The organism is Bradyrhizobium sp. WSM1253, assembly GCF_000244935.1.
Classification (GTDB): domain Bacteria; phylum Pseudomonadota; class Alphaproteobacteria; order Rhizobiales; family Xanthobacteraceae; genus Bradyrhizobium; species Bradyrhizobium canariense.
Genome location: NZ_JH600073.1, coordinates 946,369 through 1,058,043, shown reverse-complemented (window position 1 = coordinate 1,058,043; position 111,675 = coordinate 946,369). Strand labels below are relative to the sequence as shown.

Annotated in this window: 104 protein-coding genes, 1 tRNA gene and 1 pseudogene (2 of these 106 cut by a window edge); 75 read left to right on the top strand and 31 right to left on the bottom strand. The window is 63.6% G+C overall.

Annotated elements, in window-relative coordinates:
• A protein-coding gene (locus BRA1253DRAFT_RS06990) for a substrate-binding domain-containing protein (RefSeq protein ID WP_007592538.1) crosses the window boundary here: on the bottom strand, positions 1-736 show its 5' portion. Its footprint begins 347 nt before the window's first position; only the first 736 of its 1,083 coding nucleotides appear in the window; the start codon lies at positions 734-736; its stop codon lies off the left edge, out of view.
• 113 nt (positions 737-849) lie between these two features.
• Between BRA1253DRAFT_RS06990 and BRA1253DRAFT_RS06985 the strand changes: the two genes are divergently transcribed.
• Both BRA1253DRAFT_RS06985 and BRA1253DRAFT_RS06980 read left to right on the top strand, forming a co-directional pair.
• Entirely contained in the window at positions 850-2,334 is a 1,485-nt protein-coding gene (locus tag BRA1253DRAFT_RS06985; protein ID WP_007592537.1) for an aldehyde dehydrogenase family protein, read from the top strand.
• A 188-nt stretch (positions 2,335-2,522) separates the two neighbouring features.
• On the top strand, positions 2,523-2,786 hold the full coding sequence (locus BRA1253DRAFT_RS06980; RefSeq protein WP_007592535.1) for a hypothetical protein: 264 nt from the start codon (positions 2,523-2,525) through the stop codon (positions 2,784-2,786).
• A gap of 130 nt (positions 2,787-2,916) precedes the next feature.
• Here the strand turns inward: BRA1253DRAFT_RS06980 and BRA1253DRAFT_RS06975 are convergent, their stop codons facing one another.
• Complete coding sequence (locus BRA1253DRAFT_RS06975; protein WP_007592533.1) at positions 2,917-4,725, bottom strand: adenylate/guanylate cyclase domain-containing protein; 1,809 nt, start codon at positions 4,723-4,725, stop codon at positions 2,917-2,919.
• Positions 4,726-4,861: 136 nt separating this feature from the next.
• Positions 4,862-5,758, bottom strand: a complete 897-nt coding sequence (locus BRA1253DRAFT_RS06970; protein WP_007592532.1) for an alpha/beta fold hydrolase — start codon at positions 5,756-5,758, stop codon at positions 4,862-4,864.
• Positions 5,759-5,939: 181 nt separating this feature from the next.
• Between BRA1253DRAFT_RS06970 and BRA1253DRAFT_RS06965 the strand changes: the two genes are divergently transcribed.
• The 3 genes from BRA1253DRAFT_RS06965 (at position 5,940) to BRA1253DRAFT_RS06955 (ending at position 9,542) form a co-directional block, all read left to right on the top strand.
• Entirely contained in the window at positions 5,940-7,328 is a 1,389-nt protein-coding gene (locus BRA1253DRAFT_RS06965; RefSeq protein ID WP_007592529.1) for a class II 3-deoxy-7-phosphoheptulonate synthase, read from the top strand.
• 4 nt (positions 7,329-7,332) lie between these two features.
• The gene (locus BRA1253DRAFT_RS06960) at positions 7,333-7,686 is read left to right on the top strand and encodes a diacylglycerol kinase (protein WP_007592527.1); all 354 of its coding nucleotides are present in this window, start codon (positions 7,333-7,335) and stop codon (positions 7,684-7,686) included.
• 98 nt (positions 7,687-7,784) lie between these two features.
• Positions 7,785-9,542: an NAD+ synthase gene (locus tag BRA1253DRAFT_RS06955; protein WP_007592525.1), complete on the top strand. Its 1,758-nt coding sequence runs from the start codon at positions 7,785-7,787 to the stop codon at positions 9,540-9,542.
• A gap of 166 nt (positions 9,543-9,708) precedes the next feature.
• Here the strand turns inward: BRA1253DRAFT_RS06955 and BRA1253DRAFT_RS06950 are convergent, their stop codons facing one another.
• Positions 9,709-10,896: a DUF2865 domain-containing protein gene (locus BRA1253DRAFT_RS06950; protein ID WP_035992901.1), complete on the bottom strand. Its 1,188-nt coding sequence runs from the start codon at positions 10,894-10,896 to the stop codon at positions 9,709-9,711.
• 130 nt (positions 10,897-11,026) lie between these two features.
• Positions 11,027-11,332, bottom strand: coding sequence for a hypothetical protein (locus tag BRA1253DRAFT_RS06945; protein ID WP_007592521.1), 306 nt, complete (start codon positions 11,330-11,332; stop codon positions 11,027-11,029).
• A 293-nt stretch (positions 11,333-11,625) separates the two neighbouring features.
• Here BRA1253DRAFT_RS06945 and cysS point away from each other — a divergent pair, with 293 nt between their 5' ends.
• The 4 genes from cysS (at position 11,626) to BRA1253DRAFT_RS06925 (ending at position 15,749) form a co-directional block, all read left to right on the top strand.
• Positions 11,626-13,008 carry a cysteine--tRNA ligase gene (gene cysS, locus BRA1253DRAFT_RS06940; RefSeq protein ID WP_007592519.1) on the top strand — a complete coding sequence of 461 codons (1,383 nt, stop codon included), beginning with the start codon at positions 11,626-11,628 and terminating at the stop codon, positions 13,006-13,008.
• A 115-nt stretch (positions 13,009-13,123) separates the two neighbouring features.
• The gene (locus BRA1253DRAFT_RS06935) at positions 13,124-13,633 is read left to right on the top strand and encodes a GNAT family N-acetyltransferase (protein WP_007592515.1); all 510 of its coding nucleotides are present in this window, start codon (positions 13,124-13,126) and stop codon (positions 13,631-13,633) included.
• A complete protein-coding gene (cimA, locus tag BRA1253DRAFT_RS06930; RefSeq protein ID WP_007592513.1) occupies positions 13,630-15,228 on the top strand; it encodes a citramalate synthase in 1,599 nt (532 codons plus the stop codon). Before BRA1253DRAFT_RS06935 ends, cimA begins: the two co-directional genes overlap by 4 nt.
• A 146-nt stretch (positions 15,229-15,374) precedes the next feature.
• Positions 15,375-15,749 carry a VOC family protein gene (locus BRA1253DRAFT_RS06925; protein ID WP_007592511.1) on the top strand — a complete coding sequence of 125 codons (375 nt, stop codon included), beginning with the start codon at positions 15,375-15,377 and terminating at the stop codon, positions 15,747-15,749.
• Here BRA1253DRAFT_RS06925 and BRA1253DRAFT_RS06920 read toward each other — a convergent pair.
• Positions 15,746-16,351 carry a TIGR00730 family Rossman fold protein gene (locus BRA1253DRAFT_RS06920; RefSeq protein ID WP_007592508.1) on the bottom strand — a complete coding sequence of 202 codons (606 nt, stop codon included), beginning with the start codon at positions 16,349-16,351 and terminating at the stop codon, positions 15,746-15,748. The two genes, BRA1253DRAFT_RS06925 and BRA1253DRAFT_RS06920, sit on opposite strands and share 4 nt — an antisense overlap.
• A 203-nt stretch (positions 16,352-16,554) precedes the next feature.
• Between BRA1253DRAFT_RS06920 and BRA1253DRAFT_RS06915 the strand changes: the two genes are divergently transcribed.
• The 13 genes from BRA1253DRAFT_RS06915 (at position 16,555) to BRA1253DRAFT_RS06855 (ending at position 34,028) form a co-directional block, all read left to right on the top strand.
• Positions 16,555-18,510 carry an ABC transporter ATP-binding protein/permease gene (locus BRA1253DRAFT_RS06915; RefSeq protein WP_007592506.1) on the top strand — a complete coding sequence of 652 codons (1,956 nt, stop codon included), beginning with the start codon at positions 16,555-16,557 and terminating at the stop codon, positions 18,508-18,510.
• Positions 18,511-18,587: 77 nt separating this feature from the next.
• On the top strand, positions 18,588-19,292 hold the full coding sequence (locus BRA1253DRAFT_RS06910) for a phosphatidylserine decarboxylase (protein WP_256375820.1): 705 nt from the start codon (positions 18,588-18,590) through the stop codon (positions 19,290-19,292).
• 86 nt (positions 19,293-19,378) lie between these two features.
• Complete coding sequence (locus BRA1253DRAFT_RS06905; protein WP_007592503.1) at positions 19,379-20,260, top strand: phosphatidylcholine/phosphatidylserine synthase; 882 nt, start codon at positions 19,379-19,381, stop codon at positions 20,258-20,260.
• Between the two features lie 131 nt (positions 20,261-20,391).
• Positions 20,392-21,111 (top strand): RraA family protein, encoded by a 720-nt coding sequence (locus tag BRA1253DRAFT_RS06900; protein WP_007592501.1) that lies wholly within the window; start codon positions 20,392-20,394, stop codon positions 21,109-21,111.
• Between the two features lie 355 nt (positions 21,112-21,466).
• A complete protein-coding gene (locus BRA1253DRAFT_RS06895) occupies positions 21,467-22,240 on the top strand; it encodes a motility protein A (RefSeq protein WP_007592499.1) in 774 nt (257 codons plus the stop codon).
• A gap of 23 nt (positions 22,241-22,263) precedes the next feature.
• Entirely contained in the window at positions 22,264-23,094 is an 831-nt protein-coding gene (locus tag BRA1253DRAFT_RS06890) for a flagellar motor protein MotB (protein WP_007592497.1), read from the top strand.
• Between the two features lie 273 nt (positions 23,095-23,367).
• Entirely contained in the window at positions 23,368-25,266 is a 1,899-nt protein-coding gene (locus BRA1253DRAFT_RS06885; RefSeq protein WP_007592495.1) for a potassium transporter Kup, read from the top strand.
• Between the two features lie 141 nt (positions 25,267-25,407).
• On the top strand, positions 25,408-27,336 hold the full coding sequence (locus BRA1253DRAFT_RS06880) for a potassium transporter Kup (RefSeq protein WP_007592493.1): 1,929 nt from the start codon (positions 25,408-25,410) through the stop codon (positions 27,334-27,336).
• Positions 27,337-27,507: 171 nt separating this feature from the next.
• Entirely contained in the window at positions 27,508-27,834 is a 327-nt protein-coding gene (locus BRA1253DRAFT_RS06875) for a rhodanese-like domain-containing protein (RefSeq protein ID WP_007592491.1), read from the top strand.
• A gap of 8 nt (positions 27,835-27,842) precedes the next feature.
• Positions 27,843-29,021 carry an aminotransferase gene (locus BRA1253DRAFT_RS06870; protein WP_007592485.1) on the top strand — a complete coding sequence of 393 codons (1,179 nt, stop codon included), beginning with the start codon at positions 27,843-27,845 and terminating at the stop codon, positions 29,019-29,021.
• 5 nt (positions 29,022-29,026) lie between these two features.
• Positions 29,027-30,133 (top strand): polyamine ABC transporter substrate-binding protein, encoded by a 1,107-nt coding sequence (locus BRA1253DRAFT_RS06865; protein WP_007592484.1) that lies wholly within the window; start codon positions 29,027-29,029, stop codon positions 30,131-30,133.
• A 761-nt stretch (positions 30,134-30,894) separates the two neighbouring features.
• Positions 30,895-31,815 (top strand): hypothetical protein, encoded by a 921-nt coding sequence (locus BRA1253DRAFT_RS06860; protein ID WP_157158550.1) that lies wholly within the window; start codon positions 30,895-30,897, stop codon positions 31,813-31,815.
• A gap of 80 nt (positions 31,816-31,895) precedes the next feature.
• Complete coding sequence (locus BRA1253DRAFT_RS06855; RefSeq protein ID WP_007592482.1) at positions 31,896-34,028, top strand: DNA/RNA non-specific endonuclease; 2,133 nt, start codon at positions 31,896-31,898, stop codon at positions 34,026-34,028.
• 241 nt (positions 34,029-34,269) lie between these two features.
• Here BRA1253DRAFT_RS06855 and BRA1253DRAFT_RS06850 read toward each other — a convergent pair whose 3' ends face one another.
• The 6 genes from BRA1253DRAFT_RS06850 to BRA1253DRAFT_RS06825 all read right to left on the bottom strand — a co-directional run bounded on the left by BRA1253DRAFT_RS06850 (position 34,270) and on the right by BRA1253DRAFT_RS06825 (position 39,147).
• Complete coding sequence (locus BRA1253DRAFT_RS06850; protein ID WP_007592481.1) at positions 34,270-35,202, bottom strand: lipid A biosynthesis lauroyl acyltransferase; 933 nt, start codon at positions 35,200-35,202, stop codon at positions 34,270-34,272.
• Between the two features lie 8 nt (positions 35,203-35,210).
• The gene (locus tag BRA1253DRAFT_RS06845; protein ID WP_007592479.1) at positions 35,211-36,488 is read right to left on the bottom strand and encodes a beta-ketoacyl-ACP synthase; all 1,278 of its coding nucleotides are present in this window, start codon (positions 36,486-36,488) and stop codon (positions 35,211-35,213) included.
• Positions 36,489-36,587: 99 nt separating this feature from the next.
• Complete coding sequence (locus BRA1253DRAFT_RS06840) at positions 36,588-37,793, bottom strand: beta-ketoacyl-ACP synthase (protein WP_007592478.1); 1,206 nt, start codon at positions 37,791-37,793, stop codon at positions 36,588-36,590.
• Positions 37,790-38,260 carry a 3-hydroxyacyl-ACP dehydratase FabZ family protein gene (locus tag BRA1253DRAFT_RS06835; protein WP_007592477.1) on the bottom strand — a complete coding sequence of 157 codons (471 nt, stop codon included), beginning with the start codon at positions 38,258-38,260 and terminating at the stop codon, positions 37,790-37,792. The genes BRA1253DRAFT_RS06840 and BRA1253DRAFT_RS06835 overlap by 4 nt, the downstream gene beginning before the upstream one ends.
• Positions 38,261-38,270: 10 nt before the next feature.
• Entirely contained in the window at positions 38,271-38,558 is a 288-nt protein-coding gene (locus tag BRA1253DRAFT_RS06830; protein WP_007592476.1) for an acyl carrier protein, read from the bottom strand.
• Positions 38,559-38,805: 247 nt separating this feature from the next.
• A complete protein-coding gene (locus BRA1253DRAFT_RS06825) occupies positions 38,806-39,147 on the bottom strand; it encodes a hypothetical protein (RefSeq protein WP_007592473.1) in 342 nt (113 codons plus the stop codon).
• 269 nt (positions 39,148-39,416) lie between these two features.
• Here BRA1253DRAFT_RS06825 and BRA1253DRAFT_RS06820 point away from each other — a divergent pair, with 269 nt between their 5' ends.
• Together BRA1253DRAFT_RS06820 and BRA1253DRAFT_RS44335 are read left to right on the top strand one after the other, a co-directional pair.
• Positions 39,417-40,040: a ParB-like protein gene (locus BRA1253DRAFT_RS06820; protein ID WP_007592469.1), complete on the top strand. Its 624-nt coding sequence runs from the start codon at positions 39,417-39,419 to the stop codon at positions 40,038-40,040.
• A 150-nt stretch (positions 40,041-40,190) separates the two neighbouring features.
• Positions 40,191-40,334, top strand: a complete 144-nt coding sequence (locus tag BRA1253DRAFT_RS44335; protein WP_007592467.1) for a hypothetical protein — start codon at positions 40,191-40,193, stop codon at positions 40,332-40,334.
• Positions 40,335-40,351: 17 nt separating this feature from the next.
• On the opposite strand, the gene BRA1253DRAFT_RS06815 is transcribed toward BRA1253DRAFT_RS44335, so the two are convergent.
• The 3 genes from BRA1253DRAFT_RS06815 to BRA1253DRAFT_RS06805 all read right to left on the bottom strand — a co-directional run bounded on the left by BRA1253DRAFT_RS06815 (position 40,352) and on the right by BRA1253DRAFT_RS06805 (position 43,915).
• A complete protein-coding gene (locus tag BRA1253DRAFT_RS06815; protein WP_035992893.1) occupies positions 40,352-41,293 on the bottom strand; it encodes a hypothetical protein in 942 nt (313 codons plus the stop codon).
• Positions 41,294-41,493: 200 nt separating this feature from the next.
• Positions 41,494-42,072, bottom strand: a complete 579-nt coding sequence (locus tag BRA1253DRAFT_RS06810) for a peroxidase-related enzyme (RefSeq protein ID WP_007592464.1) — start codon at positions 42,070-42,072, stop codon at positions 41,494-41,496.
• A gap of 103 nt (positions 42,073-42,175) precedes the next feature.
• Positions 42,176-43,915 carry an ATP-binding protein gene (locus tag BRA1253DRAFT_RS06805; protein WP_007592463.1) on the bottom strand — a complete coding sequence of 580 codons (1,740 nt, stop codon included), beginning with the start codon at positions 43,913-43,915 and terminating at the stop codon, positions 42,176-42,178.
• A gap of 438 nt (positions 43,916-44,353) precedes the next feature.
• Here BRA1253DRAFT_RS06805 and BRA1253DRAFT_RS06800 point away from each other — a divergent pair, with 438 nt between their 5' ends.
• Positions 44,354-45,322 (top strand): catechol 2,3-dioxygenase, encoded by a 969-nt coding sequence (locus BRA1253DRAFT_RS06800; RefSeq protein ID WP_007592461.1) that lies wholly within the window; start codon positions 44,354-44,356, stop codon positions 45,320-45,322.
• Here BRA1253DRAFT_RS06800 and BRA1253DRAFT_RS06795 read toward each other — a convergent pair.
• Both BRA1253DRAFT_RS06795 and BRA1253DRAFT_RS06790 read right to left on the bottom strand, forming a co-directional pair.
• On the bottom strand, positions 45,319-48,849 hold the full coding sequence (locus tag BRA1253DRAFT_RS06795; protein ID WP_007592459.1) for a molybdopterin cofactor-binding domain-containing protein: 3,531 nt from the start codon (positions 48,847-48,849) through the stop codon (positions 45,319-45,321). The two genes, BRA1253DRAFT_RS06800 and BRA1253DRAFT_RS06795, sit on opposite strands and share 4 nt — an antisense overlap.
• Positions 48,849-49,331: a (2Fe-2S)-binding protein gene (locus tag BRA1253DRAFT_RS06790; protein ID WP_007592457.1), complete on the bottom strand. Its 483-nt coding sequence runs from the start codon at positions 49,329-49,331 to the stop codon at positions 48,849-48,851. The genes BRA1253DRAFT_RS06795 and BRA1253DRAFT_RS06790 overlap by 1 nt, the downstream gene beginning before the upstream one ends.
• A gap of 281 nt (positions 49,332-49,612) precedes the next feature.
• On the opposite strand from BRA1253DRAFT_RS06790, the gene BRA1253DRAFT_RS06785 reads away from it, so the two are divergent.
• From BRA1253DRAFT_RS06785 to BRA1253DRAFT_RS06745, 9 genes are all read left to right on the top strand, one after another.
• Positions 49,613-51,070 (top strand): hypothetical protein, encoded by a 1,458-nt coding sequence (locus BRA1253DRAFT_RS06785; RefSeq protein WP_035992890.1) that lies wholly within the window; start codon positions 49,613-49,615, stop codon positions 51,068-51,070.
• Entirely contained in the window at positions 51,067-51,966 is a 900-nt protein-coding gene (locus BRA1253DRAFT_RS06780) for a UPF0280 family protein (RefSeq protein ID WP_007592454.1), read from the top strand. Before BRA1253DRAFT_RS06785 ends, BRA1253DRAFT_RS06780 begins: the two co-directional genes overlap by 4 nt.
• Before the next feature lie 27 nt (positions 51,967-51,993).
• Positions 51,994-52,578, top strand: a complete 585-nt coding sequence (locus BRA1253DRAFT_RS06775) for an amino acid synthesis family protein (protein ID WP_007592453.1) — start codon at positions 51,994-51,996, stop codon at positions 52,576-52,578.
• Between the two features lie 25 nt (positions 52,579-52,603).
• On the top strand, positions 52,604-53,806 hold the full coding sequence (locus tag BRA1253DRAFT_RS06770) for an ABC transporter substrate-binding protein (RefSeq protein WP_007592452.1): 1,203 nt from the start codon (positions 52,604-52,606) through the stop codon (positions 53,804-53,806).
• Between the two features lie 157 nt (positions 53,807-53,963).
• Positions 53,964-55,853 (top strand): ABC transporter permease, encoded by a 1,890-nt coding sequence (locus BRA1253DRAFT_RS06765; RefSeq protein WP_007592450.1) that lies wholly within the window; start codon positions 53,964-53,966, stop codon positions 55,851-55,853.
• Positions 55,850-56,641, top strand: coding sequence for an ABC transporter ATP-binding protein (locus BRA1253DRAFT_RS06760; protein WP_007592447.1), 792 nt, complete (start codon positions 55,850-55,852; stop codon positions 56,639-56,641). Before BRA1253DRAFT_RS06765 ends, BRA1253DRAFT_RS06760 begins: the two co-directional genes overlap by 4 nt.
• The gene (locus BRA1253DRAFT_RS06755) at positions 56,638-57,342 is read left to right on the top strand and encodes an ABC transporter ATP-binding protein (protein ID WP_007592446.1); all 705 of its coding nucleotides are present in this window, start codon (positions 56,638-56,640) and stop codon (positions 57,340-57,342) included. The genes BRA1253DRAFT_RS06760 and BRA1253DRAFT_RS06755 overlap by 4 nt, the downstream gene beginning before the upstream one ends.
• Before the next feature lie 14 nt (positions 57,343-57,356).
• Positions 57,357-57,812 (top strand): MarR family winged helix-turn-helix transcriptional regulator, encoded by a 456-nt coding sequence (locus tag BRA1253DRAFT_RS06750; protein WP_007592445.1) that lies wholly within the window; start codon positions 57,357-57,359, stop codon positions 57,810-57,812.
• A gap of 43 nt (positions 57,813-57,855) precedes the next feature.
• Positions 57,856-58,245: a hypothetical protein gene (locus tag BRA1253DRAFT_RS06745; protein ID WP_007592444.1), complete on the top strand. Its 390-nt coding sequence runs from the start codon at positions 57,856-57,858 to the stop codon at positions 58,243-58,245.
• A 57-nt stretch (positions 58,246-58,302) separates the two neighbouring features.
• On the opposite strand, the gene BRA1253DRAFT_RS06740 is transcribed toward BRA1253DRAFT_RS06745, so the two are convergent.
• Positions 58,303-59,499: an amidohydrolase family protein gene (locus BRA1253DRAFT_RS06740; RefSeq protein ID WP_007592442.1), complete on the bottom strand. Its 1,197-nt coding sequence runs from the start codon at positions 59,497-59,499 to the stop codon at positions 58,303-58,305.
• Positions 59,500-59,655: 156 nt separating this feature from the next.
• Between BRA1253DRAFT_RS06740 and BRA1253DRAFT_RS06735 the strand changes: the two genes are divergently transcribed.
• The 8 genes from BRA1253DRAFT_RS06735 (at position 59,656) to BRA1253DRAFT_RS06700 (ending at position 63,559) form a co-directional block, all read left to right on the top strand.
• Positions 59,656-60,429: a ferredoxin--NADP reductase gene (locus BRA1253DRAFT_RS06735; protein WP_007592440.1), complete on the top strand. Its 774-nt coding sequence runs from the start codon at positions 59,656-59,658 to the stop codon at positions 60,427-60,429.
• Between the two features lie 106 nt (positions 60,430-60,535).
• A complete protein-coding gene (locus BRA1253DRAFT_RS06730) occupies positions 60,536-60,862 on the top strand; it encodes a hypothetical protein (RefSeq protein WP_007592438.1) in 327 nt (108 codons plus the stop codon).
• A gap of 107 nt (positions 60,863-60,969) precedes the next feature.
• The gene (locus BRA1253DRAFT_RS06725) at positions 60,970-62,241 is read left to right on the top strand and encodes a cytochrome P450 (protein ID WP_007592436.1); all 1,272 of its coding nucleotides are present in this window, start codon (positions 60,970-60,972) and stop codon (positions 62,239-62,241) included.
• A gap of 138 nt (positions 62,242-62,379) precedes the next feature.
• Positions 62,380-62,562 carry a hypothetical protein gene (locus BRA1253DRAFT_RS06720; protein WP_007592434.1) on the top strand — a complete coding sequence of 61 codons (183 nt, stop codon included), beginning with the start codon at positions 62,380-62,382 and terminating at the stop codon, positions 62,560-62,562.
• Positions 62,563-62,571: 9 nt separating this feature from the next.
• Positions 62,572-62,772: a hypothetical protein gene (locus BRA1253DRAFT_RS06715; protein WP_007592432.1), complete on the top strand. Its 201-nt coding sequence runs from the start codon at positions 62,572-62,574 to the stop codon at positions 62,770-62,772.
• A gap of 3 nt (positions 62,773-62,775) precedes the next feature.
• Positions 62,776-63,003, top strand: coding sequence for a hypothetical protein (locus tag BRA1253DRAFT_RS06710; protein ID WP_035992886.1), 228 nt, complete (start codon positions 62,776-62,778; stop codon positions 63,001-63,003).
• A gap of 15 nt (positions 63,004-63,018) precedes the next feature.
• A complete protein-coding gene (locus tag BRA1253DRAFT_RS06705) occupies positions 63,019-63,282 on the top strand; it encodes a hypothetical protein (RefSeq protein ID WP_035992883.1) in 264 nt (87 codons plus the stop codon).
• 34 nt (positions 63,283-63,316) lie between these two features.
• Positions 63,317-63,559 carry a hypothetical protein gene (locus BRA1253DRAFT_RS06700; protein WP_007592431.1) on the top strand — a complete coding sequence of 81 codons (243 nt, stop codon included), beginning with the start codon at positions 63,317-63,319 and terminating at the stop codon, positions 63,557-63,559.
• A 38-nt stretch (positions 63,560-63,597) separates the two neighbouring features.
• On the opposite strand, the gene BRA1253DRAFT_RS06695 is transcribed toward BRA1253DRAFT_RS06700, so the two are convergent.
• Complete coding sequence (locus BRA1253DRAFT_RS06695) at positions 63,598-64,848, bottom strand: DUF763 domain-containing protein (RefSeq protein WP_007592429.1); 1,251 nt, start codon at positions 64,846-64,848, stop codon at positions 63,598-63,600.
• Positions 64,849-64,975: 127 nt separating this feature from the next.
• On the opposite strand from BRA1253DRAFT_RS06695, the gene BRA1253DRAFT_RS06690 reads away from it, so the two are divergent.
• The gene (locus tag BRA1253DRAFT_RS06690) at positions 64,976-66,124 is read left to right on the top strand and encodes a mechanosensitive ion channel family protein (RefSeq protein ID WP_007592428.1); all 1,149 of its coding nucleotides are present in this window, start codon (positions 64,976-64,978) and stop codon (positions 66,122-66,124) included.
• A gap of 86 nt (positions 66,125-66,210) precedes the next feature.
• Here the strand turns inward: BRA1253DRAFT_RS06690 and BRA1253DRAFT_RS06685 are convergent, their stop codons facing one another.
• The gene (locus BRA1253DRAFT_RS06685; protein WP_007592427.1) at positions 66,211-67,191 is read right to left on the bottom strand and encodes a tripartite tricarboxylate transporter substrate binding protein; all 981 of its coding nucleotides are present in this window, start codon (positions 67,189-67,191) and stop codon (positions 66,211-66,213) included.
• A gap of 116 nt (positions 67,192-67,307) precedes the next feature.
• Here BRA1253DRAFT_RS06685 and BRA1253DRAFT_RS06680 point away from each other — a divergent pair, with 116 nt between their 5' ends.
• The 7 genes from BRA1253DRAFT_RS06680 (at position 67,308) to BRA1253DRAFT_RS06650 (ending at position 73,539) form a co-directional block, all read left to right on the top strand.
• On the top strand, positions 67,308-68,018 hold the full coding sequence (locus tag BRA1253DRAFT_RS06680; RefSeq protein WP_007592425.1) for a TetR/AcrR family transcriptional regulator: 711 nt from the start codon (positions 67,308-67,310) through the stop codon (positions 68,016-68,018).
• A gap of 29 nt (positions 68,019-68,047) precedes the next feature.
• Positions 68,048-68,932, top strand: coding sequence for an amidohydrolase (locus BRA1253DRAFT_RS06675; protein ID WP_007592423.1), 885 nt, complete (start codon positions 68,048-68,050; stop codon positions 68,930-68,932).
• Entirely contained in the window at positions 68,929-70,230 is a 1,302-nt protein-coding gene (gene dctA, locus BRA1253DRAFT_RS06670) for a C4-dicarboxylate transporter DctA (protein WP_007592421.1), read from the top strand. Before BRA1253DRAFT_RS06675 ends, dctA begins: the two co-directional genes overlap by 4 nt.
• A 39-nt stretch (positions 70,231-70,269) precedes the next feature.
• Positions 70,270-70,983, top strand: coding sequence for a PIG-L deacetylase family protein (locus tag BRA1253DRAFT_RS06665; RefSeq protein ID WP_007592419.1), 714 nt, complete (start codon positions 70,270-70,272; stop codon positions 70,981-70,983).
• Positions 70,980-71,663 (top strand): 4-carboxy-4-hydroxy-2-oxoadipate aldolase/oxaloacetate decarboxylase, encoded by a 684-nt coding sequence (locus BRA1253DRAFT_RS06660; protein ID WP_007592418.1) that lies wholly within the window; start codon positions 70,980-70,982, stop codon positions 71,661-71,663. Before BRA1253DRAFT_RS06665 ends, BRA1253DRAFT_RS06660 begins: the two co-directional genes overlap by 4 nt.
• Before the next feature lie 83 nt (positions 71,664-71,746).
• Positions 71,747-72,616, top strand: coding sequence for a hypothetical protein (locus BRA1253DRAFT_RS06655; protein ID WP_007592417.1), 870 nt, complete (start codon positions 71,747-71,749; stop codon positions 72,614-72,616).
• Entirely contained in the window at positions 72,616-73,539 is a 924-nt protein-coding gene (locus tag BRA1253DRAFT_RS06650) for an NAD(P)-dependent oxidoreductase (RefSeq protein ID WP_007592414.1), read from the top strand. Before BRA1253DRAFT_RS06655 ends, BRA1253DRAFT_RS06650 begins: the two co-directional genes overlap by 1 nt.
• Before the next feature lie 12 nt (positions 73,540-73,551).
• Here BRA1253DRAFT_RS06650 and BRA1253DRAFT_RS06645 read toward each other — a convergent pair whose 3' ends face one another.
• Both BRA1253DRAFT_RS06645 and BRA1253DRAFT_RS06640 read right to left on the bottom strand, forming a co-directional pair.
• Positions 73,552-73,863, bottom strand: coding sequence for a hypothetical protein (locus BRA1253DRAFT_RS06645; RefSeq protein ID WP_007592412.1), 312 nt, complete (start codon positions 73,861-73,863; stop codon positions 73,552-73,554).
• Positions 73,864-74,076: 213 nt separating this feature from the next.
• On the bottom strand, positions 74,077-75,318 hold the full coding sequence (locus BRA1253DRAFT_RS06640; protein ID WP_007592410.1) for an amidohydrolase family protein: 1,242 nt from the start codon (positions 75,316-75,318) through the stop codon (positions 74,077-74,079).
• A 142-nt stretch (positions 75,319-75,460) separates the two neighbouring features.
• Between BRA1253DRAFT_RS06640 and BRA1253DRAFT_RS06635 the strand changes: the two genes are divergently transcribed.
• Positions 75,461-75,880 carry a nuclear transport factor 2 family protein gene (locus tag BRA1253DRAFT_RS06635; protein ID WP_007592408.1) on the top strand — a complete coding sequence of 140 codons (420 nt, stop codon included), beginning with the start codon at positions 75,461-75,463 and terminating at the stop codon, positions 75,878-75,880.
• Between the two features lie 178 nt (positions 75,881-76,058).
• Positions 76,059-76,967: an amino acid ABC transporter substrate-binding protein gene (locus BRA1253DRAFT_RS06630; RefSeq protein WP_007592406.1), complete on the top strand. Its 909-nt coding sequence runs from the start codon at positions 76,059-76,061 to the stop codon at positions 76,965-76,967.
• A 211-nt stretch (positions 76,968-77,178) separates the two neighbouring features.
• Here BRA1253DRAFT_RS06630 and BRA1253DRAFT_RS06625 read toward each other — a convergent pair.
• Positions 77,179-78,391, bottom strand: a pseudogene (locus BRA1253DRAFT_RS06625) (acyl-CoA dehydrogenase family protein).
• A gap of 43 nt (positions 78,392-78,434) precedes the next feature.
• A complete protein-coding gene (locus BRA1253DRAFT_RS06620) occupies positions 78,435-80,060 on the bottom strand; it encodes a long-chain fatty acid--CoA ligase (protein WP_007592405.1) in 1,626 nt (541 codons plus the stop codon).
• A 177-nt stretch (positions 80,061-80,237) separates the two neighbouring features.
• Between BRA1253DRAFT_RS06620 and BRA1253DRAFT_RS06615 the strand changes: the two genes are divergently transcribed.
• The 14 genes from BRA1253DRAFT_RS06615 to BRA1253DRAFT_RS06555 all read left to right on the top strand — a co-directional run bounded on the left by BRA1253DRAFT_RS06615 (position 80,238) and on the right by BRA1253DRAFT_RS06555 (position 92,149).
• Positions 80,238-82,091, top strand: coding sequence for an NAD(P)/FAD-dependent oxidoreductase (locus tag BRA1253DRAFT_RS06615; RefSeq protein ID WP_007592403.1), 1,854 nt, complete (start codon positions 80,238-80,240; stop codon positions 82,089-82,091).
• A 39-nt stretch (positions 82,092-82,130) separates the two neighbouring features.
• Positions 82,131-82,949, top strand: coding sequence for a lytic transglycosylase domain-containing protein (locus tag BRA1253DRAFT_RS06610; RefSeq protein WP_007592401.1), 819 nt, complete (start codon positions 82,131-82,133; stop codon positions 82,947-82,949).
• A gap of 196 nt (positions 82,950-83,145) precedes the next feature.
• Positions 83,146-83,367, top strand: a complete 222-nt coding sequence (locus BRA1253DRAFT_RS06605) for a hypothetical protein (RefSeq protein WP_007592399.1) — start codon at positions 83,146-83,148, stop codon at positions 83,365-83,367.
• Between the two features lie 12 nt (positions 83,368-83,379).
• Positions 83,380-83,802, top strand: coding sequence for a hypothetical protein (locus tag BRA1253DRAFT_RS06600; protein WP_007592397.1), 423 nt, complete (start codon positions 83,380-83,382; stop codon positions 83,800-83,802).
• Positions 83,803-84,183: 381 nt separating this feature from the next.
• The gene (locus tag BRA1253DRAFT_RS06595) at positions 84,184-84,630 is read left to right on the top strand and encodes a MaoC family dehydratase (protein WP_007592393.1); all 447 of its coding nucleotides are present in this window, start codon (positions 84,184-84,186) and stop codon (positions 84,628-84,630) included.
• 93 nt (positions 84,631-84,723) lie between these two features.
• Positions 84,724-85,236, top strand: a complete 513-nt coding sequence (locus BRA1253DRAFT_RS06590; RefSeq protein WP_007592391.1) for a hypothetical protein — start codon at positions 84,724-84,726, stop codon at positions 85,234-85,236.
• Positions 85,237-85,556: 320 nt separating this feature from the next.
• Complete coding sequence (locus BRA1253DRAFT_RS06585) at positions 85,557-86,714, top strand: PAS and helix-turn-helix domain-containing protein (protein ID WP_007592388.1); 1,158 nt, start codon at positions 85,557-85,559, stop codon at positions 86,712-86,714.
• A gap of 231 nt (positions 86,715-86,945) precedes the next feature.
• Positions 86,946-87,917 (top strand): AraC family transcriptional regulator, encoded by a 972-nt coding sequence (locus tag BRA1253DRAFT_RS06580; RefSeq protein ID WP_007592387.1) that lies wholly within the window; start codon positions 86,946-86,948, stop codon positions 87,915-87,917.
• 82 nt (positions 87,918-87,999) lie between these two features.
• Entirely contained in the window at positions 88,000-88,248 is a 249-nt protein-coding gene (locus BRA1253DRAFT_RS06575; RefSeq protein ID WP_007592384.1) for a hypothetical protein, read from the top strand.
• Positions 88,249-88,399: 151 nt separating this feature from the next.
• A complete protein-coding gene (locus BRA1253DRAFT_RS06570) occupies positions 88,400-89,518 on the top strand; it encodes a helix-turn-helix transcriptional regulator (protein WP_007592382.1) in 1,119 nt (372 codons plus the stop codon).
• A 112-nt stretch (positions 89,519-89,630) separates the two neighbouring features.
• Positions 89,631-90,749 carry a helix-turn-helix transcriptional regulator gene (locus BRA1253DRAFT_RS06565; RefSeq protein WP_007592380.1) on the top strand — a complete coding sequence of 373 codons (1,119 nt, stop codon included), beginning with the start codon at positions 89,631-89,633 and terminating at the stop codon, positions 90,747-90,749.
• A 230-nt stretch (positions 90,750-90,979) separates the two neighbouring features.
• Complete coding sequence (locus BRA1253DRAFT_RS41155; protein WP_007592378.1) at positions 90,980-91,237, top strand: hypothetical protein; 258 nt, start codon at positions 90,980-90,982, stop codon at positions 91,235-91,237.
• Positions 91,230-91,406 (top strand): hypothetical protein, encoded by a 177-nt coding sequence (locus tag BRA1253DRAFT_RS06560; RefSeq protein WP_245285863.1) that lies wholly within the window; start codon positions 91,230-91,232, stop codon positions 91,404-91,406. Before BRA1253DRAFT_RS41155 ends, BRA1253DRAFT_RS06560 begins: the two co-directional genes overlap by 8 nt.
• 14 nt (positions 91,407-91,420) lie before the next feature.
• Positions 91,421-92,149 carry a sulfite exporter TauE/SafE family protein gene (locus BRA1253DRAFT_RS06555; protein WP_007592375.1) on the top strand — a complete coding sequence of 243 codons (729 nt, stop codon included), beginning with the start codon at positions 91,421-91,423 and terminating at the stop codon, positions 92,147-92,149.
• Here BRA1253DRAFT_RS06555 and BRA1253DRAFT_RS06550 read toward each other — a convergent pair.
• Together BRA1253DRAFT_RS06550 and BRA1253DRAFT_RS06545 are read right to left on the bottom strand one after the other, a co-directional pair.
• Complete coding sequence (locus BRA1253DRAFT_RS06550; protein ID WP_007592372.1) at positions 92,146-95,334, bottom strand: efflux RND transporter permease subunit; 3,189 nt, start codon at positions 95,332-95,334, stop codon at positions 92,146-92,148. The genes BRA1253DRAFT_RS06555 and BRA1253DRAFT_RS06550 overlap by 4 nt on opposite strands.
• Before the next feature lie 151 nt (positions 95,335-95,485).
• Positions 95,486-96,727: an efflux RND transporter periplasmic adaptor subunit gene (locus tag BRA1253DRAFT_RS06545; RefSeq protein ID WP_007592370.1), complete on the bottom strand. Its 1,242-nt coding sequence runs from the start codon at positions 96,725-96,727 to the stop codon at positions 95,486-95,488.
• A 200-nt stretch (positions 96,728-96,927) separates the two neighbouring features.
• Here BRA1253DRAFT_RS06545 and BRA1253DRAFT_RS06540 point away from each other — a divergent pair, with 200 nt between their 5' ends.
• Complete coding sequence (locus BRA1253DRAFT_RS06540; RefSeq protein WP_007592368.1) at positions 96,928-97,533, top strand: TetR/AcrR family transcriptional regulator; 606 nt, start codon at positions 96,928-96,930, stop codon at positions 97,531-97,533.
• A gap of 21 nt (positions 97,534-97,554) precedes the next feature.
• On the opposite strand, the gene BRA1253DRAFT_RS06535 is transcribed toward BRA1253DRAFT_RS06540, so the two are convergent.
• Positions 97,555-99,045 (bottom strand): amidase, encoded by a 1,491-nt coding sequence (locus BRA1253DRAFT_RS06535; RefSeq protein WP_007592367.1) that lies wholly within the window; start codon positions 99,043-99,045, stop codon positions 97,555-97,557.
• A gap of 253 nt (positions 99,046-99,298) precedes the next feature.
• Between BRA1253DRAFT_RS06535 and rnz the strand changes: the two genes are divergently transcribed.
• Positions 99,299-100,201 carry a ribonuclease Z gene (rnz, locus tag BRA1253DRAFT_RS06530; protein WP_007592364.1) on the top strand — a complete coding sequence of 301 codons (903 nt, stop codon included), beginning with the start codon at positions 99,299-99,301 and terminating at the stop codon, positions 100,199-100,201.
• A 58-nt stretch (positions 100,202-100,259) separates the two neighbouring features.
• On the opposite strand, the gene BRA1253DRAFT_RS06525 is transcribed toward rnz, so the two are convergent.
• Positions 100,260-100,333, bottom strand: a tRNA-Gln gene (locus BRA1253DRAFT_RS06525).
• A 299-nt stretch (positions 100,334-100,632) separates the two neighbouring features.
• Here BRA1253DRAFT_RS06525 and BRA1253DRAFT_RS06520 point away from each other — a divergent pair.
• Positions 100,633-100,995: a DUF1428 domain-containing protein gene (locus tag BRA1253DRAFT_RS06520; protein WP_007592362.1), complete on the top strand. Its 363-nt coding sequence runs from the start codon at positions 100,633-100,635 to the stop codon at positions 100,993-100,995.
• A 315-nt stretch (positions 100,996-101,310) separates the two neighbouring features.
• On the opposite strand, the gene BRA1253DRAFT_RS06515 is transcribed toward BRA1253DRAFT_RS06520, so the two are convergent.
• The 3 genes from BRA1253DRAFT_RS06515 to BRA1253DRAFT_RS06505 form a co-directional block, all read right to left on the bottom strand.
• Positions 101,311-101,883 carry an invasion associated locus B family protein gene (locus tag BRA1253DRAFT_RS06515; RefSeq protein ID WP_035992875.1) on the bottom strand — a complete coding sequence of 191 codons (573 nt, stop codon included), beginning with the start codon at positions 101,881-101,883 and terminating at the stop codon, positions 101,311-101,313.
• A 66-nt stretch (positions 101,884-101,949) separates the two neighbouring features.
• Entirely contained in the window at positions 101,950-105,096 is a 3,147-nt protein-coding gene (locus BRA1253DRAFT_RS06510; protein ID WP_007592357.1) for a multidrug efflux RND transporter permease subunit, read from the bottom strand.
• Positions 105,093-106,265 carry an efflux RND transporter periplasmic adaptor subunit gene (locus BRA1253DRAFT_RS06505; protein WP_007592356.1) on the bottom strand — a complete coding sequence of 391 codons (1,173 nt, stop codon included), beginning with the start codon at positions 106,263-106,265 and terminating at the stop codon, positions 105,093-105,095. Before BRA1253DRAFT_RS06505 ends, BRA1253DRAFT_RS06510 begins: the two co-directional genes overlap by 4 nt.
• 364 nt (positions 106,266-106,629) lie before the next feature.
• Here BRA1253DRAFT_RS06505 and BRA1253DRAFT_RS06500 point away from each other — a divergent pair, with 364 nt between their 5' ends.
• The 6 genes from BRA1253DRAFT_RS06500 to BRA1253DRAFT_RS06475 form a co-directional block, all read left to right on the top strand.
• Positions 106,630-106,869: a hypothetical protein gene (locus BRA1253DRAFT_RS06500; RefSeq protein ID WP_007592354.1), complete on the top strand. Its 240-nt coding sequence runs from the start codon at positions 106,630-106,632 to the stop codon at positions 106,867-106,869.
• Between the two features lie 227 nt (positions 106,870-107,096).
• Complete coding sequence (locus BRA1253DRAFT_RS06495) at positions 107,097-109,493, top strand: TonB-dependent siderophore receptor (RefSeq protein ID WP_035992874.1); 2,397 nt, start codon at positions 107,097-107,099, stop codon at positions 109,491-109,493.
• A gap of 2 nt (positions 109,494-109,495) precedes the next feature.
• Positions 109,496-110,185 (top strand): Fe2+-dependent dioxygenase, encoded by a 690-nt coding sequence (locus BRA1253DRAFT_RS06490; RefSeq protein WP_007592351.1) that lies wholly within the window; start codon positions 109,496-109,498, stop codon positions 110,183-110,185.
• On the top strand, positions 110,182-111,102 hold the full coding sequence (exbB, locus tag BRA1253DRAFT_RS06485) for a tonB-system energizer ExbB (RefSeq protein ID WP_007592349.1): 921 nt from the start codon (positions 110,182-110,184) through the stop codon (positions 111,100-111,102). The genes BRA1253DRAFT_RS06490 and exbB overlap by 4 nt, the downstream gene beginning before the upstream one ends.
• 3 nt (positions 111,103-111,105) lie before the next feature.
• Positions 111,106-111,561 (top strand): TonB system transport protein ExbD, encoded by a 456-nt coding sequence (exbD, locus tag BRA1253DRAFT_RS06480; protein ID WP_007592347.1) that lies wholly within the window; start codon positions 111,106-111,108, stop codon positions 111,559-111,561.
• Between the two features lie 9 nt (positions 111,562-111,570).
• A protein-coding gene (locus BRA1253DRAFT_RS06475; RefSeq protein ID WP_007592345.1) for an energy transducer TonB crosses the window boundary here: on the top strand, positions 111,571-111,675 show its beginning. 711 nt of this gene lie beyond the right edge of the window; 105 of the gene's 816 nt are visible here — the first part of the coding sequence; the start codon lies at positions 111,571-111,573; the stop codon falls past the right edge of the window.

The following is a 111,675-nucleotide window of genomic DNA, read 5'->3' as shown; positions in this document are numbered from 1 at the left end:
GCAGTTGGTCGAACAGGAGCCGCGTGCCGGAATCGTGGTCGCGATTGACGAAGCGGACTTTTGGTCCGGTGAGATCGTCGAGCGAAGCGATGCGCAGCGGATTGCCGCGCGCGACCATCAATCCCATTTCGCGTGTGACGAAGCTGACGATGCGATCCTCGCGTGGATCGAGCCATTCGCGCGCAGCCTTGATGCCCTGGGCGCGCAGCGCGCCGTGCGGCAGATGCAGGCCCGAGAGATCGCAGGCGCCCTGCGCCAGCGAGACCAGCGAATGCTGGTTGCTGACATAGCGCAGATCGACGCCGATGCCCGGCTCGCGGTCGAGGAATTCGCGCAGTTTTGCCACCGCAAAGCCGTGGCTGGCATGCACGCGGATCACCGACGGGCGCTGCTCGAGGAACGGCTTGATCTCGCTCGCCAATTCCTGCGCGAGGTTTTCAAGCTGAGGTCCGAGCCGGGCCTGCATGCGCTCGCCCGCCCACACCAGCCGCTCGCCGAACGGTGTGAGCTTTGAGCCCTTGCCGCGCTGGGTCTCGACCAGCGGCGTGCCGAAGAACTCCGACCATTGCTCGATCAGATTCCAGACATGGCGATAGGAGAGGTGGGCGTCCTTGGCCGCGCTGGTGATCTTCCCGGTCCTCCGGATTTCGTTGAGGACGCCGAGCATGATGATGGCTGTGCGCGGATTGCCCTCGCGGCGAAACCGCCATACGGCCTCGATCTCGATCTGAAGCATTGGTCCTCTTTATGAACTGGACTTCATATCAGGAGCGTCCATTTGCAAACCATATCATATTTACTCCGCTCTACAGACATCTAGTCTGGCATACCAGAACTGGAGGAAATATGATGTCTGTTGCATATGACTTTGCACATTCGCCGGCCACCGAGTTCATGTCCCGCCCACAGCATCTGCTGATCGACGGCCGCCGCGTCCCCGCAAGCTCCGGTCGCACCTTCAAGTCGCTCAATCCGGCCACCGGGCAGGTCATCGCCGTCGTCGCCGAAGGCAACGAGGCCGATGTCGAGCATGCGGTCGCCGCCGCGCGCCGGGCTTTCGAAGGCTCCTGGCGCACGATGCGGGCGTCCGAACGCGGCCAGATACTGCTGCGCTGGGCTGACCTGCTCAAGGCCCACGCCGAGGAGATCATCGAACTCGAATCGATCGACGCCGGCAAGCCGATCTCCGCGACATCGCGGCAGGATTTTCCGGCCGCCGTCGACACGCTGATCTACTACGCCGGTTGGGCCGACAAGATCAGCGGCGACGTCGTGCCCGTGCGCGATGATGCCCTGACCTACACCGTGCGCGAGCCGGTCGGCGTGGTCGCGGCGATCGTGCCCTGGAATTTCCCGCTGATGATCGGGATGTGGAAGCTTGCGCCGGCGCTGGCCTGCGGCTGCACCATCGTGATGAAGCCGGCCGAGCTGACCTCGTTGTCGGCGCTACGCATCGCCGAGCTCGCGCTTGAAGCCGGCCTGCCGGCGGGCGTCTTCAACGTCGTCACTGGCCCCGGCCGCGTCGTCGGCGACGCGCTGGTCAATCACCCCGACGTCGACAAGGTCACCTTCACCGGCTCTCCCGGTGTCGGGCGGGGAATCATGAAGGGCGCCGCAAGCAACTTCAAGCGCGTCTCGCTCGAGCTGGGCGGCAAGTCGGCCAACGTCATTTTCGACGATGCGGATCTCGAATCCGCATCGAAAGCTGCGGCTTCCGGCATCTTCTTCAATGCAGGCCAGGTCTGCTCGGCAGGCTCCCGCGTGCTGGTGCAGGAGAAGGCCCATGACGAGGTCGTCGAGCGACTGGCAGCGCGCGCAAAGTCGCTCAGGATCGGCGACCCGCTCGACCGCAAGACGACGCTCGGCCCCGTCATATCCGAGAAGCAGATGAAATCGGTCCTCGATTATGTTGATATCGGCCGGAATGAGGGCGCGACCCTCGTCACCGGTGGCGAGAAGGTAGGCGATCGCGGCTACTTCATCAGCCCCGCGGTGTTCGCGAATGTCGCGCATGAGATGCGGATCTCGCAGGAAGAGATCTTTGGCCCCGTCGTCAGCGTCATCAAGTTCAAGGACGAGGCCGACGCTTTGCGGATTGCCAACGGCACGGCTTACAGCCTCGCCGCCGGCGTCTGGAGCCGCGACATCGGCAAGCTGCAGCGCTTCGCCAAGCGGGCGCGCGCGGGCACGGTCTGGATGAACACCTATGGCTACACCGACGTGCGCCTGCCCTGGGGCGGCGAGCGCGACTCCGGCCTCGGCCGCGAGCACGGCACCGCCGCGCTCGACAATTTCACCGAGCCCAAGGCTGTCTGGATGAATCTGGCCGTTTGAAACCTCCCGAGCGGCCAAGCCTTGAGCCCGCCTGATCACCCGGTCCGGCGGGCTCTTTTTTCGAGATCGGTAAAATTGTCTGCATTCCGCTCAGCGGCGGCAAACCCTGCGGACAAGAACTATACGGCCATAAACCCCGGCTTTGGAACCGGCGTGCATCCTGCCTGCAACAGGGTGGGGCATCAGCAATGTCAGTTCTCAGGGAGGTCGTCGTCGCGGTCGCGGGAGTCTACGCACTTCTGTTCGCGTGCGACGCAATGTTCGGGATCGGCGAGGCGCGCTTCGACGATGCTTATTACAGCGCCAGCTTCTACGCGCCGCGGCCAAAGGAGTTTCGTTTCGCCGGCGATACGCCGCCGGCCGTCCGCGTCAGCGACGCCTTTGCGCAATTCGCGCCCGGCGAAGCCAAGCCGAACAAGCGCTATTCGTCGCTGACGACAATCATTCGCTAGGACGCATACTCGTCGTTCCGACTGCAACCGCGGCGGTTCGCGCCCAGGCCGGCGGCTTGCCGCTTGCGTCGGACCCCGCGCTACATCACCGACACGACGGGCCGTGAATGGAAATCGGTCAACTGCCTCTTCAATCCTCCCAACCGGCTTTACGAAGGCCGTCCAACATGAGGGCGTGATCTTCTGGCCGAAACCACGGTGGCCGTTGACGGACCTGAAACTCGAAGGATGCTGATGAAATTGCGATTGCTTTCTGCAGCGCATCGTCGGCTTCAGCGGTTCGACCGAGTTGGCCGAGAGCTGCGGCAAGCCAGCGGTAGGGGGAGGGAAAATCGGGAAATGTTCGGATCGCGCGCTCCGCCGCCTCGACTGTGGCCGTGTAGTCCCGGCAAAAATAGTGAGCCAACGCGACCTGGTTCAAGCGATTCACCAGCGATGGGTCACGAGGGTCCAGCCGAATGCACGTCTCGAGGGCGACGAGGCCCTCTTTGGGACAGCCAGAATACGCGAGAATGACGCCCAGCGCTCCGTGAGCCGGTGCGAGATTCGGGCAGAGTGCCAGCGCACGCTCGGCCTGCGCACGTGCTCCGCCGTGATCGCCCCGAGCGTTGAGCGCCAGCCCCAGGCGTGAGTGGGCGTCTGCGTTGCCGCGATCCAGAGCGACCGCGCGTCGCGCCAATTCTTCTTCTTCGACTTGTGTTCCTTTCGACCGACTGAGCACGGTGGAGAGCCCGATATATCCGGGCGCGAACATCGGATCGAGATCGATGGCCCGCTGAAAGAATTCTCCGGCAAGCGCATCATCCTCGGTACTCGCTTTGCCGAGATGCCACATTCCACGCTGGTAGGCGCCCCAGGCATCAAGACTTGCGGGTGGCTTGCGCATTGCCCGCTGTTGCTCGGCGCCGGCAATGACCGGCGCGATTGCGATCGTCGTGGACTGCGCGATGTCATCCTGTACGGAGAAGATGTCCGCTATATCGCGGTCGTAGCGTTCCGCCCAGACATGATTGCCTGTCTCTGCTTCGACAAGCTGCGCGGTGACTCGGACGCGGTTGCCGGATTTTCGCAGCCCGCCCTCAAGCACATAGCGAACGCCCAGTTCGCGGCCGACTTGTTTCACGTCTACCGCGCGTCCCTTGAAGGAAAACGACGAATTGCGGGCGATGACGAAGAGTGAAGAATATCGCGACAATGCCGTGATGACGTCCTCCGCGATTCCGTCGGCGAAGAACTCCTGGTCCAGATCGGGACTCATGTTCTGGAACGGCAGAACCGCGATGGATGGCTTGTCCGGGAGCGCCAGCGGTCGCGCAATTTCAGGCGCTTGTGCTGGCTTTGATGCTGCAGAGGAATTCGCATCGACAAGGAGGCGCCATGCATGCATCGGTTCGGCGATATTCTTGAGTGCTTGCAGGCCCATATCATCGTAGGCGACGTCTATCTTGCCCCGAATCTGCCGACGAGCATCGTCGGAGATACAGATGCCGCCGGGGTCGGCTATTCCTTCAAGGCGCGCGGCAATGTTGACGCCATCGCCGAAGATGTCGTTGTCATCGATGATGATATCGCCGATGTGGATGCCGATCCGGAAATCGATCCTCATTGCCGGGGAGACGTCGGCGTTCTGCGCCGCCATTCCGCGCTGGACTTCGACCGCACTGCGCGCGGCGTCGACCGCACTCGCAAACTCGACCAGCATGCCGTCGCCGGTGGTCTTGACGATGCGGCCGCGATGCGCAGCGATCGTGGGGTCGACAACGATCCTTCGAGCCGCCTTCAGCCGGGCCAGCGTGCCTTCCTCGTCGGCGCCCATGAGACGGCTGTAACCGGCGACATCGGCAGCCAATACCGCTACAAGTCGTCGTTCCACGCGCTCGCCGGTCAAAATTGCCTCTAACAAAATGGCCTCTAAAATAAGATATTTGGCCCTGCGCATCAAAGCACGCAGAGCTGCTTTCGGCTAGCACCGACGTTCGTCCGGGGTCACAAGACGGAATGCCGGATCATCGTGCTCAGGTCTGCTTCACTCAGGGAAGGAGCATGTGTCGGTCCACGCCTTTCATGCTGTATTCTCATTCCCCCTGGATCCATTCCGCGACGCCACGCCACAGCGTGTCGCGATGGTCGGGGCGGAAGAAGCCGAAATGGCCGATCGCCTTGGCGCCCACGTCGGACGGCTTCACGTTGACCACCTCCGGCTTGATCGCGGTGAATCCGCTCGCAAGCAACTCGACCGCGGGCTGCGTTGCCCAGGGATCGTCGGAGAAGCAGAGTGTGCGCAGCTCGCCCTTGAACTTGGCGAAATTCTCCAGCGCCGGCAGCTTTGAATCGAAGAGATAACGGGGGCTCGAAACCCACTCGGCCCATTGCAGGAAGACGCCCTTGGGTAAATCCTCACCGATGCCGGCCCAGCCCGGCGCGTAACCGAGCGCGTGGACGAGCGGCACACCGACAAGATTCATGAAAGCGAAGACGCGGTATTTTTCCGGCGATGTCATCAGCCGCCAGGTCGCCGCCTGCGAGGCCACGAACGCGGCGCGCGAGATGTCCGCGTTGTTGGCGATCAGCCCGAGCGCCTGGCCGCCAAAGGAGTGACCGACATAGGCTAAGGGCAGGGTGTTGTAGCGCTCCCGCATCCAGTGCACTGCGGCGGTGACGTCGAGCGCGGCCCAGTCCGACATCGAGGCCTTGAAGCCGACCAGCGATTTCGGCTGGTTGTAGCCGACCATCGCCGGCAGCCGGGAGTCGCCGATGCCGCGATAGTCGTAGGTCAGGACCGCGCAGCCGCGATGGGCGAGATAGGAGGCAAAGCCGCGATAGATTTTTCGCGGGACGGCAGTCGCCGAATTCACCAGCACGGCATGGCGTTTGGTGCCGCGCGGCAGAAATAGCGTGCCGGCCAGCGCATACCCGTCGGTCGCCGGGAAGCTGATCTCGTCGATGAAAACGTCGTCCAGTGCCACGCCCATGGGCAGAAGGTATCCTGCCGGTTTCCTCGCCGTTTCCCAGCAAATGCGAATTTGGCTTTCCCCGCAAGGCTTTGCAGTGCCAATTGGATTTACAACTGGCGGCCGGTGGCCAGCCTGTGTATAAGGCGACCCTCGCAACCCACAGATCAGGTTGTGCTTTTTGCTTCACGGAGAGATTGCGATGTCCGAGCGGTGGACGCCCGAATCCTGGCGCAGCAAGCCGGTGCTACAGGTGCCCGATTATCCCGACGCCAAGGCCCTGGCTGACGTCGAGGCGCAGCTTGCGACCTTTCCGCCGCTGGTGTTCGCGGGCGAGGCGCGCAATCTGAAGAAGGCCTTAGCGCGGGTCGCGGCCGGTGAGGCCTTCCTGCTGCAGGGCGGCGACTGCGCCGAGAGCTTTGCCGAGCACGGTGCCAACAACATCCGCGACTTCTTTCGTGTGCTGCTCCAGATGGCGGTGGTGCTGACCTATGCCGGCGCCGTCCCGGTGGTGAAGGTCGGGCGCGTCGCCGGCCAGTTCGCAAAACCGCGCTCCTCGCCGATGGAGAAGATCGACGGTGTCGAGCTGCCGAGCTATCGCGGCGACATCGTCAACGACATCGCCTTCACCAAGCAAGCGCGCATCCCTGATCCGCAGCGCCAGCTGATGGCCTATCGCCAGTCGGCGGCGACGCTGAATTTGTTGCGCGCGTTCGCGACCGGCGGCTACGCCAATCTCGGCAGCGTGCATCAGTGGATGCTCGGCTTCCTCAAGGACTCGCCGCAGTCCCGCCGCTACAAGGAATTGGCCGACCGCATCTCCGATGCGCTCAACTTCATGCGCGCCTGCGGCCTCGATCTCGAGGCCCACCCCGAGCTGCGCGCCACCGATTTCTACACCAGCCACGAGGCCCTGCTGCTCGGCTACGAGCAGGCCATGACCCGCGTCGATTCCACTACCGGCGACTGGTACGCGACCTCGGGTCACATGATCTGGATCGGCGACCGCACCCGCCAACTCGACCACGGCCATATCGAATATTTCCGCGGCATCAAGAATCCGATCGGGCTCAAATGCGGCCCGTCGCTCAAGCCCGACGAACTGCTGAAGCTGATCGACGTGCTCAATCCCGACAACGAACCGGGCCGGCTGACCCTGATCGGCCGCTTCGGCTCCGACAAGATCGGCGAGCACCTGCCGAACATGATCCGCGCCGTGAAGCGCGAGGGCAAAGTGGTGGTGTGGTCGTGCGATCCCATGCACGGCAACACCATCACCTCGACGTCAGGTTACAAGACGCGGCCCTTCGACCGCATCCTGTCAGAGGTGAAGTCGTTCTTTGCGATCCACACCTCGGAAGGCACCCATGCCGGCGGCGTGCATCTGGAGATGACCGGCCAGGACGTCACCGAGTGCCTCGGCGGCGCCCGTGCGATCACCGACGAGGATCTCAACGACCGCTATCACACGGTCTGCGATCCCCGGCTCAATGCCGAGCAATCCATCGACATGGCTTTCCTGGTCGCAGAACTGCTCAAGCAGGAACGCGCCGGCAAGGTCAGGCCGATGCCGGTCGCAGCGGGGCTCTAAGACCTTGCTGCGGATCTGGAAGGCCACGATCAATTCCCGTAACGGTCTGGCCTTTGCGTTCCGCTCGGAGCAGGCGGTCCGCGAGGAAATCGTTGCGCTCCTCTTGTCGCTGCCGCTCGCGTGGTTGGTCGGCGCGACTGCGATGCGCGCGGTCGAGCTGATCTGCGCGGTCGCGTTCGTGCTGGTGGTCGAGCTGCTCAATACTGCGATCGAGAAGCTTGCCGACCGGCTGACCATGGATCACGACAAGCAGATCGGACGGGTCAAAGACATGGGTTCGGCCGCGGTCGGTCTTGCGCTCCTGATGGCCGGCGCATTCTGGATCATCGCCATCATCGAGCGATTGGGATTCCTCTAAAGCGCTAATCGCGCTTTAGGTTGTTGTTTTGAGCATGATCTTTTCGGAAAACCGCTTCACACTTTTCCGGATCATGCTCTGATCGGAGCGCGGTGGCCATGACCGAACGTCTCAATGCATTCGCGGTCACGCTCGCCCAGCTCAATCCCACAATGGGCCACATCGACGGCAATGCCGCGAAAGCGCGCGCGGCGCGCGTGCAGGCAGCCGCCGACGGCGCCGATCTCGTGCTGTTTCCGGAATTGTTCATCGCCGGTTACCCGCCGGAAGATCTGGTGCAGAAGCCTTCGTTTCAGGCCGCCTGCCGCGCTGCGATCGAAGCGCTGGCGCGCGAGACCGCCGATGGCGGGCCGGCGATGCTGATCGGCACGCCCTGGGTCGAGGAGGGCAGGCTTTACAATGCCTGTGCGCTGCTCGACGGCGGCCGTATCGCTGGCTTGCGCTTCAAATGCAATCTGCCGAACTACGGCGTGTTCGACGAGAAGCGGCTGTTTTCGCGCGGTCCCGCGGCCGGCCCCGTCACCGTGCGCGGCGTGCGCATCGGTGTGCCGATCTGCGAGGACATCTGGCTGGAGGAGTCCGAGAACTACGAGAACGTGGTCGAGACGCTGGCCGAGACCGGCGCGGAGATCATCCTTGTGCCGAACGGCTCGCCTTATGCCCGCGACAAGGCCGACGTGCGCTTGTCGGTCGCGGTCGCGCGCGTCACCGAGAGCGGTCTGCCGCTGGTCTATCTCAACCAGGTTTGCGGCCAGGACGAGCTGGTGTTCGACGGTGCTTCCTTCGCGCTCAACGGCGACCTTTCGCTCGCGGCGCAATTGCCGGCGTTCGCGGAGAGCATCACCACACTGCACTTCACGAGAAGCGGCGACGATTGGCGCTGCACCGGTCCGATCGCCGCGCAGCCCGAGGGCGACCACGCCGACTACGCGGCTTGCGTGCTGGGCTTACGCGACTACGTCGCCAAGAATGGCTTTCCCGGTGTGCTACTCGGCATTTCCGGCGGTATCGACTCTGCCCTCTGCGCGGCGATCGCGGTCGATGCACTCGGTGCCGATCAGGTGCACGGCGTGATGCTGCCTTATCGCTACACCGCGGCACACTCGATCGCGGACGCCGGCGAGCTCGCCGGCCATCTCGGCATCCGCTACGAGGTGCTGCCGATCGCGGAGGCGGTGACCGGGTTCGAGACCATCCTGTCCGGCGTCTTCAAGAATCTGCCGCCCGATGTTACCGAGGAAAATCTCCAGGCCCGGACCCGTGGCACGCTGCTGATGGCGATCTCCAACAAGACCGGCCTGATGGTGGTGACCACCGGCAACAAGTCGGAAATGTCGGTCGGCTACGCCACGCTGTATGGCGACATGAACGGCGGCTTCAATCCGATCAAGGACATCTACAAGACACAGGTGTTTCGGCTCGCAAGCTTGCGCAATTCGTGGAAGCCTGAGGGGGCGCTGGGGCCGGCCGGCGAGGTGATCCCGCCCGACATCATCACGCGTCCACCGACCGCGGAGCTGCGCGAGAACCAGACCGACCAGGATTCGTTGCCCGCTTACGACGTGCTCGATGCCATCCTGGAGCGTCTGATCGAGCGCGAAGAGCCGCTCGACACAATCATCGCCGCCGGCTTCGACCGCGAGACGGTCACCCGCATCGATCATCTCCTCAATGTCGCCGAATACAAGCGCCGCCAGGCCGCGCCCGGCGTCAAGGTGACGGCCAGGAATTTCGGCCGCGACCGCCGCTATCCCATCACCAACCGCTTTCGCGATAAAGGCGAGCAGCTCGCCGCCCCGGACGAGACGCTGGTGTCGCGTGGGAGCAAAGCCTCGATCGACGCGTTCGAGGGGTGAGGCTGGCCGAAGGTCGTGGGATGGACGGTGTCGTCACGTACGACGCTGTCATCATCCGCGAAGGCGGATGATCCAGTACGCCGCGGCGGACGTTGTCGAACCCAACTGCCGCCGCGGAGTACTGGATGCCCGCCTTCGCGGGCATGACAGTTGAATTTGTGGCCGCCTACTTCTGCTGTTGCGGCAGGAAGCTTGGCCCGACCGAACGGATCGGCTTGTTCTCGGACGAGGTCGTAGCGGTGCCGGTTTCCGCCGGCGGCGTTGCTGCCGGCGCGCCAGCCGTCGTCGTCGCCGGCGCTGCGCCCTTCTTGGCATTCGCGGGCGTGCCCTTGTTGAGCTGCCGCTGCTGCATCTTCTTGGCGCTCTCCTCGGTGACGATGATGTCACCCTGCTGCTCGGCCGACGCCTTGTCGTCGGCGGATTTGAGCGCGTCCGCCCAGGTCTGGCCCGCGGCCTTGCAGGAGCAGGACGGGTTGAACTCGCTGCGGAATTTGAACGCGGTCGGCAGCGCCGTGTAGGGCTGGCCGCTGGTGGAGACCGCGGAGTTCATATCCTCGCCGGGATTGCGATGGGTGTAGAGCACGGCTTCGGCGGCCGGGCACAGCGCCTTGCAGGTCTTCTCGTCGTCGGGGAAGCGCGCCGGCACGGTCGCAAACGAGACCGGGAAATACGCGCCGTCGCAGGTGCGCACGCACACGGTGCGATAGGTGCCTGATTGCGGGCCGAGATCGGACGGCGGCACACTTTGCGGATTGTTGGGGTTGTTGCCGCCGAACAGATTGCTCAGGAAGTTGCCGCCGCCTTGCGACTGCGCGGCGTTGGCATATTGCGGGCCGCAATTGTTCTGCGCCAGTGCTGCCAGCACCGAGCGGCGCTGGTTGTCGCGCTCGGGGCTGAAGCCGCCGGCGCCGCCGCGCAGGCGTTCGAGATTGCCGGTGATCTGGTCCAGATTGGCGCGCATCTGCTGGATCTGGGTGTTGACCGGACCGCATTGCGCGGACTGGCCGCTGAACAGCGAGAAGAAGCCGGAGGAATCGCAACCCATGCGCTTGGCCTGCATGGTGACGCGGTCGAGCTCGGCCTGCTGCTTGCTCTGCGATTCCTGATAGCGGCGGATCTGGTCTTCGCGCGCGGGATCACCGCCGTTGCCACGATCGAGACCGGCGAGCTGGCCTTCCAGGCGCGCGCACATCGGGTTGGGTCCGAGCCCGTTCTGGCCGGGCTGAGGCGGCGGTCCCGGCGGGCCGGCCTGTGCGGAGGCACCATTGGCGAGCACGACCGTGCTCAAGAGCACGGCGCAGGCAAGGATCGAGCGAGCACGGGAGAGAGACAAAAATTCAGGCATATCCGCCATTCTAGCGAGGTCACGGCCACGCGTGATGTGGGGGGCCGAAGCGCGCCCTCCCATAGCCGCTTCCTGCGGCATCGTCACGTCGTTTCAGAGGCCAGCGATTGGGCCTAAGGTACGCCAGTTCCGAGCGAATTCAGCGCTGGCAGGTGATTGCGACATATTCATCGCAATGGCCATGGGAGCAGTTTGCGCCGGATTTGGGGACAGAGCCGGTAATTTCGTCGGGATCGACCCGGCGATAGGCCGAAGCCTGGGCAAAATCGCGTGACTGGCAGTAGGTGCGGGCGACCTGCGCGCCGCATTTGTCGCTCTTGGCCAGGCACTGATCGACGCCGTAGCCATCCGCCTGGTTGGGGATGATGAAGACGCGGGTCTCGGCGAGAGCGCTGGAAACGACAAGGATGGAGGCGCAGGAAATGAGCGCGAGCAATGATCGCATGAAAACACCGGAGGGCAAAAAATAGGAACTGCCAGTTCCAGAATGGGCTCAAATGGTTAAGGATATGAACCATCTATGCGCGGCGGCTGCGCATTGCGGAGATAAAGCGGCATTTTCGCGGCTCTCTTGACGCGGGGCCGCCTCATAGCCCATATGTTCCGTCATGAACGGTCTCCTCGTCATTTGCGCCATTTGCCGCGAGATTACGAGCTAGCGATTCGCTGGCTGGAGCCGTCTTTTCTCAAAACCATTGAGAGCACTGGACGCCCGGCCAACAGCCGACGGGTATCCTTATGGAATTGCGCCTTTACGATACGCTGAGCCGGGAAAAGCGCACCTTCGTGCCGCTCGATGCCAAGGACGTCCGCATGTATGTCTGCGGACCGACCGTCTATGACTTCGCCCATATCGGCAACGCCCGGCCGGTGATCGTGTTCGACGTGCTGTTCCGGCTGCTGCGCCATCTCTACGGTGAGGCGCACGTCAAATATGTCCGCAACATCACCGACGTCGACGACAAGATCAACGACCGCGCGGCGCGGGATTTCCCCGGCCTGCCGCTGAACGCGGCGATCCGGAAAGTCACGGAGCAGACCGGCAAACAGTTTCACGCCGACGTCGACGCGCTCGGCGCGCTGCGGCCGAGCGTCGAGCCGCGCGCGACCGAGCATATCGGCGAGATGCGCGAGATCATCGAGCGGCTGGTTGCCGGCGGCTTTGCCTATGTTGCCGAGGATCACGTGCTGTTCTCGCCGCAGGCGATGAACGCGGTCGATTCCGGGCTGCCGCGCTATGGCGCGCTGTCCAACCGTTCGCTGGACGAGATGGTCGCCGGCGCCCGCGTCGATGTCGCGCCTTACAAGAAGGGCAACACCGACTTCGTGCTGTGGAAGCCGTCCAAGCCCGGCGAGCCGTCATGGCCATCACCGGCCGGCGTCGCCGCGCAGGGGCGGCCGGGCTGGCACGTCGAGTGCTCGGCCATGGCCTGGAAGCATCTCGGCGAGCACTTCGACATCCATGGCGGCGGCATCGATCTCGTGTTTCCGCATCACGAGAACGAGGTCGCGCAGACCTGCTGCGCCTTCCACCGCGAGCGCATGGCTAACTACTGGATGCACAACGGCTTCCTGCAGGTCGAGAGTGAGAAGATGTCGAAGTCGCTCGGCAACTTCGTCACGATTCACGAGCTGCTCGCGGAATGGCCGGGCGAAGTGCTGCGCCTGAATATGCTCAAGACGCATTACCGCTCGCCGATCGACTGGACGACGAAGTCGCTGGAGGAGAGCGCCAGGACGCTCGACGACTGGTATCGGGTTGCGGCTGACGTCGTACCCGGCAAGCCCGCCCCGTCGGTGATCGAGCCGCTGCTCGACGACCTCAACACGCCGCTGGCCATCGCGGCGCTGCATGGCCTGCGCGGCAGCGACGTTGGTGCCCTCGCGGGTTCGTTGCGGCTGCTCGGCTTTCTCTCCGAGAGCGCCGCACAGTGGGAAGGGCGCAAGCAGCAGGCGAGCGGCGTCGATGCCAAGGAAGTCGAGCGGCTGATCTCGGAGCGGACGGCGGCGCGTGCGCGCAAAGACTTTGCGGAATCCGATCGTATCCGCGATCTGCTTGCCGCGATGGGCGTTGCGATCAAGGACTCCAAGGAAGGCACGACGTGGGAGGTCGCACGATGAAGCGGCCCGACACGCCTTTTCCGCGGCACTGGTTCTATTACATCGCGCTGAAAATCCTGCTGCTCGGCGCCGCCGTGGCGCTGGCACTGAAACTCTATGGGATGTGGTAAAGACGATGGCACAAGCACTCCCAAAGCCCGGCTTGCGGCCCTTCCTGCCGGAGGACGTGCCGGTTCTCGCCGCGATCTTCACGGCCAGCATCGAAGAGCTGACCGGCGACGATTATAGCGAAGCGCAGCAGCAGGCCTGGATGGCGTCGGTGGAGGACGAAGAGTTCGGCAAGGGGCTCGCCTCCGACCTGACGCTGATCGCAACGCTGGAGGGATCACCGGTGGGCTTTGCGTCGCTGCGGGGCAAGGACCATATCCGCATGCTCTATGTGCATCCGGCCGTGGCCGGGCAGGGTCTGGCGACGATGCTCGTCGATGCGCTGGAAAAGCTTGCGGGCGGCCGCGGCGCCGACAAGCTGACGGTCGACGCCAGCGATAACGCGCAGGGCTTTTTCGCCAAGCGCGGCTATGTCGCCATGCAGCGCAACAGCATCACCGTCAACGACGAGTGGCTGGCCAACACCACTATGCAAAAGACGCTCGGCAGTGGCCCCGCGTCGGGAGCGCTGCAATGAGCAAGGAGCGTCTCTATCTGTTCGACACCACGCTGCGTGACGGTGCGCAGACCAATGGGGTCGATTTCACATTGACCGACAAGCAAATCATTGCCCAGATGCTCGATGAACTCGGCATCGACTATGTCGAGGGCGGCTATCCCGGCGCCAATCCGACCGACACCGAGTTCTTCGGCACCAAGCCGAAGTTTTCGCATGCGCGCTTCACTGCGTTCGGCATGACACGTCGGGCGGGGCGCTCGGTCTCCAACGATCCCGGTGTGGCCGGGCTGCTGGAAGCCAAAGCCGACGTGATCTGCTTCGTGGCGAAGTCGTCGGCCTATCAGGTGCGCGTTGCGCTGGAGACGACCAAGGAGGAGAACCTCGCGTCGATCCGCGACAGCGTTGCGGCGGCGAAGGCCGCCGGCCGCGAGGTGATGCTCGACTGCGAGCATTTCTTCGACGGTTACAAGGAGGATTCCGGTTTCGCGCTCGCCTGCGCGAAAGCTGCCTATGACGCCGGCGCGCGCTGGGTGGTGCTGTGCGACACCAACGGCGGCACCATGCCCAACGAGATCGAAGCGATCGTTGCCGAGGTGACGAAGCACATCCCCGGCGATCATCTCGGCATTCACGCCCATAACGACACCGAGCAGGCGGTGGCGAATTCGCTCGCCGCGGTGCGCGCCGGCGCGCGGCAGATCCAGGGCACGCTGAACGGCCTCGGCGAGCGCTGCGGCAACGCCAATCTCTGCTCGCTGATCCCCACCTTGAAGCTGAAGGCCGAGTTTGCCGACGCCTTCGAGATCGGCGTGACAGCGGAGAAGCTCGCGACCCTGGTCAAAGTGTCGCGCACGCTTGACGACATGCTCAACCGCGTGCCGAACCGGCATGCAGCCTATGTCGGCGAGAGCGCGTTCGTCACCAAGACCGGCATCCATGCCTCCGCCGTGCTGAAGGATCCGCAGACCTACGAACACGTCCTGCCGGAACTGGTCGGCAATCACCGCAAGGTGCTGGTGTCCGACCAGGCCGGACGCTCCAATGTCATCGCCGAGCTCGACCGCGCCGGCATCGCCTACGAGAAGAGCGATCCGAAACTGTCGCGGCTGGTCGAGGAGTTGAAGGAGCGGGAGGCGCAAGGCTACGCCTATGAATCCGCCAACGCCTCGTTCGAGCTGTTGGCGCGGCGCACGCTCGGCAAGGTGCCGCATTATTTCGAGGTCGAGCAGTTCGACGTCAATGTCGAGCAGCGTTACAATTCGCATGGCGAGCGCGTCACCGTGGCGCTGGCGGTGGTCAAGGTCAACGTCGCCGGCGAGCATCTGATCTCGGCGGCCGAAGGCAACGGTCCCGTCAACGCGCTCGACGTCGCGCTGCGCAAGGATCTCGGCAAGTACCAGAAATATATCGAAGGCCTGACGCTGATCGACTATCGCGTGCGTATCCTCAACGGCGGCACCGGCGCGGTCACGCGCGTCCTGATCGAGAGCGAGGACGAGAACGGCGACAGCTGGACCACGGTCGGCGTGTCCCCCAACATTATCGACGCCTCGTTCCAGGCGCTGATGGATTCGGTGATCTACAAGCTGGTGAAGTCGGGCGCGCCAGCGTAGGGGATAGTGTCCGTGAGCCATGGCGGCGCCACAAACGCCGTCATTGCGAGGAGCGAAGCGACGAAGCAATCCAGACTGCGTCCACCGCGCCAGTCTGGATTGCTTCGCTTCGCTCGCAATGACGAGGAGAGAGGGGAGCGCGACCCATGATTGATCACATCTCCGTCGGCGTCAGCGATCTCGAACGTTCGGCGACATTTTACGAAGCAACGCTCGGGGCCCTTGGGCTCACGCGCATCGTCACGCGGCCGCGGACGATCGGCTTTGGCAAGGCCTATCCCGAATTCTGGATCAATCTGCGCGAGGGCATGCCGCACGTGCCGCCGGAGAGCGGCGTGCATATCTGCCTGCGGGCCAAGACGACCGCCGAGGTCGATGCATTTCACGCCGCGGCGCTGTCCGCCGGCGTGTCCGACGGCTCGCCGGGTATCCGCCCGCACGATCGCGTGCGTTATTATGCAGCCTTCGTCCTCGACCCCGATGGTAACCGGATCGAGGCGGTGACGTTTCCTGCGGACTAGAGCTTGCGCGCCATTTCCGGGGCGATCTGCTTTTCCGCATCTTCGATCTGCGCTGCCGCCGATTTCAGCTTCGGCAAAATCTCTTCGATCCGATCGGCCTTGAGGATGTCGACCGAAAGCCCGGCGCGGATGAATTCCGTCTGGCGCATGTGCGACAGCAGCGAGAACAGCGGCTCCCAGAAATTATCGATGTTGGCCAGCAGCACCGGCTTGGCGTGACGTCCGAGCTGCTTCCAGGTCAATTGCTCGACCAGTTCCTCCAGCGTGCCGACGCCGCCCGGCAGCGCCACGAAGGCGTCGGAGCGTTCGAACATCAGCCGCTTGCGCTCGTGCATATCGGGGGTGACGATCATCTCCTGCACGCGCGTCAGCGCGTTTTCGCGCATCCGCAGGAAATCGGGGATGATGCCGGTGACAGTGCCGCCGTGATCGAGCACGGAGGTCGCGACCGAGCCCATCAGGCCGAGCGAGCCGCCGCCGTAGACGAGGCGGATGTTGTTCTCGGCGAGCGCCTTGCCGAACGCCTTGGCGCCTTCGGTGAAACGGGGATTGGTTCCTGGGCCGGAGCCGCAATAGACACAGACGGTTTTGATCGTGCTCATTGGTGCCATGATGCATTGCAGCGGAGAGGCGTCAAGCCCAATCGGTGATTCGGGACTTCCGGAAATCTACCGGTAAACGACGGCGAACAATCGAAGATTCGCCATCTGGCGGGGTGCATGGGCATCGGTAAGGCTCTATATGACAATCGAAAATCCTTAATAGCAACGCAGCCCGCATCCGACGGGCTTTTTCAGGCTTCTTGATGGACCAAGCTCAATTGCCCGCCGGCCCCAACGTTCCTGATCCCGCCGGGGGGCCGCTGGAGCGGGCCACGCTGATGGGCACGCTGGCGCATCTGTGGCCCTATATCTGGCCGGGCGACCGCTTCGACCTGAAGATGCGCGTGGTCTGGTCGATGGTGCTGCTGCTCGCCGCCAAGCTGATCACGCTGACGGTTCCTTTCAGCTTCAAATGGGCGACCGACGCGCTGACCGGCGCCAACACCGCGCCGGTTCAGGCCGACAATTGGCACCTCTGGGTGATCGCCTCGCCGCTGCTGCTGACCGCCAGCTATGGCGTGATGCGCATCGTGATGGCGGTGCTCACGCAATGGCGCGACGGCATTTTCGCGCGCGTCGCGATGCACGCGGTGCGCAAGCTCGCCACCATCACCTTCATCCACATGCACGAGCTGTCGCTGTGCTTCCATCTGGAGCGCAAGACCGGCGGCCTGACGCGCGTGCTCGAGCGCGGCCGCGAGGGCATCGAGGTCATCGTGCGCATGGTGATCCTGCAGTTGATCCCGACCATCGTCGAGGTCTCGCTGCTGATGGCCGTGCTGCTGTGGCAGTTCGATTGGCGCTACGTGCTCGCGACCCTCGTCACTGTCGCGGTCTACATGTACTACACCTACATCGCGACCGAGTGGCGGATCGGCATCCGCCGCAAGATGAACGATGCTGACACCGAGGCGAACACCAAGGCGATCGACTCGCTGCTCAACTACGAGACCGTCAAATATTTCAGCGCCGAGACCCGTGAGGCGCAGCGCTACGACCGATCGGTCGCGCGTTACGAGGAGTCGAGCGTCCAGGCTTACACTTCGCTTGCCGTGCTCAACACCGGACAAGCCGTGATCTTCACGCTGGGGCTGACCGCGACCATGCTGATGTGCGCGATCGGCGTGCGCAACGGCACCAACACGGTCGGCGATTTCGTGCTGGTCAACGCCATGATGATCCAGCTCTACCAGCCCTTGAATTTCATGGGCATGGTCTATCGCGAGATCAAGCAGGCGATCATCGACATCGAGAAGATGTTCAACGTGCTTGGACGCGAGGCCGAGATCAAGGACGCGCCGGGCGCGAAGCCGCTGGTGGTCTCCGCGGGCAATGTGCGTTTCGAGGACGTGCGCTTTGCCTATGAGCCGTCCCGTCCGATCCTCAAGGGCATCAGCTTCGAGGTGCCGGCCGGCAAGACGGTCGCGATCGTCGGCCCGTCAGGTGCGGGCAAGTCGACCATCTCGCGGCTTTTGTTTCGCCTCTATGACATTTCCGGCGGCAAGATCCTGATCGACGGCCAGGACATTCGCGAAGTCACGCAGGCGAGCTTGCGCGCGTCCATCGGCATGGTGCCGCAGGACACCGTGCTGTTCAACGACACCATCCGCTACAACATCCGCTACGGCCGTTGGGACGCCAGCGATGCCGAGGTCGAGCAGGCAGCGCAGCTGGCGCAGATCGATCATTTCATCCGCATGGCGCCGAAAGGCTACGAGACCCAGGTCGGCGAGCGCGGCCTGAAACTGTCAGGTGGTGAAAAACAACGGGTCGCGATCGCGCGCACCGTGTTGAAGGCGCCGCCGATCCTGGTGCTGGACGAGGCGACCTCCGCACTGGACACCCACACCGAGCACGAGATCCAGGGCGCACTCGAGCGCGTGGCCAAGAACCGCACCTCGCTGGTGATCGCCCATCGGCTCTCGACCATCGTCGGCGCCGACGAGATCATCGTGCTGGACCAGGGCCGCATCGCCGAGCGCGGCACCCACGCGAAACTGCTCGCGGAGGAGGGGCTTTACGCCAGCATGTGGAACAGGCAGCGCGAGGCCGAGGCGGCGCGCGAGAAACTGGCCAGGATGGCCGACCCTGACGAGGCGCCCAACCGGGAGCCACCGCCGGTCGCCGATGTCCTGACGACGCCTGCGGCGGCGGAGTGACCTTGTCTCCGGTCCCAACTCTGGCCTAAACAACACCACCGCGCGGGACGACCTGCGCCATCAACCCTGAGCGGCAGATAGCGATGTCCATTCTCGATTCGATCCAGCGTCAGATCCCGCCGATCCACAAGGAGGGTTATCCCTTCATCGGAGGCTTTGCGCTGGCAAGCCTCGTCCTGTTCTGGCTGTGGTCGCCGTTGGGGTGGATCGGCACTATCCTGACCGTGTGGTGCGCGCTGTTCTTCCGCGACCCCGTGCGTGTGACTCCTGTGCGCGAGGGGCTCGTGGTGTCGCCGGCCGACGGCCGCGTCTCCATGATCACCATGGCGCTGCCGCCGGCCGAGCTCGGGCTCGGCGACCGGCCACTGCCGCGCATCTCGGTGTTCATGAGCGTGTTCAACTGCCATGTGAACCGCAGCCCGATCACGGGCCGGGTGGACCGTATCGCCTACCGTCCCGGCCTGTTCATCAATGCCGAGCTGGACAAGGCGAGCGAGGACAATGAGCGCAACTCGCTGGCGATCACGACGCCGACGGCGCGGATCGGCGTGGTCCAGATCGCAGGGCTCGTCGCCAAGCGCATCGTCTGCTTCGTCAAAGAGGGGCAGGCAATCGGCGCCGGTGAGCGCTTCGGTCTGATCCGCTTCGGCTCGCGGCTCGACGTCTATCTGCCGCTGGGCACCAGGGCGCTGGTCTCGGAAGGCCAGACCGCGATCGCCGGCGAGACGATTCTGGCCGATCTCGCCGGAGACGACCCGAGCCGCGCCTACCGCTCCAATTAACCAATAAGTCGGCCCGAAGGGTCTTCCGCCGCAATGGCGGAGGGGAACGCGGCTTGCTATATCTCGCCCCAAGGTGAGGACGAGCCATGACGCCCTACGACTTCAAAGATCCTGATGTGCGCCGCCGGCGGTTCCGCCCGATCCCGGTGCGCATGCTGGTGCCCAACGTCATCACGCTGCTGGCGATCTGCGCCGGCCTGACCTCGATCCGGCTCTCGATCGAGGGGCGGATGTCGCTCGCGGTCTACGCCATCGTGTTCGCGGCGGCGCTCGACGGCATCGACGGCCGCATCGCGCGCATGATCAAGGGGCAGTCCAAGTTCGGCGCCGAGCTCGACAGCCTCGCCGACTTCGTCAATTTCGGCGTGGCGCCCGGCCTGATGCTGTATTTCTGGCAGCTGCACGAACTCGGCAATGCCGGCTGGATCGCCGCCATGGTGTTCGCGATCTCCGGTGGCCTCCGCCTGGCGCGCTTCAATGCCACCATGGACGATCCCAACAAGCCGGCCTTTGCCGCCAATTTCTTCACCGGCGTGCCGGCGCCGGCGGGCGCGATCACGGTGCTGCTGCCGATCTATGTCGCGTTCCTCGATCTCGGCCGGCTGCCTGCGGCGGTGACGGCTGCCTATACGCTGCTGATCGCCTTCCTGATGGTGTCGCGCCTGCCGGTGTTCTCCGGCAAGACCAAGCGCATGCGCGTGCCGCCCGAACTGGTGCTGCCTGCGTTCGTCGCGGTGATCGTCTTCATCGCGATCCTGATCGCCTATCCCTGGCACGTGTTGTCGATCGGCACCGTGCTGTATCTGCTCGCTTTGCCGCTCGGCTACAAATCCTATCGCGACCAGGCACGCGCGATGGAAGCCACGGCGCCGGCGGGAGGCGAGGTCTCGTCGCCGCCGTCGGCACCGACGCTGGCAAACCTGTCGGAGCCGCCGCGCGACGACGACCGGCCTGACCGGCTGCACTGAGCCACTTAAGCAGCAAGACTTGGATATCTGCCATGAGGTGCCCTGAGTTGGGTTGAGGCCCGATCTCGGCTATATCGCCTGGTGACGGCGGCACCGCGCCAACAGCGGCCGCCAATCTGGGAGAGAACGCCGTGACGAATATCGCGACCGGGCCGCTGCCCGCTTCCGTCCTCGAAGCGCTGGGCCGCTATGACACGCCGACGATCTGCAATGCCATGGAGATCGTGGCGCCCGAGCGCCGGCTGATCGGCTACACCACCAAGCCGCTGGTCTGCCCATTTCCCGATCTGCCGCCGATCGTCGGCTATGCCCGCACGGTCGCGATCCGCTCGGTGCTGAAAAACTCGCTACCGGCGGAAGAGCAGTCCAAGCGCCGCATCGACTATTACGAATATGTCGGTACCGGCCACGGTCCGCGCATCTCGGTGATCCAGGATATCGACGGTCCCGACGTCGGCTACGGCGCGTTCTGGGGCGAGGTGCAGAGCAACGTGCACAAGGCGCTCGGCTGCCTCGGCGTCATCACCGACGGTTCGATCCGCGACATCCCGCAATGGGCGCCGGGCTTCCAGGCACTGGCCGGCTCGATCGGCCCGTCGCATGCATGGGTGCATGCCGAGAGCTTTGGCGGCGAGGTGCGCGTTGCCGGCATGACCGTGAAGTCGGACGATCTGATCCACGCCGATCTGCACGGCGCCATCGTGATCCCGCACGACATCGCAGCAAAGTTGCCCGAGGCAGCCGAGCTCTGCGGCCGCCGCGAGACGCCGATCCTCGAGATCGCCCGCAGCCCCGACTTCTCGTTGGAGAAGTTGAAAGCTGCGCTGAAGCGTTCGGCGGAGATTCACTAACGGCGGGACCGGAACGATCTACGGTTGCGACGCCGCTCGCAGGCTGCCCTGTTCCGTCAGGAACAAGGCGGCCCGATCCGGCTCGCCGAGCATCGCGGCAGCGCAGCCGAGGACTTCGCGCGTCCCGCCTTGGGTGACGGTGCGGGGCCGCCGTATGGTTAGCAAAATGTTGAAATCCGTGTCGGCAGTCGGCAAAAGCCGGCGCCTTTCAGCACGCTGCGGCCGCCAGGCGCGCCGGCTCAACTTAACCTTTACGCGTCTTTAATCGCGGCTCACTAGGGTTTCCGATGCGGTTCGGGGTTGGGCCGCGCCATCGGCCAGGACGGCCGTTGTTGCGTTCGCGTTGGAGTCTCCCATGGACATCATGACGAGCATCGGGCTCGTGGCGGGCATTGTCGTCATCGCGACGATGATGCTGCTGGGCGGCGATCTCCACATGTTCATTTCCGAGCATGCGATGATCATCATCTTCGGCGGCTCGACGGCTGCGACCATGATCCGCTTTCCGCTCTCGACGCTGATCCACGGCCTGCCGCTCGGCGCCAAGTTTGCCTTCACGATGAGCCGTCTGTCAGCGCATGATCTGGTCGACGAACTCGCCCGCATCGCCGAGATCGCCCGCAAGCAGGGGCCGGTGGGTTTGGAAAAGGTCGAGACCGACGAGCCGTTCCTCGCCAAGGGCATCCGCTACGTCGCCGACGGCTACGACCTCGATTTCATTCGCGACAATCTCGAGCGCGACCGCGACAATTTCCTGATGCATCTGGACGAAGGCAGCAAGATCTACCGCGCCATCGGCGACTGCGCGCCTGCCTTCGGCATGGTCGGCACGCTGATCGGCATGGTGCAGATGTTCGCCAACATGACCGACCCGTCAAAGCTCGGCCCGTTCATGGCGACCGCGCTGCTCGCCACTCTCTACGGCGCGCTGGTCGCCAACCTATTCTGTATCCCGATCGCCGACAAGCTGCATGGCAAGCTCCTGGACGAAGAGACCAACCGCACGCTGATCATCGACGGCATCCTGATGATCCGCGACTCCAAGAGCCCGACGCTGGTCCGCGAAATGCTGCTGGCCTATCTGCCCGAGAAGCACCGCCACGCCGAAGGCGAGCCGGTGCCGGCCTGAGGCCGCGCGTCGGGATTTGAGACATGGCCAAGAAGAAGCGCGGCGATTCACACGGAGGCGGTCACGGCTGGTTCGTGACCTTCGCCGATCTGATGGGCCTGATGATGAGCTTCTTCGTGATGCTCGTCGCGTTCTCGACCCAGGATGCCAACAAGCTGAAGGTCGTCGCAGGCTCCATGCGCGACGCCTTCGGTGTCCAGACCGAAGCGCGCTATTCCGGCATCGTCGAGTCCGACGGGCTGCCGACCCGCCCTCGGCTGAAGAACGTCGATCACATTCAGCCCGAGGACTCCTCCAACACGCCGACGCCGGACCAGGAGGATCGTGACCGCACCTCGGGCGCGAAGATCAAGGTCGACCGGAATTTTGCACTGGCGGCGGCCTCGCTGCGCCAGGCGTTGCAGGACATGCCGGAACTGACCGAGATGTCCAAGCACATCATGTTCGAGGAGACCAAGCAGGGCCTCAACCTCGAGATCGTGGACCAGGACGGCCGCTCGATGTTCGCCGACGGCTCCAAGGTGCCCTATGACCGCACCCGTCGCCTGATCGAGAAGCTTGCTGTTCCGCTCAAGGCGACGCCGCTGCGCGTCTCCATCGCCGGCCATACCGCGGCTGGATTCGTGCCGACCCGCAGCGACTACGGCGCCTTCGACCTGTCGGCCGATCGCGCCAATGCCGTGCGTCAGATTCTCGAACGCGAGGGCTTGCCGGCCGCCCATGTCTTCGCCGTCGCCGGCAAGGCGGACACCCAGCCGCTGTTTCCGGACGATCCCTCGCTCGCGGCCAACCGGCGGGTGACCATCACCCTGATGCGCGAAGATCCGCCGCTGCCGCCGAATCTGAAGCCGTAGGGCGCATTCGAGCGAAGCGGGCCCTGTTTCGCGCGAAGAAAGCGCGACAAAACAAGGATGTAGAGCCAATTCCCGTTCAATCGGGAACGGGAAGGCTCTGGGCTCTTGCGCCACCATCTTACCTGAGGCATGTCGTCGCGTGGGCGACGACCGTTGCTGCGCCGTCACAGCATCCGTCCCGGCGCCTGCTATGGTGATGTGCTGATTGACAGGGGCGCCGGAACCGTCAAAAGGCGCCGGATCAATTCTCGGGCAGAAGCGTTCCAGTTTCATATGACGGCGAGCATCACATCGACCGAAGCTCCGGACGGGCCGGTCACCTCTGGTTTCTGGGGCCTGACGCTCGGGAGTATCGGCGTTGTCTTCGGCGACATCGGCACGTCGCCGCTCTATGCATTCCACGAGGCCGTCAGGGGTGCCGCCCATGGCCAGCCGGTCTCGCGGGTCATGGTGCTCGGCGTGCTCTCGCTGATCCTCTGGGCGCTGCTGATCGTCGTCACCGCCAAATACGTGCTGCTGCTGCTGCGCGCCGACAACAACGGGGAGGGCGGCACGCTTTCCCTCATGGCGCTCGGCCAGCGCGCGCTCGGGCGGCGGAGCTGGTTCCTGATGGCGCTCGGCGTGGTCGGCGCCTCCATGTTCATCGGCGATTCCATGATCACGCCGGCGATCTCGGTGTTGTCGGCGGTCGAGGGTCTGAAGCTCGCCACGCCCGCCTTCGAGCACTATGTGGTTCCCCTGACCGTCCTCATCCTGGCGCTGCTGTTCGCGGTCCAAAGCAAGGGGACGGCGCTGGTGGCCTCGGCCTTCGGGCCGGTGATGGTCGTCTGGTTCACCGTTCTTGCCGTGTTGGGCGTCGTTCACATCGCCGACGATCCGTCGGTGCTGGCAGCGATCAATCCCTATTACGCGCTGCAATTCCTGCTGTCGCACGGCACGATCGGCCTGGTGACATTGGGCGCGGTGTTCCTCGCGGTGACCGGCGGTGAGGCGCTCTACGCAGATCTGGGCCATTTCGGCCGCAAGCCGATCCAGTCAGCCTGGATGTTCTTCGTGCTGCCCTCGCTCCTGATCAACTATTTCGGGCAGGGCGCGCTGGTGCTGTCCGATCCCAGCGCGATCGAGCACTCTTTCTATCGCATGGTCCCCGAGCACTTCGTGCTGCCGCTGGTCGGGCTTGCGACCGCGGCGACGGTGATCGCGAGCCAAGCGGTGATCACAGGGGCCTATTCGCTGGTCTATCAGGCGGTGCAGCTCGGCCTCCTGCCGCGCTTCGAGGTGCGCTTCACCTCGGAAACCCACGCCGGCCAGATCTATCTGCCGCGTGTCAACCGGCTGCTCCTGATCGGTGTGATGCTGCTGGTGCTGTTGTTCCACACCCCCAGCAATCTGGCTTCGGCCTACGGTATTGCGGTCTCCACCACCATGGTTGCCGACGGCATCATGGGCTTCATCGTGATCTGGAAATTGTGGAACTGGCGCGCCGCGACGGCCGCAGCGGTGATCCTGCCCTTCGTCGTGGTCGACATAAGTTTCTTCAGCGCGAATCTTCTGAAGCTGCTTGAAGGCGCCTGGGTGCCGCTGCTGTTCGGCGCGATCATGGCCGGGACAATCTGGACCTGGCGGCGAGGGTCCGCGATCCTGATCCAGAAAACGCGCCGCATCGAGGTGCCGCTGGACGATTTGATCCGGAGCCTGGAGAAGCGGCCGCCGCACATCGTCAAGGGCACCGCGGTGTTCCTGACCAGCGATCCCTCCTTCGTGCCGACCGCGCTGTTGCACAATCTCAAGCACAACAAGGTGCTGCACGAGCATAACGTGGTCCTGACCATCGAGACCGCGCATACGCCGCGGGTCGATCTGTCGGAGCGTTTCCGGATGGAGAAGATCAGCGACAAGTTCTTCAAGGTCCGCCTGCGCTTCGGCTACATGGAGCAGCCGAACGTGCCCAAGGCGCTCGCGATCGCGCGCAAGCAGGGCTGGCAGTTCGACATCATGTCGACCTCGTTCTTCGTGTCGCGGCGCTCGCTGAAGGCGTCGGCGCAGTCCGGCATGCCGCTTTGGCAGGACCATTTGTTCATCGCGCTGAGCCGGTCCGCCAACGACGCCACCGACTATTTCCAGATTCCCACGGGCCGGGTGGTTGAAGTCGGAACCCAGGTCACCATCTAAGCGGCGATTGGCAGAGACATGTCAAATTGCATACCTAAGCCCCAAAATCGGCCTAGGCTATGCCGGTAGCGCAGGCCTATAAGCCCCGCGCTCCCCGCCGTTGTGCAGTGAAGCATTTTTTAGAGGCCATCAGGCTCTCCCATGACAAGTGATGTAGCGATTTCCGCCCCGGAAACGGCGGCGGCCAATGGGCATGGCGACGCCCACACCACCGCCGGTTTCGGTGCGCTGACACTCGGCAGCATCGGCGTCGTCTATGGCGATATCGGCACCAGCCCGCTCTACGCGTTCCGCGAGGCGGTGATGGCGGCGTCCGGCGCGGAGGGGGTGCCGACGCCGGCGGCCGTGCTCGGCGTGCTCTCCCTGATCCTGTGGGCGCTCATCATCGTGGTGACGCTCAAATACGTCGTGATCCTGCTCCGTGCCGACAACAACGGCGAGGGCGGCACGTTGGCGCTGATGGCGCTGGCCCAGCGCGCAGTCGGCACCCGCGGAACAACCATCGTCCTGCTCGGCATCATTTCCGGCGCCCTGTTCTATGGCGACGCCGTGATCACGCCGGCGCTCTCGGTGCTGTCGGCGATCGAAGGCATGAAGGACATCACCCTGCACTTCGAGCCCTACATCGTACCGCTGACCGTGATCATCCTGGTCGGTCTGTTTGCTGTGCAATCCCGCGGCACCGCTCGCGTCGCCGCCTTCTTCGGCCCCATCATGTGCGTCTGGTTCGCTGTGATCGCGATCGCGGCGATCCACCCGATCATCCAGCAGCCGCAGGTGCTGTTGGCGCTGAACCCGCTCTACGCGGTGTCGTTCATGCTCCACCACGGCATCATCGGATTCGTGACGCTGGGAGCGGTGTTCCTGGCAGTCACGGGCGCGGAGGCGCTCTATGCCGACCTCGGCCATTTCGGCAAGCGGCCGATCCAGACCGCCTGGCTGTTCATCGTGCTGCCGTCGCTGGCGCTGAACTATCTGGGGCAGGGTGCGCTCGTGCTCGGCGATCCCGGGGCGATCGTCAGCCCGTTCTTCCAGCTCTTTCCGCAAGGTTTTTTCCGCGGCTGCATGGTCGTGCTGGCGACCGCCGCAACTGTCATCGCGAGCCAGGCGGTCATCACCGGTGCCTATTCGCTGACGCGTCAGGCGATCCAGCTCGGTCTGTTGCCGCGCTTTGAAATTCGCCATACGTCTGAAGCCCATTCCGGCCAGATCTTCATCCCGCGCATCAACCAGCTCCTGCTGGTCGCGGTGGTCCTGCTGGTGCTCTTGTTCCGCTCCTCCAGCGCGCTGGCCTCGGCCTACGGCATCTCCGTCACCGGGACCATGGTGGTCACGGCGATGATGGGCTTCGTGGTGATCTGGAAGGTATGGCGGTGGTCGCCGTTCACGGCTGCCGCCCTGATCGCGCCGTTCCTGTTTCTCGACCTCACCTTCCTGGCCGCCAATCTGCTCAAGGTGTTCGAGGGCGGCTGGGTGCCGCTGGCGCTCGGCGCGCTCATGATCATCCTGATGTACACGTGGCGGCGCGGCAGCCGGCTGCTGTTCGAGAAGTCGCGCAAGCTCGAATTCCCGCTCGCCGACCTCGTGGCGATGCTGGAGAAGCGGCCGCCGCAGCGCGTGCCCGGCACCGCCGTGTTCCTGACCAGCGATCCCCTCAGCGCGCCCACGGCGCTGATGCATAGTCTGAAGCACTACAAGGTGCTGCACGAGAAGAACGTCATTCTCACCATCGAGACCGCGCAGACCCCGCGCATCGATCCGGCCGAGCGGGTGAAGCTGGAGCAGATCTCGCCGACCTTCTCCAAGGTGACGCTGAAGTTCGGCTTCATGGAATCGCCCAATGTGCCGAAGGCGCTGGCGATCGCCCGCAAGCTCGGCTGGCAGTTCGACATCATGTCGACCTCTTTCTTCCTGTCGCGGCGGGCGCTCAAGCCGGCCGCCCATTCCGGCATGCCGCGCTGGCAGGACCGGCTGTTCATCTCGCTCAGCCGTTCCGCCAACGACGCCACCGACTATTTCCAGATCCCCTCCGGCCGCGTTGTCGAGGTCGGCACCCAGGTCACCATCTGAAGCGACGATCTGATCCTCCATTTGAAGGTCGCACTTCAAGTCGCTGCGATTTAGCTTTAACTTGCGCAAGGCAGCTCAAGCCTTTGTAGCGCTTGATTTTCACCGGCCGAGAGGCGAGGTTGCCGGCCGCCGGGATCGCCCCGGCAGCGGCCCGCGACGTTGGAGGATGATGTGGCAAATCAAGTACAGGATCTGACCCCGGACGAGGTCTCCAAGGGTGTCGCGGAGGGCCGCTATCTCCTCGTCGACGTGCGCGAGCCGAACGAGGTCGAGGCCGAAGCCTATCCTTTCGGCGTGGTCGTGCCGCTCTCGACCTTCGATCCCAAGGCGATCCCCGATCCCGAGGGTAAGGAGGTCGTGTTCGCCTGCCGTTCGGGCAAGCGTTCGGTGACGGCCTCGCTGGCGGCGCAGGCGGCAGGGCTGCCGTACGACAAGCATCTGGCCGGCGGCATGCTCGGCTGGAAGGCGGCGGGTCTTCCCAGCAAGGTCGGCGGCTGACCCCGCCGATGTCCAAGAGCTCGTCCCTCAACAAGGTCTTCGCGGACCTTCCGGTCACCATCTTCGAGGCGATGTCGCAGGCCGCGCGCGACAACGCCGCGATCAATCTCGGCCAGGGCTTCCCTGATGATCCCGGCCCCGAGGACATCCGCCGCGCCGCGGCCGAGGCTTCGCTGAACGGCTACAACCAGTACCCGTCGATGATGGGCCTGCCGGAGCTGCGCCAGGCGATCGCGACCCATTACGGCCACTGGCACGGCCTCGAGCTCGATCCGATGAGCGAGGTGATGGTGACCTCCGGCGGCACCGAGGCCCTGACTTCGGCCATCCTCGCCGTCGTCCAGCCCGGTGACGAGGTGGTGTGCTTCCAGCCGGTGTACGATTCCTACCTGCCGATCATCCGCCAGGCCGGCGGCATTCCGCGCCTGGTCCGGCTCGAGCCGCCGCATTGGCGGCTGAATGAGGACATGCTGAAAAGCGTCTTCAATTCAAAGACCAAGGCGGTGCTCTTCAACAACCCCCTGAATCCGTCCGCAGTGGTGTTTCCGCGCGAGGACCTCGAACTGCTGGCGCGCTACTGCCAGGAGTTCGACGTCATCGCGATCTGCGACGAGGTCTGGGAGCACGTCACTTTCGACGAGCACAAGCACATCCCGCTGATCACCATCCCCGGCATGCGCGACCGCACCATCAAGGTCGGCTCTGCCGGCAAGATCTTCTCGCTGACGGGCTGGAAGATCGGCTTCGTCTGCGCCGCGCCGCCGCTGCTGCGCGTTGCCGCCAAGGTGCACCAGTTCCTGACCTTCACCACCGCGCCGAACCTCCAGGCCGCCGTCGCTTACGGGCTCGGCAAGCCGGACGAGTATTTCCTGTCGATGCGCAAGGACCTGGCGCGGAGCAGGGACCGCCTCGCCAAGGGACTGGAGAGCCTCGGCTTCCCGGTGCTGAAGTCGCAGGGCACCTACTTCCTCACCGTCGACCTGTCCCCGCTCGGGCTGAACGAGAGCGACACCGAGTTCTGCTGGCGGATCGTGAAGGACTACAAGGTCGCGGCAATTCCGGTGTCGGCCTTCTACGAGCAGGACCCTGTGACCTCGGTGGTGCGCTTCTGCTTTGCCAAGAAGGACGAGACGCTCGACACCGCGCTGGAGCGGCTGTCGGACGCGGTGCGCGGGCGCAAGAGGTAGGAGAGATGACGAACGTCAGCCGCTTTGGTTTTGGCCTCGCGATCGCCGCCGCGCTGACGTTGCTCTCCGCCCCCGCACGGGCCGAGGAGCGGGTCGTCAACTTCTACAATTGGTCGAACTACGTGGCGCCCGACATTCTCGAGGCCTTCACCAAGGAGACCGGCATCAAGGTGGTCTACGACACTTTTGATGCCAACGAGACCCTGGAGACGCGCCTGATGGCCGGCAAATCCGGCTATGACGTCGTGGTGCCCACCGCCTATTTCCTCCAGCGCCAGATCAAGGCCAACATCTTCCAGAAGCTCGACAAGTCGAAGCTGCCGAACTTGGCCAATGCCTGGCCGGTGGTGACCGAACGTCTCGCGATCTACGACCCCGGCAATGTCTACGCCGCCAATTACATGTGGGGCACGACGGGCATCGGCTACAACGTCGCAAAACTGAAGCAGATTCTCGGAGCGGATGCGAAGATCGACAGCTGGGACATCGTGTTCAAGCCGGAGAACCTCGCAAAATTCAAAGACTGCGGCGTCCACATGCTCGATTCCGCCGACGACATTTTTCCGGCGGCGCTGAGCTGGCTCGGGCTCGATCCGAACTCGACCAAGCAGGCCGACCTCGAGAAGGCCGCCGATGTCGTCGCCAAGGTGCGGCCCTCCGTGCGCAAATTCCACTCGTCCGAATATCTCAGCGCGCTCGCCACCGGCGAGATCTGCTTGGTGGTCGGCTGGTCCGGCGACATCATGCAGGCCCGCGCCCGCGCTGCCGAAGCCAAAAGCGGCATCGAGATCGGCTACGCCATCCCGAAGGAGGGCGCGCAGATGTTCTTCGACAATCTCGCAATCCCCGCGGACGCCAGGAACGTTAGGGAGGCCTACGAGCTGATCAACTATCTCTACCGTCCGGACGTGGCCGCCAAGAATACGGACTTCCTGTCCTACGCCAACGGCAACCTCGCCAGCCAGAAGCTGGTCGACCCGAAGATCCTGAACGACAGGAACATCTATCCGGACGAGGCGACGCTCGCAAAGCTGTTCGTGATCACGGCGCGTGATCCGGCGACCCAGCGGGTTATCAATCGGCTCTGGACCAGGGTGAAGACGGGAAGGTGAGACGCCGCGGTCGTGCTGGGATTAACCCGGCAAGTCATTTTCTGCAAAACAACCCCATCACAGTAGAATCGCGACTGGCGCGCCGCTGGCAGTGCCCAAGCCGTAGTGCGGCTTGGCTTAATCGACGCGCCGGCGCAATGACCCGAAGCAGCGCGCGTGCGGGCGCGAAATGAAGCGCGATGGAGGCCGAACGCGCGTGACGTCACAGGCTCCGCTCATTTGCCTCGTTGGCAAAACAGCGGCAAATTGCATCGTGGCCATCGGGCTTAGATAAGTGACGCGTTGGACGCGTAGCCGTCAGGTCGATCAATCGTTCGCAGCAACTTCTTGAATTCCTTGCCACTGGAACACAAGCACGGATCATAAACCTTCGTGTTCGCGGCAAGCTCGACCGCACTGCTGTCTCGGCGAAGCCCAGGGGTCATGCGCCGCTGTTTGCGCATACGCAAACCCCCGTCCAACGAAGGAGAAGTTTGTGCAAAGGAGCTTGCGTGCTCCGACGTCAATACCGAATTACCGTCTCATGGCCCCCACCGGCTCGTTGAAAAAGCTCAACCTAGGCTAGACGGCGCCTGGCCGAGGTGAAACAGTACGAGCTTTCAATCGTGGGATGAATTTAACGTCGGGAGTTTGGGGGCTGCTTTGTTTAAGTGTGCATTTGTGCTGTCATCCGTTTTCTTGTCCGTGTTGTGTGGGGCTTGTACCCGAGCCGAGCTCGTGAACAAGGCCGATGCTTACGACGCGGCCATCTGGGACTCCTGTTGAATGCCGTTCGTGCGAGCCAGCGCGCGCCTATGTCGTTCGTGGGGCTCGGCGATGTCTCCGCCAGTCCGGTGTTCTCAGGCAGCACCAACGGTACTTTCAATTTAAGCCCGAGTGCCCTCACAGGCTACTCTTTGAATCCTACCGTGTCCTATGGAGGAGGGTTCACGTCGTTCCAGATGAACAATCTGAACCATGTGCAGTTTGCGAGCACGATGCATCAGCCATTGAGCCGCAAGATCGTTGATTACTTCAATTCAGAGAAGTGGCCCGAAGAAGTCGTTCAGCGCATCCTTTTTCAGCGGGTTGAATTGACACCTGCAGAATATACCAAGGCTCGCAGCATGAAGGACCTCAAATGCCGCGAGTCCGATCCGCGCACCATGGAAATATGCCGTCAAATTGCGGAAGATGAATATCTACAGGACCATTCCGAATTCAATTGTCCGCCGCCCCGCCTCTCGAAGGGACGCTACGAATTTGTCAACTCGGCACGTGAATTCTGCTCGATGAACCAGTTTCAGATTTTGCTGAGAACATACCGACTGTTGGGTTATGAATTCAAATCCACCTACATGCGGTCGGCAGAAGGCATTCTATATTTCTTGGGCGAACTCATCGCTGCGCAGAACTACTCGGCACAAGGTTATGAGCCGAAGGTCCTTCTCGGAGGCCCGGACGGACACCATCATCTGGTGAACTTGTTTGTCGTCAGGCGCGGCAACCCCGGACCACCGGTCGCGGCCGTACAAGTCAATTTCAACGGTGAAGACTTTTTCATACCGCGACCGCAGCTCGGCGCTCTTGATGAAGACCGATCGCTTCAGGTGCTTGATCCCGCCGCGACGGCGATCGTCTTGGCCACCCTCAAGGAAGACTTGCCGAAATCGAGCAATATCAACTTGGTCTCGGCACGGTAATCCAGCGCGCACTACGGTTCATTCGCTCTGATTGTCGCATAAATGAAACTTGCGACATCTAACCTGTCTTCGGAGGCGACATGTCTGAAATCGATAGAGCCCGCGACCGCAGATTAGAAGTCGTGCGCACTGCCGCCAAACGCTGGCAAGCCCGCACACAGAGCCGAACGTCCGATGCCGCTACGATCGCGCGTTCGGGGCCGGGCACGGCGGACAGTCCGATGCGGCAGGCGAGGTTTGCCGTACGGCAAGACCTTCTGGCGCATGCCGCCAATCTCCGCGAACGAGGCCGACTTCCAATCTTCATCGAGCGAAAAATTGGTCCGACACTCGACTTGATTTCAATGGCACCGAGCGAGGCGGCCCGCAAGGTTGGGCGACCCGTCGCTCGCATCGTCAGCTCTGTCGATCCAAGGGTCCAACCGGAGGGGTTTGCGTCGGGGTTTCTGGTCTCGCCGAGGCTGCTTTTGACGAACTGTCACGTGTTTCCAGATGCAGCCTCGTCTCACGGTACTGGCGCCAATTTCTTGCACGAGTTCGACGAGCATGGTCTCAAGGTGGGTGTGACGTTTGCGATCGATGCCAGCAGCTTCTTTGTCTGTGACAATCATCTTGATTTTGCCTTGGTCGGGGTTAGCCCCATCGCGAATACGGGTGAGCCGATCGAGAGCCTCGGAGCAATCCCGCTCTCGGAGGCAACGTCCAAAGTCCTCAAGGGCTACCCCATTGAGGTGATCCAGTATCCTGACGGCGGTGGCAAGCAATATGCCATCATGAACAACCGGCTGCTCGACGTTCTCGATGAAGGCTTCCTACATTACGAGACCGATACTTTGGAGGGATCATCAGGATCGCCGGCCTTCAGTGAGGCGTGGGAACTGGTTGCCCTTCACCACGCCGGGATACCTGAAATGCGGGGCGATGACATCGTCGCAACCGATGGCTCCGTCTGGACCGAAGATATGGGTGAAGACAAGGTTCATTGGGTCGCCAACGAGGGTATCCGCATCAGCTCAATCGTCCAGGCGTTGGGCAAGGTCAAATTGACCAATGCCAAACAGGCGAAAATCCTAAGCGATCTGCTCGCGGGCACGACGGACCCCGCCGATGATGTCAGTCAAATGCTGAGGGGAGCCGCTCCTACCAGTCTCTTTGCGGCAAGCTCTGGCGGCTCGGAAAACAACCAATTACTAACCCAAAGAGTGGCATTTGAGGAGAGAAGCATGTCCGGTACAAACATGAATTTTAGTGGCCCTGTCACCATCCATGTTTATGCGGAGCAAACGGCTCCGCCACAGCCGGGTGCGGAGTCCGCTGTCGCCGCCCTCGAAAAGACGTTGCGGTTCGATCCGAACTATGAGGATCGCGAGGGTTATCAAGAAGCATTCTTGGGTACTGACGTGGTCGTACCCGTTCCAGGAATCGTGGCCGCGCGGTCTGGCGAGATGTACAAGGAAAATGGTGAAATCCTAATTCTCAAATATCACCACTATAGCCTTGCGATGAATAAAGCTCGTAGGCTCCAGATGTGGTCGGCCGCAAATGTGGACTACAATCCCGATCTTCGAAAACAAAATGGTCGGGCATTTTTCGGAACCGACCGCTGGGTCGCCGATCCGCGGATACCCAACAAATTCCAAATTGCCGATCCAGATTTCTATAAGCCTGCCGGGCAGATCGATCGTGGACATATCGTTCGCCGCGAGGATAGCGCCTGGGGCGAAACCGCAAAAGAACTCGAGTTCTCGAACTCGGACACCTTTCATTGGACGAATTGCACGCCACAGCACCAGGCTTTCAATCGTGAGTCCCCCGGGTCGGCGTACGGCGGCATCAAGGGCCTGTGGGGCGGCTTCGAGGCCTATATTCAAAAGAGCCTGCAGCACGATGATACGAGGGCTTGCATCATCGCTGGGCCGATCCTCGCCGCCGATGATCCAACGGCGGACTTCGGCTCAGGACCGATCGCTTACCCTGTTCTGTTCTGGAAGGTTGTGGCGGTGGCCGCCAAGGACGCTGGAAGCCGATCGCGGCTCTTAACCTACGGCTTCCTTCTTAGTCAGAAGAACGTGGTCGACGATTTCGGCATCGAGTTTGCCCCCGGTCAGTATGCTCGGTATCAGCGGCCACTTGCCGAAATTGCCGAGCTTGCAGGTGTCACTTTTGATGAAAGACTTCTGGCCGCCGATGCCAAGGCACAAGCCGGAGCCTGATTGTGACCGACTGCGCGGCTGCGGCCCGGCACGACCTGGCTCAACGTCTCGCCGCCGATGAAGAACGCGCAAGTCCGATCTGTATCGCAGCCTGGGATCGCGTCGTTCAGGCCGAAGTCGGCGCGGAACTGCCGGAGCGGTGAGTTCTCCGTCATCCGGGATGGTGCGTCAGCACCAGACCCGGAATCTCGCGATTCCGGGTTCGATGCTTTCGCATCGTCCCGGAAAGACGATCGAGCGCCTACCGCCACCTTCGGTGCAGCCACAGCCACTGCTCGGGATGCTCGCGCACCCAGCCTTCCACCACGCTCGTGATCGCCTGGGTCGTGCCCTGGATGTCGATCTTGCCGTCGGCGTCGCGCACCGGCTGGACCTCTTCGGTGATCTCGGCGGTGAAGCGGCCGCCGGGCAGGCGGATGACGCGGACGCCGTGGATCGGGCATTCGACCTGGCGCAACAGGCGCGCCAGCATTGGATTGGCGCGGGTCTTGCGGCCGAAGAAGGTGACCTCGACGCCGCCGGTCAGATATTGGTCGATCAGCATCGCGACGTGCTTGCCGTCTTTGAGCGCCTGCGCGAGCCGCAGCGGCGCGTCGCGCCCCGCGGGGATCAGTGTGCCCATGTTGACCTGGCGCATCTCCTGGATGATGCGGTCGGCGGAGGCGATGTTCGGGCGGCGGTAGAGGATCGCCGCATCGAGCCCGTGTGCGACGGCGGCGAGCGCCGGCAATTCCCAATTGGCCAGATGCGCGGCGAAGATCAGCGCCGGCTTGCCGTCGTCGCGGATGCGGTCGAACAGCTCGATGCTGCGGTCGGGCAGTTCGATCCGGCTGTTGTCGGGATGATCGCGGTCATAATCCCAGACGTGGTCCATGTGGGCGAATTCGGCGCCGACGCGGCCGAGATTGTCCCAGACGCCCATCAGGATGGATTCGATTTCCTCGGGCGACTTGTCCGGAAAGGCGGCGGTGAGATTGGCGCGGCCGATGCGGTGCTCGCGAAGGCGCGGCCCGATCAGCCTGGTGACGCGTGCGAAAAAGTCCGAGGTCTTGGCCGGATCGAAGTAACGCGTGGTGCGCAACATGCCGACGGTGGCAGCCCCGATCAGGCCTCCACCGATCGATTTGGCCGTCTGCCGCGCGCGCGCCTTCGTCCTCGCAGGAAGCAGCGCCATGCGTCCGGTCAGGCCGGTTCGCGGGTCAGGATCAGCGAGGCGTTCTGGCCGCCGAAGCCGAACGAGTTCGACATCACCGCGGTGACGCGGGCATCGCGTGCCTTATTGCCGACGACGTCGAACAGGATCGTGGGATCCGGATTGTCGTAGTTGATCGTCGGCGGGATGCGCTGATGCTCCAGCGTGAGCAGCGAGAAGATCGCCTCGACCGCGCCGGCGGCCGAGATGGTGTGGCCGACCATCGACTTGTTGGAGGTGACCGGAATCTTCGAGACGAGCTCGCCGAACACGGCCGATGTCGTATTGTACTCCATCTTGTCGTTCTCGGGCGTCGCGGTGCCGTGCGCGTTGATGTGGTCGATCTGGTCCGGCGTCATGCCGGCATCGGCCAGCGTCTTGTTCATGCAGCCGATGATCGGCTTGCCGTCGGGCGAGGAGCGGGTGCGATGGAAGGAATCGGTGAGCTCGCCGCAGCCGGCGATCACGCCGAGGATTTTTGCGCCGCGCGCGGTGGCGGCTTCATAGCTTTCGAGCACCAGCGCACCGGCGCCTTCGGCCATGACAAAACCGTCGCGGTTCTTGGAGAAGGGACGGGAGGCCGCCTGCGGCGGGTCGTTCTGGGTCGACAGCGCCGAGAGCAGCGAGAAGCGCACGAGCGCCTCCGGATTCACGGTGCCGTCGGTCGCCACGCACAGCGCGGCATCGGTTTCGCCGCGGCGGATCGCCTCGACGCCGAGTTGGATCGAGGTCGCGCCCGAAGCGCAGGCCGTCGACAACGAGATCGGCGAGCCCTTAGTGCCGAAGGTCTCGGCGAGGTAGGCCGCGACCGAACCGAACATGAAGCGGTGGTGATAGGCGCTGTACTTGCCGCCGCCGGAGATGCGCAGCAGATCGTCGTAGTTGAAGTCGAGCTTACCGACGGCGCGGCCGAGCTCGCGGCGCTGCGGCCATTCGACTTCGACAGGTGCGACCGCAAGGAAGAGAGGACCCGGGAAATCCGCCTTGGCGCCGATGCCGGCCTGGTCCAGCGCCTCCTGCGTCACCAGTTCGGCCATCCGCTCGGACAGGGCGGTGGAGGAGAACGGATCGACGCTGACGAAATCCACCGTGCCGGCCATCGTGGTTTTCAGGCCGTCGACCGGAAAGCGCGTGATGGTGCGGATGCCGGATTCGCCGGCGACGAGCTTCGCCCAATTGTCGGTCTTGCCGTTGCCGAGCGAGGTCATGATGCCCATGCCGGTGACGACGACGACGGGACGCCCGAGTTTGTCGCGTGGTGCAGTCATGTCGATCCCCGCTTGAGCTGGAGCAAGATCCGAAAAAGCGTGACGCGGTTTTTCGAGAAGATCATGCCCAAACAATAACCTGCCAAAGCGCAACGCGCTTTAGCTTACTGCCTCGACCAGCGCCATGCCTTCGCCGCGCCAGTGTCCGGCCCCCACCACCACAATCTGGGTGGGCGCTCCCTGCATTTCAATCTCGGTGCCCGTGGAATCGTTCGGCGGAAACAGGGCGCCGCGCGAGATCGACAGCGCGGCGAGCGCGATGCCGAGCGGGAATTGCGTCTCCATGGTGTGGCCGAACATCGTGCCGGTCGAGCGCACCGGGAACTCGGCGTGGCCCTTCAGGAAGCCGCGCTCTTCCGATGTCGCCGGCTCAGCGCCGGTCGCACCCGATATGATCGCGCCCTTGCCGTCGCGCTTCGGCAACTTTGCCCAAAGCTTCTCCAGCGTCGCGGCCATGTCGCCGGGGGTCTTGCGCCGGGCAAGGTCGGCAACGACGCTCGACAGCTTTGCGAATGGCTTTGCGCCGCGCGCTTCCGCATGCGCCTTCGACTCCAGCACCAGGAACGCGCCAGCGGAGCCGAGCGCGAAGCCGGCGTGATCCTTGCGCGCCCACACGGGGGCGAACTTGTCCTTCAGATTGAAGTCGCCGAATTCGTAGAGGACCATGAGGTCCTTGCGCTCGCCATTGTGCGAGCCGCCGATCAGCGCGATGTCGCTCTCGCCGGAGGCGATCCGCGACAATGCAATGCGGGCGGCATCGGCGCCGGCAACCTCTTCACCCATGAAGGTGCGTGAGGTGCCGCCAATGCCGTGCACGATGGCGATGTTGCCGGCGAGCAGGTTGGAGAGCTGGGCCAGGAAAAGCGTCGGCCGGAGATCGCTCATCAGCCGCTCGTTGAGGAAGCCGGGCGCGTTGGCGCCCTTGGCCTCGGCCGTAAGCACGCCGGTGTCGACGTTGAGATCGCGCTCGCCGCCGCCGGCGGCGACCACCATGTCGATCTTCGACAGAATGTCCTTGTTGCCCTTGATCCCGGCGGAGTCGAGCGCAAGCCCGGCCGCATAGGTGCCGATGCGCTGCCAGGCTTCCATCTGGCGCTGGTCGCCCTTCTTCGGAATCTGGCTGTCGAAGGTAACAGGCATCAGGGGGTGCACGATGTAGGGCGCAAAGCCCTTCTCGTCGACATTGATGCGCTTCTCCTGAAGCGCGGCCCAGTTGGCGTCCAGGCCCTCGCCGAGCGAGGTGGCGAGGCCAATGCCGGTGATCCAGACTTCCGTCTGGGCGGGCTTCGAAGCAGTCTCGGTCATGGCGATACGGCCTGTTGCGGAAAGCCGACGCGTTTGGCGACCGCGTCCATGTGGGCGCGCATATCCGCATGGGGGAAGGGAATCTGCGTGAAGGTCAGCGTCGAATTCGCGCGCAGCTTGCCGCCGACCTTGATCTTGGCTTCGGTCACGGCGTAGCCCGAGCCCTGATGGGTCAGGCTCGCCTCGATGCTCATGAGATCGCCGGGGAAGACCGAGCCGCGGACCTTGGCCTCCTTGACGGCAGCCAGGATCGGCATGCGCTCGAATTTGAGCACGCCAAGCTGAAGCCAGCCCGAGGCCTGCGCCATCGATTCGATCAGGAGCACGCCGGGCATCAGGGGATAGCCCGGGAAGTGCCCCTCGAAGATGGTGCTTTCCATCGGGACCTGAGCCTCGACGACAATCGTCTTCGCGTCGACGTTGAGGTCGACGACGCGATCTATCATGTGAAAGTATTCGAGTTGCATGACCGCGCGCTTAGGCGCTCGCGCCCTTGGCCGCAACCAGTTCGTCGATGCGGGCACACAGGTTTTTCAGCACGAAGTACTGCTCGGTGGTCGCTTTGCCGTCGTTGACCTCCTGGGTCCACTTTTCCAGCGGCAGCTTGATACCGAACTGCTTGTCGATCGCGAACGCGATGTCCAGGAAATCGAGGCTGTCGATGCCGAGGTCATCGATGGCATGGCTATCCGGCGTGATCGTGTCGCGCGGGATGTCGCAGGTTTCAGCGATGATCGTAGCGACCTGATCGAATGTGGAGGACATCACTAAGCCTTTGATATTTTGCAGATATTTGTCAGATTGTCCAGAGTGGAACGGTGGGTGGGCATCGCGCCCCGATGACGCCCTCAACCCCCCTCTGGCCGGGTCGAAAGCCCGTATATCGGAGCGCCGCCCTGAGTTCAATGGAGCCGGCGGGTGTGGGGACAGGGCAGGGATGCCCGGCTGAGCCGTTTCCGCCGAAGTACCGCCGGCGGGCCTCGCCAGACGTCTTGCTCGCCAGACGCCTTGCCTAGATGTGCGGCGTCGTGATCTTCACGCAGTCGCGGCGGCCCATCAGCACGCAATCCTGGGTCCGACGCAGGTCGGCGATGCTCACCGCGAGCCATATCCCGATCGCGGTCAGTGCGATGGTGAAGGCCAGCGCCGCGATGTTGGCGAGCATGCGATGGCGGAAATCGTCCGGTTCAGTGCGGGGCTGCTCGTAGCGCGACAGGTCGAGCGGCTCGGGCGCGACGCGCAATTGCTGCACGCTACCGTTGCCGCGGTAGCCCGTCGGGGAAGGCGAGGTGCGCGGCCTGAACTGGAGCACCCGGTGCTCGTCATCCGAGCTTATGGGCCGCTGGGTTGTCATGGTGCAGGGATCACTCCGAAGCAGCGATTTTTAGATAGCATACGTGGTGAACGCGTTGCAGAAAATCTTCTCAACGCGCACGTGCATTGCGCGTCCGCACTATCCTGCAGGGCTGCGAACGAAGGATCGTGGAACCGTGGTCGTTCCGGCATGCAGAGGGTGCGATGCAATAATCCCACCGAACCGAATGCATTTGCCGGCGCGATGCCCATGGCATAGTCCAGGGAACCTGACCACGCAGTTGCAACCATGTTAAAGGCCTTTCGACCATGACCAATACGCGCGAACCGAGAGTGCATCCGGTGTCGATCCTGTCGCTGCGGCCGACGCAGATGACGGTCGGAATGCGCGAGGTCAAGGAGAAGCGCAAGCGCTGGCGCGAGCACGACAAGAAGAAGCAGGCCGATCTGCTCGGCAAGCATATGATCCCCGTCGTGCACGGCCCCGACGAGCGCTATTACGTGATCGACCATCATCATCTCGGTCGCGCGCTGCACGACGAGGGCGTCAAGGAGGTGCTGGTCACCATCGTCGGCGACCTCAGGATGGTCGAGCGCGAAGCTTTCTGGGGCGTCATGGACAACAAGCGCTGGGTCTATCCCTACGACGCCAAGGGTGAACGGCGACCGTTCCGCGATTTGCCCAAATCCGTCGTCGATCTCAAGGATGATCCCTTCCGGAGCCTTGCCGGCGAGCTGCGCCGCATGGGCGGCTTCGCCAAGGACACCACGCCGTTCTCCGAATTCCTGTGGGCCGACTTTCTGCGGCGAAAGCTGTCGCGCAAGGCTGTGGATGCCAATTTCGACAAGGCACTTGAGAAGGCGATGTCCTCAGCCAAGAGCAAGGATGCGATCTATCTGCCCGGCTGGTGTGGGCCAGCGGAGGATGATTAGACGCAACGCTCGCAGCAGTACGGCATGCAGCTGCGCAAACCTGATCTGATCACAGCCTCTTGAGCGAAACCATCTTCCGTCCGCGCGAAGCCGTGCTGAAACAAAACCGTGCCATCTGTTGGGATTGTCGAGCTCTCATAGGAGGCCGAAATGCGCCGTCTGGTTTTCGCCGTTGCCCTGCTCGTGGTCGCTTCAGCCGGGATATCGGCATCGTTCGCGGCAGTTCACCATGCCAAGACATTGACGTTTTCAGAGCGCTTTGCCCCGGCGCTCGAGTTGATGGCGAACCGCTAGGACAGATTCACGCCGGTTCAACCAGCAGCGTCGCGATCGATTTTGCGCAGCCGCACAAAGGCGGCCCAGGCCCGCGGATAATCCTTGTCCGTGGGATCGATCGTAAGAAGCGCGCGGCATGCTTCCTTGATCTCCTCAGGCGAAGGACGCTTGGCCGGAACGCCGGATGATTTGGCGTCCTCCCATCGACCCTCGATATCTTTCGCGAAAGCCAGGGCCTCGGCGCTCGTCCGCTTCTGGGTCGATTTCGCCAGCGGATGGTCCGACGGGAAATTCGGCCATGCGTTCGGCGGCTGGTCGACACGCCACGTCAGTTCATCTGCTTGTCGTGCCTCCACGCCCGAACTCGAATGCTGGGCTGCTGGCGCCCATCCTGCCCCTGCTGAGCCTGCCGAACCCGATGAGCCGGCCGATCTCCGCGGGACCGCCGAACCTGGCGCGACCGCCGCTGTCTGTCCGGCCAGCTGGCCAAGCTGTTGTTCCATCGTTCCGCCGCTGGACTTGGGGATGATTTTTTCGACGGTCTTGATCATCGACAGCGCGCCGGGGGATATCAGCGTGTTCTGGTCGGCAATTTTGTCGTCGGCCGCGTCTGGGCAGGGCCTGTAAGCAGAGCGCTGCGACGTCATCCGGCCGTCGTCGTCGATACGGGCAAAATCGATCGCGACGGTGTAAACGAACGCGGCCTCGACATACTGCCTCTCCTTATCCATCGCCTTTACGGAGCCGCATACGTATCTTGCCTTGTCTGCATCGACCGTTCGCAGGCCGTTGAAGTGAGCTGAATTCGGCGCAATGAGGACGCGTAAGACGGCAGCCCGTGCCTTGCCATGCTCCGATTCGAACATGCTCCATATCTCGTTCGCGTTGATGATCTCCGGCTGATAGTTCCAGGCGTATCCGACCGCGAAGAATGCCGTGCCGATACAGGTCGCGACAACAAATGCCCGCACGTTCATGAGAAGCCCCCAACAGGCACGACTCATCCACGTCTCCGGTGACGGAAACTACGCAAGTTGTGCCAAAGCGTTTGTGCTAGTTGAGGGTGAGATTCTTAATAAAACGTATGCGATTGCGAAAACACAGAGTTCCCGTCAAACGGGAGCTCATCCACTGCGTTTGTCGGCGACCCGGTCCTTACCGCGTTCGCGGCAGTCGGTCATTTCTTCGGCAGCCGTCCCATCAGATAGAATTCGTCATTCGGCCGCATACCGGTGAAATTCGCCAGCCGGTTCGACAGTGCGAAGAAGGCTGAGATTGCGGCGATGTCCCAGATGTCGTCGTCGCTGAAGCCATGCGGCGCGAGCGCGGTGAAATCGTCCTCGGAAATCCGCTGCGCATCGGCCGAGACCTTCATCGCGAAGTCGAGCATCGCCTTTTGCCGCGGCGTGATGTCGGCCTTGCGGTAGTTCGTGGCGATCTGGTCCGCGATCAGCGGGTTCTTGGCGCGGATACGCAGGATCGCGCCATGCGCGATCACGCAATACTGGCACTGATTGGCCGCCGAGGTCGCGACCACGATCATCTCGCGTTCGGCTTTGGTAAGGCCGCCGTCCTTCTCCATCAGCGCGTCATGGTAGGCGAAGAAGGCGCGGAACTCGTCCGGGCGGTAGGCCAGCGTCAAGAACACGTTCGGCACGAAGCCGCTCTTCTCCTGCACGGCGAGGAGACGTGTGCGGATGTCGTCAGGGAGCGCATCGAGGGCGGGAGCGGGGAAGCGTTGCGCGGGCTTTGTCATGGGCATGGATTCCGGCTTGGGGCCGGCAACCATAGTCGATGCCGGTGCCATGCTCAACGTGACGCCGGGCTGGCAATGCCGGAGCTGGAAAACGAGTGTTGCTTTACCGCAGCGGCTTCTTCAGCAGCGAGAAGCGGTCCGGATCCAACCCCATCGACGGTTGCAGCATCGGGGCTTCGACGTTGGAGAGCGTCTTCGCGGGCGGCGCCGAGAACACCGGATCGTTCGGCACGTCGCGCTGCGAGGTGGCACCGCGCCAGCGCTCGAGCACGGCGCCGACGAAATGCATGTCGTGACCGGAGGTGACGGACGGCACGCTGCTGATGGTGGCTTCGCCGCGCGGCAATTGATGCGGCGGTACCTCCTTGAAGCGCAGCCGCGTCGGCAGTGCGACACCTTCGCCGAACGCCAGCACTTCGCGGGTACCGAGCGAGGGCACGAACGAAAGCAGGTTCGCGGCTGCATCCGACACCGCGGCGCGCAGCAGCGCCTGGTCGCGCTCGTTGGCAAGACGCATCGTGAACAGCGTGTTGCACTGGGAGATGATGGTGGCGTCGAGCTCGGCCGGACGCTGGGTGATGAGGCCGAGATAGACGCCGTATTTGCGGCCTTCCTTGGCGATGCGCGACACCGCCTTGCGGGTCGGCCCGAAGCCGACATTGCGATCGGCGGAGGCGTAGCGGTGAGCCTCTTCGCAGACGAACAGCATCGGCGAAACGCCGTCGCTCCACAGGCCGAAGTCAAAGGCCATGCGGCAGAGCACCGAGACGACGGAATCGATGACCTCGGCCGGGAAGCCGGCGAGCTGCATCACCGTCATCGGCTTGCCGTTGGCCGGCAGGCGGAACAGATGACTGATCACCTCGGCCATGGTGTCACCGCCGACATTGGCGTTGTCGAACATGAAGGCGTAGCGCGGGTCGTTGCGGACCGCCTCGATGCGGGAGATCAGCTTGTGATAGATGATGCGCGAGGAGCGGTTCTCGAGCTTGCCCATGCGCTCGTCGATCAGCGACATCAGATCGACCAGGCGATAGGGCACCGGCGTATCGACGGTGTAGCCGATCTGCTTGGGATCGATGCGCTTCAAGCCGATGCGGTCGGCGTTCTGGTATTGGGTGTAGACGCCCTTGGCGAGCGGAATGACTTCTGCGAGGACGTCGAGCTCTTCAGGCACGCCGGCGCGGCCGCCGAACAGCACGTCGACGATTTCCTCGAAATTGAACAGCCAGAACGGCAGTTTCAGATTGCGCGGGTTGAGCACCAGCGCGCGGTCGCCGAAGCAGCGGCCATATTCGTTGTGCACATCGAGCAGGAAGATGCGCAGGTTCGGGCGTGCCTTGAGGATCTCGTTGAGCAACAGCGACACGCCGGTCGATTTGCCGACACCGGTCGATCCCAGCACCGCAAAGTGCTTGGAGAGCATTTCCTCGATGTCGACATAGGCGACGACGGAGCTGTCCTGCTGGAGGAAGCCGACATTGATCTGGTCGGAACCGGTGGGCGCGTAGATCGTGCGCAGCTCCTGGCTCGTGATCAGATCGACCGAATCGCCGATGGTCGGATAGTTGGTGACGCCGCGCTGGAATTTGGCCTTGCCGGTCGCGTTGAGGATTTCGCCCAGCAGGTCGACCGAGGCGATGGCGATCAAATTGTCGTTGCTCGAGAGGTTCTCGCAGGACACCTCGGTGATCATGGCGACGATGACCGAGCTGGCGCAGCGGATGCTGACGAAGCGGCCGACAGTGGCCCGAACTTCCGAGACCGGCATCCGGCTTTCAGCCAGCAGCCCGACCCGGGCGAGCGACCCGCGAACTGAAATCACGCGTCCAAAGGATGTCACAATGAATGAACCTGGCAAGAGCAACGGGTTGCCCCGGACTATGCACGGCCGCCGCTGGACAAACGGTTAAACGGCAGGCGCCGGCGCTTCGTTAAATCCGCGACAATTCGGGTGCGAGGTTTGTTCCCAATACATACTTGCGGGCAGAAACGGCCGTAAAATGCTGCTTTTTTCCGGCCGGCGGGCCTGGGAGTGCTTAAGGAAGATTTTACCATTCAGGCAGTCGGTCCGCCGTTCGGGGGACGAGTTGTCATCCTGGATGGCCCGTCATTCGCTCGGGGGCGATGTTTGATTTGTTGACGGGACCTAATCATTTGTACATTAGTACAAATGAACCGGCGACCCCGGTGCCGCCCGCCGGCGCGTGAGCGGATTACAGCCGGCGCCAGATCGCGGGATCCGGTCCAGCGGATCGCAAGCCACGCCTCGGAGGACACCATGCAGCCCGAACCGATCCTCGATCTCGCTCATCTCGGCCACATGGAGCTGTTGACGCCGAAGCCGGACGAGAGCCTGAAATTCTTCGTCGACGTCATGGGCATGACCGTCAGCGGACAAAAGGGCGAGTCGGTCTATTTGCGCGGCTGGGACGATTACGAGCGCTATTCGCTCAAACTGACGGCGTCGAAGACGTCAGGCATGGAGCACATGGCGTTGCGTGCGCGCAGCCAGCAGGCGCTGGAGCGCCGCGTTGCGGCGCTGAAAGGGTCCGGCTTCGACATCGGCTGGATCGACGGCGATATGGGGCAGGGGCCGACCTTCCGCTGCCGCGATCCCGATGGACACATCGTCGAGCTCTATTACGAGACCGAATGGTATCAGGCGCCACCCGAGCTGAAGCCCGCACTGAAAAACCAGGCGCAGCGCTTTCCCGCGCGTGGCGTCAACGTCCGGCGCCTCGACCACCTCAATTGCCTCGCCGTGGACATCAAGGCGAACCGCGAGTTCTTCGAGAATTATCTCGGCTGTCGGCTCACCGAGCAGATCGTGCTCAACGACGGCCGCGAAGCGGCGATGTGGCTGACGATGTCGAACAAGAGCTACGATTTCGCCTATTCGCTCGACCATTCCGGCACGCCCGGCCGCTTCCACCACGTCACCTACGCGCTCGACAGCCGCGAGGAGATCTTGCGCGCCGCAGATATCTTCCTGGAGAACGGTATTCACATCGAGACCGGGCCGCATAAGCACGCGATACAGCAGACCTTCTTCCTCTATGTCTACGAGCCCGGCGGAAACCGCGTCGAAGTCGCCAATGCCGGCGCCCGTCTCATCCTCGCGCCCGACTGGAAGCCGATCGTGTGGACCGAGGAGGAGCGCAAGAAGGGACAGGCGTGGGGCCTGAAGACGATCGAGTCGTTCCATACTCACGGCACGCCGCCGGTGGACGTGAAGAAGCACGCTTAATGTGCTGAGGTCCGGAGGCGCGTGACTGTCTCGCGCACGCCGGTCCATGCTGGCCTGTCCGGTGCGAACTGCTTGCGCAGGAACGTGACGAGTTCCTCGACCTGTGCGTCGCTCATGCTGTTCTTGAATGCCGGCATGTAGCCGAGATCGCTCGACACCGGCTCGGCGATGCCGTGCAGGATGATTTGAACGAGATTGTCCGATGTCGCGCTGTGCAGATTGCTGTTGAGCGCGAGCGAGGGGCGGCTGCCGAACAGCGGCAGGCCGCCGACCTCGTGGCAGACGGCGCAGGCGCCCTGATAGAGTCGCGCGCCGGCTGAGGACGCCATCGTGACTTGCGTTGAAGCTTCGAGCTTTAGAGCAATCGCATCCTGGGCTTTGCCGTCGGTCGCGGCGTCACTGAACGAGTTGAGATAGACGGCCATGGCGCGGATGTCCTGGTCGGGCAGGGCCGCGAGATCCCTGACGATCGGCGCCATCGGTCCGGCGGCGACGCCATGATATCGCGAGTGGCCGGTGCGCAAATAGGCGAAGAGCTCGTCCTCGCTCCATGGGATCGGCGCATGCGAGAGCGAGGTCAGCGGCGGCGCCTCCCAGCCTTCGGCAAAGCCGCCGGCGAGATAAGCGCCACGCTGCTCGGCGCCGAGTGCGTTGCGCGGCGAATGGCAGCCGCTGCAATGGCCGAGGCCCTCGACGAGATAAGCGCCGCGATTCCAGACCTCGGATTTGGCGGGATCAGGCTTGAACTCCCGCGTCTGGTGGAACAGCGCATTCCAGCCCGCGAGCAGCGGGCGGAGATTGAACGGGAAGGCGAGCGTATTCGTAGGCTGCGTCGAGCGCACTGCTGGTTGCGCCATCAGATAGGCATAGAGCGCCTGCATGTCGGCATCGCCAGTCTTCGAAAAGTGCGTGTAGGGGAAGGCGGGATAGAGCTGCCGTCCGTCGCGATGCAGCCCGTCGCGCATCGCGCGCTCGAACGCGGGATAGGACCAGGCGCCGATTCCGGTCTCGATATCTGGCGTGATGTTGGTCGCGTAGATCGTGCCGAACGGCGTCCCCAGGGCGCGGCCACCGGCGTTGAGCGCACCGCCGATCATGGTGTGGCACTCCGCGCAATTGCCGAGTGCGGCCAGTTGTTGCCCGCGCGCGATCGTTGCGGCGGAATAGACGGATGCATCGGGTCGGGTGATCGGCGCGATGGCCCGGCCCGGCAAAAGAGCCGCACCGATGCCGATTGCCGCGGTGCAGACTGCCGCGATCGTCGCGAAGACGCCGGCGCGTTTCGCGAAGGGATTTTCCCAGATGCGGGATGGCTGTGGCGTAGCGGGAGCTGGCAGCGCCTGCGGCGTGGCCGGGGCGCCGCCGTGCAGCCCCTTGAGGATACGCTCAGGCGTGAACGGCGGCTCGCGAAATCGGACGCCGGTGGCATCGAAGATCGCGTTCGCAATCGCGGCCGCACTCGGGACCGAGGCGGATTCGCCGACGCCGAGCGGCGGTTGGTCCTGCCGCGGCAGCAACAACACGTCGATTTTGGGCACGTCAGGGAAGGGGATGATCGGATAGGCACCCCATTCACGCGCCGAGACTGCGCCGCGCTCGAACGAGACCTCCTCCATCAGCGCGCGGCTGGTGGACTGGATGACGTTGCCGTGGATCTGGTGGCGCACGCCGTCCGGGTTGATCATCAATCCGGAGTCCTGCCCGGCGACCACGCGCGTCACGCTGACGTCGCCGGTGGCCTTGTTCACGGCAACGTCGGTGACCCAGGCCGACCACGCCGCGCCGTAGCCGGGGAATTTGCTGTGGACGTAGAGCGCATAGGCAAAGCCGCGCCCATGCACGATCTCGCCGTCTTTCTCTTCGCGCACCGGCCGCGGCGTCCAGCCCGCCCGCTCGGCGACCGCATGGACGAGATCGACGGCGCGCTGGTCCTTCAGGTAACGCAGGCGATATTCGATCGGGTCGACGCCCGCCTCGGTTGCGGCCTCGTCGATATAGGATTCATGCGCAAAGGTGTTCGGCAGGGCCGAGACGCCGCGAAACCAGGACGCACGCACGATCGGCGCCATGTCGTGTGCGACGACGCGCATGTGGTCGTAATCGTAAGGCGGGATCGCGGTGCGGTCGCCCATCTGGAGGACGTCCGGCCTCGGCGATATCCGCCCCGTCAGCAACAGCGCCAACGTCGGGGCGGCATTCGACGGATAGCGCGTGGCGAGATCGTAGGCGGCGACGTCGCCCGCCGCGTCTAGGCCGCCATTGACGTCGATGAGCTGCGCGGCGCCTTTGGGCTCCCAGGCGTGCTCCTGTTCGCGCGTCAGCTGCACGCGCACGGGCCGGCCGACCGCGCGCGAAAGCAACAACGCGTCCGCGGTGACATCGTCGGCGCAGTTGCGGCCGTAGCAGCCGGCGGCCTCCAACCTGATGACCTCGATCTCGCTCTCGGGACGCTCGATCAGCAGCGACAGGTCTGCGCGCAGCACGTGCGGGTTCTGCGTGCCCGACCAGACACGGATGTTACCGTCCTGGAAGTCGGCGACCGCGCAAGACGGGCCGATCGAGGCATGCATCTGATATGGCCAGACGTAAGTGCGCTGCATCGGTTTGGCCGCACCGGCAATGGCAGCGTCGACGTCGCCCTTGTCGATCAGCGTCCGCGGCGTCGATGGATTGGCGCGCAGCGCGTTCTCGACGTCGGCGAGATCGGTCAGTTCAGGCGTCGGTCGCCAGCTCACCGCAAGCTGCTCCGCCGCGCGGATCGCGTTCTCCTCGCGCTCCGCGACGACGCCGACGAAATCGCCAATCCGTACGACGGCCATGATGCCGGGAATGTCGCGCACCGAGGATTCGTCGACCGAAATCAGGCTGGTGCCGACGAACGGGCCGGCGTCGACCCCGGCATAGGGCGGGCGCACCACGCGGCCGTGCAGCATGCCGGATACGCGGATGTCGTGCACGAAGGTCAGCTCGCCCGTGGCCTTGGCCGGGAGGTCGACACGGGGCATCGATTGGCCGACAATGGCGTAATCGCCCACCGGCTTGAGGGCGACGTCGTCGGCAAGCTCGAGACGAATGGTCTCTCCACCGATCAACTCGCCATAGCTGATGCTGCGATTGTCGTGCCCGCGCACGAGGCCGTCTTCGATCCTGAGATCGGCTGCCGGCAGCTCCAGGTGCTCGGCCGCACGTGCGATCAGGAAGTGTCGCGCCTGCGCGGCGGCTTTGCGCAGGGGAACGGCGGTAATCTGGATGGTCTCGCTCGCGATCGTCGCGCCCTGGTTCGGCACCGTTGCGGTGTCGCCGAGCACGACGACGACGCGGGCAAAGGACACATCCAACTCCTCGGCCACGATCTGGCCAAGCGCCGTGCGGATGCCGGTGCCGAGATCGACATGACCATTGTAGGCGCTGACCAAACCCTCCGCGGTAATGCGGACGAAGGTCTCGGAGGTGCACTCGTCCACCGTGCGGACGACGACGAGCGAGCCGGATTGCAGCTCAGCTCCGTTCGGATGCGGGGAGGCCATCAATCACCGGCCTCGGCGAGCTGGCCAGACGCACGCATCACGGCGCGAAGAATTTCGATATGCGTGCCGCAGCGACAGAGATTGTAGCGCAGCGCCGCCAGCGCCTCCTGCTCGGTGGGCCGCGGGTTGATCGCAAGCAGCGCCTTGGTGGTCATGATCATGCCATTGAGGCAATAGCCGCATTGCGCGGCCTGCTCGTCGATGAAGGCCTGCTGCACCACATCCGGGTTGTCGCGGATACCGAGCCCTTCGAGCGTCACGATGTCGCGGCCGGCGCAGCCACTGATCGGAATGACGCACGAGCGCGCCGCCGCGCCATCGATCAGGACAGTGCAGGTGCCGCATTCACCGAGGCCGCAACCGTATTTCGGACCGTTGAGCGCGAGATCGTTGCGCAGCACATAGAGCAGCGGCGTGTCTCGCGCCGCAGTGAGCTCGTGGATTCTGCCGTTCACGGTGAGGCGGATCGGTGTCTGCGTCATCCTCGTTCCCAAGTCGACTCGTTGAGCGCCGCGGCCAAAGCTTCGCGAATTCCAAGTCCGCTCAAAATCTACGTTGCGACGATACCGTTTGTACACAAACGTGCAAGCCGTGCATGCCGCAGTGCAGCGCGAATGCCTTCTTTGTGGACAGGGCGGGTAGGCAAATGAGGTTTTATGCGGCAGGCGTATGTTTTGCGCCGCACCGCCGCTTGACAGCCATCGGGAGGGCGCGCAACATCGTTCGTGTACAAATGATAACTGCACTGTCGGCTGGCTTTGACATGGTGACTGAACCTACGAGCGCCGCCATCGACAAGATCCGCTGCGATGCGTGTCCGGTGATGTGCTACATCAAGCCGGGCGCGGCGGGCGCCTGCGACCGCTATGCCAATCACGAAGGCAAGCTCGTCCGCGTCGATCCGCATGTGATCCTGGAGCGCACCGTGTCGCATGGCGGCAAGCTCGTTCCGTTCAGCCGCACCGAAGATTGGGACGGCAAGATCGTCCACGAGCCTTCCACCTTTGTAACGGCGATCGGCGCGGGGACGACCTATCCCGACTACAAGCCGGCGCCGTTCATCGTCTCGGCCGAGGTCGACGGCGTCGACATGGTGACTGTCGTCACCGAGGGCATCTTCTCCTATTGCGGCATCAAGGTGAAGATCGACACCGACCGCTATCTCGGGCCGGAGACCGCGACCGTCCGTGCACAAGGCGAGGCGGTCGGCCATGTCACCACCAGCGAATACGGTTCGCAGATGCTGTCGCTCGGCGGCGTGCATCATCTGACCGGCGGCTCCAAGAAGGAGGGCCGCGTCACCTGCGACACGCTGATGGATCTCGCAAATTGCAAGGCGGTCGAACTCACCATCGACGGTGGCGCGAGCGTGGTGGTGCAAGCCGGCCAGCCGCCGATCGTCAACGGCATGAAAGAAGAGCGCATGCGCGTCGGCTGCGGCTCGGCGACGATCGGCATGTTCGCCAAGCAATGGCACGGCAAGGTCGACGAGGTCGTCGTGGTCGACGACCATATCACCGGCGTGCTCTCGGAGCACCAGGCCGGCAAGCTGCTCGACATCGCCGATACCGGCATCAAGATGAAGGGGCGCCGCTCGACGCCCGGCCGCTATTTCCAGGTCGCCGATCCCGGCACGGGTTGGGGCGGCACCAATATCTCCGATCCGCTCGCAATCCTGGGACCGTTCGACGCGAAGGAGGCCAAGCCTGGCCTCACCATGCTGATGGTCTCCACGACGGGCGAGCATTCGTCCTATTACGTGCTCGACGAAGCCTTGAAGCCGGTCGAGACCGAAATGCCTGACGACCTCAAGTTCTCGGTCGAGCGCATTCAGGAGAATTGCGAGCCAGCGCTGTGTACGGTGCTGTTCATGGCCGGCGCCGGTGGTTCCTTGCGGGCGGGCGTGACCGACAATCCAGTGCGGCTGACGCGCTCGGTGAAGGACGCCCTGACGCGCGTCACCAGTGGCGGCGCGCCGGTCTATGTCTGGCCGGGCGGCGGCATCACCTACATGGTCGACGTGACGCAGATGCCGGCGGGGGCGTTTGGTTACGTGCCGACGCCGGCGCTGGTCGCGCCCATCGAATTCACGATGAAGCTGTCGGACTATGCGGCACTCGGCGGGCACATGGATTATGTGAAACCGCTCTCCGAAGTTCAGGGCGGCGAGGATGTCCGCCAATTGCCCTGGCAGAACCCGATTCCGGGGCCTCGGGCATGACAAGGCTCCCGCAAATCGCGTTGCTGTCTGATGGCCGGCGGCTGCATTTGCAGGATGGACCGATTGATTTGATCGTCGAGGCGAGGGGGGCTGCCGACGCAGTGCGCGCGGCCTATGAGGCTGCGGCCCGGCGCTTCACGGGTTTGCTCGACGAGCTCTGCGCGGAACTGCCAGAACTGCGGGCGGCAGCTGAGCCGGAGCGGACATTGCTGGTAGGCGTCGTGGCGCGCCGCATGCACGCCGCGGTGGCGCCCTATGCCGCTGATGACTTCATTACGCCGATGGCGGCGGTTGCCGGCGGCGTGGCGGAGGAGATTCTCGGCGCAATGCTGAACGCTGCGGCGCTCGATCGAGCCTATGTCAATAATGGCGGCGACATCGCCCTGCATCTCGGCGACGGCCAGCATTTTTCGGTCGGCCTGATGGACCGGCCCGATCGCGGCGGCGTGATGCGGACAATCAGGGTGGATGCCGATGATACCGTGCGGGGCATTGCGACCAGCGGAAGGCACGGCCGCAGCTTTTCGCTCGGGATTGCCGATGCGGTGACCGTGTTGGCCGGAACGGCCTCGCAAGCCGATGCCGCCGCGACGATCATTGCGAATGCCGTCGATCTGCCGGGGCATTCGGCGATCATCCGAAAGCCAGCGTGCGAGCTTCAGCCCGACAGCGATCTCGGCGCGCGGCTCGTGACCCGCAACGTTGGTGGATTGTCGCAGAACGAGATCGCCACCGCGCTCGAATCTGGCGCGGAATGTGCACGGCAATTATTCGATCGCGGATTGATCGAGGGTGCCGTGTTGCAGCTTTGTGGTGATATGCTTGTCATCGGGACCAAGGATATTGAACGGCAACGATCGCGCCCGCTTGTACAAGAGAACGCGGTTCATGCCTGAACAGGGAAGCGGCTCGAGGAAAAAATCATGAGCGCGATCATCCGCAAGATCGTCACCGTTGTCGAAGAGACGCAGATGGAGATGGGCCGCCAGGTCTCGCCGGCGACGCGGCGTGCGGCGGCAATCGCCGTGATCGAGAACCCGTTTGCCGGAAAATATGTCGAGGATCTCTCGCCGCTGATCGCGATCGGCGAGGAGCTCGGCGAGCTGCTGTCGAAGCGCGCGGTGGCGGCGCTTGGCATCGACGGGTCCAAGGCGCAGAGCTATGGCAAGGCCGCGGCCGTCGGCGAAAACGGCGAGCTGGAGCATGCAGCCGCCATCCTTCACCCGAAAATGGGTGCGCCGGTGCGCAAAGTGCTAGGCAAGGGCGCTGCGCTGATCCCGTCGTCGAAGAAGCGCAGTGGACCCGGCACGACGCTGGACATTCCGTTGGGCCACAAGGATGCAGCCTTCGTGCGCAGTCATTTCGACGGCATGGAAGTGCAGATCAACGACGCGCCGCGCGCCAACGAGATCATGGTCGCGGTCGCCGTCACCGACAGCGGCCGTCCTTTGCCGCGCGTCGGCGGGCTGACCGTTGCGGAGATCAAGGGCGAAGACGGACTGCGTTAATCTTTTCAGAAAAGTGGAGGTTGGGATGCGAGCAAAGAACTATTTTGTCGGCGCGGCGTTCGCGCTGTTGGCAAGCGGCATGGCTCATTCGGCCCTGGCGGAAGACATCAAGATCGGCGAGATCAACAGTTATTCGTTGCTTCCGGCGTTCACCGAGCCCTATCGCAAGGGCTGGCAGCTCGCGGTCGAAGAGATCAACGCAGCCGGCGGCATCAACGGCAAGAAGCTCATCGTCGTGTCCAAGGACGACGGCGGCAAGCCGGCGGATGCGCAGACCGCGGCCAACGAGCTGGTGTCGAGCGAGGGCGTGGCGATGCTGACGGGTACGTTCCTGTCGAACATCGGTCTTGCGGTCAGCGACTTCGCCAACCAGAAGAAGGTGTTCTTCCTGGCGGCCGAGCCGCTGACGGACGCCATCACCTGGTCGAAGGGCAACAAGTACACGTTCCGACTGCGCCCCTCCAATTACATGCAGGCGGCGATGCTGGTGGAAGCAGCCAGCAAGCTGCCGGCAAAGCGCTGGGCGACGATTGCGCCGAACTATGAATACGGCCAGTCCGCGGTCGCGGTGTTCAAGAAGCTGATGTCGGAGAAGCGGCCCGACATCCAGTGGGTCGACGAGCAGTGGCCGCCGCAGGGCAAGATCGACGCCGGCCCGGTGGTGCAGGCGGTTGCCGCGGCAAATCCCGAAGCGATCCTCAACGTCACCTTCGGCGCGGACCTCGTGAAGCTCGTGCGTGAAGGCAACACCCGCGGCCTGTTCAAGGGACGCGAGGTCGTCTCGTTCCTCACCGGCGAGCCCGAATATCTCGACCCGCTCAAGGAGGAGACGCCAGAGGGCTGGATCGTCACCGGCTATCCCTGGTACTCGATCAAGACGCCCGAGCACGACGCGTTCCTGAAGGCCTATCAGGCCAGGTACAACGACTATCCGCGCCTCGGCTCGATCGTCGGCTACCAGACCATCAAGTCGGCGGCGGCGATCCTGGCGAAGGCCAATTCGACCGATCCGGAGAAGCTGATCACTGCGGCGGAAGGGCTGTCGATGCCGTCGCCGCTGGGCGAGATCACCTTCCGCAAGATCGATCACCAGTCGACGCTCGGTGCCTATGTCGGCAAGACCGCGCTGAAGGACGGCAAGGGCGTGATGGTGGACTCGTCTTACAAGAAGGGCGCGGATTATCTGCCAAGTGATGCCGAAGTCGAGAAGCTGCGTCCGAAGGATTGATCTCCGCTGCCGTAGGGTGGGTTAGCCGGAGGCGTAACCCACCACGGTCTGTACCCGCAGAACCAGAAGAGGTGGGTTACGCTGCGCTAACCCACCCTACGAAGCTCTCTCTCCCCGCAAGCGGGGAGAGGTGATGCAACACTAACCCGGACCGCCGATGGCCTTTTATGTCGTACAGTTTCTGACCGGTCTCGCCAGCGCAGCGTCGCTGTTCCTGGTGGCGTCGGGCCTGTCGATCATCTTTGGCGTGACGCGGATCGTGAATTTCGCGCACGGCGCCTTCTACATGATTGGTGCCTATATCGCCTTCACGCTCACCGAGCGCCTATCGGGGACGTTCGGCTTCTGGGGCGGGATCGTCATCGCTGCGCTTGCCGTGGCGGTGATCGGCGTCATTGTCGAGATGGTGCTGCTCCGGCGGATCTATCACGCGCCCGAGCTGTTCCAGCTGCTTGCGACCTTCGGCCTGACCTTGATGGTCGAAGACCTCGTCGTCCTGATCTGGGGCCCGGACGATCTCGTCGGGCGCCGTGCACCCGGCTTCAAGGGGGCGATCGACTTCTTCGGCCAAAACATCCCGAGCTATGATTTATTCCTGATCGTGCTCAGCCCGGTCGTGCTCGGCATTCTCTGGCTTTTGTTTCAGCGCACGCGCTGGGGCGTGCTGGTGCGCGCAGCGACGCAGGACCGCGACATGGTCGCAGCGCTCGGCGTCAATCAGAAATGGCTGTTCACGAGCGTGTTTGCGGTCGGCGTTTTCCTCGCCGCTCTCGGCGGTGCGCTCCAGATCCCACGCGATGCCGTGCATCATGCGATGGATTTGCGCATCATCGTCGAGGTCTTCGTTGTCGTGGTGATCGGAGGCCTCGGCAGCATCATCGGTGCTTTCGTCGCGGCGGTGCTGGTCTCCGAGCTCAACGCCTTCGGCATCCTGATCTTTCCCAAAATCTCCATCATCCTGGTGTTCCTGGTGATGGCGGCGGTGCTGATCGTGCGGCCCTGGGGCCTGTTCGGCAAACCAGAGGCCCCCGCGCGCAAGACGCCGGGTCTCACCGTCAATCCCTGGCGGCCGCTGACGTCGAATGAGCGGCTGGCTGCGCTTGCAGCGCTCGTCATCGCAGCGACGCTGCCGCTGTTCGCCGGCAACTATGCACTGACCGTCGGCTCGGAGATCGCGATCTCCGTGATCTTCGCCGTCAGCCTGCACTTCCTGATGTCGGTCGGCGGGCTCGCGTCCTTTGGCCACGCCGCCTATTTCGGCCTCGGCGCTTACGGCGTCGCTTTCCTCGCCAAGATGGCGGGGCTGCCGATGATCGTCTGCCTGTTGCTCGGTCCGCTGCTCGGCTGCATGGGCGCTGCCGTGTTCGGCTTCTTCGCGGTACAGCTCTCGGGCGTCTATTTTGCGATGCTGACGCTCGCCTTCGCGCAGATCGTCTGGTCGATCGCGTTCCAGTGGGTGAGCGTCACCGGCGGCGACAACGGCATCCTGGGCGTCTGGCCCGCGAGCTGGGCCGCGAGCCCATCGCATTTCTATTGGCTGTCGCTCGGTGTTGCTGCGCTCGTGACGATCGCTTTGCGGGCAATGGTGTTCTCGCCATTCGGCTATGCGCTGAGAGCAACGCGCGACTCGCTGCTGCGCAGCGAAGCGGTCGGCATCAACGCCAAGCGCATCCAGTGGACGGCCTTCGTGATCGCGGGCACGACCGCGGGCATCGGCGGCGCGCTGTTCGCCTACCTCAAGGGTAGCGTCTTCCCGGACAATCTCGGCATCTCGCTCTCGGTCGATGCGCTGGTCATGGTGCTGCTCGGCGGCGTCGAGACGGTGTCGGGCGCGGTGATCGGCGCCATCGTCTACAAGGCCTTGAACATCTGGCTGGTCAGCCAGACCGATCTGTCAAAACTCGTGCTCGGCGGCTTCATCGTTCTGATCGTCGTCGTCTTCCCCAAGGGCATCGTCGGCATGCTGGAGATGCTGGCGCAGCGCCGCAGGAAGGCATCGCCGCCGGGCTCCCCCTTGCTTGCCAAGCCGGTCGAGTCCGCCGAATGAGCGTCGCCCCCCCACTTCTCGCGGTCGAAGGACTGACCAAATCCTACGGCGGCGTCCACGCCGTGCGCGGCGTCTCGTTCTCGCTGCGATCAGGCGAGATCCTGGCGCTGATCGGACCGAACGGCGCGGGCAAGAGCACTTGTTTCGATATGCTCAACGGACAGAACAAGCCTGACACCGGCCACGTCCGCCTGCTCGGCGAGGACACAACCGGCAGGAAGCCGCGCGAGATCTGGCGGATGGGCGTGGGCCGCACCTTCCAGATCACCGCGACCTTCGCGACCATGACGGTGCGCGAGAATGTGCAGGTCGCGCTGATCTCGCATGGCAAGCAGCTGTTCAATCTCTGGGGCTCGGCGCCGAACTTCGACCGCGGCGAAGCCGGGCGACTGCTCGAACTGGTCGGCATGGGCGGCTATGCGGATCGCCCTTGTGGCGAGCTTGCCTATGGCGATCTCAAGCGGCTCGAGCTCGCCGTCGCGCTCGCCAACCAGCCAAAGTTGCTGCTAATGGACGAGCCGACCGCCGGCATGGCGCCGCGCGAGCGCGTCGATTTGATGCGACTGACCGCGCAGATCGCCCGGGAAAAATCGATCGGCGTTCTCTTCACCGAGCACGACATGGACGTGGTGTTCGAGCACGCCGATCGCATCATCGTGCTCAACCGCGGCACGCTGATCGCCGAGGGCTCGCCGGCCGAGGTCCGCGGCAATCCGCAGGTGCAGGCGGTCTACCTTGGCGAGGGCCTGCTATACGATGCCGGGCATCGCGAGGGAGCATCGGCATGAAGCTCACGGTGCAAGACCTCAATAGTCATTATGGCCCGGCCCATATCCTGTTCGACATCGGCTTCGAGGTCGGCGAGGGGGAAGTCGTGGCATTGCTCGGCCGCAATGGCGCCGGCAAGTCGACGACGTTCCGCTCGATCGTCGGGCTCGTCGCGCAGCGCTCAGGACGGATCATGTTCGAAGGCAAGGATGTCTCGGCGCGTCCAACGCATGAGATCGTGCGCGATGGGCTTGGTTACGTGCCGGAGGAGCGGCGTATCTTCACCGATCTGACGGTGGAAGAGAATCTGGAAGTCGGCCGCCAGCCGAAGCGCCCGAACGCGCCGCACTGGACCCGCGACAAGCTGTTTTCGCTGTTCCCCAACCTCGGCGAGATGAAAAATCGCCCGGGTGGCCGCATGAGCGGCGGCGAGCAGCAAATGCTCACCATCGCACGCACGCTGATGGGCAATCCGTCGCTGGTGCTGCTCGACGAGCCCTCGGAAGGCCTGTCGCCGAAGATCGTGGAGCAGATGGTTGAGGCCATCCTGACCATGAAGAAGGAGGGCGTCAGCATCGTCGTCTCCGAGCAGAATCTGCACTTTGCGCGGCTGATCTCCGATCGCGCCTATATCATCGAGCGCGGCCGCATCTGTTTCGGCGGCACCATGGCCGAGCTCGATGCGCGTCCGGATATCCGCGACGCACATTTGTCGTTGTAGGGGGCGGGGAGCGGATGGCGAGAAGCGTCGCGGCGAAGAAAAGCGTCAAACCGGCAAAGCCGCCTTACGTGCTCGATGAGCAGGTTGGCTTCATCCTTCGACAGGTCTGGCAGCGTCACAGCGCGATCTTCTCTCGCGAGATCGGCACCAATATTACGCCGACGCAATGGGCGGCGCTGTCGAAGCTCGCCGAGGCCGGGCCATGCTCGCAGAACCAGCTCGGGCGCCTGACGGCGATGGATGTGGCGACCATCAAGGGCGTGATCGATCGTTTGACGGCGCGCGGCCTGACCGAAACCAGCCAGGATCCCGAGGACGGACGGCGGCTTCTGGTCAGCCTGACGCGCGCGGGCCAGCAGCTGGCGGAAAAGGTCGCGCCGAATGCGCTCGCGATCACCCGGGAGACGCTGGCGCCGCTCGAGGCAAAGGAGCGCGAGATGCTGATGGCGCTGTTGAACAAGCTGCGGTGAGGCGCGACTAACCTCGATGAAGGTCTTGTCGAGGTTTTTCGGTATGAGAGCGGCGACGCAGTTTGCGACGGTTCTGAGTATGAGCGCGGTGCTTGCGGGCCAGTGTGCTCCAGCCCTCGCGGCGCAAGCCTATGAGGGGTTCTGGGCGTCAACCAAAAAGGATTGCCGCGACCAGGACAGCGCCAACCGCATGAGCATCGAGGGCGGCAACCGCCTCTATTGGTACGAGACCAGGTGCCGCGCCAGCGAGATCACCGCCGATGGAAAGCTCAGCTGGAAAATGAAGCTCGCCTGCGAAGGCGAGGGCGAGAAGTATCGCTCTAGTCCCCGGGTTTCCATTGCCGCTGATGGCAAGCTGGTGATGGACAACAGCCCGGTCGGGCAAGGCAAGCGCCAGACCTACGTGCGTTGTGAAATCGCTAAGCGCCGTTGATTGGGTGATCTGCTTTTCCCGAGGGACCGCGCGGAGCGGCGAGCCGCTCCGGCTGCGTCACTTCGCCACCACCTCCGGCACCCTGCCGGCCGGCGGAGTGTTGCGGCTGCGCTGGGTGCGCACGATACCGTCGATGATGGTCATGCCGATGCCGGGCAGGTCGCCGAGCTGGACGCTCTCCAGGATGTTCTTGCCGGCCGAATGCTGCGCCTTGTCCATGATGACGAAATCGGCGGAACGGCCGACTTCGATCAGGCCGCAATCCAATTCGCGCATCCGCGCGGTGTTGCCGGTGGCAAGGCAAAACGCGACCTCGGCCGGCAGGTCGCCAAGCGAGGACAGCATCGACACCATGCGGAGAATGCCGAGCGGCTGCACGCCGGAGCCGGCCGGCGCGTCGGTGCCGAGGATGACGCGGTGCAGATCGCCCATCTCGCGCGCGATGCGCAACGTGAACAGCGCCGAGCGCTCGTTGCCATTGTGGACGAGCTCGAGGCCGCGCTTGCAACCCTCGCAGATGCAGCGGATCTGGTCGTCGGGAAGCGCGGTGTGGCCGCCATTGATGTGGCCAACCACGTCCGTGTCGGCCTCCAGCACCACGTCCTTGTCGATCAATCCGGAGCCGGGGATCGAGGGACCGCCGGTGTGGATCGTGCTCTGGATGCCGTATTTGCGGGCCCAGCCGACCATTTTTCGCGCTGTGGGGCCGTCCTTGACGCCGCCCAGGCCCACTTCGCCGAGCAGCTTGACGCCGGCTGCGGCCAACTCCTTGAAGTCCTCCTCCACCATCTCGCACTCGATCACAGGCGCGCCGGCGTGAACCTTCACGCCGCCAGGCCGCAGATTCCAGAATGCGCGCTGGGCGAAGATTGCCATCGCCTTCAACCCGACGACGTCGCGCGGGCGGCCGGGCATGTGCACCTCGCCGGCGGAAATCATCGTGGTGACGCCGCCATGCAAATTGCTGTCGATCCAGCCGATCTGGTTCTGGCGCGGCGTCCAGTCGCCCGCAACTGGGTGGACATGGCTGTCGATCAGGCCGGGCGCCACCGTGGTGCCGTTGGCCTCGACGATGGTGGTCGCGCCTTCGGCGTTGAGGTCCTTGAAGCGGCCGATCGCGGTGATCTTGCCGTTCTCGGCGACGATGGTGTCGCCGTCCAGGATCGGCTTTTCCAGCGCGCCGGACAGGATCAGGCCGATATTGCGGATCACGAGCTTCGAGGGTCCGGCGGCCTGGGGTGCGTCATGCGCCATGGAATGGGTCCTTATCCTTAACTGCAACGCTTCCGATCTTGGGCAGCCTTGACCCCGGGATCAAGCCGGATTATTCATTAGTATACAAATGATCGTGTACAAACGACGCATAGCTGCCGCCTTGAAAACCGCCACGACACACCACGGAAGGGTGAGATGAGCAATTTCAATCAGGAAGCCGTTTTGAGCGTCCACCACTGGACCGACACGCTATTCTCCTTCAAGACCACCCGCAGCCCGACCTTCCGCTTCCGCAACGGCGAATTCACCATGATCGGCCTCAAGGTCGGCGAGAAGCCGCTGCTGCGGGCCTACAGCGTCGCCAGCGCCAATTACGAGGACACGCTGGAGTTCTTCTCGATCAAAGTGCCGGACGGCCCGCTCACCTCCCGGCTCCAGCATCTGAAGGAAGGCGACGAGATCATCGTCAGCCGCAAGGCCACCGGCACGCTGGTGATCGACAATCTGGAGGACGGCCGCAACCTCTACCTCATCGGCACGGGCACGGGCCTTGCGCCGTTCCTAAGCGTGATCAAGGACCCCGAAACCTACGAGCGGTTCGAGAAGGTCGTGCTGCTGCACGGTTGCCGGCACGTGAAGGAGCTCGCCTATGGCGAGATGATCACGGAGACGCTGCCCAAGGACGAGCTGATCGGCGAGTACATCCGTAGTCAGTTGATCTACTATCCGACCGTGACGCGCGATCCCTTCCGCAATCGCGGCCGCATCACCGACCTCATCACCTCGGGGAAGCTGTTTTCCGACATCGGCCTGCCGGCCTTGGAAGCCGCCCACGACCGCGTCATGATCTGCGGCAGCCCGGCGCTGGTGGCGGATACCCGCGTGCTCCTCGGCGAGCGAGGGCTTGTCGAGGGCAATCACGGCGAGCCGGCCCAATTCGTGGTCGAAAAGGCCTTCGCCGAACGCTAGGCCCGGAATTTTCGCGCAATAAGACCGTATTTTCGCCGCCGGACGCCCGTTGCGGCGCCGATTCGGCGCGCGATACACTGTGGGAACGAATCAGCGGAGTTCCCACATGGTTGCGGACAGCGACAGCAACATCGCCTGGCACCGGGTTCAGTTGAAGAAGAACCGCGCCGAGCTGAAGGCGCTCGAGACCGCGCGCTTCACGATGGGCGAGATCGCGTCTTCGAAACGGAACGGCCAAACCCAGAAGGCGGTCGGGGAACTCAGGCGCAAGATCGCGCAATCCGAGCGCGCCATCGCCGATCACGACAAGCGCACGCGCCGTCCGCTCACCACCGACCTGCAAAGCCTCAGCAAGGGCAGCTGGAGCAATTGGGACGCCTACACCAACCAGCAGCAGCGCAAGATCAGCCCGCGTTCGCCGGGGCGGGGGTAGATTCGTCTCTCTACGCCTGCACCGCCGAAGCGCAGGTTCCGCACCCCTTGCGCGGGCGGCGTCGTGCACCATCTCGGTGAGACGCCATCAACCGCTTCGGTGATCACATGGCGCCACGCCTCGATTTCACCAGCGAGGCCTTCTTTCGCGATCCACCCAGGGCGATCGCGACGTTGCGCATGTCCGGTGCTGTTGTCGCGGTGCGATTTCCTCTCGTCGGCGATGTCTGGATCACCACGACCTATGAGGCCGCGGCGCAAGTCCTGAAGGAGGGCAGCAATTTCACGCTGCGCAAGGAGGATGGCGACGTCGCAGGTTTGCGCTGGTGGATGCCGAACTACGTTAGAACCATCGCCAACAACATGCTGACGATGGACGAGCCTGACCACACAAGGCTGCGCAGCATCGTGGACGAGGCGTTCCGACGCCGCGCGATCGTCGCGATGGAGCCGCGTATCCGCGCCATCGCGGAGGGTCTCGCCGACGAGCTGTTCTTGGCAGGAAGCCCGGCCGATCTCGTCCAGCGCTATGCCCGCATCCTGCCGCTCGCGGTGATCTCCGAGCTGCTTGGGTTGCCGTTGGCCGATCGCCCTCGCTTCATCGCCTGGGCCAATACGATGTCCTCGCTCACGAACGTCGCCAGCTTCTTCCGGCTGCTGTTCGCGTTCCGCAAGATGCGAGCCTACCTCGAACGGCAGCTTCAGATTGCGCGCGCGCGGGGCGGCGAGGGCCTGATCTCGGAGCTGGTCCAGGTCGAGCGCGAGGGCGGCCAGATCACGCCGGACGAAATGGTGTCGATGGTGTTCCTGCTGCTCGCGGCGGGCTCCGAGACCACCACGCATCTCATCAGCGGTTCCGTCTACGAGCTCCTCAGAAATCCTGGCGTCCGCGACTGGCTGGCACAGGACTGGAGCCGCGTCGGGCTTGCGGTGGAGGAATTCCTGCGCTTCGTGTCGCCGGTGCAGTTCTCCAAGCCGCGCTATGTGAGGCGGGATATCGAGCTCGCGGGCGTGCGTCTCAAGAAGGGCGATCGCGTCATGGTGATGCTCGCCGCGGCGAACATGGACCCGGCGGCGCATGATCGTCCCGACAGCCTCGATCTCGCGCGCAAGCCGAACCGTCACATTTCCTTCGGAACGGGCATCCATTTCTGCCTCGGTCATCAACTTGCCCGGATCGAGGCAGCGTGTGCCTTGCAAGCGCTGTTTGTGCGATGGCCGAAACTTGGTTTTGCTGTGGACGTGTCTCAGATCCACTGGCGCAAGCGACCGGGCATGCGTGCGATCGCGAACCTCCCTGTCGTGCCCGACGGCCACGGAGCACAGGCGACAGCGTCAGCTGGATCGATGACGGTTCGTTCCCAGCCAGTGGCCTGCTGAGACTTACGCCTTGCGGAAAATTTTCTCTGCACTCGTCGGTAGGAACGGCATGCCGTTGCTCTAGTTGTTTTTGCGACATCGAAAGCCGCGATGAGTTCCTCCGGTCGATGTCGCAGATCAACAACAGGAGACAGCATCATGACCGGCAAGATGCCACCTGTTCCGGCCGAGAACCAAAGCCCAAAGGGAACCGGCGACAGCAAGCAAGTGTCCTCGACTGCCCCGCACGGCCAGCAGCGTGCGCAAAATCCAGACCAGCAAGGGCAGCAGGGCAACATCAAGCAGAACACCACCAACCAAGGCTATCAGCAGGATCGCTGAGGAAGTGACATGTCGACATCCACCAAGACACCGAACAGCATCCGTCAGGGCGGACCTGGCGCTTCGCATGAGAATGCGAAGGCACCGCTCGAAGTGAAGAAGCCACCGGCGGACGACCCGCAGCGCAACCACAGCCGCGTCTCCGGCGGAGGTGGCGAGCACGATTCACACCACAGGCATGACGAGGCCGGAAAGGGCGGAGGCAGGTGAGGCATGACCAATAGGCAACCCAAACTCTACGCACCGACCGAAAAGGATCTGCACGAAAATCCCCTGATCGGCGGATCGAAGGGCGCAACGATGGCCGGTATCTCGCCTGAGGACCTCGAGGACGCCCTGGGCGAGAACACGATCGAAGGCGACGTCGAGAACGACGTGAACGCCACTGGCGGCATCGACAAGGACGTCGCGCGCAGTGGCACGCACCGACGAGACCGATAGCTCCGGAGGACGAGCATGCAAGGCAAGAAGACCCACGAGCAACAGGTTCGCATCCTCGAGCGCAAGCCGGATGTTCCAGACGCGCGAGAGCTTGACCAAGCCATCGGCCACAATCCGGAGGACACGGCCGTCCATCGCGCGCGACCCGAGGCGCGGCAGAGTGAATTTCCGGTGAGCCGGGGCGGCCTCAACCAGGAGAGCGACCACAACAAGCACAACGACACCGGCCAGAGCGGCCACAAGCCCCCGAAACCGACGCCGGCCCAGCAGAAGCACTGAGCCTCACGGGCGATCAAAGCAAGAGGAGAAAAAGATGCCAGGTGGTCATGGCAGCAAGACGCATTTCAGATCGGGCATGCACGGCAAGGGCGACGGCACCGGCGCCATGACGGACGTGTCCAAGGACAAGATCGGCGACAACATGGTCCTTTCGAACCGCGACAAGAAGCAGCATTCGGACATTCGCGGCATGGACGGCAAGTCGATCCAGACGGATCAATATCAGGATCACTCGGCCAACCGACTCGATGAGGAGCCGGGCAGCGACGAGACCTGAGAGCGGCGCTCCTTTCCGCTGAACTCGCGGACCGGTTTTCAGCCGGTCCGCTTTTTTGCCGGCCCGAGATCGCGCTCCCAGCCGAACACGGAGCGGCCGTCGAGATCGGGCGAGGCGGCACGCTCTCCGGCGATGAACGTATCGACCGATGGCCCGTGCGCGGTGCGCTCCAGCCGCCGCGCCTGGTCGTCGAGGCGCTTGATCGCCTGCATCTCTTCCTCGCGCCCGAGCTTTGCGTTCTGAATCGCTCCCTTCAGCACGCGAATGGTTTCGTCATAGACCTTGATTGGAACAGGGTAGGGATGCCGGTCCTTGCCGCCGTGGGCAAGCGAGAAGCGGGCGGGATCGTTGAAGCGGTAGGGCGCGCCGTGCACGACTTCGGCGACCATCGCCAGCGAACGCACCGTGCGCGCGCCAACGCCGGGCGTCAGCAGCAGCTCCGGAAAGTCGACCGGGCCGCGCTCGGCCGCGGCCGCGAGTGTGCCGTGCAGGCGGCGCGCGAACACATCTTTTGGCCGGACGTCGTGATGCGCGGGCATGATCAGGTGCGGCAGCATCGCCTGCGCGGGCTCTGGCGCAGTCCCGGTGAGCCGCTCGAATTCGGAAAGAATGCGATCGGGGCCGAGATCACTCAACAGTTCGAGCTGCGCGGAGCGCGAGATATCAGCGCGATGATCGGTGAGGTTGACGATCTCGCCTTGCAGCGGCCCGTCGATCGCGCTGTGCGGTGAGTCGACAAAACTCTTCAGTGCCTCGGAATGCCAATGATAGCGGCGGGCCTGCCGCTTGTCGCCGTTCATGCCCTGCTGCACCACCGTCCATTTGGCGTCGGCGGTGACGAAGAATCCGTGCAGGTAGAGGTCAAAGCCGTCCTGGACCGCGGCGCTGTCAACCTTCGCAACGAGGCGACTCGCACGCGTGAGCATTGCGCCGTCGAAGCCGACGCGGTCGCCGAGCTGCATCAGTTCGTCCGGGGTCTTGCGCGAGTGCTGGCCGCGCCCGCCGCAGACGTAGATTCCGAGCTCATCCTGCAGCGGGCCCAAACCCCGCTTCAGCGCGCCAATCACCGACGTCGTGATGCCGGAGGAGTGCCAGTCCATTCCCATTACGGCGCCGAAGGACTGGAACCAGAACGGGTGCGAGAGCCGCTGGAGGAATGCATCGCGCCCGTAATGATGGACGATCGCCTGCGTGACGATCGCGCCGAGCGAAGACATGCGGGTGGCCAGCCAGGGTGGAACCCGGCCGGTGTGAAGGGGAAGATCGGCGCTGCCGGTCCGTCGAGTCATGATTGACCACAAATAGCGCAGTTCGGCGATGATTGCACCAGAGGGATGCTGCGTTGCACAGAGCGGGGGAGCGAACCACGCTGCGACGCGTTGAACGGCAAGCGCGAATGCAAATACGGGGACTTTAATGAATCGGCAGACCCTTTTGGCCGACATCGACAGGATGTTCGGGTGGATACCGTCGTGGTTCGTCGGCCTGTGTCTGGTCGTTGGCGCGATCCTGATGGCCCTGTCGATCTACCGTCTCGCGGTTTGGCTGTTCAACCGCGCGTTCGGAACCCGTCTCCCGCTCCTGAGCGTGTTCATCGAACGCACGGCGGGCCCTGCTCAGCTGGCCGTCTGTCTTGCCGCCGTGGCGTTGGTGCTGCCGCTCGCGCCGCTGGACGACGCCTTCCGCACGCCGCTGACGCGCCTGTTCGTCGTTGCTTTCATCGCGCTGATCGGCTGGATCTCGATCCGGATCGTGGATATGAGCGCGGCACGGTATCTCCTGAACTTTCGCGACGTCACCGAGAATTTCGTCGCGCGCAAGCACGTCACCCAGGTCCGCGTCTTCAAGCGCGTAACCGATATCATCATCGTCATCATCACAGTGTCTACCGCGCTGATGACGTTCGACTCGGTCAGGCAATATGGCGTCAGCCTGTTCGCCTCCGCCGGTGCCGCAGGTATCATCGTCGGTCTTGCCGCCCGGCCGCTGCTGAGCAATCTGATCGCGGGCATGCAGATCGCGATCACACAGCCGATCCGCATCGAGGATGCCGTGATCATCGAGAACGAGTGGGGCTGGGTCGAGGACATCGCCTCGACCTATGTCGTGATCCGGCTGTGGGACTGGCGCCGCATGGTGGTGCCGCTGTCCTATTTCATCGAAAAACCATTCCAGAACTGGACCCGCGACACCGCGTCCCTGATCGGCGTGATCGCGCTCCACGTCGACTACCGCGCGGACGTTCCGCGGATCCGGCGCTGGCTGGAAGAAGCAGTGAAGGAATCCAAGCTCTGGGACGGCGAGGTGGTCAATCTCCAGGTGATCGACGCGGATGCTCGCACCATCGAGCTTCGCGCCCTCGTCAGCGCCAGGAACGCGCCACAGTCCTGGGACCTGCGCTGCGAGATGAGAGAGAAGCTCATCGCCTTCATCCGCGACGAGATGCCGGAAGCGCTGCCGCGCGAGCGCGCGATCCTGATCCCGTCGGGGGGAGGCGACGATGACGCCGATTTCGTGCGGCGTCCCGCGCCGCCGGAGAAGAGGCGGGCGAGCGCACGCAATTGACCTACTCGCGCGCCGCCTTCGTCGCGCCGCGCAAGCCCGCTCGCTGCTGGATCGTGTCGAGCGCGCCGGTCCTCATGCGAAGCACCTCATTGCGCGCGGATGTCGGCGGCCTTCAGCACCGGCTCCCATTTGGTCGCCTCGGCATGCATGTAGGCGTCGAAATCCTTGGAGGAGGAGCCGACCGGGGCTGCGCCGATCTTGCCGAGCGTCGACAGTACGTTCGAGTCCTGCAACGCCGCCTTCAGATCGGTTTCGAGCTTCGCCACGATCTCCGGCGGCATTTTCGCCGGGCCGAGAACGCCCCACCAGACGGAGACGTCGTAACCCGGCACACCCGACTCGGCGACGGTCGGAACATTGGGCAGCGCCTTGGAGCGTTCGGCCGAGGTTACTGCGAGCGCGCGCACCGGGCCGCCTTCGATCTGGCTGATGGCTTCTGCAAGTGGATTGATGCTGAGCGGGATGTCGCCGGCGATTACGGCGGTCAGCGCGGGGGCGCCGCCCTTGTAAGGGATCGCGACGATCTTGGTGCCGGACATATATTTCAATAGCTCACCGGCGAGATGCGCCGAGGTGCCGTTGCCCGACATGCCGTAGGAGAGCTTGTCAGGGTCCTTCTTCGCCGCAGCGAGGAGATCGCCGAGCGTCTTGCAGGGGCTGTCTTTGGCGACGACGATCGCGAGCGGCGAGGAAGCGACTTCGGTGATCGCGGTAAAATCCCTAAACGTGTCGTAGGGCACGCTCGGATAGATGAACTGATTGAGGAGATGACCGCTCGCGACCAGGATCAGCGTGTATCCGTCGGGGGCGGCTTGCGTCAGCGCCTGCGAGGCGACGATGCCGCCGGCGCCGGGACGGTTGTCGATCACCGGCTGCTGGCCCCAGGTTTTCGCCAATGCCTGTGCGAGCGTGCGCGCGAGCACGTCGACCGCGCCACCGGCGGCATAAGGGACAAGGATGTGAACCGGCTTGCTCGGATAGTTGTCGGCGGCCTCGGCGCCGCCGCCTCCCAGCAGCAGACCGGCACCCAGCATCAAGCTGCCGATCTTCTTGTTCAAACCCAGCATTTCCAGCACTCCTTGCGGGCGTCTGCGCGCGGACCCGTCGGTCTTTCGAGCCGTCCGGACGCCGCCTATGGTGCTTGTTGACGAGACCTGATCTTTTGTACGATAGTACAAATCACATGACGCGCAACCCCGCCAGCAAGGAAACGGCCCGCAAGCCGAACATGCGCGAGGCAATTCTCGCCGCGGCCGAGGAGCTGTTCGCCACCAACGGCTTCAACGCCGTGTCGGTCCGCGATATCGCACAGGCCGCCGGCGCCAATCCCGGCAGCGTCACCTATCATTTCAAGACCAAGGACGGCCTGCTGCTGGAGATCTATCGGCGCCATTGCGGGCCAATGAATTTGCGCCGTTCCGAGCTGCTCGCGGCCGCCAAACGCGTGCGCGATCTCCAGGACCGGCTCGAAGCGGTGGTGCGGGCCTATGTCGTGCCGGCCTTCACCTCGGGCAGCGATCTTGCCGGGGGCGGAGCGCGGTTCACGCGGCTGCGCGCGGTGATGTCTGCGGAGGGCAATGAGGTCGCGCGGAAAATCATCGCGCAGACGTTTGACGACACCAGCCACGCCTTCATCGACGCGATCCACGAAAGCCTGCCGCACGTTTCGCGCACCGACATCGTCTGGCGCAGCCACTTCCTGCTCGGCGCGCTCTACTACTCGCTGGTGACGCCGGATCGCGTCTCGCGCTTGTCGCGCGGCGAGGCCGACGGCAGCGATGCCGCAAGCGCCATCGAACAATTGGTGCAAGCCACCGTGGCCGCGTTCCAGGCGCCGGCGCTCGATCAGGCTGCACCGGCACGGCGACGACCGGTCGTCAGCAGCAAGACTTGAACACTCGGTCTCGTTCGGCGGTTTATCCGATGGCAATGATGTACACACCGACCATCCCGCCGCCCGATCCGAACACGCGCACGCCGAAGTTCAAGCTGCCGAAGTTGGCTTGCGATGCGCATTGCCACATCTTCGGGCCCGGCGCGACATACCCTTACGCGCCGGTCCGTTCCTACACGCCGCCCGATGCGCCGCTCGCCGATTTCCGCACGCTGCATGCCAAGCTCGGCGTCGAACGTGCCGTCATCGTCAATGCCAGTGTGCATGGCACCGATAACACGGTGGCGCTCGACGCCATCGCGCAGAGCAACGGCGCCTATCGCGCGGTTGCCAATATCGATGACACCATCACGGAGCGCGGGCTCCGAGTGCTGCACGAGGGCGGCTTCCGCGGCTGCCGCTTCAATTTCGTCCACCATCTCGGCGGCGTTCCCGACAAGCGTGTGTTCGACCGCATCGTCGCGATGGTCGCGCCGCTCGGCTGGCACATCGACCTGCATTTCGACGCGATCGATCTGCCTGAATATGCGGACATGCTGACAAGGCTGCCGCTGAGCTACACGATCGACCATATGGGACGGGTGAAGGCGTCCGAAGGGCTCGATCAGCTTCCGTTCAAGATCCTGATCGAGCTGATGCAGCGCGACGAGAAGTGTTGGGTCAAGATCTGCGGATCGGAGCGGGTGTCATCGGCCGGTCCGCCGTTCACCGACGCCGTGCCATTCGCGCGAAAGATCGTCGAGACCGCGCCCGACCGCGTCATCTGGGGCAGCGATTGGCCACATCCCAACGTCAAGGCGATGCCGAACGACGGCGACCTCGTCGACCTGATCCCGCTGTTCGCGCCGGAGCCGGAGTATCAGCAGAAGATCCTCGTCGATAATCCAGCGCGGCTGTTCGAGTTCGAGCGATGACGGCGCTGGCGATCGACAAGCCGCGTGGACGGGCCTGGTGGAAGGAGCTCTGGATCCAGGTGCTCATCGCCATGGCCGCCGGCGTCGCGCTTGGGATCGTCAATCCCGAGGCGGGCGCCAGGATGCAGCCTTTGGGCGACGCCTTCATCAAGGCGATCCGGATGCTGATCGCACCGATCATCTTCTGCACGGTCGTCCATGGCATTGCCCATATGGCCGACATGGCGCGGGTGGGCCGCGTCGCGGTCAAGGCGATCGTCTATTTCGAGATCATGACCACGATTGCGCTGATCATTGGCCTTGTTGCGGTGAACTTGCTCAAGCCCGGCGTCGGCATGAACATCGATCCAGCCACCATCAATGCCAGCGCGATCGAACCCTATGTCAAGCAGACCGGCGTGATCGGCTTCGTGCCGTTCCTGATGAACATCGTGCCCGCGACGTTCATTGGCGCCTTTGCCGAGGGCAACATCCTCCAGGTGCTCTTCATCGCCGTACTGTGCGGATTTGCGCTGGTGCAGCTCGGCGAGCGCGCCGCGCCGCTGGTCTATCTCATCGACATCGCCGCCAAAATGGTATTCACCGTCGTCGGCTTCGTGATGTGGGCGGCGCCGATCGGCGCCTTTGGCGCCATCGCCTTCACGGTCGGCAAGTTCGGCGTGGGATCGCTGGCCTCGCTCGGCAAGCTGCTGGGCGGCTTTTATCTCACCTGCGTGATCTTCATCGTCGTGGCGCTCGGTCCAGTCGCGCGGCTGTGCGGCTTCTCGCTGCTGAAGTTGATCCGCTACATCTGGGAAGAGTTGCTGATTTGCATCGCCACGACGTCGTCCGAGACAGTGCTGCCGCGGATGCTGACCAAGCTGGAGCAGGCCGGCTGCGAGCGCAGTGTCGTCGGCCTCGTAATCCCGACCGGCTATTCCTTCAATCTCGACGGCACCTGTCTCTACCTCGCCGCCGCCTCGGTGTTCCTGGCGCAGGCGACCAACACGCCGCTCGGGCTCACCGAACAGATCGAGCTGCTTTTGATCCTGCTCGTGACTTCCAAGGGCGCGGCGGGCATCGCGGGCGCCGCCTTTGTCGTGCTGGCGACAACGCTGTCCGCCACCGGCAGCATTCCGGTGACGAGCGTGGCGCTCGTGCTCGGCATCCACCGCCTGATGTCGCAGGGGTTGACGCCGACCAATCTGATCGGGAACGCGGTCGCGACGATCGCGATTGCCAAATGGGAAGGCGCGCTCGATCACGAGCGCCTGCGACGGGTGCTCGACGGCGAGGAGCCCGCGGCCGCGGCTCGATGAATTTATGACGTTGACGAACAGAAGAGGGGAGTTTGTCCCATGAAAACAGGTCTCGTGATCACGGCCCATCCGGGCGATTTCGTCTGGCGCGCTGGAGGTGCCATCGCGCTGCATGCGAAGAAGGGCTATCGCATGAAGATCGTCTGCTTGTCCTTCGGCGAGCGCGGCGAGAGCCAGTTCGCCTGGAAGGAGAAGGGCGCGACGCTGGAATCGGTCAAGGCCGGCCGCAAGGACGAGGCGGAGCGTGCTGCAAAACTGCTCGGCGCCGAGATCGAGTTCTTCGACTGCGGCGACTATCCGCTGAAGCTGACCGAGGCGCATTTCAACCGCATGGTCGACATCTACCGCGAGCTCAATCCGAGCTTCGTGCTGACGCATGCGCTGGAGGACCCCTATAATTTCGACCATCCGAACGCGGCGCATTTCGCGCAGGAAACCCGCGTGGTCGCGCAGGCGATGGGCCACAAGCCCGGCGCGGAGTACAAATACTCTGCACCGCCGGTGTTTCTGTTCGAGCCGCACCAGCCGGAGCAATGCAATTACAAGCCGGACCTGCTCCTCAAGATCGACGAGGTCTGGAAGGGGAAGTACGAGGCGTTCCAGGTCCTCGCTGCGCAGAAGCATCTATGGGGCTATTACGAGCGCGTCGCGCTCAACCGCGGCATCCAGGGCAGCCGTAACACCGGCGTGCCGATGACCTATGGCGAGGCCTATCAGCGGCTGTTCCCGACGGTAGCGGAGGAGCTGGCATGAAGCCCGTCGTCGTTCGTAACATCAAGCGCGCCGATCCCGCCGCCATGGCGGAGTACGGCGTCTCGACCGTGCACGAGGCCTATGGCCGGCTCGGCCTGATGAAGCCGTATTTGCGGCCGGTCTGGGCTGGCGCCGCGATTGCCGGTCCCGCCGTCACTGTGCTGGCGCAACCCGGCGACAACTGGATGATTCATGTCGCGGTCGAGCAGTGCAGGAAGGGCGACATTCTCGTCGTCGGCTGCACCACCGACAACACCGACGGCATGTTCGGCGAGCTGCTCGCAACCTCGCTGCAGGCGCGCGGCGTGCAGGGGCTGATTATCGATGCCGGCTGCCGCGACGTCAAAGCGCTGCACGAGATGAACTTTCCAGTGTGGTCGCGCGCGGTCTCGGCGAAGGGCACGGTGAAGGCGACGCTTGGCTCGGTCAATGTCCCCGTGGTCTGCGCCGGCGTCAACGTCGATCCCGGCGACATCGTCGTGGCCGATGACGACGGCGTCGTGGTCGTGCCGAAGCGCTACGCAGCCGAGGTCGCCGAGAAGGCGAAGAAGCGCAACGCCGACGAAGGCGGCAAGCGCAAGCGGCTGGCTTCGGGCGAGCTGGGCCTCGACATGTACAGCATGCGTGAGGCCTTGGCGAAAGCGGGGCTCGTTTACGTCGACGATCCCGAGGATGTCTGAGCGTAGTATTTTTTGAGCATGATCTATTCGGAAAACCGCTTCACACTTTTCCGGATCATGCTCTCGAGAAGCGGAGTGGGCCGATGGATCGTCTCAAGCTGAAGGCCGTGCTCGGCAGTCACCGCCATGTCGAGGCGGTGAAGAGCGGCGAGCTCCGCTCCGACCGCTTCGACCTCGACTTTATCGAATACACGCCGACCAACACTGCGTTCAAACCGATGGTGCGCGAGCAGGCCTTCGACGTCTGCGAGATGGCAATCGTCACCTATCTGATGGCGAAGGCGCATGGCAAGCCGCTGGTGCTGCTGCCTGCAGCCATGCTCGGCCGCTTTCAGCACTCCTACGCGCTCTATAATCCTGCGCGTGGAACGCTTGGGCCGTCCGATCTGGAAGGCAAGCGCATCGGCATCCGCTCCTTCACGACCACGACCGGAGCCTGGATCAGGGGCATCCTCGCCAACGACTACGGCGTCAACCTCGGCAAGATCCGCTGGGTCACCTTCGAGGATCCGCACGTCGCCGAATATGTCGACACCACCGAGCGCGCGCCGAAGGGCAAGAAGATCTTGCAGATGCTGCTCGACGGCGAGCTCGACGCCGTCCTCGGTGAGGCCTCGAGCGATCCGAAACTGAGGCCGCTGTTCCCCGATCCGGCCGCGGAAGCCGCCATATGGTACGCGCGCCGCAGCGTGGTCCCGGTCAACCATCTCGTGGTCGTGACCGAGCAGCTGGCGAAATCGCGTCCTGACGTGGTTTCGGGCGTCTATGATCTGCTCAAGCAAAACAAGGCGCAGGCGGGGCCTGCGGCAACGCCGGACCTTGTTCCGTTCGGAATCGAAGCGAACAGAAGGTCGCTGGAGCTGATCGTCGACTACGCGTTCCAGCAGGCGCTGATCCCGCGCCGCTATGCTGTCGAGGAGCTGTTCGACGCAACAACACGAGGACTGAACTGATGGCGGGCGATCCCAGGCGATGGCAGATCGGACTGGTCGGTTACGGCGAGGTCGGCAGGATCCTGGCCGAGGATTTGCGCCAGCAGGACATCACGGTCACAGCCTTTGACATCAAGCTCGGGGGCGAGCAGGGCGCACCGCTGATGGAGCATGCGGCGAAATTCGGTGTGGCGCTGGCGGTGTCTCACGCCGAGCTGGCCGCGAAGTCCGATTTCATCATCTCCGCGGTCACGGCGAGCCAGGCCGTGCCGGTGGCAGAGGCCTGCGCGGCCGCGATCAATCAAGGCACCTGGTTCCTGGATTTCAATTCGGCGTCTCCCGGCGCCAAGCAGTGCGCTGCCGCGCTGATCGATGGGGCCGCCGGACGTTATGTCGAGGGCGCGGTGATGACGTCGGTGCCGCCTTATCGCATCAAGGTGCCGTTGCTGCTCGGTGGTCCCGACGCCAGGGAACTCGAGCCGCTCTTGAACGCGATCGGTTTTGCGGCAAAGGTTGCGAGCGACAAGCTCGGGGTTTCCTCGGCGGTGAAGATGTGTCGCAGCATCATGATCAAGGGCCTGGAAGCCATGGTGATCGAGAGCTTCACCACCGCGCGCGCCTATGGCGTCGAGGATGCGGTACTGGCTTCGCTGGCGGAAACCTTTCCCACGATCGATTGGGAGAAGCAGGGCGCTTATTGCTTCCAGCGCGTGATCGAGCATGGCCGCCGCCGCGCCGAGGAAGTACGCGAGGTCGCCGAGACCGTGCGTGAAGCGGGGCTGACGCCGTGGTCCGCGCAGGGCACCGCCGAGCGGCAGGCCTGGGTGGCGGACCTCGCCGATGAGGGCCTGTTCGGAACGAAAGGCACCAAGGAGTTCGCCTGCAGCGCTGATTGGCGCACCGAGGCGGACCGAATCCTGGCGAAGATCAATCGCGAGAGCTAGGGCGGCTCCTGCTCAGGACTTTGCCGTGCGACTGCCGGTGAGCTCGTCGCGGGCGCGTTCGATCAACGCCATCAGGTCTTCCGTCTTGCGGGCCAGCCGATCATTCGCGGCTTCGGTCCGGAATTCTGCGCGGATCGATCGAATACACTTGTCGGCGGTATCGAGCGTCAGGAGCATGCGCGTTAGCTCATCCTGTGTCCGGACGCCCGCCAGATCGAGGTCCGACAGGACGTGCCCGATGCCGTCGAGCCGCTTCACCGCGGCCTCGCTGGGCGTTCTCGCTCGATTGGATTGGTGCTCGATGCCGCTGAATGCGCTGAACATGTCGATGCTTCCCCGTTGAATGCAGACATCAGTGCCGATCCTACTATGACGGGCACCGCGGGACTTGCAATGTGCGCAGCTATCGAGAATCAGCAAGAATCTACTATCCGGGAATCTACCGGATTCGGAATTGCGGAACGATGGGCGGTAACATCGAACGGAAGCTGCGGGGGAATCAGACGCCCTTCAATGCAGATATGCATTGAGAGCGGATCAGGAACCAGGGCGAAATAGAGTGGGCCGTTGCCGTGCAAAAGTCTGTCGGCCGCTCTTGAAGCCCATCACGATATCCGGCAGCTCGGCGATGGCGAAGCGGCTGTCTTGCGTGTCGAGCACAACGAGATCGGCCGGATTCCCAACCTCGATGCCGTAATCCCCGAGGTTCATCAGCCGCGCCGGCAGCTCGGTCACGAGATCAAGGCAGGTATCGAAGTCGTTGACCGAGGCATGCGCGACGTTGGCGTAGAAATTCGCCATTCGCAGCAGTGAGGCATCACCGAACGGCGTGAAGGGATTGAGCACGTTGTTGGTCGCGATCGAGCACAGCACGCCGTCGCCGGCGAGCTTGTGGACGAGCGTCAGCCCGCGTGGCACGTTGTGGGTCGCCTCGCGCCCCATCAAATAGAGATCGGTTGCCGGCAGCACGGTGACGGCTACGCCGGCCTTCTCCAGTTGCGCAGTGGCGGCCCTCAGCCGCTCCGGTGGCAGTGCGGAGAGCTTCGTCGCATGGCCGATTGCCACGCGGCCCCCGTAGTTGCGCCGCTCGGTCTGCCGGCAGACCTCGTCGAGGTGCCACCAGGAGGGATTGAGATCAAAATCGAGATGGAGATCGACGTCCACGTCGAACGCCTCGGCGAGGTCGAAGATGCGTGCGAGATGGGCGTTCGGATCGGTGTCCGTGTAAGGACAGCCGCCGATCACCGCGCCCCCGTCGCGCAGCGCCTGGATCAGAAGCTCCTCGCTGCCGGGATCGTTGGTGAGGCCTTCCTGCGGAAAGACACAGAGCGACAGGTCGATCGCCCAGGCATAGTCACGCTTCAGCGCCTTCACCGCCTCGAAGCCGCGCAAGCCGATGCGCGGATCGATCTCGACGTGGGTTCGCATGCGCGTGGTGCCGTGGACGATGGCACGTTCGAGCACCCGGGCGCCGCGCGCGTAGACGTCCTCGACCGAGAAATCCTTCTTCATCCCGGAGACGGCGCGGATCGCTTCGGAGACGCTGCCGTGATCATGCCCGCAGCGGCCTAGCAGGCAGGCTTTATCGAGATGGATGTGGCTGTCGACGAAGCCGGGCAGGGCGAGACGCCCGCCGACATCGACCTCAACGGCCTCGCAGGCGAGCGTCGGTTCGATGGCGGTGATCCGGCCGCGCGTGACGCCGATGTCCATCGGGTCGGCGGCACCACGCAGCAAGGCGTTGCGAAAGATGAGGTCAAAGGCGGGTTGCGTTGTCATGGCTCTTGGGGAAGGAATTTAGTGCATTCGGCCGCGTTTGGCGGCTCCAGATTGTCGGCAGTGTAGCGACGGAAATGTTCAAAATATATGCACGTATTCCCCGAGAGCGGCGTTAGTATTCCGCAACCCCGGGAGAATGACCATGTCCGCTACCGCAAAAGCCGAAGCCGGTCCGTCGTCCGACGCCGAGATCGTTGAAGCCTATCTCACGGCGTCGATGATCCCCGATCCGGACGCCGCGGCGGCCTATATGGCGCCGGGCACGGTGATCACCTTTACCGGCGGGCGCGAGTTCGATCATCCGCGGGGCCCGGCCGGGTTCAACGCCAAGCGCTACCGCTGGGTCAAGAAGAAGATGGATCGGTTCGACGTCTGCCCCGGCGACGGCGAGACCGTGGTCTATAGTGTCGGCACGCTCTACGGCGAATGGAAAGATGGGACCTCATTCGAGGGCAACCGCTACGTCGACCGCTTCGTGGTCCGGAATGGCCAGATCACCAAGATGGATGTCTGGAACGACAGCGCCGAGCGCATCCTGGTCCAGCGCGGTATCGATGCGTAAGCGCCATCCTGGCGCTTGAGCTGCCCTGACTCCACAGAGACAAACGGCCGGTCACCATATCGCAAGCCGCGATAGCTGGTAGACGCAAGCTCGTCTGGCGGCTGCCGCGCCCCTGCGTTATCAACGGTGCGATTGCTGCGCCCGGCATGGAGGCGCGAGCCTCCTCGAGGAGTTCCCAATGCGTTTACCCACTGTTGTCCTGGCCTTCACATGCCTTGCAACTGCCGCCTCCGCCGAAGACCTGTCGGGTACGCTTCAGAAAGTCAAAGAGACCAAGAAGATCACGCTGGGCTATCAGGAGGCTTCGGTCCCGTTCAGCTATCTCGATGGCAACCAGAAGCCGGTCGGCTTTGCCATGGATATCTGCCTTAGAATCGTGGATGCCGTAAAGAAGCAGCTCGGCATGCCCGACATCGCGGTCGACACTCTCGCCGTGACGTCGTCGAACCGGATTCCGCTGATGGTCAACGGGACGCTCGACCTGCATTGCTCGGCGACCACCAACAATGCCGATCGCCAGAAGCAGGTCGCCTTCACCAACACGCACTTCCTCAGCGCAACGCGATTTGCGGCCAAGAAAGCCGCAAAGATCAACACCATCGACGATCTCAAGGGCAAAGCGGTGACCGCGGTGGCCGGCTCGGTCAATTTGACGCAGCTCGCCAAGGTCAACACCGAGCGCAATCTCGGCATCAACGTGATGCCGGCCAAGGACCAGGCCGAGGCCTTCCTGTTGCTGGAAACCGACCGCGCCCAGGCCTACGCGCTCGACGACGTGCAGCTCGCGGTCGCGATCGCGCGCTCGAAGGAGCCGCAGCTGTTCATGATCAGCGAGGAGACGTTCTCGAAGCCCGAGCCTTACGGGATCATGCTGCGGCGGGAGGACGCGCCGTTCAAGGCGCTCGCCGACCGCGCGACTGCAGAGCTGTACGCCAGCCAGGAGATCGAGGTCCTCTACAAGAAGTGGCTGGAATCGCCGACGCCGCCGAACGGCCTCAACTACAACGTCCCGATGTCGGGCGCCTTGCGCAACGCCTTCAAGAAGCCGAGCTCCAGCTTCGATCCGGATGTGTACGTGGTCAACTGAGGCGAGGGCGCCAAGGCGCTGGTTGCAATCGGCTGCGTGTCATTGTGCCCTCGCCCCTTGCGGGAGAGGGCATCTCCGCTGGTGGACGCAGACTCGCTCGGGTGAGGGGTCTGTCTCCGCGGATAGATACCTCTCGTCCGGCGCTTCGCGCCACCTTCTCCCGCAAGGGGAGAAGGGAAGATGGCACTGTGCTTCCGGCGAGTGCAGTGTTTTACGCGTTCGAATATTTCTTCAGCTCGAACCGCGCGATCTGGTTCCTGTGGACCTCGTCCGGGCCGTCGGCGAGACGCAGCAAGCGCGCGGTCGCGTAGGCCTGCGTCAATCCGAAATCGTTCGACGTGCCGCCGCCGCCATGGGCCTGGATCGCCCAGTCGATGATCTGGCAGGCCATGTTGGGCACAGCGACCTTGATCATCGCGATCTCGGCTTTCGCCACCTTGTTGCCGACGGTGTCCATCGCGTGGGCGGCGTTGAGCGTCAGCAACCGGGCCTGCTCGATCATGATGCGGGCTTCAGCGATTCGCTCCTGCGTCACCGTCTGCTCGGAAACCGGCCTGCCGAAGGCGACGCGGCTGCGCACCCGGCGGCACATCTTCTCCAGTGTGCGCTCGGAGAGCCCGATCAGCCGCATGCAATGGTGGATGCGGCCGGGGCCGAGGCGTCCCTGCGCGATTTCGAAACCGCGGCCCTCGCCGAGCAGCATGTTCTCCTTGGGCACGCGCACATCGGTGAAGACGACCTCGGAGGCACGGTCGGGCACGCCGTAGAAGCCGAACACGGGCAGGGGACGCTTGACCTCGACGCCCGCTGTGTCCATCGGCACCAGGATCATGGATTGCTGCTTGTGGCGGTCCGCATTGTCAGGATCGGTCTTGCCCATGAAGATGCAGATCTTGCAGCGCGGGTCGGTCGCGTTGGTGGTGTACCATTTGCGGCCGTTGATGACGTAATGGTCGCCGTCGCGGACGATCGAGCTTTCGATGTTGGTCGCATCGGACGATGCGACGGCGGGCTCGGTCATGGCCGAAGCAGGAGCGGATTTCGCCAGCGAGCAGCGGCTTCAGCCAGCGCTCCTTGTCGTTCTCCGTGCCATAGCGCTCCAGCACCTCCATGTTGCCGGTATCGGGCGCCGAACAGTTGAAGACTTCGGGCGCGAGATGCGAGCGGCCCATGACCTCGCAGAGCGGGGCATATTCGAGGTTGGTGAGGCCCGCACCGTAGCCGGAGTCCGGCAGGAACAGATTCCAGAGGCCTTCGGCGCGCGCCAGCGGCTTCAGCTCCTCGACGACCGGATAGACCTTCCAGGGGCCCAGCTCCTCCGCCTCGCGATAAAAGCGTTCCTCGTTCGGATAGATGTGCCGGTCCATGAAACTTTCGAGCCTGCGCTTGAGCTCAACGATTTTGGGGGACATCGAGTAGAGCATCTTTGGTCTCCTCAATCGATGGACAGGCCGGTGCGCAATCGGCTCAGGCGACGCGATACTCTTTGAATTTCTCGCGCAGCGCGGATTTGAGCACCTTGCCGGTGCCGGTCATCGGGAACTCGTCCATGAATTCGACGGCGTCGGGCATCCACCAGCTCGCGATCTTGGGGCGCATGTGGTCGAGCAGCGTCTTGCCGTCGACGGTCGTGCCCTTCTTGCGGACGACGAGGAGCAGAGGCCGCTCCTGCCATTTCTCATGGTTGATCGCGACCACGGCGGCTTGCAGCACATCGGGGTGAGACAAGGCGACGTCCTCGAGCTGGATCGAGGAGATCCATTCGCCTCCGGACTTGATGACATCCTTGGAGCGGTCGGTCAGCGTGACGTGGCCCTGGGGGTCGATCACGGCCATGTCGCCGGTGATCAGCCAGCCGTCGCGGTCCAGGCCTTCTTCGAGTTTCATGTAGCCGGACGCAACCCACGGTCCTCGCGCGCGCAGATGGCCGACGCTCTTGCCATCGCGCGGCAGCTCGTTGCCGCCGTCGTCGACGATGCGCAAGGCGGTGCCGAAACAGGCGCGGCCGGACACCTGGCGGCGGTCGAACCTCTCCTTGTCGTCGAGATGCTCGGAGCCCGGCCGCAGGCCAGGCATTGAGCAGCCGAGCGCCTCGGTCATGCCCCACGCCTGGATGTAGTCGATGTCATACTCACGCTTGAGCTTCTCGACCATCGCGCGCGGCGGCGCCGAGCCAGACGACAATGTTGCACGAAGCGTCGAGAACCTGTTGCTGGTGCGTCCGAGCCAGTCGAGCAGGATCAGCCAGAAGCTTGGCACGCCCGCCGACAGCGTCACCTTCTCGCCTTCGAGCAATTCGTAGAGCTTGTCCGGCTCGTAATTGCGGCCGGGCAGCACCAGCTTCGAGCCGGTATAGGGCGCGGTGAACGGCATGTTCCAACCGTTGCCGTGGAACAGCGGCGCCATCGGCATCATCACCTCGCGCACGCCTTCCAGGTGCCCGGGCAGGAAGTCGAAATTGCAGGAGACCATGGTCTGCAGGATCGCGGCGCGGTGCGAATAGATTACGCCCTTCGGATTGCCGGTGGTGCCGGAGGTGTAGCAGATCGTGGACGCCGACTTTTCGTCGAACTCCGGCCAGACGAAGCCGGCGTCGTGCTCGTTCTCCAGCAGGTCCTCGTAGCAATGGACGTTGGCAAGCCTGGTCTCCGGCATCCGCTCGCGCGAGGACATCACGACATAGGCTTCGATCGATGTGAGCTGCGGCGCGATTGCCTCCACGATCGGCAGCGTGGCGCGGTCGATGAACAGCAGGCGGTCCTCGGCGTGATTGACGATGTAGACGAGTTGTTCGGGAAACAGCCGCGGGTTGACGGTGTGCAACACGTAGCCCATGCCCGGCGCGGCATAGAACATCTCGAAGTGACGGTGCGTATTCCAGGCCAGCGTGCCGACCCTGTCGCCGGGCATCATGCCGAGCCTCTTGAGGGCCAATGCCATGCGCTTGATGCGCGGATGGGCGTCGGCATAGGTGTAGCGATGGATGTCGCCCTCGATCTCGCGGGCGACGACCTCGGCCTCGCCGTGATAATCGGCCGCATACTGGATCAGGCCGCTGATCAGGAGCGGCATGTCCATCATCAATCCCTGCATCGTCTCCTCCGGACCGCCATGTCGTTGCATGGCGTGCGCTTGTGATGTGCGCTTGAGGTTAGCGGAACGCCACGCGACGTTCACGTAAAAAGCGAGGGACGTGATTGCATGCGTCTCTTTTTCAGGGCTAAGTGATGCGAGCTGCCGGCGAAGCAGTTTCCGCCCGGGAGGAAATGAATGTCAGCGGAAAGACACAAGACCGGTGCAGCCGGCGAATCTACACTCGACATTGACGCACTCCGTGCGCGCTATCGCGACGAGCGCGATCGGCGCCTGCGCGCCGAAGGCAAGGCGCAATATGTCGAGATGACCGGCGAGTTCGGGCGCTATCTCGACGATCCCTGGGCCAATTCCGGATTCGCGCGCGAGGCCGTCAGCGAACAGAACGAGGTGCTCATCGTCGGCGGCGGCTTCGGCGGCCTTCTGTGTGGCGCGCGACTGCGCGAAGCCGGCATCGATGATTTCCGGGTCGTGGAAAAGGCCGCCGATTTCGGCGGCACCTGGTACTGGAATCGCTACCCTGGTGCGGCCTGCGATACCGAGAGCTACATTTACCTGCCGTTGCTGGAAGAGACCGGCTACATGCCGGTGCGCAAATATGCGCGAGCACCCGAGATCTACGAACATTCGCGCCGCATCGGCCGTCACTTCGGCCTCTATGAGCGCGCTCTGTTTCAGACCGTCATCACGCGCATGGAATGGCAGGAGTACGAGGCACGCTGGCTGGTCGAGACCGATCGCGGTGATTGCATCCGCGCGCGCTTCGTCATCCTCGCTGGCGGCCCGTTGAGCCGTCCGAAGCTGCCGGGTATTCCCGGCATCGAAAGCTTCAGAGGACACAGCTTCCACACCAGCCGCTGGGATTACGCCTACACCGGAGGCACGGCCGAAGGTGGTCTGACCGGTCTTGGCGACAAGCGCGTCGGGATCATTGGCACCGGCGCCACCGCCGTGCAATGCGTGCCGCATCTCGGCCGCTCGGCCAAGGAGCTCTACGTCTTCCAACGTACGCCGTCGGCGATCGGCGTGCGCGACGACCGCCCGACGGATCAGAGCTGGGCGCAGGGGCTCAGGCCTGGCTGGCAGCGCGAACGCATGGACAATTTCACCGCCGTGATCTCGGGCGAGCCATTCGAACAGGATCTGGTGCAGGACGGCTGGACCGGCCTGCTCGGCGAGATCCTGCTGGCGCCGCGCCGCCAGCCCCAGCCGGTGACCTCGATCGAGGAGGCGCTCAAGGTCATCGAGCAGGCTGATTATCGCAAGATGGAAGAGATCCGGGCGCGCGTCGATGCGATCGTCAAGGATGAGATGACTGCTTCGGCGTTAAAGCCCTGGTACAAGGCCTTCTGCAAGCGGCCGTGTTTCCACGACGAATATCTCGACACGTTCAATCGTCCCAATGTGCATCTCGTCGATACCAGGGGACAGGGCGTCGATCGCATCACCGAGAATGCCGTCGTGGTCGACGGCCACGCCTACGAACTCGACTGCCTGATCTATGCCAGCGGTTTCGAAGTCGGTACCGATTACGCCCGTCGTATGGGCTTCGAGATTTATGGACGCGATGGCACGCGCCTGTCCGAGCGCTGGCGCGACGGCGTCAAGACGATGCATGGCTTCTACAGCCGCGGCTTCCCGAACTGCTTCCTGATCGTCATGGTGCAGGCCGGCCAGAGCGCCAACTTTCCGCACATCATCGACGAGCAGTCGCAGCACATCGCCTATGTGATCGCCGAGGCGCGCAAGCGCAAAGCGCGGACGCTGGAGCCGACGCTCGATGCCGAGAACGCCTGGGTCGAGGAGGTGGTCAAAGCCGCGCTCGGCCGCCAGACCTATCTCGCTGAATGCACGCCCGGCTACTACAACAATGAAGGCGTGTTCGATCCGATCGCGGCGAGAAACAGCCAGTATTGGCGCGGGCCGGTGGCATTCCTGCGGCTGCTCGACAAGTGGCGCAAGGAGGGCAATTTGGATGGACTGGAACTGTCGTATGATCACGCCATGGAGTCGGCGCCTTCGTCCGGGTAAACTCGGGCATTGGATCGCGCCAGAGAGAGGACATTAGACATGATCAGGGGCAGAACTGTAGCTGCGGCGGTTTTCGGGGCGATGACGCTGCTCGGCTGCCTGGCGCCCGCCGCCCAAGCCGCGCAATGCGGCAGTTCGTCGGCCGGCTTCGAGACCTGGAAGCGCGAGTTCAGTGCGGAAGCGCAGGGCAAGGGCATCGGCCAGACCGCGCTCGCGGCGCTGATGCAGACCAATTACGCGAGTGCCACCATCGCGGCCGACCGCGGCCAGCGCAGCTTCTCGCTGTCGCTCGACCAGTTCCTCGCCAAGCGCGGCGCCACCACCATCGTCGCCAAGGGGCGTCAGCTCAAGAACTCGCAGGCCGCCTTGTTCGCCTCGATCCAGCAGCGCTATGGCGTCCCGCCGGGGCCGCTGATCGCGATCTGGGGCATGGAGACCGGATTCGGCAGCCAGCGCGGCAACCAGAACATGCTCTCCTCGATTGCGACGCTCGCCTATGACTGCCGCCGTCCCGAATTCTTCACCGAGCAGCTCTATGCGGCGCTGAAGCTGATCGATCGCGGCACGCTGTCGGGGGCAACCCGCGGCTCGATGCACGGCGAAGTCGGTCAGACCCAGTTCATGCCCAAGAACATCCTGGCCTACGGCACCGGCAATCTCGAAGTTGCCGCCAATGCGCTGAACTCGACAGCGAATTTCCTGAAAGCCCATGGCTGGCGTGCCGGAGCGGGTTACCAGCCGGGCGAGCCGAATTTCGCCGCCATCGAAGCCTGGAATGCCGCCGGCGTTTATCAGAAGGCGATCGCCCTGATGGGACGGCAGATCGATGAGGGCGGAGGTACGGCCGCCTCGCGCTGACCAGAGCCCCGTTTCCAACGGGGCTCTGGCTCCTTGTTTTGGCGCGTTTTCCTCAGGCGAACCGGCATCCACTTCGCTTGGACACGCTCCTGCTCAGCAAGGCGTGATGCGCGGGCAAGAGAAAGTTGTTGCCAACTGGAACCGACGGCACGAGGTTTGCTTTGATCGAACAGGGCTGGGCATGAGGAGACTCAACATGGCAACCCAGATCGTGATGGACCAGACTGGCGACACGCGCCACGAGTTTGATCCTGGCAATGCCGAAGCGCTGGCGCGGGCCGAACGGCGCTTTCGGGAGCTGACCGGAGCGGGCTTCACCGCCGCGCTGCGAACCGGACCTGGCGAAGTCACCCGGATCCGATCGTTTGACCCGACCGCGCAGGAAACGCTGTTCTATCCCCGCCTGGTCGGCGGTTGATCTGAGCTGCTCATGATCGCGGCAGTCTGGCTCCGCGCGCCGGCGCGTGCGCGTTTGCATGCGCTACGCGAACTCTATCGGCGCTTCTTCGGCGAGAACACGCCGGATGCCCGGGGTCGCCGGCTCCTGGCCGAATGGCTGTCACCGGCGCAGCGCGCGCAATTCGAGCAGTACCGGCATTTCGATGTCGTCGGCTGCGATACCGGCAAGACGTATCGCATCCATTATGGCACCGCCGCAAATGTCCATGAGATCGACGCGGCCGGAAATGCGACGATGGGGTGGTGCTTCGTCCCGTCAGGCTTTCTCGTCCCCGGCGACGTCATGCTCGCACAGAAGATCGCGCTCGAGACCGACGAAAGGGGAGCTCTCGCGCTCGCCAACAGGTTTCCGCCGGCAACACATTCGGAGCACTTCTACCGGCGGCCGTTCTAGGGTGGGCCTATCAGTGCCCATCAGTAATGTGTGGTGCGATAGGCATCTACCGCGTGCGCTGCAAAAACGCCGACGCTGCAAAGCGCAAGCAAGGCCGAGATCAGTTCGATCATAGCTCGTCCTCCTGCAGCGGTAGGGCGACGAGGTGCTGACAGCAGGAGTAATCCCAGATCAGGTCGAGGAAGAATTGCATGATGGCCGTCCCTGTATGATTTTGACAACTAGATAACCGACCATCTGTTTCAGGCGTGTTTCGTCGCATCTGGAAACGGGTTTCTTGGGGGAGTCCCAGGCTAGTTTGTGCGCTGCGGAGCCGCTACATCCCGCTCTTGCTCAACCCTGTTAGCCGCGAGGCGGCGCATCACATTGCGAGGCGAAATCATGGCGCAGGTCGAGTGGTTCGACGATCTCACCATTGGAATGCAGTTCAAATCCCCCGAAGTTCACGTCACCGAGGCCGACATCAAGCGGTTCGCGGCCGAGTTCGATCCGCAGCCGATGCATCTCGACCATGAAGCCGCCAAGCGGAGCCTGTTCAGGGGTCTCGCTGCCTCGGGATGGCACACCGCCGCGATTGCCATGAGCCTCGCGATCCAGACCCGCCCCTTCGGCCCGCATCCGCTGATCGGCGCCGGCGTCGACGGGCTGCGCTGGACCATCCCGGTACGGCCCGATGACCGCCTGCATCTGGTCGGGGAGGTCATCAGCCTCACGCCGTCGAAGTCGAAGCCGCAGGGCATCGCGCTGGTGAAATGGACCATGTTCAACCAGAACGGCGAGGAGGTTTACACCTTCACCCCGATCGCGATCGTGCCGCGGCGGGAGTAGGGCAGGGTCGGCGCCCTACGCAGCCGCCAGAAGCCCTTGCGGGTCACCGGCAGAGGTGGTCATCTCGGTCCGGGGAACACGCTGGAGGCTGACATGAAACGATCTCTTCTCGCCGCCGGGTTGCTGACCGGCGCCTTGAGCGCAGTCGCTTTGACCGCAAGACCGGTGCAGGCGCAACAATCCAAAGTCGGCGACTGGACCATCGAGAAGCGCACGCAGGACGCACATTGCAATGCGAGCCGCGGCTACAAGGACAAGGAAGACGAGAACCGGGACTACGTCATCGTCATCACCTATTCCGAGAAGGCGATCGTCATCGTCATGATCTATGACGGCTGGGAGTGGGACAAGGTGGGCGAGATCCTCCGAGCCGATGTCGGAACCGATGACGCCGATATCATGAAGAAGGCCAAGTGGGAGGTCATGGACAAGACCACCGTGCGCGGCATTTTCGAATACGATCAGTCCATGATGGACCGGCTGTCCAGGGCCAAGCGCCTCTCGCTCGATTTCGAGGACGATGACGACGACAGCATCGAGATACAGGTGCCGCGTGCCGGTGAAGCGCTGGCGGCGCTGAAATTCTGCGAGGAGAATCGCAAGTAGGTTGCCGGAGCCGGATGCGAGGCCGGCGGGATCGGTGGCGAAAGGGTTCTGCAGCGCGACCGGCGCCTGACGTATCGCACACGTGACTCATCGCACACAGTCCGCGCGCTGTTCGCATTTATCCTAGTCTTTGGCGAAAACGTCCAAGCCGCATTCTGCGGTTGACGTTACGCAAGGACGATGTTCGATATTCCAGCATTTCGTTGCAACGTTTTCTCCGCGTCGAAGGCGGCGATTGACCGGCCCGTCTCCTCCGGCTGGCCCCGGATCGCGATCTCTCTCTCGCGCGCGAGCCATACGCAGATTGCATCGTCCGGCCGATGACAATCCTCCACGCAAATCGATTTTCGTCCCTCGTCGGCGAGATCTACGACGCGGCGGTCGATCCCGCGTTGCGCAGCGGGGTGCTGGAACAGATTTCGCATTTCGTCGGCGGATGTGCCGCGACCATCCTGTCCAGGGACAGAGCCCGGCTCTCGATCGAGATCCACGAGCATTTTGGCACCGAATCCCGCTTCCGCCAGCTTTATCGCGACCGATACGTGGAGCTGGACCCTCTGCTCGATCGTCATCTCTCGCTCGCGGCGGAGCAGACGATCGGCGTAGCCGACATCATGCCTCAGGCGGATTTCCTGGCAACGAGCTTCTATCGCGAGTGGGTGGAACCACAAGGAGCGATTGACCTTGCAACCGTCGCGCTCGAGAAGTCGGAGACACGCACCACCATCCTGCAGGTGTTGCGCCACCGCTCGCGCGGACTCGTTGACGAGCCGATGCGCGAGCGCATGCGGCTGCTCGCTCCGCACCTCCAGCGTTCCAGAATCATGGGCCGGCAGATCAGGGCACGCTCGCATACCGTGGACGACCTTGCCGATGTCCTCGATGGGCTGAGCACGGCGATCTGCCTGCTCGACGCAGATGGCCGGGTCGTGCATGCCAACGCAGCATCCCGCGGGCTGTTCGCCGATGCCAGCCTGCTCGCAATGGTCGGTGACCGGATCGTGGCCCGCAACACCCAGACGGACAAAATATTCCGCGGCCTGTGCGAAATCGATGCGGGCAACGAAACTCGTTCCGCTGCCCCCCGTCAGATCGAGCTTGCGACATCAGTTGATGGGCAGCACTATCTGCTCCACGCTTTTCCCTTGAAGCGCGATCGCACTCCATCGCGAGATGCTGCAGCCACGGTGCTGTTCGTTCAGAAGGCATCGGCGGCGACATGGCTCGCAGCCGATGCGATCGCTGCGGCCTTCAGGCTGACACCGTCCGAATTGCGCGTATTGATGGCAATTATCGAGATTGGCGGCGTTCCCGACATTGCGGCAAAGCTCGGCATCGCCGAAACGACCGTGAAGACGCATCTCGGCCGCCTGTTCGAGAAGACTGGCGCCGGCAGGCAGGCCGACTTGGTCAAGATTGCCACCGGCTTTGCCGTTCCATTCGCGCGTCGCACGAACGACGGTGACGATGCCTTGTGATTTATTTCACATGGTTCGCCGGCTATGTGCCGCAATCTCAATCCATTGTGATGAGCCGAGCTCCGGTGTCCTCCGAATGCAGGACGCGAGTCATTTGAGACTTTCGTATATCGCGTTCTAGAAAAGTGAAGAGCAGCGAGCGCCGGCGAAGAGATGCCGCGACGGCGTCGAACGCGAGTGTGAGGAAACGACAGCGCGCGGCCGGACCTGCTCGTCGGTTGGAGGATTGCAGTGACCCAGTTTGATTTTTCCGTTATCAATGTTTCAACGAACGAAATTCCCGAAAACGAGCGTATCCCGCTGCTTCGCGATTTCTACTGTCGCGGGGTGTTGAAGGCGGAGGTCGAGGTGAGGGAAGGAAAGCCGTTCGCGGCGAGCTTCACGTCCCACGTCTTGCCGGAAGCCCAATTGCTGATCGGAGGATTGTGCGGAGCGCGGATCATTCGCACCAAGCACCTGATTGCCGATGGCGATGATAGTCTGGCCCTGATCGTGAATCGATCCGGCGTGCTTGGGATATCCGAGCGAGGGCACGATCTGAGCCTCCGTGCCGGAGAGGCTGTCCTGACGAGCGCGGAGGACGTCACGACGTTCGAGCGATTGTCGCTGGGTAGCTGTTTCTCGCTGCGTGTGCCGAGACGCGTGCTGGCGCCGATGATCGTGGATGTCGATGACGCCGTGATGCGGGTCATGCCGGAGAGTTCAACGGGACTTCGGCTGCTGGTCGATTACGCGGTGACGCTGGTGCGGGAGAAGGCATTCGCGATGCCCAATTTGCGCAAGCTCGGCGTGGGGCATCTGCACGATCTTCTGGCAATCGTCCTCGGTGCCACCAACGAGCCGCGGGAGCTGGCCGGGCGGCGCGGCGTCAAGGCGGCACGGCTGCAGAAGGCCAAAGTCTCCATCGCCAACAATTGCTGGCGGCAGGACTTGTCGGTGGCCACGGTTGCCCAGGAACTCGGCGTGACGCCGCGTTATCTCCAACGCCTGTTCGAGGCCGACGGCAAGACGTTCTCGTCCTTCCTGATCGAACAACGCGTCAAGCGTGCGCATCGCATGTTGCGCGAACCCGGACACGCCGAGCGGACGGTCAGCTCGATCGCCTACGATGTCGGTTTCGGCGATCTCTCCTATTTCAACCGCTGCTTCCGGCGGACTTATGGCGCCACGCCCAGTGACGTCAGGAGCCGCGAGATGTCGTGAACGCGCGCGATTGAATGTCAGGTCAAATGCCGATTGGAGACGGCACGGGCGTGCGCCGCCCGCAGTTGGAGTGTTGTGTTGCATGCGCCGTTTTTTCTTTGATCTTATGCTCGGCAATATCGTGAAGATCGATCCGGGTGGCATGGTGTTCGAATGCCCCGAAGCGACATTCGTGGTAGCCAACGAGATGGCAAGCCACCTGTTCGTCTGGCGCGACGATTTGCGCGGCCGCGATGCCTGCATCCGGGTCAGAGACACCGACGGGCGCGAGATCTATCGCGCCGCCGTCTGGTCGGAGAATCTGGAGAAGGTCGGCTGGGACGAGGTGTGAGCGGCCCGGTGCGCTATCGCGACTCTGCATCAGTAGCACCCGAAACGGATATCCGTTCGTTGCCCGGCCGGCGCCTCCTCCGATCGGAGGATGCCGCATGCTGTGGTTGTGGTATGCTTGGTGATATTGATCACATAGGCCATTTATAGCTATGCACGGACCGCGGAAGCTGCCCGATCTCGTCGAAGCCATCTACGATGCCGGACTCGATCCTTCGCTGTGGAACAATGTCGTCACCGGCATTCGTGACTTCGTCGGCGGCCAGGCCTGCGGACTGTTTTCCAAGGATTCCATCAGCAAATTCGGCGTCACGCACTATTATTGCGGGGCGGACCCGCACTACATCAAGCTCTATTCCGAGACGCATTCGAAGTTCGATCCGCTGACGGTCCTGCCGCCGCACGGCCAGATCGTCAGCATTCCCGATCTCGTCAATTTCGATCAATACCGGGGCGGACGCTTTTACCAGGAATGGATGCGGCCGCAGGGTTGCAGCGATGCGGCCAACGTCGTGCTCGAGAATTCGAATGCGAGCTGCCCCGTGATGATGACGGTGCTGTCGGGCCGCCGGATGGTGGATCCGGTGATGAAGCACCGGCTCTCGCTGGTCGTGCCGCACGCCAGCCGTGCGTTGCTGATCAACCGCGCCATGACCTCGCAACTGACGTTGGCGACGGCGTTGGCGGAGGTCCTGGACAATCTTGCCTGCGGCATCTTCCTGCTCGATGGTTTCTGCCGGCTGGTGCACGCGAATTCCGCGGGGCACGCCTTGCTTCCGGCCGACGATCTGGTTCGGTCCGTTGCCGGGCAACTGGTGACCAGCAGTGCGGAGGCCAATCAGACGCTGCGGGAAGCGTTCGCGACGCGCAATGAAATTGCCCTGCTTGCCGCAAGGGAGCAGGCGTTTTCGCTGCTTTCGCCCTCGGGCGAGCGCTATGTCGCGCACATCCTGCCGCTCTCCTCGGTCCTGCGGCACGGCAGCGAGCGGGTGGTCGATGCCGTCGGTGCGCTGCTCCTGCGCAAGGTATCGCTCGGCGGACAGTCCTACGGCGAATTGATCGCGCGGACTTTCGACCTTACACCGGCCGAGCTGCGCGTCTTCCTGTCGATCGTCGAGGTTGGCGGCGTCCCGGAGACGGCAGTCGCGCTCGGTATCGCAGAAACGACGGCGAAGACGCATCTGCATCGCGTGTTCGCCAAGACGGGCGTTTCGCGTCAGGCCGATCTCGTCAAGCTCGCGGCAGGATTCTCCAATCCGCTGGTCAACTAGGCGGCTCATTGCGCCCTCAGGATTGAACCTTTCCCTCCCTCGCCAGACTCACAGGAGCCGCCGGGCATGAAGAACATGTCGCCATCTCCATGTGTCACTACTGGCTCTTCCGATGCCCCGACTTCCAAAACCGTCCGAGTTGATCGAGACTATCTATGACGCAGGTCTCCACCCGGAGTTGTGGAGCGAGGTCGTTGTCAAGCTCAATGCCTTCATCGGCAGCCAGGCCTGTGGTCTGATTTCGAAGGACCCGGTCAGCAAATCAGGCGCGACGCATTATTATTGCGGGGTCGATCCGCACTACATTCAGCTCTATGCGGAGACCTACTCCCGGTACGACCCGCTTGCTCGGCTTCCGCGCTATGGCGAGGTGCGCAACATCCCCGATCTCGTGGATTTCGACGAATATCGCCGCGGCCGCTTCTACCAGGAATGGCTGCGCCCCCAGGGCTGCGTCGACGTCGCCAACGTGGTGCTGGAGCAGTCGAAGTCGCCGTCTCCGATGCTGATGACCGTGATCCCGGGCAGGGAGATGCTCGATGCCGAGCAACGGGCGCGGATGCAGTTCCTGGCTCCGCATGCGAGCCGGGCGCTGTTGATCAACCGGGCGATCGAGCGGAAGCAGCAGCGCGCGATCGCGCTCGCCGACGTCGTGGACCAACTGAATGCCGGTGTCATCCTGCTCGATTCGACCTGTCATATCGTCCACAGCAATCCGGCCGCGGCGACGATCCTGGCCGTCGACGATGTCCTGCGGTCTGTCTCGGGCCGGCTGGTGGCAAGATCCTCCGCTGCTAATTCGGCCCTGCGCGATATTTTCCGTGACACAAGCGAGGTCGCGTTGGCGGCATCTTCGGGACGGAAAATTCCGCTGATGTCGCATGACGGTTCTTACTACGTCGCGCAAATCATCGCGCTGCCATCACTGCTGCGCGAGGGTAGGGCCGAGCGCAGTTCGGCCGTCGGAGCCTTGTTCATCTGGAAAGCGGAGCTCGACGGCCGCTCGTGTGCCGGTCTCATTGACCGGACCTTCGAACTCACGCCTGCGGAACTGAGGGTCTTGCAGTCGATCGTCGATGTCGGCGGCGTGCCGGAGACGGCGGTTGCGCTCGGTATCGCGGAGACGACGGTGAAGACGCATCTGCATCGCGTGTTCGCCAAGACCGGCGTTTCTCGTCAGGCCGATCTCGTCAAGCTCGCAGCTGGATTCTCCAATCCGCTCGTGCACTGAGACGCCTTCAACAACACACGCGAGTCGCTGCAGCTCGCAATAGGTTCAATCAGAAGCATCATTAGAAAGTTATCGCACGTCGTTCGATCGAATGACGCGATTTTCCACGCGCTATTCTACTGAACATCACACGGTCTGTTGTTCGACGCGTCAGGCATTTGTGTGAAGCAACTCACTGCAGGCGGAAGTGGATCCCGTCAATCTCTCGAACAGGTTGAGAGGAGATTGTCATGCGAACGACGTCACCGGTTCTGACAGGCAGGTTCCGCGATATCGTCGCCCGCATAGGCGCGATACTCCGCGCGCAGCGGGAAATCGACGCGCAGCGCGTGTTGCAACGCTATCGCCACCTGCTGGACCAGCCGCACGAAGCGCCGTGTTTGAATGAAATTATTCCCGTCTCCCGCGAAGAGGATACTTTTGAAAATGCCAACGGAGTTGATCCGCGCGAGCGCACGACCGGCCATCCCAAATTCGAGCGTGCGTAACGTCAGCATCGTCGCCATTGCGCTGACCGCGGCGCTCGTTGCTCTCCAACTGGTCGGCCTCGCGATGCTGGAGCGATCGCACGCTTACGCGCATCCGTCGGCTCCACTCGAGCCGGCCGCTTGCACGGAGAGCGCCGATATCTCTGTCTCGCAAATTCCCTACGACTGACCGGAGGGCGGATTGTGCCTGATGTCACGACTCTGATGCTGCTCAGCGTTGCCGTGTTCGCCGGTGCCTTCGTCTCCGGGCTCTCGGGATTTGCCTTTTCCGCAGTGGCGGGCGCCATCCTGCTCCGGGTGTTTCAGCCGCTCGAAGCCGTGCCGCTGATGATGGCGTGCAGCATCGGCGTGCAGGCCACCAATCTGTGGGCGCTTCGGCGCAATATTCGCTGGGAAGGCAGTCTGCTGCTGATCGTCGGTGGCTTGATCGGCGTTCCCATCGCGGTATCGCTGCTCCAGAGCACTGATACGCATCTGCTCCGGCGCGGCTTCGGCATTATCGTTGCACTCTATGCGGCCTACATGCTGCTGCGGCCGACGCTGGTGACGGCCGGCGAGGCGGTCGGGCGGCACTGGGTCGCGTTGATCGGGTTCGGGGGAGGGCTGGTCGGCGGGCTGACCGCGATGCCCGGCGCGATCCCGACGATTTGGTGCGACATGCGCGGCATGCCCAAGAGCGAGCAGCGCGGCCTGGTGCAGCCGTTCATCGCCGCGATGCAGCTGTTCGCGATCGCGCTGCTGGTCGGACATCAGGACCTGTCGTCGAAAGTCTTCGTCGATCTCGCGGTCAGCCTGCCGGCGCTGTTCGCAGGCTCCGCGCTCGGCGTGATCGCCTTTCACCGAGTCAACGAGACGGTCTTTCGGAAGACCGTGCTCGTTCTGTTGTTGCTGTCGGGGATTTCCCTGATCTAGTGCCCGGCGCCCTGAACCGGTGCCGCGCTGATGTCGCTGCCGTGATGGACCAGCGGCTTCATGCCGGTAACGGTCCGCAGCAGCACATAGAACACCGGCGTCAGGAACAGGCCGAACACGGTGACGCCGATCATGCCGGAGAACACGGCAACGCCCATGGCGCGCCGCATCTCCGAGCCTGCACCGGTCGAGAGCACCAGCGGCAGCACGCCCATGATGAACGCCATCGACGTCATCAGGATTGGACGAAGCCGTAAGCGGCTCGCCTCGATCGCAGCCCGGATCGGCGTGCGTCCCGCAAATTCGAGCTCGCGCGCGAATTCGACGATCAGGATCGCGTTCTTGGCCGAGAGGCCCACCAGCACGATCAAGCCGATCTGGGTGAAGACGTTGTTGTCGCCCTTGGAGATCCAGACGCCGAACATCGCAGCCAGCAGGCCCATCGGCACGATCATGATGATCGAGAGCGGCAGGGTCAGGCTCTCATAGAGCGCGGCCAGCACCAAGAACACCAGGAGGATCGCCAGCGGGAACACCCACAGTCCGGAATTGCCGGCGATGAACTCCTGATAGGTCAGGTCGGTCCATTCGAAGGCAAAGCCGGGCGGTAGCGTTTCCGCCGCGATCCGCGTCGCGACCTCCTGTGCCTGTCCGGAGGAGAAGCCGGGCGCAGCCGCCGCGTTGATGTCGGAGGACAGGAAGCCGTTGTAGCGGATCGCGCGCTCGGGACCCGCGCTTTGGCGAACGCTCAAAAGCGCCGAGAGCGGCACCATGTCGCCCGAGGACGAGCGCACCTTCAACTGCCGGATGTCGTCGGCGCGGGCGCGGAACGGCGCGTCGGCCTGCACCCGGACCGAATAGGTGCGGCCAAACTTGTTGAAGTCGTTGACGTAGTAGGAGCCCAGGTAGATCTGCAGCGTGTTGAACACCTCCGTCACGGGCACGCCCAATTGGAGCGCCTTGGTGCGGTCGATGTCGGCGAACAGCTGGGGCACGTTGACCTGGAAGCTCGAGAACACGCCGGCGATCTCCGGCGCCTTCTGCATCGCCGCCATGAACGCCTTGGTCGCCTCGTTCAGCGCCTCATAGCCGAGACCGGCACGGTCCTCGATCTGCAGCTTGAAGCCGCCGATGGTGCCGAGGCCGTTGACCGGCGGCGGCGGGAACATGGCGATGAAGGCTTCCTGGATGCCGGCATATTTCTTGTTCAGCTCGGCCGCGAGCGCGGGGCCGCTGAGCGAAGGATCCTTGCGCTCGTCGAACGGCTTGAGCGTGGAGAACACGATGCCAGCATTAGAGGAGTTGGTGAAGCCGGCGATCGACAGGCCCGGAAAGGCGACCGAACTCTCGACACCGGGCTGGGTCAGCGCGATGTCGCTCATCTTGCGGATCACCTCTTCAGTGCGATCGAGCGCTGCACCGTCAGGCAGCCGCGAGAAGCCGACCAGATATTGCTTGTCCTGGCCCGGCACGAAGCCACTCGGCACCTGCTGGAACAGGAGCGCGGTCACGCCGACCAACACCACATAGAGCCCCATCACCGCAGCCTTGCCCGAGATCACCTTGGTGACGGTGCCGCTGTAATTCTCTGACGAGCGTGTGAACACCTTGTTGAATCCGCGGAAGAACCAGCCGAGGCCCTTTTCCATGATGATCGTCAGCCGGTCCTTAGGCTCATTGTGTCCCTTGAGCAGCAGCGCCGACAGCGCCGGCGACAGCGTCAGCGAATTGATGGCGGAGATCACGGTTGAGATCGCGATCGTCAGCGCGAACTGCTTGTAGAACTGCCCGGTGAGGCCGGAGATGAAGGCGAGGGGCACGAAGACCGCGATCAGCACCATCGCGATCGCGATGATCGGGCCGGAAACTTCACGCATCGCCTGATAGGTCGCATCGCGCGGCGACAGCCCGCCCTCGATATTGCGCTCGACGTTCTCGACCACGACGATGGCGTCGTCGACCACGATACCGATCGCGAGCACGAGCCCGAACAGGCTGAGTGCGTTGATCGAGAAGCCGAACACGTGCATCACCGCGAAAGTGCCGACGATCGATACCGGCACCGCGAGCAGGGGAATGATCGAAGCGCGCCAGGTCTGCAGGAACAGGATCACCACCAGCACCACCAGCGCGATCGCCTCCAGCAGCGTGTGGATGACGGCCTCGATCGAGGAGCGCACGAACTGGGTGGGATCGTAGACGATCTGGTAGGACACGCCTTCCGGCATGTTCTTCTTGATCTCGGCCATGGTGGCACGGACGTGATCGGATATCTCCAGCGCGTTGGAACCGGGCGCCTGGAAGATCGGGATCGCCACCGCCTGCTTGTTGTCGAGCAGCGAGCGCAGGCCGTATTCGGACGCGCCGAGCTCGATGCGGGCGACGTCGCGCAAGCGCACGACTTCGCCACGCGTACCGGTCTTGACCACGATGTCGCCGAATTGCTCTTCGTTCGCGAGCCGCCCTTCCGCATTGACGGACAGCTGCAGGTCGATGCCCTTGACGTTCGGGGAGGAGCCGACCACGCCGGCGGCCGCCTCGACGTTCTGCGCCTGGATTGCCTTGACGATGTCGCTCGCAGTCAGTCCGTGTTCGGCGGCCTTCTGCGGGTCGACCCAGACCCGCATCGAATAGTCGCCGGCGCCATAGAGCTGGACATCGCCGACGCCGTCGATCCGTGCAAGGCGGTCCTTGACGTTGAGCACGGCGTAATTGCGCAAATAGGTCATGTCGTAGCGCCCGTTGGGCGACAACAGATGCACGACCATGGTGAGGTCGGGCGACGACTTCTTGGTGATGATGCCGAGCTGGCGCACCACAGCGGGCAGGCGCGGCTCGGCCTGCTGCACGCGGTTCTGCACCAGCTGCGTCGCCTTATCGGGGTCGGTGCCGAGCCGGAACGTCACCGTCAGCGTCATCGCGCCGTCGGTGGTGGCCTGGCTCGACATGTAGAGCATGCCTTCGACGCCGTTGATCTGCTCCTCGATGGGAGTCGCCACCGTCTCGGCGATCACCTTGGGATTGGCGCCGGGATAGGTCGCGCGCACGAGGACGGAGGGCGGCACGACGTCGGGATATTCCGAGATCGGCATCGCGAACAGCGAGATCAGGCCGGCGAGGAAGATCAGGACCGACAAGACGCCGGCAAAAATCGGACGATCAATGAAGAACTTCGAGAGATTCATGGCTTTGCCCCTGCGCGAGAGACAGCTCTCCCGTCATTCCCGGGCGCGGGCAAAGCCCGCAAACCTGGAAATCCAGAAGTGATGTCTTGGTAGTTCAACCAATTCGACAATCCGGCTCGCGCTGCCCGCGCGTTCCGGCATGGCGGAGACGCTAACGCTGCACGACGTCCTGATTACTGTGGTTGGAGGCCTGCTGCGGCCCGCGCGCGCCCATTGCCGCGATCTCCGTCTTAAGCAGGGCGCCCGGGCGCACGCGCTGGAGGCCGTTAACGACGATGCGGTCGCCGGACTTCAGGCCCGCGGTGACGATGCGCAAGCCATCGACCGCGCCCCCGAGCGTGATCGGCCGATAGACCGCGCGGCTGTCGTCGCCGACCGCCATCACGAACTTCTTGTCCTGGTCGGTGCCGATCGCGCGCTCGTCGATCATGACCAGCGCCTGCTGCTTTGGCTGGCCCATGCGCACGCGGGCGAACTGACCGGGGATGAGACGCCCGTCCTCGTTTCTGAACACCGCGCGGACACGGATGGTGCCGCTCTGGCCGTTGACCTGGTTGTCGATGAGCTGGATGTGGCCCTTGGCCGAGAGGCCGCCTGAGGTCGTCATCTCCACCGGGATCTGGTCTAAATTGCCGCGCTTGCCGGAGGCATCTGCGATCGAGTTCAGCGCCCGCAGCACCACCTCCTCATCCGCATCGAACGACGCGTAGATCGGATTGACCGAGACCAGCGAGGTCAGCACGGGGGAGGCGGTGCCGGCGGCGACGAGATTGCCGACGGTGATCTCGATCTTGCCGACGCGGCCGTCCACGGGCGCGCGCACCTCGGTGTAGTCGAGATTGAGCTTTGCGGTCTGGAGCGTCGCCTCGGCCGCCTTCACGTTGGCGATGGCCTCGCGGTAGGCATTGTCGCGCTGGTCGTAGTCGCGCCGCGTCACCACGGCGTTGCCGACCAGCTGCGCGCCGCGCTCGAGCTCGCTCTGCGTGAACACCACGCGCGCTTTCGCCGCTTCGACCTGGGCGGCGGCCTTGTCGACCTCGGCCGCGTAAGGCGCCGGATCGATCTTGAACAGAACGTCACCGGCCTTCACCAGCGCGCCTTCGGTGAAGTTGGCCGACAGGATCGCGCCAGCCACGCGCGGGCGAAGCTCGACGCGTTGGATCGCCTCGAGCCGGCCGGAGAAATCGTCCCACAGCACCGTCTGCTTTGGTTCGATCAGCGCGACAGTGACGGGGACGGCTTGCTCGGCCGCGGCGGTCGCGGTCGCCTGCGCGGCACGAAAGTAATGGCCGGTCGCGATCGAGCCGGCTACGACGAGAGCGCCCACGATGGCGATACCGCCGAGAAGGCGGCGGACACGGCCAGGGCGAGAGGTATTTTGGGAGGGGGGCATTTGCGCGCTCCAGATATGTAGTGTTCACTACAGATGTGGAGCTGGATACCGCAGCGCAAGATACTTATGTACCGTCCGCTAAGAAAATTGTAGCCGCTTACCGCAAGAGTTGGCAAGTGGAAGAGAAAATAAAGCGAGAACAAATAGATAGGATCAGGCGTTAGGTCAGGGACGACGCCGATTTCGAGGAGAACAGGCACATGGGCATGGGACGCCCCCGCGAATTCGACGCCGAGACGGCGTTGGATCAGGCGATGGAAGTGTTTTGGCGCCATGGCTATGAGGGTGCCACGATCGCTCAGTTGACCGAGGCTATGGGCATCAATCCGCCCAGCCTCTATGCCTGTTTCGGCAACAAGGAAGGGCTGCTGAAGGCCGCGCTCGACCGCTATACAAAACTGCGCAACGTCTGGATGGACGAGGTGGTGGCCGCGCCCACAGCCCGCGACGTCGCCGAACGGATGCTGATGGGCATCGCCGACAAGCAGACCGATCCGGCCAACCCGCCCGGCTGCCTGCTCGTGCAGGGCGGCATTGCGTGCGGCACCGGATCAGAGAGCGTCCCCTTCGAGCTCGCCGCCCGCCGCGCGGAGAACGAGGACCAGCTTCGCGACCGTTTCATCCGCGCCAAGGCCGAAGGCGATCTCAAGCCGACCTCGGATCCCGCGGCACTCGCGCGCTACGTCTCGGCCGTCTCGGTCGGCATGGGCGTGATGGCGTCCTCAGGCTCCGATCGCGAGGCATTGCAGCAGGTCGCGAGCGTGGCCGTGCAGGCGGTCGAGGCACAGTCGGCCGACAGAACTTAATCGCCCTCGATCAGCTCGCCATTACTTTGCAGCCAACAACGGCGGCGGGACGAAGCCGCCGAACTCGCGTTCGATCAGTCCGGCGAGCGCAATCGTCGTGCGATCCTCGAGATAAGGCCCGATGATCTGGACGCCGATTGGCAGGCCCGATGGCGTGCGCTCGATCGGAACGGCCGTTGCAGGCAGTCCGCAGGTCGAAGCGGGGTCTGCCCAGATGAAGCACGCATCGGCATAGGGATAGAGCTGTCCATCGATATCGAGTTGCCGCGCGTCGAACGGCTCGGACTGGTCCTGTGGAAAGGCCGGCACGGCGCCGGCCGGGTAGATCACTGCGTCGAAATCGCGGAACAGCTCCTGCCACCGTTGTTGCAGCCGCAAGCGCGTCGCATCGGTCGCGAGCCATTCGCGATGGATCATGCCCCAGCCGCGCGCGCGCTCGGCCTGCAGGCTGCGGTCGTCGGGCGAGAGTGCCGCGGCAACGCCTTGCGCCTCTGCGAAGGCGGCCGGTGTCAGGCGTGGACTTCGCGCCGCGTTCAACAGCTTCATGTAGAGCCGCGCGGATTCGGCGAGATCGGGCAGTGACGCACTCGAGCGCGCGACCCGTGCGCCTGATCGTTCGAGCCGTTCCGACAGCCGCCCGATGGCGGAACGCACGGCATCGCCCGTCGGCATCAACGGATGCGTATCGATCACGAGGATCCTGAAATCCCTGAGCCGGTCGTGTCGCGGGGCCGGCAGCGCAAGACGATAGCCGATCCCGTCGCGCGTCTCATCCGGCCCCGCGATCACGTCGAGCGCGAGTGCGAGATCCGAGGCGGTGCGCGTCATCGGCCCGACGACAGCCAGATCGCCCTGGCCAGGCACGGGCGGCGCCGGCGGCAGGTTGTATCCGCGCAGCGGGACCAGGCCGTGGCTCGGCTTGTGTCCGAACACACCGCAGAAATGTGCCGGCACCCGGATCGAGCCGCCGATATCCGAGCCGATCGAGAGCGGACCGAACCCTGCGGCCAGCGCCGCGCCCGATCCGCCTGAGGAGCCGCCGGGCGATCGGCCGAGATCCCACGGATTGTTCGTCGTCCCGTAGATCTCATTGTAGCTCTGAAAATCCCGCAGACCGATCGGGATATTGGTCTTGCCGATGATGACAGCGCCCGCCGCCTTCAACCGCGAGACGACAAGGGCGTCTTCCGCCGGTTGGAAATCCCTGAACTGCGGAAAGCCCCATGTCGTCGGCAGGCCGGCGACGTTGAATGGTTCTTTCAACGTCACGGGGATGCCGAGCAATGGCTGCCGCTCGCCGCGGCCAAGCGCGGCATCGGCGGCGCGCGCGGCGTCTCGTGCGTGATCGAAATCGCGAACGATGACGGCATTGATCCGCCCGTCCAGCGCCTCGATGCGCGCGATCGTATGCTCGATCAACTCCGACGCAGAAATGTTGCGCGCGTGTAGGGCGCTCAGCAATGTGCTGATCGAACCATAGTCCCAGTCAGTGGCGGTCCATCCGGGCGGCATCACGATCTCCATTGTCTTGCATCGCCGCGTCGATGTCGCTCGGCTGCAAATCGATCCGAGTATCGAGCATGCAATTTGGCAGATGGGATGAGGAGGCCGCGCAACGGGAACCAGATCTGTCCGCCGGTCGGGGGCCGAAGGCGGCGCCCGGCCATCAGATCGCGGGATACGCACTCTTGCGGCGCTCTATGGGCTCTGTACGCGCTGCTACTCACGTGGCATTGGGGGCGGTGAAGCCTGGATACTGACGAGCATGTTCGCCCTGACATTCCTTGGGACCTCCGCCAGCGTTCCGTCGGCGGAGCGCAACCATCCGGCTCTCCTGGTGGAGGCGGCGGGCAAGCGCGTCCTCATCGATTGCGGCGAGGGTACGCAGCGCCAGTTGCTGCGCAGCGGCGCGGGCTTTCGACGGCTTGGCCGCATCCTGCTGACGCATGCCCATCTCGATCACGTGCTCGGCATCCCCGGTCTCTTCTCGACGCTGGGGTTGCGCCAGCAATCGGACGTGATGACCGTCCATGGAGGCCAGGGCACGCTCGACATCGTCACCCGCATGCTTGCCGGCCTGTGGGGCGCGGGCAGGGCGCCGATCCCTGTGGAGTTCGCACCGCTAGCCGAAGGACAGGTTATCGACGCCGGCGACTTCACCATCGACTGCTTTCCGGTTCGCCACCGCGACACCGACAGCTTTGGTTTTTGCTTCCAGAGTCCCGCACGTCGCCATCTTGAGCGGGAGCGCCTCGCCGAACTCGGTGTTCCCGATGGGCCGCTACGTGGAGAACTGGCCGCGGGACGACCAGTCGTGATCGCCGGCCGTACGATCGATTCGGAAGACGTTCTGAGGCCACCGAGCGGCGGCAGGAAGCTCGTGGTCATCGGCGACACCGAAACTACCGACGGGCTGTCCGAACATGTCGCCAACGCCGATCTGCTGGTGATCGAGGCGACCTTCCTCGATCGAGACGCCGCGACCGCACGGGATTATGGCCACCTCACCGCACGCGAGGCGGCTTCATTTGCCGCTGCGAACAATGTCGGGCAACTCGTGCTGAATCACATGTCGGGGCGTTATCGGGACGAAGAGATTTTGGCCGAAGCGACCATGATTTTTCCGAACACGCGGATCGCCGCCGACTTCGATCGCATCGTGATTTAGCGGCCGCTCAAATAGAGCGCAACCTCTGACGATCTGATTGTGAGCTGCCTATCTGGAGTGGCTGGGGAACTAGGATTCGAACCTAGACAAACAGAGTCAGAGTCTGTTGTGCTACCGTTACACCATTCCCCAACGGAATAGCCGAACAAATTCAATGACTTGTTGATTTGTCCGGCTGTGGCCGATGGCACTTATCGCGCAAATCACGGCTCAGGCGTGGGAGGGTTTCTACCCGCTCGGCTGTGGGCTGGCAAGCGCTGCGAGGAAGGGTGTTTTGCGGTCCACTTGGGGCGTGCGGGCCGTGGGATCGCGGACTCCGGCGGCGCGCCCCGGCGGCGCGCGACCGTTTGCCTCATCCGAAAATCACGCTTCCTGGTCGGATCGTCAGGCGCCGCATCGTCCTTCGGACACACACACCAAGGAGATCCGTGATGCCCTATGTCGATGGTTTCGTGCTGGCCGTGCCGAAGGACAAGATCGAGGCTTACAAGGCGCTGGCGAAAACGGCCTGCGCGATCTGGATGGAGCACGGTGCGCTCGATTACGTCGAATGCATCGGCGACGACGTGCCCTATGGCGAGCTCACCTCGTTTCCGCGTGCCGTGATGGCGAAGGAGAACGAGATCGTGGTGTTTTCCTGGATCGTCTATCGCGACCGGGAGACTCGCGACGCCGTCAACAAGAAGGTGATGGCGGACCCGCGGCTGAAGTTGGACGGCATGCCGTTCGACGGCAAACGCATGATCTATGGCGGCTTCACGACGCTGCTGAGGGCGAGCGACCCCGTGTGGTGAGGGCGCTGACCAGCCCACACGTCGCTGCTTGTCAATGCAGCCTCGTGGCAAGCCGTCACTTGCCGATATAGCCTTTAAGTCAAGGCCGGCCATCTCGTGCACGACCTCAACATCGGCGGCAGTCATCAGATCGTCCGCTCGGAGCGCAAGATGCCGTCGGCCGCGACCGAGGCAGCCCGGTGTCGCATTGCGTGACGCCGTTCGAATTCGAAGGACGGCTCTCGCGCGTCACCGTCACCATGCACGACGACCAGAAGCTCGACGGCGACGCCGTCGGCAACGCGCAGATGGCGCGGCAGTGAACGCGCGAAAGAGCTACTTGATCTTGTCGTAGGCCGCCGCGAAATCGCCGAGCGGCATCGGGATCGCGATCGTTTCCTTGGCCATGTTCTGGAAGGAGACCTTGAGCTGTTTGCCAGACCGCAAGGTCGCAAGCAGGTCCGGTGCGATCGGCGTCGAGGCGTAGCAGCCGCGGTTCTCGCAGGTCTGGATCTGGAGATCGATCGTCTTGCCGTCGTCGACCTGGAGCTTGGCGCCGATGGGAAGGTTGAGGCCGAGCGGCAATTGCAGCAGCGCCACCGGTGTGCGGGTGTCGGGCGCGATGCGGATGTTGATCAGGACGATGGTCTGGCCGGTCTTGGTCAGGACCGCGTTCTGCTCCATCGCGCATTCGAGCGGTGCGTCGCGGCTGACGCTGGTGCAGCGCACGACCCAGCCGGGCTGCTGCGCCGGAGCGCCGTCAGCCTGCGGTTGCGCCGGAGCCGGTGCGGGCTGTGCCGCCGGGGCAGAGGGAGCCGCGTTCTTCTTGGCGCCTTGCTGGGCATGCGCGGCACCCGCCGACAACAGGACAGCGGCGATAAGGGCGACAAGTCTGGATTGCATGGGCATGGCAAAACCGCGTTGACGTGAAGCGAGGGCCTCGCTGTAACGTCGTGAGGCGCGCGGTGCAAGCTGCTACTCGGCAGCTTCCTTAACGGTGCCGTGCTCGACTGTCTCGTCGCCTTCGCCGTCACCCTTACGGCCCCAGCCCGAGAACCAGTTGTTGAGCTCGTCGAGATAGAGATAGACGACCGGGGTGGTGAACAACGTCAGCGCCTGGCTGACGATCAGACCGCCGACCATGGCGTAGCCGAGCGGCTGGCGAATCTCGGCGCCGGTACCGTGGCCGAGCATCAGCGGCACGCCGCCGAGCAGGGCAGCCATCGTCGTCATCATGATCGGACGGAAGCGCAACAGCGCCGCCTGCCGGATCGATTCCGCCGGTGTCTTGTGCTCGTCGCGCTCCGCAGCGATGGCGAAGTCCACCATCATGATGCCGTTCTTCTTCACGATGCCGATCAGCAGAATGACTCCGATCAAAGCAATGAGGCTGAACTCGAAGCCCGCCGCCATCAGGATCGCGAGCGCGCCGACACCGGCCGAGGGCAGGGTCGACAGAATCGTGATCGGATGGATGTAGCTCTCGTAGAGGATGCCGAGGATCAGATAGACCACGACCAGCGCGGCGAGGATGAGGAGCGGCACGGTGCCCAGCGACTGCTGGAACGCCTGTGCCGTGCCCTGGAAGCTCGAATTGAGCGTCGGCGGCGCGCCGAGATCGGCCATCGCCTTCTGCACGGCCTCCGTGGCCTGACCGAGCGCGACGCCCTGGGCGAGGTTGAAGCTGATCGTGATCGCCGGGAACTGGCCCTGGTGGCTGATCGAGAGCGGGCGGACCGGATCGGTGCTCCAGGTCGCAAATGTCGACAGCGGCACCTGGTCGCCGGTCAGCGGAGATTTCAGGTAGAGCTTGTTCAGGCTCTCGAGGCTGCCCTGCATCTCCGGCAGGATCTCGAGGATCACCTTGTAGGTGTTGAGCTGGGTAAAATACTGCGTGACCTGACGCTGTCCGAAGGCGTCGTACAGCGTGTCGTCGATCAGCTGCGGCTGGATTCCATAACGCGCTGCGGTATCACGATTGATCTTGAGCTGAACCGTGGTGCCCTGGGTTTGCTGGTCTGTCGCGACGTCGCGCAGTTGCGGCAAGGTCTGCATCTTGGCGAGGATCTTCGGCGCCCAGTCGTTGAGCTCAGTGAGATCGGCGTCCTGTAGAGTGAACTCGAACTGCGTACGCGTCGGGCGGCCGCCGAGCCGAACGTCCTGAGCCGCCTGCATGTAGAGGCGGGCGCCGGACACCTTCTCGAGCTTGGGACGCAGCCGGGCGATGATCTGCTGCGCGGAGGCTTCGCGTTCGTTGCGCGGCTTCAGCGTGATGAACATGTTGCCGTTGTTGCCGGCGCGGCCGCTGCCGCCGATGTTCATCGCGATGGATGCGATGTCGGGATCGTCCATCACGATCTTGCCGAGCTCGACCTGGCGGCGCTGCATCTCCGCGAACGAGATGTCCTGGGAGGCTTCCGAGGTCGCGGTGATCAGGCCGACGTCCTGTTGCGGGAAGAACCCTTTCGGGATCAGCACGAACAGATAGACCGACAGGGCGAGAGTCGCGAAGAAGATCGTGAGCGTGGTGCGGCGCCAGGCCAGGGCATGGTCGAGCACCCATTCGTAGCCGCGCAACATCGCATCGAAGCCGCGCTCGCTCCACTGGTAGAATTTGCCGTGGGTGACCTCGCCATGGGCGCGTAGGAAGCGTGAGGCCATCATCGGCGTCAGGGTCAGCGACACGAACATCGAGACGAAGATCGTCATCGCCAGCACGACGGCGAATTCGCGGAACAGGCGTCCGATGATCCCGCCCATCAGCAGCAGCGGAATCAGCACCGCAACCAGCGAGATGCTGATCGACACGATGGTGAAGCCGATTTCCTTCGAGCCCTTGAAGGCCGCCGCCATCGGCGATTCGCCTTCCTCGATGTAGCGCGTGATGTTCTCCAGCATCACGATGGCGTCGTCGACGACGAATCCGACCGCGATGGTGAGCGCCATCAGCGACAGATTGTCGAGCGAATAGCCGAACACCCACATCAGCGCGCAGGCGCCCAGCAGCGCTAGCGGCACCGTGATGGTGGGAATGACGGTCGCCCAGAAGCTGCGCAGGAAGATGAAGATGACCATGACCACCAGCGCAATGGTCAGCAGCAGCGTGAACTGGACGTCTTCGACCGCGGCGCGGATTGTCGTGGTGCGGTCGCTGATGACCTCGATCTTGATCGCGGGAGGGATCGCTGCGACGAGGCGAGGCAATGTCGCCTTGATCCGGTCGACGGTCTCGATGACGTTGGCGCCGGGCTGCTTGAACACCACCAGGAACACGCCGCGTTTGCCGTTGGCCCAGGCCGCCTGCTTGGCGTCCTCGGGGCCGCTGACCGCCTGGCCGATGTCGCGGATCCGCAACGGACCGCCGTTGCGATAGGCGATGATGACGTCGTTCCAGTCCTTGGACTGGGTCAGCTGGTCGTTGGCGTAGATCGTGTAGGCGCGTTTGTCGCCGTCGATGTTGCCCTTCGGACTGTCGACCGTGGTGATCGCGATCTGGCTGCGCACGTCCTCCATCGACAGGCCCTTGGCGACGAGTTTCGCCGGGTCGATCTGGATGCGGATAGACGGCTTCTGCTGGCCGCCGATGAAGACCTGCGCCACGCCGGAAAGCTGGCTGATCTGCTGGGCGAGCTGGGCATCGACCGCGTCGCTGACGCTGGTCAGCGGCATTGTCTCGGAGGTTGCCGACAACAGCAGGATCGGCGCGTCGGCCGGGTTGACCTTGCGGTAGGTCGGCGGCGAGGGCAGGTTCTTCGGCAGCTGACCGCTCGCGGCGTTGATGGCGCCCTGCACGTCGTTGGCGGCGCCGTCGATGCTGCGGTTGAGGTCGAACTGGATGGTGATCGACGCGGTGCCCAGATAGCTCGTCGAGGTCATCTGGGCGATGCCGGGAATCTGGGCGAATTGCCGTTCGAGCGGCTGGGCCACCGACGAGGCCATGGTCTCCGGGCTGCCGCCCGGCAGATTGGCGGTGATCTGGATGGTCGGGAAGTCCACCTGCGGCAGGGGCGCGACGGGCAGCAGGGGATAGGCGACGAGACCGACGAAGAGAATGCCGGCCATCAGCAGCGAGGTGCCGATGGGATAACGGATGAAAGGTGCCGAAATCCCGCCCGCGTTCATTCCCGTCGAACCTTGTTCTGGGCCGGATCCGTACTCGCCACGGCCGTGGAGACGAGGCTTCCGGGCTGGACTTTGAATTGGCCGCCGGTGATCACCTGCTGTCCGGGCGTGAGCCCTTCGTCGACGACCGAACGTCCGTCGATGGCGTAGCTGACCTTGATCTTGTGCACCTCAGCCTTGTTGTCCTGATTGACAGTATAAGCGTAGAGGCCGTTGGTGGAGTGCTGGACCGCGTCATCCGGGACAACGGTCGCATCCTTCAGGGTGCGCACCAGCAGGCGCGTCGACACCGATTGACCGGGCCAAAGCGCGTGGTCCTTGTTCTCGAACACCGCCTTGAGCCGGATCGTGCCGCTGCTCGTGTCGACCTGGTTGTTGATGACCGCGAGCTTGCCCTCGGCCAGCGTCTTCTTGCCGTCGGTGGTGAAGGCGATCACCCTGAGCGCGCCAGTTTTCTGGCCCTCGCTGATATAGGGCAACTGATCTTCCGGCGCGGTGAAGATCACCGAGATCGGCTCGACCTGCGAGATCGTGACGATGCCGGTCTGCGTCGAGGAATTGACGATGTTGCCGACGTCGACCTGGCGCAGGCCCGCGACGCCGGTGATCGGCGCCTTGACCTGGGTGTAGTCGAGCTGCGTCTGCGCGTTGGAGATCGAAGCTTCGTCGGCGGCGATCTGCGCGGTGAGCTGGGCGACCGTGGAGCGCTGGGTGTCGACCCGCTGTGCGGTGGCGAATTCGCCGAGTTTCATGGCGCGCTGGAGCTCGAGATTGGCGTTGGCCAGATTTGCCTCGTCCTGGGCCTTCTTGGCCTTGGCCTGGTCGAGCGTGGCCTGATAGGGGCGGGGATCGATCGAGGCGAGGAGCTCGCCCTCCTTGACGATCTGGCCTTCGGTGAAGGCGATCTTGTCGATCTGGCCGTCCACCCTGGTCCGGACTTGGACGGTGTTGAAGCCCGCAACCGTGCCGAGACCGGTCAGGTAAACCGGAAAGTCCACCTTCTGGACCGGCGAAACGCTCACGGGGACGGCGGGCGGGCGCTGCGGCCCCTTCTGTGCGGTCTGGGTTTTTCCGGCGTCGGGCGAGCCGAATTTCTGCCAACCATAGTAACCCGCGGAGGCCACGGCCGCGACGATCAGAATCCAGAGGATCGGCCGGGACTTTTTCATTTCGTCTCGTGTCGGCTGGTATGCCCTTAGTTACGAATTTTGGGGCAATCATAGGGTTCCAGCGCGCTTGTATAATACACGCCAAGTTCCAGTGTAAACAGCACTATCGGCTGAGAATCCTAAACAATTGGAAAGCTTTGCACTGCTTAGGCAGCTCCGTGTCACTACGGTGTGCAGTGCTGCATTCCCCCGCGACGAACGATCCGCGAGTAAATCTTGTGCAATGCTCGGAAGCGGTGTGCGCGGGATAGGGATGCGCTGCGCGGGGCGGCTCGCAAGAACGGTTCTAAGTCGCGCGGAGGCCGTTTCGGTTGTCAGGCAAACCGGCATCAGTCATATCGGCGCGCCACAACGGGAGCGCAGGATGGACGAACTGAACGGCAAGCTGATCGCGTGTCAGATCCTGATCACGGGACTGATCGCACGCGTCGCCAACGAGCAGCGTGATCCCTTGCGCTTTCTCACCGACTTCCGCGACGAGATCAGAGCCGTCGTCGGCGGCGTCAACATTGCCGGCATGGACAACAGCGATCGCGTGCGCGCCGTGGCGCAGAAGACCGTCGACGAATTGTTCTCGCTGATGAAGCCGCCAAGTAGCGATTGACGATGCGCGCGCGATCGCCGATCTCGCGGCATTTTCGTGCGCTCTTTAGAACGAATCCAATCGTGCTTTAGAACGATTTCAAACTGCAGTTTAGAATCGCTTTGATCTGGACTTATTCAAGGGTTCTCGCGGCTTACTCGCATTGACCCGCTATTTTGCGGTCGATACCAACACTCCAATCGCTCGTCGAAGTGAATGGGCGAACAGGAATATGGGGCGTGTTGGTAATGGGGCAGGTGGTCGCACCGAAGTCGTTGCGTTCGGTCGCAGCATTCGATGAGAAGTTTACGAGCGTTTCCGGCAAGAAGGTCTCCGCAGTCGCCGGCCTGATCGCAGCAGCATCGGTGTCGAGCGGTGCGGAGGCGCAGCAGTCGAACCTGCCGCCGGTAACGGTCGATGCGCCGGTCGCGCGTCCGCGCCCGGCGGCTTCGAAGCCGACGGCGGACCAGGTCCGCGCGCGCAATGCGCTTCGCCGCGCCGCGCAGCGTCAGCAGGCGGCGCAGCAGACCGCTCCCACCACGCCGTCCGGCGAAGTCGACCGTAATCCGTATTCCGATCCGGCGGCGCCCTACAAGGTTGACCACGTCCAGGCCTCCGGCAAGTTTCCGGAGCCGATGCTGAACACGCCGAAGACCATCACCGTGCTCAGCAAGGAAGTGCTCGAGGACAAGAACGCCACGACGCTGAAGGAGATCGGGCGCTCGACCGCCGGCGTGACGCTGGGATCTGGGGAAGGCGGCAACGCGTTCGGGGATCGCTTCTTCATCCGCGGCTTCGATGCGCGCAACGACGTCTTCATCGACGGTATCCGCGATCCCGCGGTCTCGATCCGCGAGAACTTCTTCACCGAGCAGATTGAGATTCTGCGTGGGCCGGCCTCGTCCTACGCCGGCCGCGGCACCGCCGGCGGTGCCATCAACATCGTTACCAAGCAGGCTGGCGACGTCAATTTCAAGCGAATGGACACCGAGTTCGGCACCGACCGGACCAAGCGGGTCACGCTCGACGTCAACCAGGTCATCGATCCCACGTTCTCGGTGCGCGCCGGCGGCCTGTTCCAGGACGCCAACGTCGCCGGCCGCGATTACGTCACCGACAATCGCTGGGGTTCGTTCATCTCGACCAGGTATACCCCGACCAACGACATCAAGATCACGACGAACTACGTCCACACCGACCTCAGCGGCTATCCTGATTTCGGCGTGCCCTACTACAAGCAGGGCAACGTCCCAGTGACGTCGGCGGGCATTCCGCGTGGCAACTGGTACGGCTTCCTCAACCGCGACTTCCAGACCGCGCGGCAAGATTTCGGCACCGGCACGATCGAGTACAAGGTCAACGAGGCCATCACGCTGAGCAGCAAGGTGCGCGGCGAGCACTCGCTGCTGAATTATATCGGCACGCTGCCGCAGAACCCGGTTACGACGAGCCCCAATCCGCTGCTCTGGACGACGACGGCGAGCGCGCAGAGCCGCTACCAGAACGTGGACGTGTGGGCCAACCAGAACGAGGCCACCTTCAAGCTCGACACCGGCGGGGTCAAGCACACGGCGGTGTTCGGCGTCGAATATTCGAACGAGAATATCTCGATCGACCGTTACACCGGCCTCTCGTCGGAACTGTTCGGCGGCGGCTCGACCAGCAGCGGGGCGGTCACGGGGGTGAACCTTTACTCGCCGCAGTACACCTACATTCCCTTCAGCAACACGCCGTCGCTGGTTGGAAATCCGACGCGCTATGGCGTCAACACCAGCAGCGTCTACGTCATGGACACCGCGAACTGGCAGGACACGATCATCGTCAATGGTGGCGTGCGCTACGATGGCTACAGCCAGAGTTCGTCGACCAACGCGGACCATCTCAAGCAGAACGCCGATCTCGTCAATTACAACGTCGGCCTGGTCTACAAGCCGATGTCGATCGGCAGCCTCTATGCGGCCTATGCGACCTCCGCCAATCCGTTCGGATCGGAGCTTGATGCGACCGCCACCGATTACGGCGGCATTCCTGCCAACACGGCTATCTTGCTCGGGCCGGAGCGCAATAAGGCAGCCGAGCTCGGCACCAAATGGGAGCTAGCTGATCGCCATTTGCTGGTCAGCGCCGCGCTGTTCCAGACCACGAAGGACAATGCGCGCGAAACCGTCAGCGGCCTGCTGACTTCGGGCGCTGCCTACAGGATCCAGGGCATCGATATCGAGGCCGAAGGCAAGATCACCGATCGCTGGAGCATCTTCGGCGGCCTGGTGTTGATGCAATCGAAGGTCACGCAGAGCGGTGTCGCCTCAAATCTCGGCCTGCAGCTTGCCAACGTGGCTCATCAATCGTTCAGCATGCTGACCAAGTACAAGTTCGACGACGGCTGGGAGCTGGGCGGTCAGGCGGTGTACCGTTCGAAGGTGTATGGCGGCACGTTCGCCGCCAACACCGGCAACGAGCTGCCGAGCTACTGGCGCTTCGACGCGTTCGTCGAGAAGAAGATCGACAAGAACTGGACGATGAAGTTCTATGCCCAGAATCTCACCAACAAGCTCTACTACGACACGCTCTATCGCAGCGCGGTTCCCTTCGTCGCGGTCGCGCCGGGGCGGGCGTTCTACCTCATCACGACGGCGAAGTTCTGATCATGTTGACCTGCCTTCCTGGCGTCCTGAGCAAAGATGATGTGGCGGATTTCCGCCGCATCATGGACGCCAGCAATTGGGAAGACGGGCGCTCCACCGCGGGCTCGCAGTCGGCGATGGTCAAGCGCAACGAGCAATTGCCGCCGGACAGTGAGGTCGCGCGCAAGCTCGGCAACCGCATCATCTCGGCATTGACGTCGAACCCGCGCTTCATCGCGGCGGCGATCCCGCTCCAGATCTTCCCGCCGCTGTTCAACCGCTATGCAGCCAGCAGCGGCCACCATTTCGGCCTGCATGTCGACAATGCCATCCGCGGCGACCGCCTGACCGGCCTTCGCATCCGCACAGACCTCTCGGTGACGCTGTTCCTGGCCGAGCCGGAGGAGTACGACGGTGGCGAACTTGTGATCGAGGACAGCTACGGTTCGCACGAAGTCAAGTTGCAAGCCGGGGACTGCGTGCTCTATCCCTCGACCAGCCTCCATCTCGTGACCCCGGTGACCAGGGGAACGCGGGTTGCATCTTTCTTCTGGCTTCAGAGCATGATACGGGACGATCAAGCCCGGAGCATGATCTTTGACCTCGACACCGCGATACAGGCGCTGGTGGAACGGCTCGGGCGTGACGATCCCGAAACGGTCAAATTGACGGGTATCTATCACAACCTCATTCGCTACTGGGCCGAAGTATGAAGATCATGTCCTTCCAAGCAAGCCTTGCCGCAGCTCTGGTGCTGGCGGCCGCCTGGCTTGCATCCCCTGTTTCTGCCCAGACGCAAGCCGCGCCCGCGGCACCGGTTCAATCGACGGCTCAGCCGTCAGCGGTCAGCCCGGCCCCGGTTGTTGCTCCGCCTGCGGCGCCCCAAGCTGCCGTGCCGGCGGCTGCAAAGTCCGATACGGCAGCCGGCATCGCGCCCGCCATGAAGGAATTGTCGCCCTGGGTGATGTTCATGTCGGCGGACATCATCGTGAAGGCGGTGATGATCGGGCTGGCCTTTGCATCGCTGATGACCTGGACGGTGCTGATCGCGAAGTCGATCGAATTGTCGATCGCCGCGACCAAGCTTCGTTCGGCGCTGAAGAAGATCGCAGAGGCGCGCTCGCTCGCGGAAGCGCAGATGGCGCTCGGCGCCAAGGCGGGCATCCTGCCGTCCTTCCTGGCGGCGGCGCTGCGGGAGGCGCGGATGTCGGCCGGCCTCTCCAGCGACACCGGCATCAAGGAGCGGGCGGCTTCGAGCTTCTCCGAGATCATGCGGGCGGAGGCGCGGCGCATCCGCGTCGGTATGGGCGTGCTCGCCACCATCGGCTCGACCTCGCCCTTCGTCGGTCTGTTCGGCACCGTGTGGGGCATCATGAACAGCTTCATCGGCATCTCGAAGTCGCAGACCACGAACCTCGCCGTCGTCGCGCCCGGTATCGCCGAGGCGCTGCTCGCCACAGCCATCGGTCTGGTCGCCGCCATTCCCGCCGTCATCATCTACAATTACTTCTCGCGCGTGACGAAGAGCTATCTCGAGCTCGTCAGCCGTGCCTCGGGCGCTGCGGGGCGGTTGCTCTCGCGCGATCTCGACCGCAGCCACGGCAGCGTGCATTCGCGCGCGGCGGAGTGAACCATGGGCGTTTCGCTCGCAGACAATGATGACGACGACGATTTCGGCGAAACGCATGAAATCAACGTCACGCCGTTCATCGACGTCATCCTGGTGCTGCTGATCATCTTCATGGTCGCAGCGCCGCTCTCGACCGTCGACCTGCCGATCGATCTGCCGATGTCGAGCGCGACGCCGCAGAAGAAGCCGGACAAGCCGACCTATCTCAGCATCAAGCCCGATTTGACGCTTGCCATCGGAGAGAACCCGGTCCACCGCGCCGAGTTGATCGGCACGCTCGATGGTCTGTCCGACATGAGCAAGGACAAGTACGTCTTCCTGCGCGCCGATCGCTCGGTGCCGTATGGCGAGTTGATGGGCGTCATGGAGCTGTTGCGCTCCGGCGGCTATTCGCGGGTGAAGCTGGTTGCGCTGGAAGGCGCTCCGGGAGCGCCTGCGGCAGGCGCCGCTCAGCCTTAGAGGCCCGCGATGTCGGATGAGTCCAGACCAGCCCGGACGCTTTGGATTTTGGCAGCGCTGGCGGCGCTCGCGCTGCATCTCGGTGGTGCCGCGCTCGCGCTGGCGCACCTGCGG

What these genes read in the sequence shown, in the direction of transcription:
- BRA1253DRAFT_RS41155 (WP_007592378.1), top strand. Translation starts at nt 90,980, where the DNA reads ATGCGAACGACGTCACCGGTTCTGACAGGCAGGTTCCGCGATATCGTC.
- BRA1253DRAFT_RS06500 (WP_007592354.1), top strand. Translation starts at nt 106,630, where the DNA reads ATGGACGAACTGAACGGCAAGCTGATCGCGTGTCAGATCCTGATCACG.
- BRA1253DRAFT_RS06975 (WP_007592533.1), bottom strand. Translation starts at nt 4,725, where the DNA reads ATGCGCAGGGCCAAATATCTTATTTTAGAGGCCATTTTGTTAGAGGCA.
- BRA1253DRAFT_RS06775 (WP_007592453.1), top strand. Translation starts at nt 51,994, where the DNA reads ATGAGCGCGATCATCCGCAAGATCGTCACCGTTGTCGAAGAGACGCAG.
- BRA1253DRAFT_RS06725 (WP_007592436.1), top strand. Translation starts at nt 60,970, where the DNA reads ATGGCGCCACGCCTCGATTTCACCAGCGAGGCCTTCTTTCGCGATCCA.
- BRA1253DRAFT_RS06950 (WP_035992901.1), bottom strand. Translation starts at nt 10,896, where the DNA reads ATGGCGGATATGCCTGAATTTTTGTCTCTCTCCCGTGCTCGCTCGATC.
- BRA1253DRAFT_RS06740 (WP_007592442.1), bottom strand. Translation starts at nt 59,499, where the DNA reads ATGGCGCATGACGCACCCCAGGCCGCCGGACCCTCGAAGCTCGTGATC.
- BRA1253DRAFT_RS06550 (WP_007592372.1), bottom strand. Translation starts at nt 95,334, where the DNA reads ATGAATCTCTCGAAGTTCTTCATTGATCGTCCGATTTTTGCCGGCGTC.
- BRA1253DRAFT_RS06905 (WP_007592503.1), top strand. Translation starts at nt 19,379, where the DNA reads ATGACGCCCTACGACTTCAAAGATCCTGATGTGCGCCGCCGGCGGTTC.
- BRA1253DRAFT_RS06865 (WP_007592484.1), top strand. Translation starts at nt 29,027, where the DNA reads ATGACGAACGTCAGCCGCTTTGGTTTTGGCCTCGCGATCGCCGCCGCG.
- BRA1253DRAFT_RS06965 (WP_007592529.1), top strand. Translation starts at nt 5,940, where the DNA reads ATGTCCGAGCGGTGGACGCCCGAATCCTGGCGCAGCAAGCCGGTGCTA.
- BRA1253DRAFT_RS06980 (WP_007592535.1), top strand. Translation starts at nt 2,523, where the DNA reads ATGTCAGTTCTCAGGGAGGTCGTCGTCGCGGTCGCGGGAGTCTACGCA.
- BRA1253DRAFT_RS06755 (WP_007592446.1), top strand. Translation starts at nt 56,638, where the DNA reads ATGAAGCTCACGGTGCAAGACCTCAATAGTCATTATGGCCCGGCCCAT.
- BRA1253DRAFT_RS06795 (WP_007592459.1), bottom strand. Translation starts at nt 48,849, where the DNA reads ATGGCCTCCCCGCATCCGAACGGAGCTGAGCTGCAATCCGGCTCGCTC.
- BRA1253DRAFT_RS06660 (WP_007592418.1), top strand. Translation starts at nt 70,980, where the DNA reads ATGAAGCCCGTCGTCGTTCGTAACATCAAGCGCGCCGATCCCGCCGCC.
- BRA1253DRAFT_RS06640 (WP_007592410.1), bottom strand. Translation starts at nt 75,318, where the DNA reads ATGACAACGCAACCCGCCTTTGACCTCATCTTTCGCAACGCCTTGCTG.
- BRA1253DRAFT_RS06570 (WP_007592382.1), top strand. Translation starts at nt 88,400, where the DNA reads ATGCACGGACCGCGGAAGCTGCCCGATCTCGTCGAAGCCATCTACGAT.
- BRA1253DRAFT_RS06700 (WP_007592431.1), top strand. Translation starts at nt 63,317, where the DNA reads ATGCCAGGTGGTCATGGCAGCAAGACGCATTTCAGATCGGGCATGCAC.
- BRA1253DRAFT_RS06870 (WP_007592485.1), top strand. Translation starts at nt 27,843, where the DNA reads ATGTCCAAGAGCTCGTCCCTCAACAAGGTCTTCGCGGACCTTCCGGTC.
- BRA1253DRAFT_RS06665 (WP_007592419.1), top strand. Translation starts at nt 70,270, where the DNA reads ATGAAAACAGGTCTCGTGATCACGGCCCATCCGGGCGATTTCGTCTGG.
- BRA1253DRAFT_RS06610 (WP_007592401.1), top strand. Translation starts at nt 82,131, where the DNA reads ATGATCAGGGGCAGAACTGTAGCTGCGGCGGTTTTCGGGGCGATGACG.
- BRA1253DRAFT_RS06830 (WP_007592476.1), bottom strand. Translation starts at nt 38,558, where the DNA reads ATGTCCTCCACATTCGATCAGGTCGCTACGATCATCGCTGAAACCTGC.
- BRA1253DRAFT_RS06970 (WP_007592532.1), bottom strand. Translation starts at nt 5,758, where the DNA reads ATGGGCGTGGCACTGGACGACGTTTTCATCGACGAGATCAGCTTCCCG.
- dctA (WP_007592421.1), top strand. Translation starts at nt 68,929, where the DNA reads ATGACGGCGCTGGCGATCGACAAGCCGCGTGGACGGGCCTGGTGGAAG.
- BRA1253DRAFT_RS06945 (WP_007592521.1), bottom strand. Translation starts at nt 11,332, where the DNA reads ATGCGATCATTGCTCGCGCTCATTTCCTGCGCCTCCATCCTTGTCGTT.
- BRA1253DRAFT_RS06835 (WP_007592477.1), bottom strand. Translation starts at nt 38,260, where the DNA reads ATGCAACTCGAATACTTTCACATGATAGATCGCGTCGTCGACCTCAAC.
- BRA1253DRAFT_RS06715 (WP_007592432.1), top strand. Translation starts at nt 62,572, where the DNA reads ATGTCGACATCCACCAAGACACCGAACAGCATCCGTCAGGGCGGACCT.
- BRA1253DRAFT_RS06820 (WP_007592469.1), top strand. Translation starts at nt 39,417, where the DNA reads ATGACCAATACGCGCGAACCGAGAGTGCATCCGGTGTCGATCCTGTCG.
- BRA1253DRAFT_RS06895 (WP_007592499.1), top strand. Translation starts at nt 21,467, where the DNA reads ATGGACATCATGACGAGCATCGGGCTCGTGGCGGGCATTGTCGTCATC.
- BRA1253DRAFT_RS06785 (WP_035992890.1), top strand. Translation starts at nt 49,613, where the DNA reads ATGGTGACTGAACCTACGAGCGCCGCCATCGACAAGATCCGCTGCGAT.
- BRA1253DRAFT_RS06750 (WP_007592445.1), top strand. Translation starts at nt 57,357, where the DNA reads ATGGCGAGAAGCGTCGCGGCGAAGAAAAGCGTCAAACCGGCAAAGCCG.
- BRA1253DRAFT_RS06800 (WP_007592461.1), top strand. Translation starts at nt 44,354, where the DNA reads ATGCAGCCCGAACCGATCCTCGATCTCGCTCATCTCGGCCACATGGAG.
- BRA1253DRAFT_RS06760 (WP_007592447.1), top strand. Translation starts at nt 55,850, where the DNA reads ATGAGCGTCGCCCCCCCACTTCTCGCGGTCGAAGGACTGACCAAATCC.
- BRA1253DRAFT_RS06645 (WP_007592412.1), bottom strand. Translation starts at nt 73,863, where the DNA reads ATGTTCAGCGCATTCAGCGGCATCGAGCACCAATCCAATCGAGCGAGA.
- BRA1253DRAFT_RS06535 (WP_007592367.1), bottom strand. Translation starts at nt 99,045, where the DNA reads ATGCCGCCCGGATGGACCGCCACTGACTGGGACTATGGTTCGATCAGC.
- BRA1253DRAFT_RS06505 (WP_007592356.1), bottom strand. Translation starts at nt 106,265, where the DNA reads ATGAAAAAGTCCCGGCCGATCCTCTGGATTCTGATCGTCGCGGCCGTG.
- BRA1253DRAFT_RS06770 (WP_007592452.1), top strand. Translation starts at nt 52,604, where the DNA reads ATGCGAGCAAAGAACTATTTTGTCGGCGCGGCGTTCGCGCTGTTGGCA.
- BRA1253DRAFT_RS06545 (WP_007592370.1), bottom strand. Translation starts at nt 96,727, where the DNA reads ATGCCCCCCTCCCAAAATACCTCTCGCCCTGGCCGTGTCCGCCGCCTT.
- BRA1253DRAFT_RS06630 (WP_007592406.1), top strand. Translation starts at nt 76,059, where the DNA reads ATGCGTTTACCCACTGTTGTCCTGGCCTTCACATGCCTTGCAACTGCC.
- BRA1253DRAFT_RS06575 (WP_007592384.1), top strand. Translation starts at nt 88,000, where the DNA reads ATGCGCCGTTTTTTCTTTGATCTTATGCTCGGCAATATCGTGAAGATC.
- BRA1253DRAFT_RS06495 (WP_035992874.1), top strand. Translation starts at nt 107,097, where the DNA reads ATGGGGCAGGTGGTCGCACCGAAGTCGTTGCGTTCGGTCGCAGCATTC.
- rnz (WP_007592364.1), top strand. Translation starts at nt 99,299, where the DNA reads ATGTTCGCCCTGACATTCCTTGGGACCTCCGCCAGCGTTCCGTCGGCG.
- BRA1253DRAFT_RS06765 (WP_007592450.1), top strand. Translation starts at nt 53,964, where the DNA reads ATGGCCTTTTATGTCGTACAGTTTCTGACCGGTCTCGCCAGCGCAGCG.
- BRA1253DRAFT_RS06920 (WP_007592508.1), bottom strand. Translation starts at nt 16,351, where the DNA reads ATGAGCACGATCAAAACCGTCTGTGTCTATTGCGGCTCCGGCCCAGGA.
- BRA1253DRAFT_RS06600 (WP_007592397.1), top strand. Translation starts at nt 83,380, where the DNA reads ATGATCGCGGCAGTCTGGCTCCGCGCGCCGGCGCGTGCGCGTTTGCAT.
- BRA1253DRAFT_RS06515 (WP_035992875.1), bottom strand. Translation starts at nt 101,883, where the DNA reads ATGCCCATGCAATCCAGACTTGTCGCCCTTATCGCCGCTGTCCTGTTG.
- BRA1253DRAFT_RS06635 (WP_007592408.1), top strand. Translation starts at nt 75,461, where the DNA reads ATGTCCGCTACCGCAAAAGCCGAAGCCGGTCCGTCGTCCGACGCCGAG.
- exbB (WP_007592349.1), top strand. Translation starts at nt 110,182, where the DNA reads ATGAAGATCATGTCCTTCCAAGCAAGCCTTGCCGCAGCTCTGGTGCTG.
- BRA1253DRAFT_RS06730 (WP_007592438.1), top strand. Translation starts at nt 60,536, where the DNA reads ATGGTTGCGGACAGCGACAGCAACATCGCCTGGCACCGGGTTCAGTTG.
- cysS (WP_007592519.1), top strand. Translation starts at nt 11,626, where the DNA reads ATGGAATTGCGCCTTTACGATACGCTGAGCCGGGAAAAGCGCACCTTC.
- BRA1253DRAFT_RS44335 (WP_007592467.1), top strand. Translation starts at nt 40,191, where the DNA reads ATGCGCCGTCTGGTTTTCGCCGTTGCCCTGCTCGTGGTCGCTTCAGCC.
- BRA1253DRAFT_RS06890 (WP_007592497.1), top strand. Translation starts at nt 22,264, where the DNA reads ATGGCCAAGAAGAAGCGCGGCGATTCACACGGAGGCGGTCACGGCTGG.
- BRA1253DRAFT_RS06845 (WP_007592479.1), bottom strand. Translation starts at nt 36,488, where the DNA reads ATGACTGCACCACGCGACAAACTCGGGCGTCCCGTCGTCGTCGTCACC.
- BRA1253DRAFT_RS06850 (WP_007592481.1), bottom strand. Translation starts at nt 35,202, where the DNA reads ATGGCGCTGCTTCCTGCGAGGACGAAGGCGCGCGCGCGGCAGACGGCC.
- BRA1253DRAFT_RS06735 (WP_007592440.1), top strand. Translation starts at nt 59,656, where the DNA reads ATGAGCAATTTCAATCAGGAAGCCGTTTTGAGCGTCCACCACTGGACC.
- BRA1253DRAFT_RS06680 (WP_007592425.1), top strand. Translation starts at nt 67,308, where the DNA reads ATGACGCGCAACCCCGCCAGCAAGGAAACGGCCCGCAAGCCGAACATG.
- BRA1253DRAFT_RS06695 (WP_007592429.1), bottom strand. Translation starts at nt 64,848, where the DNA reads ATGACTCGACGGACCGGCAGCGCCGATCTTCCCCTTCACACCGGCCGG.
- BRA1253DRAFT_RS06615 (WP_007592403.1), top strand. Translation starts at nt 80,238, where the DNA reads ATGTCAGCGGAAAGACACAAGACCGGTGCAGCCGGCGAATCTACACTC.
- BRA1253DRAFT_RS06925 (WP_007592511.1), top strand. Translation starts at nt 15,375, where the DNA reads ATGATTGATCACATCTCCGTCGGCGTCAGCGATCTCGAACGTTCGGCG.
- BRA1253DRAFT_RS06520 (WP_007592362.1), top strand. Translation starts at nt 100,633, where the DNA reads ATGCCCTATGTCGATGGTTTCGTGCTGGCCGTGCCGAAGGACAAGATC.
- BRA1253DRAFT_RS06810 (WP_007592464.1), bottom strand. Translation starts at nt 42,072, where the DNA reads ATGACAAAGCCCGCGCAACGCTTCCCCGCTCCCGCCCTCGATGCGCTC.
- BRA1253DRAFT_RS06685 (WP_007592427.1), bottom strand. Translation starts at nt 67,191, where the DNA reads ATGCTGGGTTTGAACAAGAAGATCGGCAGCTTGATGCTGGGTGCCGGT.
- BRA1253DRAFT_RS06675 (WP_007592423.1), top strand. Translation starts at nt 68,048, where the DNA reads ATGGCAATGATGTACACACCGACCATCCCGCCGCCCGATCCGAACACG.
- BRA1253DRAFT_RS06915 (WP_007592506.1), top strand. Translation starts at nt 16,555, where the DNA reads ATGGACCAAGCTCAATTGCCCGCCGGCCCCAACGTTCCTGATCCCGCC.
- BRA1253DRAFT_RS06490 (WP_007592351.1), top strand. Translation starts at nt 109,496, where the DNA reads ATGTTGACCTGCCTTCCTGGCGTCCTGAGCAAAGATGATGTGGCGGAT.
- BRA1253DRAFT_RS06620 (WP_007592405.1), bottom strand. Translation starts at nt 80,060, where the DNA reads ATGCAGGGATTGATGATGGACATGCCGCTCCTGATCAGCGGCCTGATC.
- BRA1253DRAFT_RS06790 (WP_007592457.1), bottom strand. Translation starts at nt 49,331, where the DNA reads ATGACGCAGACACCGATCCGCCTCACCGTGAACGGCAGAATCCACGAG.
- BRA1253DRAFT_RS06855 (WP_007592482.1), top strand. Translation starts at nt 31,896, where the DNA reads ATGTCTGAAATCGATAGAGCCCGCGACCGCAGATTAGAAGTCGTGCGC.
- BRA1253DRAFT_RS06595 (WP_007592393.1), top strand. Translation starts at nt 84,184, where the DNA reads ATGGCGCAGGTCGAGTGGTTCGACGATCTCACCATTGGAATGCAGTTC.
- BRA1253DRAFT_RS06585 (WP_007592388.1), top strand. Translation starts at nt 85,557, where the DNA reads ATGACAATCCTCCACGCAAATCGATTTTCGTCCCTCGTCGGCGAGATC.
- exbD (WP_007592347.1), top strand. Translation starts at nt 111,106, where the DNA reads ATGGGCGTTTCGCTCGCAGACAATGATGACGACGACGATTTCGGCGAA.
- BRA1253DRAFT_RS06510 (WP_007592357.1), bottom strand. Translation starts at nt 105,096, where the DNA reads ATGAACGCGGGCGGGATTTCGGCACCTTTCATCCGTTATCCCATCGGC.
- BRA1253DRAFT_RS06840 (WP_007592478.1), bottom strand. Translation starts at nt 37,793, where the DNA reads ATGACCGAGACTGCTTCGAAGCCCGCCCAGACGGAAGTCTGGATCACC.
- BRA1253DRAFT_RS06985 (WP_007592537.1), top strand. Translation starts at nt 850, where the DNA reads ATGTCTGTTGCATATGACTTTGCACATTCGCCGGCCACCGAGTTCATG.
- BRA1253DRAFT_RS06590 (WP_007592391.1), top strand. Translation starts at nt 84,724, where the DNA reads ATGAAACGATCTCTTCTCGCCGCCGGGTTGCTGACCGGCGCCTTGAGC.
- cimA (WP_007592513.1), top strand. Translation starts at nt 13,630, where the DNA reads ATGAGCAAGGAGCGTCTCTATCTGTTCGACACCACGCTGCGTGACGGT.
- BRA1253DRAFT_RS06815 (WP_035992893.1), bottom strand. Translation starts at nt 41,293, where the DNA reads ATGAACGTGCGGGCATTTGTTGTCGCGACCTGTATCGGCACGGCATTC.
- BRA1253DRAFT_RS06720 (WP_007592434.1), top strand. Translation starts at nt 62,380, where the DNA reads ATGACCGGCAAGATGCCACCTGTTCCGGCCGAGAACCAAAGCCCAAAG.
- BRA1253DRAFT_RS06885 (WP_007592495.1), top strand. Translation starts at nt 23,368, where the DNA reads ATGACGGCGAGCATCACATCGACCGAAGCTCCGGACGGGCCGGTCACC.
- BRA1253DRAFT_RS06935 (WP_007592515.1), top strand. Translation starts at nt 13,124, where the DNA reads ATGGCACAAGCACTCCCAAAGCCCGGCTTGCGGCCCTTCCTGCCGGAG.
- BRA1253DRAFT_RS06690 (WP_007592428.1), top strand. Translation starts at nt 64,976, where the DNA reads ATGAATCGGCAGACCCTTTTGGCCGACATCGACAGGATGTTCGGGTGG.
- BRA1253DRAFT_RS06650 (WP_007592414.1), top strand. Translation starts at nt 72,616, where the DNA reads ATGGCGGGCGATCCCAGGCGATGGCAGATCGGACTGGTCGGTTACGGC.
- BRA1253DRAFT_RS06955 (WP_007592525.1), top strand. Translation starts at nt 7,785, where the DNA reads ATGACCGAACGTCTCAATGCATTCGCGGTCACGCTCGCCCAGCTCAAT.
- BRA1253DRAFT_RS06880 (WP_007592493.1), top strand. Translation starts at nt 25,408, where the DNA reads ATGACAAGTGATGTAGCGATTTCCGCCCCGGAAACGGCGGCGGCCAAT.
- BRA1253DRAFT_RS06710 (WP_035992886.1), top strand. Translation starts at nt 62,776, where the DNA reads ATGACCAATAGGCAACCCAAACTCTACGCACCGACCGAAAAGGATCTG.
- BRA1253DRAFT_RS06825 (WP_007592473.1), bottom strand. Translation starts at nt 39,147, where the DNA reads ATGACAACCCAGCGGCCCATAAGCTCGGATGACGAGCACCGGGTGCTC.
- BRA1253DRAFT_RS06780 (WP_007592454.1), top strand. Translation starts at nt 51,067, where the DNA reads ATGACAAGGCTCCCGCAAATCGCGTTGCTGTCTGATGGCCGGCGGCTG.
- BRA1253DRAFT_RS06655 (WP_007592417.1), top strand. Translation starts at nt 71,747, where the DNA reads ATGGATCGTCTCAAGCTGAAGGCCGTGCTCGGCAGTCACCGCCATGTC.
- BRA1253DRAFT_RS06540 (WP_007592368.1), top strand. Translation starts at nt 96,928, where the DNA reads ATGGGCATGGGACGCCCCCGCGAATTCGACGCCGAGACGGCGTTGGAT.
- BRA1253DRAFT_RS06745 (WP_007592444.1), top strand. Translation starts at nt 57,856, where the DNA reads ATGAGAGCGGCGACGCAGTTTGCGACGGTTCTGAGTATGAGCGCGGTG.
- BRA1253DRAFT_RS06605 (WP_007592399.1), top strand. Translation starts at nt 83,146, where the DNA reads ATGGCAACCCAGATCGTGATGGACCAGACTGGCGACACGCGCCACGAG.
- BRA1253DRAFT_RS06705 (WP_035992883.1), top strand. Translation starts at nt 63,019, where the DNA reads ATGCAAGGCAAGAAGACCCACGAGCAACAGGTTCGCATCCTCGAGCGC.
- BRA1253DRAFT_RS06565 (WP_007592380.1), top strand. Translation starts at nt 89,631, where the DNA reads ATGCCCCGACTTCCAAAACCGTCCGAGTTGATCGAGACTATCTATGAC.